Source organism: Asaia sp. Ae19-3 (assembly GCF_059801175.1).
Genome location: NZ_JBCHWF010000001.1, coordinates 1953530 through 2068872 on the forward strand (window position 1 = coordinate 1953530; position 115343 = coordinate 2068872).

Consider the following 115343-nt stretch of genomic DNA (forward strand, 5'->3'; position numbering starts at 1 on the left):
GTTTCATGGTGAGACGGAGCTTGCCATGACTTGGCGCAGCCATCGTCTGGCGCTGGAGATCGAACATCCGCTCGAGATTGAAGTAAAGCATCGCGTCGCTGCCTCGATCGACCCTGATACCGGGGTGAGAAGCGAGCATCTGACCGTACTGCATCTCGCAGCCGATCGCAGCGTGTTTGTCACGCATCGGGCCTTCGGGCCCGAGCATGGCCACCGGCACAAACACCGGGAGGCCTAGTGGCCTGCCCACCCTGAGCGGGTGGGCAGAAACCAGCTCAGCGCGTACCGAGCTTGAAGATGGTCGTATAGTCGAACTTCTGACCCGGACGCAGTTCCGTCGTCGGGAAGGACGGATGGTTCGGGCTGTCAGGATAGTGCTCGGCCTCGATGGCCAGCGCATCCGTCTGACGGTAGGTACGATGCGAGATGCCCGCATATTTTCCCGTCAGGGAGTTCGAGGTGTAAACCTGAACACCGGGCTGGTTTGTCGAAACCTCTAGCGTGCGGCCTGAGGCAGGGTCGTAGACCGTCACAGCCGAACGCGCGGCCTTGCCATAGGAGCCATCGACGACCCAGTTATGGTCGTAACCACGCGCATAGACCATCTGGGCGAAATCGCTGCGCAGACGGTCACCAATACGCGTCGGCTTGCGGAAATCGAGCGGCGTGCCTTCGACAAGAGCCAGCTCACCCGTCGGGATCGAGGTCGGATCTGTCGGCGTGTAACGCTCGGCGTTCACCTGCAGGATCTCGTTCTCGATGGTGCCCGAACCCTCGCCATTGAGGTTCCAGTAGCTGTGATTGGTCAGGTTGAGCACAGTCGGCGCATCTGTCGTCGCCTGATAATGCAGGCTCAGCGCGTTGTTCTCGTCAAGCGTATAGGTGATATCGGTCGTCAGCTTGCCCGGGAACCCCTGATCGCCATTCGGGCTGACCAGACGCAGTGTGACCGAAACCCCTTTTTCCGTCTTCCTGGTTCCAACCAGCGTCCAGACATGCTTGTCAAAGCCGATCTTGCCGCCATGCAGGGCATTCGGCGGATCGGTCAGATCGGTATGGTAGCTCTTGCCATCAATGGTGAAGGTGCCATGGGCGAGACGATTGGCATAACGGCCGATCATGGCGCCGAAAAACAGCCCGCCTTCAGCCGAGTCCTTTGTGTAGCCATCAAGCGTACCAAAGCCCAGAACCAGATCCTGAACATGACCGGCACGATCGGGTGCCTCGACGGACTGGATGATGCCGCCATAGGTGATGACCCGCACGGTCATGGCATGGTCATTGGTCAGGGTGACGATTTTCACGTCCTGCCCGGCAGGGGTCTTGCCCCAGGGCTGGACCGTTACAGCGGGCGCTGCCTGCGCCGCACCATCAGCCATACCGGCAAGCGCCGCCAGACAAACGGCGCTCTTAACAATTGCTCTCATGGACAAGGTGCTTCCATCTGTTGATTTGACGCCACACTGGTCAGGGAAATGATCTGTGTCAAACTACATAAAATCCATCTTCCCCAACCCTGGCCCCGCTCAAACGCTATGCTGGCAGCGTGAGTTTTTATCTACAGTCTGGCGTCTGGCGGACATCATGTTAGAAAACGACAATGCTGCGTCTCCCGGGAGACAGCGTCGGCCACTCCCCCAGCGAGGGGGAAGACGTCACGCTGCGTCTCTGGTTACGCTTTTGAGTGAGTGAGACCGGGGCTGTTCTGCAGCCTGCAACAAAACGATCGTGGGCTTGTGCGCGACTTCTGGCGCCGCCAGGCGCGCTGACACGACTTGGGGACTGCGATGACCGCACCGCTAGGTGATTCCGATAACCGGCCTGAAACCGGATCTGCCGTCGAGAGCCGGACGCAACGGCGTGGACAGCGCAAGGGCGGCCGTCTTCTTGTCGGTCTGACCGCTCTGCTTTCCCTGAGCGCCTGTGCAAGCTGGCGCAACCCGCCGCCGAAGGACCCCGAGGCGCTCGCGGACTACAAGGAAGCCAACGATCCGTACGAACCGGTCAATCGCAAGATGTATAATGTCCAGATGTGGGCCTATCATCATGCGCTGCGTCCGGTCGGCAAGGCCTGGGCCTGGGCCATTCCCAAGCCGATCCGCAACTCGATCGATAACCTGAACCAGACCTGGTACATGCCTACGGTCTTCTTCAGCGATGTCGGCGCAGGCAAGCCCCGCCGCGCCGGTGACGATTTCATGCGCTACATCATCAACATGACCCTTGGCGCTGCCGGGTTCATCGATGTGGCAACGTCACTCGGCTATCCGCATCATGACAGCGACCCAGGCCTGACGCTGGCCACCTGGGGCGTGCCGAGCGGGCCTTACATGTTCCTGCCCGGCCTTGGTCCGAACACCCTGCGCGATGCAGGCGGTTATGCGATTGCACAGGGGCTTTCCCCCATCAACTATGTGCCGCGCGGCTATGGCCTGCTGACCTTCAACTGGGCCTATAATATCGCGGGCGTTCTGGGCGGCTTCTCCTCTCATATTGACGAGATCGACCAGGTCGAGCAGGATTCGCTCGATCCCTACGCGTTCATCCGAAGCGCCTGGCAGCAGAACCGTCAAAGCCAGGTTGACGCCATACGTAATGACCACCGGGCGACCGTGCCGGACTGGTACAATTAAGGACCTCCCGACATGCTCAAAACCTGCCTTTCCTTTTCCCGCCGTACAGCCCTTGGGCTGATGACCACAGCTCTTGTCTCCGTTGCTGCGCTGAGCACAGCTGCTCATGCTGAAGATGCCCAGGGCTTTGTCACTGCTTTCGGTGGCAAGCTGGTTGGCATCATCAACAGCGACAAATCCCTCAGCGAAAAGCGTCAGGAAGTGCTGCCGCTGCTTCAGGACAATGTCGACATCGCCACGATCGGCAAATTCTGCCTTGGTCGCTACTGGCGTTCGGCAACGCCTGAGCAGCAGGCTGAATATCTGAAGCTGTTCCATCAGGTTCTGGTCAATGCGGTGACCGACAAGATTGGCGACTACAAGGGCGTCAGCTTTCGCGTGACCGGCGCCACCAACACGCCCAATGGCGAGCTTGTCAGCGCACAGATCATGCGCCCCGGCCAGCCCACGGCGGATATGGGTCTTCTGATCGCCAAGGACGGCGGGATGAAGATTGTCGACATGATTGGTGAAGGCACAAGCCTACGTCTGACCCAGCGTCAGGATTACAGCTCCTACCTTGCCCGCAATGGCGGCAATGTCGCGACACTCATCAGCGCGCTGGAGCGTCAGCTCTCGCATCGTCACTGACGACACATCCTTTTTCGTCGGGAGTTGTGACGCTCCCGACGAAAAGACCTGCTTAATGAAAATAGCCGTCCTTGCGGACATACACGGCAATCTCACGGCACTTGATGCCGTCCTGGCAGATTGCGCCCGGCACGGCGTCGACCAGCTGGTCATTCTGGGCGATCATTTCTCCGGTCCGCTTCTGCCCTTCGAAACAGCCGAAAGGCTGATCTCCCTCGCCCCGACTGCCATTGCCGGCAATCACGAGCGGCAGCTTCTCTCGCAATCATTTCATGAGATGGGGGAGTCCGACCGCTTTACCTGTCGGGCCCTCGCCCCTCATCATTTCGACTGGATGACAAGGCTCCCGGCAACGCTTCGGCTGGAGAACGATATCCTTCTCGTTCATGGCCCCCCCACCAGCGACACCGCCTATTTCCTTGAAACTGTCTCGGCTGAAGGCCTGCGTCCCGCCACGCAGGCAGAAATCGTTACCCGCGCCGAGGGCACGGACGCCCGCCTCATCCTGTGCGGTCATACCCATATCCAGCGCACGGTGGCATTCGGAGGAGGGAGACTGGCACTCAATCCCGGCAGCGTTGGCCTACCTGCCTATGAGGATAACGAACCATTCCCTCATCAGATCAGTAATGCCTCTCCGCATGCACGTTACGCGCGGCTCAACGGCGTAGATGGCAGCTGGGCTGCCAGCTTCCATACAGTCGCCTATGACTGGGAGCAGGCAGCTCAGATTGCAGAAAGAAATGGCCGGTCAGACTGGGCCAGGGCACTGCGTACGGGGCGCCTCTAGGACGGGGCGACGCGCCTGTCCTGCGTGATTTCATAGACAAGCATCAGATAGCCGTCGCGCTCGAAGCTCTCGACATGATGCATACCGATACTGCCCAGAACGATACGAGAGGGCATGTTGTCCTCACGGGTCACCCCCACCACGCGCTCGATTCCGGCATCGAGTGCAAAGCGCAGTGCGGCTCCAGCCGCCTCACGGGCAATACCGCGCCCTGCAGCCTCGGGCACGAGCGCGAAGCGCAGACCGAGTCCGCGACCATCGGGGCGCTCATGGAGCCCCGTGATCCCAACAAAGCGGTCATTTTCACGAATAGTAAAAATACCTATCCCCCGCTTTGCCCAGAAAGCGAGGTCATCGGCCATTTCATCCTCGACCTGCTGAAGGGAGCGCACCCCGCCCAGCATACGGCCGAAAGAGGCGCCATTGGTCTTGAGGCGGATCATGTCCTGCATGTCGCGCCAGTTGACCGGCTGCAGGACGAGACGCTGGGTGCGGATCTGACGACCAAGCGTCACGACCCGGCTCCAGACATGACATCAGGAGAAGAGATGTCAGAGAAACGCCACTCCGACATCCTCATCCCTTAGCGTGCGATGGGGCGGTACTTGATGCGGCTCGGCTCGGTCGAATCCGGGCCAAGGCGGCGACGCTTGTCTTCTTCATAATCCTGGAAGTTACCCTCGAACCACTCGACATGGCTATCGCCTTCAAAGGCGAGGATATGCGTGGCCAGACGATCGAGGAACCAGCGATCATGCGAGATGACCACAGCGCAGCCTGCGAATTCAGCCAGAGCGTCTTCGAGCGCACGCAGCGTGTCGACATCAAGATCGTTTGTCGGTTCGTCGAGCAGAATGACATTGCTGTCCTTCTTGAGCATCTTGGCAAGATGCACACGGTTACGCTCACCACCCGAGAGCACACCCACGCGCTTCTGCTGATCAGAGCCCTTGAAGTTGAAGGCACCGACATAGGCGCGCGACGGCACCGTGCGCTTGCCCAGCTGGATGACATCCGTGCCGCCCGAGATCTCTTCCCAGACCGTCTTGCTGTCATCGAGCGAGTCGCGTGACTGGTCGACATAGCCCAGCTTGACCGTGTCACCGATCTTGAGGGAGCCGCCATCGGGAGCGTCCTGACCGGTGATCATCTTGAACAGCGTGGACTTACCCGCACCGTTCGGCCCGATCACACCCACGATGCCACCCGGCGGCAGCTTGAAGTTTAGGCCGTCGATGAGCAGACGATCGCCAAAACCCTTGGAGAGGTTTTCGGCCTCGATCACCGTGCCGCCCAGACGGGGGCCAGGGGTGATGACGATATCAGCCGTGCCACCGGCACGCTCCTGACTGGCGGCCAGCATTTCCTCGTATTTGGTGATACGGGCCTTGCTCTTGGCCTGACGGGCCTTGGGTGAGGCGCTGATCCATTCCTGCTCGGCGGCAAGAGCGCGCTGGCGCGAGCTTTCTTCCTTCTCTTCCTGGGCGAGGCGCTTGCGCTTCTGGGTCAGCCAGGAGGAGTAATTGCCTTCGAACGGATAGCCGCGGCCACGCTCGATTTCGAGGATCCAGTTCGTGACGTTGTCGAGGAAGTAGCGGTCATGGGTGATGACCATGACGGTGCCCTGATAATCGCGCAGGGTCTTTTCGAGCCAGGCCACACTCTCGGCATCGAGATGGTTGGTCGGTTCGTCAAGCAGCAGCAGGTCGGGCTTTTCGAGCAGCAGGCGGCATAGCGCCACGCGACGACGCTCACCACCGGAAAGCATGGTGACAGGGCTGTCGGCAGACGGGCAACGCAGGGCTTCAAGAGCGATCTCGAGCTTGCGATCCAGCTCCCAGCCATCGCCGGCGTCGATCTTTTCCTGCAATTCGGCCTGTTCGGCCAGAAGAGCGGTCATCTCGTCATCGGTCATCGGCTCGGCGAAAGCCATCGAGATCTCGTTGAAACGATCGACAGCGTGCTTCAGATCGCCAAAGCCGAGCGCCACGTTCTCACCGACGGTCAGGGACTCGTCGAGCTTGGGCTCCTGCTCCAGATAGCCGATGCGCGCGCCTTCTGCGCCCCAGGCCTCACCACCGTATTCCTTCTCGATGCCGGCCATGATCTTGAGCAGGGTCGACTTACCGGCGCCGTTGACGCCGAGCACACCGATCTTGACGCCGGGGAGGAAGGACAGGGTGATGCCCTTGAAGACTTCACGCCCCCCGGGATAGGCCTTCGTCAGGTCCTTCATGACATAGACATACTGATAGGCGGCCATGACGGATCTCCTGATGAAATGGTCGGTCGGAAAAGACGAGAACGCGGCTCGAATGCGCTCCATGATGGAGCGAGACCCCTGCGCCCGGCAGGACTCGAACCCGCAACCAAGCCGTTATGAGCGGCCTGCTCTAACCAATTGAGCTACAGGCGCATAGGATAGGCTGGAAATCGCGCAATTCGGGGCTTTTTGCAAGATGACGGGGCAAAGAAATCCGTGTTCGCCCCAATTTAGCAGTGACAGGACGTCTTCGTGCTGACATGGCTGCCCCCCGGCAGGTGCCGCTACGGCTGTCAGCCCGCCTGCCATGGCTGAAGGAGCAAAATGGATGACCACCGAAACTCCCCGCCCCGTTCCGACGGAAACCCTCAGACCGCGCGTTGCCATACGCTATTGCACGCAATGCAACTGGATGCTGCGCTCTGCCTGGATCGCGCAGGAACTCCTGTCCAGCTTTGGCACCGATCTTGGCGAGGTGGCGCTTGTGCCAGATACCGGGGGGCATTTCAGCATTTCGGTCGGTGATGTCCTGATCTGGGAGCGCAAGCGCGATGGCGGCTTTCCGGGGCCGAAGGATATCAAGCAGCGCCTGCGTGATGTCATCGCCCCGGAACGCGATCTGGGTCATGTCGATCGCTAGAATAGCATCACGGAAGTAATATGCGAACGGCGCACCGTGACAATTATCACAACATGACCGGTACATAACGTTACGGCATCTGGGCAGGACAGAAATGAACGGCTAAGATCGCGCCATAATTTCAACCCCACCAGGAAATGAAGTGATGGACGTCACCAAGATCTCCCCCGGCAAGTCTGTTCCCGATGACATCAATGTCGTGATCGAAATTCCGCAGGGCTCTTCTGTCAAATACGAAGTCGACAAGGAAAGCGGCGCGGTATTTGTGGATCGTTTTCTGTTCACACCGATGAATTACCCGGCAGCTTACGGGTTCATCCCCAATACACTGGCTGCTGATGGTGATCCGGCCGATGCCCTCGTTCTGGCCCCTGGCCCGATCGTTCCGGGTGCTGTCATCCGTGCGCGCCCGATCGGCATGCTGAAGATGGAAGATGAGAGCGGACAGGATGAGAAGATCATCTGTGTGCCTCACGACAAGATCCACACGCAGTACACCGACGTGAAGACGATCAACGATCTGCCCGAAATCACGCTGAAGGCAATCGGCCATTTCTTTGAACGTTACAAGGATCTCGAGCCGAACAAGTGGGTGAAAGTCTCTGGCTGGGAAGGTCCTGAAGAGGCAAAGAAGGCTATCATCGCTGCTCTTGAAGCCGCCAAGTAAAGCCGACACGCTGTAATAAACAGTGACCGGAAAGACACAGTGTCTTTCCGGTTTTTCTATTCACAGGGCTGTGAGTGGAAAACAGGGCCTCGGCCCGTTGCCAATTCTAAATCATATGTAATAAAAAGGTCATGTTGGGATCAGGAATAACCCCCTCCTCCCATCCTGTAACGGAACTTTGCGTTTTCCATCCGACTGGCGGATTGCCCTCATGTCTCTTCCCCGTATCTCCATCAAGGCGCTGGGTGTAGTCACCACAGCTCTTGCCACGTTCTCTGCCATCCCCGCAGCCCAGGCACAGTCGCCTCTGGCTGGTGGCGCCCCGAACGGTACGGGCCTTGCTCCCGCCGTGCGCGTTTCGAGCCCGATCGGCACATATAACCTGCAGAACTCGTCAGTTCCTCCGCTGCCGCACCCCGAAGCGATCTTCGATGATCCATGGGGCTGGAACACCTGGCTGCGTGAGCATGGCGTGGCGATCCTGCTGGATACGACCAATGAATTTGCGGGCGCAATCACGAGCCCGACCAAGGGTCTGGGCCTGCGTCAGGGCAGCAGCAATGCAGGTCAGTACGGCTTTGAAAACGATATTGACTGGGAAAAGCTCGCTGGCATTCGCGGCTTTTCGACCCACGCCGTGTTCGTCGGCCGTTACGGCATTCCTGCCAGCCGCATGTTTGGTGACAACCTGAACCCCAGCCAGGAAATCTATGGCGGCGGCGGTAACGTGGTTGTCCACCTTGTCTATATCTATGGTGAAGAAACCCTGTTCAACGGTCATCTCGACATCGCAGCCGGTCGTATTCCGCTGCTGACGGATTTCTCGTCGAACCCGCTCTACTGCAACTTCATGAACAATGCTTTCTGCGGCAACCCGAAAGCATCGTCCGATAATACCAGCCATTCATCCTATCCGGATTCGAACTGGGCTGCCCGTGTACGTGTGCGTCCGTCGCAATACACCTATATTCAGGCAGGCGTGTATTTCAACACCATGGGTATCTACGGCGTCAAACAGATGCGCACCGGCTTCAAGTGGAACGGCGCGGATATCAATGGTGAAGCAGCACCGGTCGAGGCCGGATGGGAACCCATCTTTGGCAAGGACAAGCTGCCCGGTCACTACAAGATCGGTGGCATTGTCGATACGGCGCCCCATCCTGACGTGCTGTACGATATCAACGACAATTACTGGGCTGTGACCGGTCAGGCCCGCAAGGTGCATAACAACTCGTGGTCTGCCTACGCCCTGGCCGACCAGATGATCATGCGCCACAAGGGCAATGGCCCTGACGCCGGTATCACCCTGCTTGGTGTGTTCTACAACAACTCACCCGTCACCCAGACGCGTGAACGTCAGTACTCGATCGGTGTGCTGGATCGCGGTTTCTGGAAATCCCGCCCACTGGACGCCTGGGGTGTGAACTTCAGCTACATCCAGGTTTCGAAGAAGGTGAAGACCGCGCAGGAAATCCAGCAGAGCCTGGGCTATCAGACCCTGCTCAACGGCTCTTTCTTCCCGCAGACCAACGGTATGGTGATCGAAGCGATGTATCAGATCCGCGTCTGGCGCGGCATCACCTTCGCTCCTGACTTCCAGTACTTCATCCGCCCGGGTGCCCAGCAGGGTCTGAAGGATGCAGCGACGCTTGGCTTCAAGTCGCACATCGAAATCTTCTGATCCATCCCCCCTGCCCCGGCCTGCCGGGGCAGCAACACAGGTTTTACCTGCACGCCCTGAAGGCTTCCGTCAGTTGACGATGGAACCTATCAGGGCGTCGTAGTTTGCGAGATAGCCATCAAGCGACAATTCAGCCTCGGCAAAATGCCGCGCGCCCTGCCTGAGTGTGGCGGCGAGATTGCGGTCTTCGAGAATCTCTAGAATGGAATCAGCAATACGATCCGGCTCCAGGAACGGCGCCAGAAGCCCGTTGCGCCTGTCGATAACAAATTCCTCAACCGAGGCCGTCTGGCTGCCTACAATCGCACAGCCTGTGGCCATGGCTTCTCGCAGGGACCAGGAGGCAACAAACGGGTATGTAAGATAGACATGCGCATCGGACCGTTTGAGCGCGGTGCGGAAAATGTCGTAATCGACCTTGCCCATGAAATGCACCCGATCGAGATCGAGCCGTGAGGCCACTTCATTTAGGAACACGTTGCGCCAACTACCCGCTTCGACCGGCGGCGGGGCGCCATAGCTCGTGCCATCTCCACCAATCAGCACGACCCGGGCATCGGGACGCTCAGCAAGAATACGCGGCAGGGCGCGCATGAAGCTGTGAAAGCCACGATAAGGTTCTAGATTGCGCGCCACGAAGGTGATCAGCTTGTCCTGCGGACGAATGACATGCGGACCAATCGCGACATCACGCTCGAAAATCGCCGGCTCAGGCGCACAGAGATCCAGATTTACTCCCTCGCGCAGAAGACTGATGCGGTTTTGCGCCCAGTCCGGATAGGTGCTTTTCTGGAAAAGGGTCGGGGTCTGGCCATACTGATTGAGGTTCAGCGCCAGAAGATTGATGGCGTTCTTGACACGCACATTCGGAAAGAGGTCTGGCCGGGGTGGGAATTCCGGGTCGAAATCGACGTCATTCCGGTCCGTGTGGTAGAAGAACTCGAAATAACCGAGAATGGGCGTTGCCGGAAAAACATCGACAATATTCAGCAATTCGCCCCAGCCATGATGGCCGATGATGATATCGGGTGTGTAGCCAAGCCCCTTGAGCGTCTGGGCAGCACGCGCCACCGCTTCGGCCCGGATCAGTCCCATTTCCAGTTCGCGCAAGGAGGGATGGGTATGTTGTAAAACGGCCCGGTCCTGCCGATACAACACACGCCTCACACCGGGAAGCGCTCCCTCATTGGCCTCGGAAATAAAGACGATCTCGTGCTCGCCCTGCGCATGCAGATGCCGGACCAGATGGAGAAACTGGCCGGGGAAATTCTGATGCACGAACAGGAAACGCACGACCGACAGACTTTCAATTGCTCGACATGAAAGAGCGGTCCTCTTCCTGCCGTAATTCTGGCAGCAGGTTCAAGCCCTCTGCCAGACACGCCCATGACCAGGCAGATAAGGGCTCTCATGCCATCGCTGACTGGCAGAGAGCCTCTTGATATCAGGCTTACGAAGCCTTGCGACGAGGCGAGGCCTTCTTGGCGCCCTTGCCCGAGGCAGCGGCGTTCGCGCCAGCGTCACGAGGAAGGATTTCCAGATGGAAAGCCTCAAGCGGTGCCAGTGACTCAGCTTCCAGAGTTTCTCCGCCGGACACAGGGCCAAGCCGCGTGCCATCAGTGAAGGTCGCGCTCAGAACGATGTCGAACTTGTCTTCAGCGCCATTCTTCAGGCGAACACACAAACCGAGGATCGGCAGCGCCATGCCGCGCGAGCCGCAATACTGACCCGCTTCAGCCCAGGGAGACAACCAGCCTTTGCCAAGCACTGCCTGGTATTCGATATCTTCCGGCGCGATCTGGCTCTGCGGTGCAATGCCAAAACCCTCGATCCAGTTCTGACTGCCAGGCTCACCCATCCATTCGCCAATCGAGGCAAGAACATCGCCGCGACGCTGAACATGGGCTGCGACTTCAGGCTTGAAGTCAGGATGAGGGGCCTGCGCCACGGCACCGGGCTGAGCCGCAACAGCCGCTTGCGATGCGGAAGCTGCACCCGGTGTTGCGACCGGCTCACCCGAAAGACGGGCAACCTGAATGCCCGGCGCAGGCATTGTGCTGTCGGGCGCCTGATAGGTTGTAACAAGAATCTGCGCCGGACCACGTGACACGCGCACCAGAGCGGCACCCGCTCCTGCACCATGGCTTGCGCTGATCACCCCGTCATCGTCGATCGTGGTGATGGACACGACACCTGCCGGCATGTTGGGCGCCTGGGTGACCGTAACCGCCGGATAGCCATTGACACAGTGCGCGGCACTTTCAGGCGGCAGGAAAACACAATACAGCCCCGCATCGAATGTCATCAGAGATCCATGGACCTTGAGCTGAACTACCTGATCCTGCCCCGGAGAATTCGTCGAGTTAGACATCTATACTTACTCACCACTTATTTGAGCTTGGACAAAAGATACAGGCACACCGAACCTGACCACATTTCGTTAAGAAATCTCACGAGCTATATCAGCTAATATGCAATTATTAAAGTCGCATCCTTTAATGTGATAAGTGTAGCAAGAAATTACTCAATAATGGCACAGGCATTCCGAGTGGCACCACCGCCCCCCTGCCCGACTTCTGAATACGCTCCGATTGCGCCCCCAGATCGAAACTTACGGCCCTCAATCCGGCATTCCACAAATTGGAAAGAGCAAAGCACCAGGTCTCCGGCCAGACTGACGGAATAAGACCAAGGTCGCATTCAAAAGATTCGATCAGACGCGTCGCCTCGTCTTCACGATACTCGCCCGTAATCATCACATGGCCTGTCGCCATCAGGCGGTCGTCGTCGATTGTATAACCGGCCACGACATAATCCAGCGGCAGATTGCGATTCGCCGCGTCCTGGGCCAGCTGCAACACGATCTCGAAGCCTTTCTCCCGCCCTATGGCCCCAGGCACACAGATGCGACGGCGATGGCCGTCACGGGGCCGTGCAGGCTTGAGCGGGGGGTAATGTCCTGTTTCGAGCGGTTCGAGCGTGACATCCAGCCCGGGGAAATGACGCCGCATACGTCTTTGCAAATCATGCGAACTGGCAAAGACCGCACGTGCAGCGCGCAGCATGTCATTGGAGCGCCCGACAAGCTCCGACACAGACAGATCGGAGTCAATCAGTGTGCCCTGCTGAGCCACGCAGCTCTCGCATCCGGCGAGAGAGGGCTCTCCGCAATAATGATGGTTCGGGCCGACGAGGCAGATTCGCGGACAGAACCAGACATAATCGTGCAGCACGATGTCCCATTGCAGATCGAGCGCCGACGCCAGCGTCTTCATGCCGGGAGCATGACCAAGAAGATGATGCCACTCGATACGGCCAATCTGCATGCGACGAAGGACCGTCACGAGATCGGACCATTCATAGGGAAGGCTGAAAACGAGATTGGTGACATCGCCACCGCAATCCTCGATCCGGCATCCTTTCAGATGCGGTCGCAGGATCAGCACTTGCGTGCCCTCTTTCTCTGCTTCGTCGCGCCGCTGCTGCACCACACGCTCAACCCCGCCACCGGAATCATGTGAGACCATCATGAGGCACTGCTTCATGGACCGGCGTCGGGCAAGCATACGTACCAGCCCGACATTACGCCTGACCGGCGCCAGAGGGTCGGCATCGACGAACTGCCTGACGAGCCCGTCATACCCGGGATGCAGCTTGTTGAGCATACGCAGATTGCGGTCGAGCAGCAGGGTGCGCGTCCGCCCGAACGACACCGAACCGACATGACGCACAAAGAGGTCTGTCGCCGCGATGTTACGCCAGCCGAGTTCGGCCGCACGGCAGCAGAAATCATTCTCCTCCCCATAGCCCTGTGCGAAAATCTCGACGTTCAGAAGACCGGTCTGGGCCAGACAATCCCCCCTGATCGCCATGCAGAAACCATGACCAGTCGGCAGATCGATCAATCCAGTCTGCGGCAGCGAGGCAAAAATCTGGTCAAAGCCCTGCCCGGTTTTCGGATCTGGTGTTGGGTTGGCTTTCGTCACCGACGGATAGGAGAGAATGGTCGCGTCATTGGAAAAAGGGGTGACTGTGCCTATTGCCGCGTCGCGATCAAGCCAGGCACGCAATCGGCTGATTCCGCCAACGGGCAAAAGCGCGTCGCTATTCAGCAGGATCACGTCACGCCCCGCCGCATGGGCAAGACCGGCATTGGCGCTTACCGTGAACCCGCGATTCTGTCCATGACGGATCAGCGTGATTGCGCCGCGTGCGGCAAACTCATCGAGGCAGAGCGAGAGTTCGGGCTCGGGAGACGCATCATCCACGACCAGACACTCGATATCGTCACCCTGCTGCGCCAGCACCGCGTCAATGCAGGCGCGTGTCAGAACCACATCGCGATAAGCTGGAATGATGACGAGACAGCCCGTGGGACGCGCCGCAACACGGGGCTTCTTTCGTTGGGTGTTTCGAACAGGACGTGTGGTCGGCTCCTCCTTCCTGTCCAGCAGCGATATGACCGCAGGCCCAATCGGACTGCCGGTCAGAGGCTGACCGTAGCGATCGAGGATACGGATCTCGCGTAAAGGAAGACTCGCCAAGGGAATGTCGAAATGACGCGGTCTGGCGAGCGGCTTCTCCAGCTTGGCCCCCTGCTCAAGCTCAGACGCCGTCAGATCGATACGCTCTGTGCCGGTATCAATCACGACTTGAGGCGTGAAATCAGGATCGGCAGGATACCAGATCCAGCCTTCCAAACGATGGTGAGCAACGGTTGCAAAACCCTGCAACGTACGGATTGCACCCAGCGCGATCGGAGCACCGTAGAGAACTTGCCCTTGCGACGACACGGTTAATTGGCTGGCATGCATCCAGCTTTCGGGCAGGGTAAACGGCAGGGCCACATCCTGCGCGACGCATTCCCCATCAAGCCATATCATTACCGGATTGGGGCACTGGCCCATGACGATGCCGTCATTGCTGGTCGCACACCACCCCGGACGACCCGAATAGGGCAGGAAACGCTGGACCCATGGGAAGGCTTCGGGCGCAGGCGCGTAATTCGAGAGCATTCTCTCAAAGACTGAAACCGCTTCCGCCATCCGGCCAAGATGGGACAGGGCAATGGCCTGCCCAACCAGCGCCTTGCGCATAATAAAGCGTTCGGTGATCCAAAGCATCGCGTCATGGGCGGCCGCCCAGCGACCGGCCGACAGCAAGGCCATGCCGAAAGCGAAAATGACGTTAGGATCGTGACGGGCCATGCGAGCCGCACGGCCCAGCCAATAGAGCCCTGTGTTCTGGTCGCCTGCCTGAGCGGCATCGGTCCCGCGACGATAGGCTTCCTGCGCACGCGCATCATGCCAGCGCTGCCAGTCTGCCCGGTCCTTGTCCGTTATGACATGACCGAAACCCGATCGAACAGGAGGGGGCCGCCTAGTGGGCAGGTGCCTGCCCTCCCGGGCGTGTGCCCAACCGTCGTTCAAGCTTTGCCAGCTCGGGCGAGGCTTCATTCACGCCCTGGGCCTGCGCGCGCTCAAGCCAGATACGGGCTTCGACCGGATTGACCTCGCCTGCCAGACCTCTCTTGAGATACCGCCCCAGCATGAGCTGCCCCAGAGCATGACCCCGCTCTGCCGCGAGACGGAAGAAACGTTGTGCCTCACGCCGATCAACTGGCACGTCATGTCCTCCTCCAAGCATCGCACCGGCCGAGAACATGGCCTCGACACTTCCAAGCTGGGCCGCGTCGACATAAAGGGCAAGTGCTCGCGCATGATCCCTACCTTTTGTAACGCGCCCCGAGACAAGAAGCTGCGCAAGCAGGATCATCGCCTCGGTCATTCGGGCCTGTGCCGCTTTTTCAAGCCATTGCACGGCAGCCCCGGAATCCTCTCGCACGCCACGGCCCTCGAGATACATACGGCCCAGCCAGTACTGGGCATTGACGACGCCATCTGCCGCGCGCTGCATCCAGTAGGCGGCCTGCGCATCGTCGCGCTCTGTACCGACACCTTCGGCATAGCAGACGCCAACATTGAAGGCGCCGACCAGATCGCCGTTTTCTGCGGCCTGCAGGAAGCGCTTCTGCATGGCGACCCGGCCTTCTTCCGACCCGATGCCCGTCAGGGCCAGATTGCCAAGATCGGCGTCAGCCACACGATCGCCGCACTCTGCTGAAACACGGAACCATCTGGCGGCCTCGTCCGGGTCGCGATGCACCCCGGTGCCGGTCAGATAGAGCAGCCCCAGACCTCGCGCCGCAGCGCCGTGCCCCAGCTCGGCAGCGACCTGATACCAGGTGGCTGCCTCAAGATAATTCGGGGCCATTTCTTCGCCCCGGATATGCAGATCGCCGAGCAGGGCCGCCGCCTCTGCATCGCCCCCCAAAGCAGCGCGACGCAGCCAGGTTTCGGCGCGATCCGGCCGACGGGACAGCCCCTTTCCCTGCAGCAGATAAAGCGCAAAACGTGTCTGCGCCTGAACGATGCCGCGCTCGGCAGCTTTCTCGAAATAGCGGGCTGCCGCAGCGAGATCCTGCGCCTGACCGATACCCTGTTCGTTGATCCAGGCCAGAAAATAGAACGCTGTCGCCAGACCAGCGTCAGACGCCAGCAGCAGTTCGGCCGTGCCACGCGCGAGATCTTCAGGTGATTTCGGGTCAGAATGCAGGGCCATGCCGAGGCCGAGATGCCCCTGGGCCGACCCGGCAGACGCGGATTTCTCATACCATTCCCGCGCCTCAACGAGATCGCGCGATGATTCAGGGCCATTCGTCAGCACATAACCGAGAAGGGCCTGTGCGTCTGGCTGCCCCTCATTGGCGGCGAGACGGCTCCAATGGGCAGCCTGCTCCAAATCGGGAACGCGCTTGCGCTCCTTTCCATCACGCATGATGGTGGCGCGGTTTTCATCGAAGCCTTCAGGAAAGCCTACGAGATAAAGCGTGGCAAGCGTCAGGCGCGCCTGGACATGCCCGGCCTCCGCCGCCTTGCGCACCCATCTCGTGCCATCTTCGAGACTCGGTGGCGTACCCCAGCCTTCGAGATAGGCCTTCCCGGTTCGGTACTGCGCTTCGACATTGCCCTGCTGGGCAAGCTGGCCGAGGGCCTTGAAGCCCTTGACCGCATCATCTCCGGACTCGAGCTGCGCGATTGCCTGCCTGAGACGAGCATCACGCGATATAACCGAGGCCAGCTTTTCCTTCAGAGCCAAACCACTCTCCTTCTCGCGGATATGCCGCCCTTGCCTAGCTGGGTTCGCGCATCCCGTTGGTAGCGGCGGGGATCACCTTGCTGAAGAGATACTGGAGCACGGTGCGCTTGCCGACCTGAATATCTGCCGTAACCGGCATGCCCGGCGTAGGATGGAAGAAGGTCGGCACACCATGCAGTGTATAGCGATCGATGCGCAGCCTGACGCGATAAAAGCCGCTCTGGGACGGATCGTCATCCCCCATAGGCACTTCACCCGACGCCGCGCTTTTCATGTCTGCCGGACTGAAACTATCGGCGCTGATAAGGCGGACAGTGCCTTCGGCACCGCCATACTGGGTGTAGGGGAAGGTTGAGAATTTCAGCAGCGCATGATCACCAAGCTTGACGAAGCCTGCGTCATTGCCCCGCAACACTGACTCCATCTCGAGTGCTGCGCCGGTCGGCACGATCGACATCAACATCTGGGCAGGCGAGATAATCGAACCAACCGACAGCTTGGCAATATTGAGAATGACACCGTCATCAGGCGCCGTAAGCACGACCAGCTTGTTGCGCAGAGCCGCCTTCTCATATTCCCCAACCGATTCATCGAGGTGATGCTGCACTTCGGTCAATTGCGTGTAAACCTGCCCCTTCCAGTTCTGGACATACGCATCGCGTTCCGCCTGAGTCGCAGCGAGTTTGGCTTTGGTCGACGACGCCGTCTGTTGTGCCTCAATCTGGGCCCGTTCGGCATCCATCAATTCGCTTTGCGCAGCAAGCGTCGAGAGTTTGCTGCCAACCTGATCCGCCTGCAGGCGACGACGCATCTGAAGCACTTCATTCGCTACGCGACCACGACTCTGATGCATCGCAGCACTGGCCAACGCGCCCGTCATCTGACTTTGAAGAGCTGCCACTTCCTGATCGAACTGATCGATCTTGGCCGTGTACTCTGCATGTCGCCGCTCATATGACGCTGCTTCACGAACCGAGTAGCTGTCGTTCAGATCCGGCGTATAGGGCTTGCCATCTGCTTCGGCACGAAGACGTGCCAACGTTGCCTGATAGGAATCGCGCTGCGCCTTCAGATTGACGATATCGGCCTTGGAAAGGGTCGGATCGAGATGGGCCAGAACCTGCCCCTTCTTCACATACTGACCAAGCTCAACGTCGATAGAGCGGATGATCGACATCTCAAGCGGCTGAATAACCAGATCGCGGTCCACCGCGACCAGTCTGCCCGGCGTGCTGACAACCTTGTTCAGCGGGAACACCGCCGCCGCAACAAGCCCGGACATGAACAAAGCGCCGACAATCCAGATGATATAGCGTGCCGTCGCCGTTGGCGGCATGTTGACCATCGCCGCACTGGGAGAATGGAATTCAAGCAACGCAAGCGGCATGCCCTGCTGGGCAAACGGATCATCGGCCTGACGTGGCACATGAGCCTGCACCTCACGGCTTTCATCCTTCCCGTTTTCGGGAACAATATCCTTGTTGCTCACGGCTTATTCCTCATCCATCAGCATGGGATCGTCATTCTGGTCGTTCCGGTTGGACTTGCCGCCGTGATTGCTATGTTCATGGCGGTTCTGCTGTATCCAGAGCATGCGATAGATCTCACAGCGCTCGAGCAGCACCTCATGAGGGGCCACATCGACAACCTTGCCCTTGTCCATGACGCAGATCTGATGGCAATCAACCAGCGATGACAGGCGGTGAGAGACGATCACCATCGTGCGGCCCTTGCCGATACGCTGCAGATTGGCGTTGACCAGCGCTTCACTTTCCGGATCGAGGGCGGACGTCGCCTCGTCGAGAATCATGAGCTTCGGATCGCTGATCACAGCACGCGCAATGGCAAGACGCTGCCTCTGGCCACCGGAAATATTGGTCGAACCCTCTTCAATCGGCGTGTCGTAACCCGCAGGCATGCGATCAATGAATTCTTCCGCACCAGCAAGACGGGCAGCCCGAATGACATCATCCATTGTATAGCCGGGGCGCCCGGCAGTGATGTTGTCACGCACCGAGCCACGGAACAGGAAGTTGTCCTGAAGCACGACGCCGAACGAACGACGCAAATGGCTCAGATTGATTTCACGCAACTCGACACCGTCAAGACGCAGATAGCCAGTGTAGTTACGACTGACGCCCTGCAGCAGACGCGTGACGGTCGACTTGCCCGACCCTGAGCGCCCGACCAGCCCCAGCATCGTGCCTGCAGGAATTTCGAAATTAACGTCGTTGAGCGCCTTGATGGTCGATCCCGGATAGCTGAAATCGACCTGCGAGAAAGAAAGCGCCCCCTTGACAGGAGGGCGCAGACCCGAGGTGAGGGCCTTGGTTTCGGTCGGCTGGTTCAGCACAAGTCCGGCTTCGCCAAGCGACGTCAGGACCTCGTTGACATCTTCAAGGATCTTGGCGAGGCCGACGAGGGGCTGCGCCACACGACCGCCCAGCATCATGAACGCCATTAGTGCACCCGGCTGGATCGTGCTCGATCCAGAGAGAATGAGATAGGCGCCGACGAGAATGATACCGCGATTGATGAACAGATCGAGTGGCATCACCAATGTGCTGGGCCAGTTCTGCATACGCCCTGCTGCCAGCTTCCATCGAATGACGTCAGCCGTTGTCTCGTCCCATTTTTCACGACGCGTAGGCTCAAGAGCCATCGTCTTGACGGTACGAATACCTGCGACCGTTTCGTAAAGAATGGAACTGCGTTCCATCTCTGCAAAGACGAGCTTGTTGTAGACCCGCGTCATGGGCGGAAGAAAGATCACGATGATCAGGCCGATAAGACCGGCGCAGGCAACGGTCATCCAGGCCAGCGTGGCGCTCATGAAGAAGAGCAGCGGCAGAATGACCACGAGCGTGAACATGTCGAGAAATGTCGACATCAGCTTGCCGGTCAGGAAGTCACGAACCTTGTAGATGGCCATGTAGCGACCAAGAATACGCCCCGTCTGCTCGCGCTCATAGAATTCGAGCGGCAGCGCAAGAAGTCGATTGAAGGCGTGCAGCGAAATGCGTGTATCGACACGTGTGGTCATGACCAGCGTGAGTTCACGTCGCCCATAATTCAGAAGTGTTTCATAGAAACTCAGGACCACGACGATGGCCGTAATGGAGACGAGCGTCGACATCGAGTGGTAATTCACCACGCGGTCGATCACCTGCATCACGATCAGGGCCGGAAAGATCTGGAGAATCGACAGCACCATCGACGCGAACAGAATATCGCGCAGCGACTGCTTTTCGCGCATCACGACCTTGACGAACCACATCATGTCGAACGGCGCATCGGCCTCTGAAAGATCGCGACGACGCTTCACCAGAAGGATATCGCCTGTCCAGACCTGTGACAGACGCAGTTCGTCGACAGCTACCGGGATGCTTCCCTCATCGCCGAGCGGATCGCGCAGCCACACGATGTTTTTCTCGGGATCAGCGCGCACCATCAGAGCGGCGGAACCATCGCGGAACATAAGAACAATCGGCGGCGTATTCTGCATACGCACGAGGAAGCGCCATTTGATGCGCATTCCCTTGGCAACGGCACCGTTATCATTCAGCCATCGCGCCAGAGCAGCCGGCGAAGGCGAATCTTCACCAGGCTCGGCTGCAAAATCCCGGATATCGAGATCCAGCCCGTGAAACTTTGCAGCCGCCATCGCGGCCCGCAGGCGGATATAAACGGGGTTCTGGGTTTCGCTGTTCGCAGCGAGGCCATCACGATGCTTCACGAAGCTTCCTCTTGTGTTCCACTTAGCCGCTCAGACTTCAGGCCGCCCGAATAGCGCGAAAACCCCTCCCCCTGTCGAGCAGGAATCTCCGTTTCTCATCTCAAGTCATCGAAATTGCCGAACTTCGCAACAAATCTCTTCATATTCCTTAACTGATATTGTGTAAATTCCTGACGAGGCTCGCTAAAAATACGTAATATCTAAAATATGTAACGTGCCTTGGCCAAAACATCACTTTCAAGCATTTGTCTGATCTGCCCCTGAAGGTTATCCGCACATAAAATCACGACGAACGAGAATAACGGGCACTTCCCCCGCACACGATCAAGAAACAACTGGTTCAGCGCCGACAGAACCGGGTTCTGCCCGGCACAGCAGGCGCAGGAGGGCGTATGCCCCATCCAGGAAGCCCGTGCTGGCGCGACATCACGACTGACAAGCCACTCTCCAGCGAAGCCACCGACAGGCACAAGGCGCAAAAGGGCGCCACGCCTTGGATCCTGAGACGAGGTCGCGCTGACCGCCTCTCCGGCTTCCTGAATCAACAGGGGTATACGCCCCGTTCCCGACATGGCTTTTCCTTCCTGACGCAGCGCAATGCAGAGTATAGCAATCGACTGCTACTCTGGACATAATCGGACGCCTCTGAAAAAAGCAGGCTGCTGTGGCTTTTCCTGCCCCAGAACCCCGATCGTGCCTGATCCTGACGACGAGACCAATAGCCATCATGACACGCCCCCATCTGCTCGATGCCCTGCGCGACCATGTCCTGCTTTGTGACGGGGGCATGGGCTCGCGCATCCAGATGCTCGATCTGGAAGTGGAGCGCGATTACTGGGGGCAGGAGAACTGCACCGAGATTCTCACCCTGTCACGCCCGGAACTGATCCGCGAAATCCATCGCGGATATTTCGAAGTCGGCGCCGACATGGTCGAGACGAACACCTTTGGTGGCTCGATCGTGACCCTTGCCGAATTCGGTCTGCAGGACAGGGCGCGCGAGATCAACCGGCGTTCGGCAGAGCTGGCACGCGAAGCCGCCGAGACCTTCTGCGACGGGCGCCAGCGCTATGTGGTGGGCTCCATCGGGCCAGGCACCAAGCTGCCCAGCCTTGCCAATATCGACTATGACACGCTCGAAGCGGGCATCATCGAACAATGCCGCGGGCTGATCGATGGTGGGGTCGATGCCTTCCTGATCGAGACCTGTCAGGACACGTTGCAGATCAAGGCTGCCGTCAATGCGGCCAAGGCTGCACGCCGCGAACTCGGCTCGGATGCGCCGATCTTTGTTCAGGTAACGGTCGAGACGACCGGTACATTGCTGGTCGGCCCGGATATCGCCGCAGCCGCTACCACCATTCATGCCCTCGACGTCCCCCTGATCGGCATGAACTGCGCCACCGGCCCGCAGGAAATGGCGGAGCATGTCAAATGGCTGTCGGAAAACTGGCCGGGCCTGATTTCGATCCAGCCCAATGCAGGCCTTCCCGAACTGGTCAATGGCACCACGCATTACCCGCTTTCGCCAGGTGAGATGGCAAGCTGGGTTGATCGCTTCATTACGGAAGACGGGCTGAACCTCGTTGGCGGCTGCTGTGGCACCTCGACCCCTCATATCCAGGCTCTGGATGATATGCTGCGCCGTCGGGGCGGCAGCACCAGCCATCGCCCTGCCCCGGTCAAACGTCTGCACCACTGGGTGCCGTCCGTGGCGAGCCTCTACTGCCAGACGCCGCTGCGTCAGGAAAACTCCTATTTCTCGATTGGTGAGCGTTGCAACGCCAATGGTTCGAAGAAATGGCGTGAATTGCAGGAAGCGGGTGACTGGGATGGCTGCGTGGCTGTAGGCCGCGAGCAGGCTGCTGAAGGGTCGAACGCGCTCGATCTCTGCACCGCCTTTGTCGGTCGCAACGAAATCGCCGAGATGAACGAGGTCGTCACGCGCTTCACCTCATCCGTAAATGCGCCGCTGGTGATCGATTCAACCGAAACGCCGGTCATCGAGGCAGCTCTCAAGCTGCATGGCGGCAAACCCATCATCAACTCGATCAATTTCGAAGATGGCGAGGGACATGCAGAAGACCGCATGATCCTGGCGCGCAAATTCGGCGCTGCCGTCATTGCGCTCACGATCGATGAAGTCGGCATGGCCAAGACGCCGGAAGACAAGCTGCGCATTGCCGAGCGCCTGGTCGATTTCGCCTGCACAAAGCACGGTCTGCCACAATCCGATCTGATGATTGATCCGCTGACCTTTACCATCGCCACGGGTGTGGAAGACGATCGCAAGCTGGGTGTGTGGACGCTGGAAGGCATCCGGATGATCCGCGGGCGCTTCCCCGATATCCAGATCATTCTCGGCCTGTCGAATATCTCCTTCGGCCTCAATCCGGCTGCGCGTGCCGTGCTGAACTCGGTTTTCCTGGATCACGCCGTGAAAGCGGGCATGACGGGCGCCATCGTGCATGTCAGCAAGATCCGCCCGCTGCACCTGATCGCCGCCGAGGAAGTAAAGGTCGCGGAAGATCTGATCTTTGATCGCCGCACCGAGAATTACGATCCGCTGCAGAAGCTGCTTGAGCTTTTTGCCGGTCGCAAGGCAGCCGATGCCGTGCAGAAGCGTCGTGCCGAGACCCCGGCTGAACGTTTGAAAGACCGCATTGTCGATGGTGACCGAAAAGGCATCGAAGACGATCTGGCAGCCGCAATGGAAGAAATGCCACCGCTCGACATCATCAATACCGTGCTGCTGGATGGCATGAAGGTGGTTGGCGAATTGTTTGGCGCCGGCAAGATGCAGCTTCCCTTCGTTCTGCAATCAGCTGAGACCATGAAGACCGCCGTAGCCTGGCTCGAACCCTATATGGAGCGCGTCGAAGGTCAGGCGCGTGGCACCATGGTGCTCGCCACGGTCAAGGGCGACGTGCATGATATCGGCAAGAACCTTGTCGATATCATCCTGACCAATAACGGCTATCGCGTCATCAATCTGGGTATCAAGGTGCCTCTGGCTGACATGATTGCAGCCACGAAAGAACATAACGCCCATGCCATCGGCATGTCGGGACTGCTGGTCAAATCGACCGTGATCATGCGCGAGAACCTCGAGGAAATGGCCCGTCAGGGCATCGATGTTCCCGTGTTTCTCGGTGGCGCCGCCCTGACACGTAACTATGTCGAAGAGGAATGCGCCCGCTCTTATGGCAGCGACGCCCCCGGTCGTGTGGCCTATGCCCGCGATGCCTTCGACGGTCTCTCTCTGATGGACAAGGTCGTGAACAACCAGTTCGACGACTATCTGACCGCCATCCAGACAAGGCGCGCAGGCAAGAGCCAGAGAAAGACCGAACGCGCCCCTGAAATTGCGGAGACACGCGGCTTTACCCCCATCGACCCGGAGCAGGCCCGCGCCCGTCGCGCCCGTGTTGCAGGATCGGTCCCCGTATCGACCCCGCCTTTCTGGGGCGCTCGCGTCGTGGAATCAGCCCCGGCTGCGGTTCTGCCCTTTCTGAATGAACGCTCGCTCTACCAGTTCCAGTGGGGCTTCAGAAAACAGGGCCGCTCGCTCGACAAGTTCATGACCTATGCCAAGCAGGAGCTGCGCCCGGTTCTGAAGCGGATGCTCGCTTTGTGTGCCGACGAGCAGATCCTCAAGCCTCAGGCCATTTACGGCTACTGGAAAGCCGCAGGTGATGGCAATGATCTCGTCCTGTTTGAAGAGGATGGCGCGACCGAAGCCGCACGCTTCACCCTGCCGCGCCAGCCTCGCGAGGATGGCGAGTGCATCGCCGATTTCGTGCGTGATATCGGCGAGCAGGAGCGCGACGTGATCGGGTTGCAGGTCGTCACAGTAGGGCAGAAGGCCTCAGACCTCGCCCGTGACTGGTTTGAGGCCAATCGCTATCAGGATTACCTCTATCTGCACGGTCTCTCGGTCGAGATGGCCGAAGCCATGGCGGAATATACGCATAAGCGCATTCGCGCCGAGCTTGGCTTTGCTGCCGAAGACGACCGCGACATGGAAAAGATGCTCGCACAATCCTATCGAGGCTCGCGCTACTCCTTCGGCTATCCGGCCTGCCCGCGTCTGGAAGACCAGGAACCGATCCTGAAGCTGCTGGGGGCCGAGCGTATCGGCGTCTCCCTCTCGGACGGCTATCAGCTGCACCCGGAGCAATCGACATCCGCGCTCGTCATCCTCAACCCGAGGGCAAAATATTTCACGGTCTGACCGGATGGTGATGCCGGGTTCATCCCCGTCATCGGCAATACTGTTCCCAGACTGAATACCGGGCGCAATCAGACACATCACTGCCCTGAGTGCGCCGCCCCTCGCGAGGGGAAAGAGCCAAAATAAAGGGATCGCGATGTCGGAGAGGTTTGCAGAACTCTATACCCCTGAAGTCAGGGCGCGTGCCGATCGCATCGCTGAGTTTCTGGCCCTGACCAGTGTGGATGACGCTCCAAACAGGATCGACCTCATCTGCCTTGCCGGTAATGGCGTTCTCGCCTGTGTCGATCATGCTGCCAGCCTTGCCCGCCATCATGGCTGCCTTCTGCTGATAACAGGAGGCGTCGGACATTCGACCCCGCCTCTGATGGCCGCTCTCGCTGCGAGGCTGGACTGCGCACCATCCGCCCTTGCGGGACTTTCAGAAGCCGAGCTGGTCTCGCGTCTCATCACGGCCGACGCCCTCGTCCCACGCGATCAGATCATTCTGGAAACCCGTTCGACCAATACGGGCGAAAATGCTGCTTTCACGCGCGACACGCTGGAGGAGCTCGGTCTTGCGCCCCACCATATCGAGTTGATCCAGGATCCGCTGCTTCAGCGACGTACCGAAGCGACGTTTCGCCATGTCTGGCAGGACAAGCAGACACGCTTCTTTTCCTCTCCCCCCTTTGTGCCACGGCTCGGAGAGGCACTGACAACAACATCATGGACGGAAGAGCGCTATCTGTCCCTGTTGCTTGGCGAGATTCCCCGCCTGCATGATACGCCCGAGGGCTATGGTCCGAACGGCAAAGGCTTTATCGGCCATGTCGAGGTACCACAGGATATTCTGGTGCAGCATCAAGCTTTGGCGGAAATTTTCAGCGGCCAGTCTGGCCGCTGATCCGGATGGGGGGCACGCGATCAGGCGTCCCCCAAGCGGTTTTCAGTAGGCGTAAGCCAGACCTGCACGCAGGGTCAGGCCATTCTGTATGCCGCTGGATGTAGCGTTCTCAGTAACAAGACCATCAACGACATTCCGATAGCTATAGCGATCTGAGTCATGACCGTAAGAGGTATAGGCGTAGTCCCCTCCAGCGGTCAGATGCCAATGGCGGGTCATACGGTAATCCACACCCAGACCACCTTCCCAACGCGGGCGAGTAGCTGATCTGCTCACACGGTAAGTCGTGGTATTGAGAATCTCGGCCCAACCGAAACGACCACGAAGAACAAGTCGATCGGTCAGGGCATAATCGGCATTCAGGCCAAGGCCCACGAAAAACGCGTTTTGCCCCCCAAAAGACGAGTAGCCGTAACTGTCATAACCTCCCTGCACGAAAGGCGTGACAAGCGCCTTGTCATTCAGGAACAGAAACCCTTTGCCGATCTCGCCACGTGTATAGGTCGAACGCGCATCATCTCCGCCGCCCACTCGCCAGGAATCCTGACCGTAGGAGGAGGTGTAGCTATGGGCGTATTTATCGTTGCGCGTTCCCGATCCAAGACGAAAAAGTGCTGAGGCATACACATTTTTGACGCGTCTCAGATCGATCATGCCCGAGGCATCGAGCTGAAAGCCGGGAACCCAGCCGATACGCCGCAAGCGGGACTGCGAGCTGGAGTTGTATGGGCGATACCACTGGCTGCCAGTCGTTTGAGACTGTGAACCATAGCCGCCAACGAGATTGTCGAAAATGCCTGCCATCGAGAGACCAACCTCGCGATTGACCGCAACAACCGGAAGCGGATCAGCAAGCGCTGTCGAGACAGTCAGACAGGACGCAAGAGAGACTGCGAAGCCAAAGAGTTTACGCATGGACGTTCCAGAGAGAAACAAAATGTATCTCCCTGAAACTCAATGGCTGCGCCTCGTCAATGTCCTGCAGGCAGGATCAGGCGAGAGTCATCATTCGTTATAAAAAGAATAATCTGTATATCCTTCTTCACCCCTGCTGTACCAGGTCTTGATATTATCCTGCTCGATAGGAAGATTTTCCTCTAGTCGACGAGGAAGATCAGGGTTTGCAATGAATTTACGACCAAAGGCGATAGCGTCTGCCGTACCATTTGCTACGGTTTCAATCGCCTCTTCTCTGGTATAGTCCTGATTCAGGACCAGAGGGTTCCTGAATACCTTTCGGATCGCCCCATGCAGTTTTGGCTGATCTGTCTTGCCGAAAGTCCCATTCGGGCCGGGTTCGCGCAGTTCGAGGAAGCCGATTCCCAAATCATTAAGCGTCTTTGCCGCCGGGACAAAAACGGACTCAGGGGCGCTGTCGATGCATCCCTGCGTATCGCCGTTGGGTGAAAGGCGCACCGAAGTCCGGTCTGCTCCGATCGTCGCAATAACGCGCTCGGTGACTTCACGCAGGAAGCGAATGCGATTTTCGGGTGAACCACCATACTCATCGTCACGATGATTGGTGCCGTCACGCAGGAATTCGTCGATCAGATAGCCGTTGGCGGCGTGAATCTGCACGCCATCGAACCCGGCCTCAATCGCATTGCGCGAAGCGACTTCGTATTCGCCCAGAATACGCGTGATATCATCCTTCGTCAGCGCTCGCGCCTGCTCGGGATCCTGCTTGCCGTCATAGGTATGAAGCGGGGCTGGCGCGGAAGTGGGCGAACTCGAGACAGGCTGCTGACCGGTCACGCTGGAATGCACCATACGCCCCATATGCCAGAGCTGAACGACAATTTTGCCGCCCTTGTCGTGCACCGCCTTGGTGACCGGCTTCCATGCCTCTACCTGCTCGGCGGACCAGATGCCTGGGGCGTAAGGCCAGCCAAGCCCCTCTCGGCTGATACCCGTCGCCTCGGAGATGATAAGTCCTGCTGTGGCACGCTGCGCATAATACTCGGCCATGATCGGCGTCGGCACGTGCTCGCGTGTACCGCGGCCGCGCGTCAGCGGCGACATGAGTATGCGGTTCTTCGCGTCGATAGCGCCAAGCTGGATCGGATCGAACAGAGTTGTCATAATGCTGTGTCCTCATGAACCCGTGGGGGGTTTAATTCGACTTTGATCGAACAATATCAGGAATGGGGATGCGTCTGTCTCAAGACAACCCCTCCCCCGCTTTTTTTGGAACCGGACGACGCCGATGGCTGACTATGACCACCCCGCTTCGGAAAGCCTGACCCTGCTGGGAGTCCTGCGCGGTCTGGCCGACCCGATCCGTCTTGAAATCGTTCAGCACCTCGGTTCGGTTCCCGAAGCCAGTTGCGCTGCACTGCTTGGTGATCGCCCCCGATCGAGCATGTCGCATCATTTTCAGGTACTCAGGGAGAGCGGCCTGCTGCATACGCGCATCCAGGGCGTGCAGCATTTCAACTCGCTGCGTAAAGCAGATCTCGATCTGCGCTTTCCTGGCCTCATGGAGGCCATTCTGGCGGGATAAGCGCCTGCCAGCCCCATAATAAGAACAACAGGCGCCCAGGCGCGAAAGGCCCGAGTGAATGCCCCGTTTCCTGCTTTCCTGGCACGGCACGATCCTCTGTCACGAGGAGGCCCGTCTTTTCTGTGCCCCTCTGCCAGATGTCGCGAGCGGGCGCGCACGCCCCGTCCTTGCCAGCCAGTGCAACGAGATGGTCGAAGGGCCCTGTTCACTTACGGTCGATACCGATGTCGTGTCCGATCCTGCAGGCGTCGTCGCGCTTCGCGCGGGGCAGACCTATCTGACTGCCAACCCTGATAACAACATGCGCCTGAGCGATGCCTGCGACGACTGGGAGCATTATCTGCCTGTGCCTCTCGAGACGCTCGAGACGCTCGATGCCCTTACCTCCCGGCGCTGGCTGGACGATCAGACGCGCATCATCCGACCCCGCCTCGACTCTTTCAAAATATCAATCGGCGATGTGCCTTGTGACCCGCGCGGCTTCACCATGGAGCTCGATGGGGCAATACATCACCCGTCAATACCACACCCTCTGCGCCCCTGGCCGAATGCCATGGTCGGTCGAGCCCTCTCTGCCGTCCTCTCGGCTCTGGCAAAAGGAGACACAGGGCGAAAGGGAATCTGGGCGCAATGGCCAGAACTGGCACGACAGGTTACACTGACGCTCGCTGAGCCCGATCATCCAGCCCATCTCTATTATCTTGCCCGCCTCTGTACGTTGCTGGGCCTTCTCGATGAAGCCGATCTCTGCCTTCAGGCCCTGTCTGGTGCCATGAATGAGGCGGATCGCCTCTGGGCAAGCTCGATCGTGGCGGCAGCCGCAGACGACGATGAGAAAGCAGCTCAGCTTCTGGGTGAAGCCTTCACAAGGGCGGCCGGGACACGTCACGACACGGCTGCCATCGCCGATCATACCGCTCGAATCCTTGCAGGCAGCCTCACTCATCGGTCGTTACTGCACGGATCAGGAACGCTGTTTCAGGCAAGGTTCGACGGGGCTTTCGATCTGGCCCTCATGCCCGGCAAGCTCCCCCCCGATGCCGATTATCACCTTCGTGCGGATTATTATCATGCACTGGAAGAGGCCTGGTCCGCCTGCCCGCAAGCCGGGCGTGAGGGCTTTCTTGCCCAGGAAGCGCGCCTGAATGGTGTCTCACACGCGCTGCTGGTCATTCAGGGGCACAATCACTGGCTCAAAGGCGCGTGGGAAGCAGCAGATGCCTGCTACGATCAGGCCCGACTGCGTGCCATCGAAGACGGTTTCAGCTTCATCCACTTCAACTGCGGTGCCTATTCATGGCTGACCGATACAGAACGTCCCCCCGAGCCCGAGCCCCTCAGCGTCGATAACTGGCAGTGGCATCATGCCGCCAATTCGGCTGAGCCGCAGCTTTGCCTCGTCGCAGGATGCGACGCCGCGTATTTTCGCTTCGTGCCCAAGCTTCTGGCATCCCTGATCAATGCGCTGGAGAAGGCACCTACCCCTCCCCGCATTCATCTCGTGCTCGGCCTCTCAAGCCCTACCGGTAAACAACTGGATTTCCTGACCCAGTGCAGCACCTCGCTGGCGGCGTCGGGCAGTTCTCTGGCGCTGAGTTTTGCCCATGGGCGGCTGACCCATCCTGACGGTGCCAGTTACGCCAGCCTGCGTTATCTGCTCATGCCGGAGATTGTGAAGCGTCAATCATGCCCCGTTCTGACGCTCGACATAGACGCGATGATCCCGTCAGATTTTCCGGATCTCATTGCGACGCTGCAGTCGGATTTCGATTATGGCTTTCGTCTCTATGCTTTCGACAGGGCCGGCCAGCAGTATTTTGGCGAACCATGGGGCTTTGGTGCCGGCGTTTCCTATTTCGGCGAGACGGATCATCTGCCGGTGATTGCACAGGCGCTACACGACTACCTCGTGAAGGCCTATCGCTCGGCAAATCCCACCAACTGGTGCGTCGATCAATGCGCCCTGTCAGCGGTTTATCATCGCCACATCGCCCCGCGATGGAACAGCCTGCGCATTCGTTTCATGGATGACGATCCGGCCATCGTGATTATGCCGCATCATGTCGGCATGGACAAAAGAAGCTTTGGCGCCTGGGAAGGCATTGTCGACATGGACCCCGTTTTCACCAGGCTGGACATTAACCCGGACCATGCCCGCCTGCTGGGGCGCCCCGCCTGAGCATGCGAATGCCCGCCCTGAAAGCGATCAGGGGGTTAGGGTGAACTGTGCCGTGACCTGGTTGCTTTCCGGGTTCCAGATCACGATCCGGTCGCCCTGAGGCCCGTTTATCTGTACTGCAACAGACCCGTCCGGCCTGACGGCTTCAGCAACAATCCGGCCACCCCCGCCATAGATGAAGCGGGGGGCTTCTCCCGGGGCATGAGCGGCGGCCATAACCGAAGCAGAACCTTGTGCAGCCATCACCGGCTGGTGGTGCCCCGGTGCCATGGCGCGATGTACGATCACCCCGATCAGGCCTGCCGTACCCAAAACGATCAGCACGCCCATGATAATGACAGCCGCCATGAGTGTGCGAGAAACCTTGGGCGAAGGCGTATCCATGGCGACAGACGATCCTGTTTGCTAAAGGGGCGCATGACCGATGCCAGCGCCAACATGCCCACCCGATTCGATTTCATCGTGACGCCTGAACAGGCGGGGCAGCGCCTCGACCGTTTTCTGGCCGATGGCATCGGTTCCCTCTCCCGCTCGCGCGTCAAATCCCTGATCGAAGCCGGGCAGGTTTTCTGCGATGGGGCCATCATACGCGAGCCTTCGGAAACCACCAGAGCAGGGCGGCAATTCACCCTTATCGTGCCACCGGCTGCCCCTGCCCGCCCCCAGGCCGAAGACCACGCCCTGCCCATCATTTTTGAAGATCGCGATCTGATCGTACTCGACAAGCCGGCAGGGCTGGTCGTGCATCCGGCGCCCGGCAACGAGACCGGCACGCTGGTCAATGCGCTGCTCGGCCATTGCGGCGATGATCTTGAAGGTATCGGCGGCGAAAAGCGCCCGGGAATCGTGCATCGCCTCGACAAGGATACCTCAGGGCTGATGGTCGTCGCCAAGACGCCGATGGCCCATAACGCACTGTCGGAAGCCTTCGCCGCGCGCGATATCGACCGCTCCTATCTTGCCCTCGCCTGGGGGCTTCTGCCGTCGGAAATCAGCTATGATGGCGCCATCGGACGTGACAAGCGTGATCGCAAACGCATGACCGTAGTGACCCAGGGCGGCAAACATGCCCTGACGCATGTGCGCTGCCTTGAGGCCCTCGACGCGGCTGTTAGCCTGGTGAGCTGCAAGCTTGCGACCGGGCGAACGCATCAGATCAGGGTTCATCTTTCCCAGGCCGGCCATCCGCTTCTGGGCGATCCGGTCTATCTGCGACGCATTCCCGCAGCCTCGCGGGGGCTGGGTGAAACCGCACGCCGCGCAGCGCTCGATTTTCCCCGTCAGGCGCTCCACGCGGCACGGCTTGGCTTTACCCATCCACGCACGAAGGAAACGCTGCTTTTTACCTCCGAACCCCCTGAGGATTTTCAGGGTCTGCTGCGAACCCTGCGTGGGGGTTAATTAGGAGTAATGTGGTACGTTTTCTTGACAGCAAAAACGGGGTATGATCTGCTCATAGTCAATCCGACGAAGTGACGCGCCGCCGGAATGGACGTACCGCCTGGCATCGCTCATGCTGAGGGTGCTGCGCGGGGACGAAAATCCTTCCCTAACCAAGCGTCACCCGGTGACGGGAACTCTGACGGGCACGCCCCGTAGATAGTGTTCCACTTTGCACCGGGCGAAAGGAGTTGCAGCCCAATGGCCTCTTCCGCCGTTTTGTCCCTTGGTCCTGAGAGCAATCTGACACGCTATCTTCAGGAAATCCGTAAATTCCCTATCCTGACCCAGCAGGAAGAGGGCGAACTCGCCCGTCGCTGGCGCGACCATGAGGAAGATGCCGCAGCCCACAAGCTCGTCACTTCTCATCTTCGTCTCGTCGCCAAGATCGCCATGGGCTATCGTGGCTATGGCCTGCCGCTGAACGAACTGATCAGTGAAGGCAATATCGGCATGATGCAGGCAGTCAAACGCTTCGATCCTGACCGTGGCTTCCGTCTCGCTACTTATGCGATGTGGTGGATCCGCGCGGCGATGCAAGAGTATATCCTGCATAGCTGGTCGCTTGTGAAAATGGGCACCACAGCATCCCAGAAGAAACTGTTCTTCAATCTGCGTCGCCTCAAGGGGCAGATGCAGGCCATTGATGACGGTGACCTCAAGCCGGAACAGGTCGACAAGATCGCCACGACGCTTGGTGTACCCGAGCAGGATGTGGTGTCGATGAACCAGCGTCTCTCTGCGCCCGATCACAGCCTGAACGCCCCTCTTCGCAGCGATAGCGAGGGTGAGTGGCAGGACTGGCTGGTCGATGATCAGGAGAGCCAGGAAACCACTCTGGGTGAAGCCGAGGAAATGAGCGGCCGTCAGGCGCTCCTGACCGAAGCCATGAAATCCCTTAACGAGCGTGAGCGTCATATCCTGACCGAGCGCCGTCTGAAGGATGACCCTTCAACGCTCGAAGAGCTCTCCCACGAATATGGCGTCTCGCGTGAGCGTATCCGCCAGATCGAGGCACGCGCCTTCGAGAAACTGCAAAAGGCCATGGCAGCTGAAGTCGAGCTGCGTCGCCGTCAGGACGAAGGCATTTCGCTTCGCGATCCTGTGACCAATTGAGATGAGGGCGGGGCATCACCGACAAAGCTGGTGGCCCGCCTCTCGCCTTGAGCTGAGTTACCTTGGCCGAGATCCGGCCGCGTGACTTGGAGGGCTCTGCTCTGGGCTGAAATGCTGGCCCTTTTTGCTGGCGGTCCCCTCGTCGTTCTGGCTCTCAGACGACCGGGCATTCTGTTCGCAGCCCTGTGGCTTGGCGCCCTTCTGGCCTTGTTCGTAACGCGCCATCAATTGCCTCACCCTCACCAGCCAGGGCGGGAAGTAAAGGCGATCCTTCTGCGCTTTGGCCTGCTTGGGTCAGTCCTGACATTCTGTGCGTGGTGGTTCTGGCCGACCCATTTTCTCGACCTACCGCGCCACAGACCCGGATTCTGGCTGCTGATCCTGCTGCTCTACCCGTTGCTCTCGGTCTGGCCACAAGAGATGCTATATCGCGCCTTTCTGTTTACCCGTTACGCCCCCGTGCTGCGCACGGCCCCGGCGCGCATTGCCGCCAGCGCCGCCGCTTTCGGCTTTGCCCATGTCATTTTTCTGAACTGGATTGCCATCGTCCTGACGGTGGCTGGCGGGGCGCTTTTCGCGATGGACTACGAGCGCCATCGCTCCCTGCGCCTCTCCTGTCTTGAGCATAGTCTTTATGGATGCCTGATCTTCACCATCGGCATGGGGCGGTTTTTCTATACCGGCGCTGCCTGGCACCATGGCTGATGGCGTTCACCCCGGCTTAAGCCCTGCCTCCTGACGCACACGTTCCTGCAGCACCACGAAATCGCGCTCTGCATCCCCCGCACTGATGGCCCCGATCAGACGGTCACGCATGATCGAAGCGATAGGCAGCGGGACGCCCTGCTCGCCCCCGGCTTCGAGGAACATTTTCACATCCTTGAGGCCCAGCGTGACAGGAGCACCCGGATGATCGTAGCTTCGATCAATCATCAGCCTGCCGTAGTTCCGGTGCACCGGGGCTGTGTAGAAGCTGTTGGTCATGATCTCGAACACCAGACCAGGGTCGGTGCCCAGCTTCTCGTTGACTGTGAACACCTCAGCCATCTGCTCGATCGTGGAATAGATCATGAAATTCAGCGATAACTTGACCAGATTGGCCTGGACCGGATCGGAACCTGCATTGAATGTTCTTTGCCCAAGGCAGGCAAAGAGCGTGCTGGCCCTTTCGATCTGATCGGTAGCGCCAGAAGCAATGATGAAAAGAGAGCCGTCTGCGGCCGCTGGTGGCCGACCGAGAACATTTGCGCTGATATAGGCCTGCCCGCGCTCTAATTGGCCGTCACGCAGGCGCCTTGCCTGCGCCAGGGAAAGCGTGCTGCAGCAGATATGCAGACCGTTTTCGCGCAGGCCCTCGGCAATGCCCTGATCGCCGAATGTCGCGCTCTCTGTCGTGGCATCGTCAAACAGCATGGAGAAAACGATCTCCGAGCGGCGCGCCACTTCGGCAGGATTCTCTGCCCGAAAGGCTCCTTTGGCAACGAGCGCATCTGCCTTGCTGGATGTCCGATTCCAGACGCTCAGACTATGCCCCTCGTTCAGAAGGCGGGTGGCCATGGCCTGACCCATGGCGCCCAATCCGATAAACCCGATTTCCATGGCGTGTCTCCTTGCTGCGCCGACGCTTCAGATGCGTAAGATCATGCGCCAAGGAAGGTTTTATCGGATTGCGCTCTGGCATTCTTGCGCCTCTGCGCCATAGATCGACTCATGTGCGCCAATCTCTTCATCACCCCACCTGACGCGGCTCGCGACGATTCCAGGTTCTGGCTGCATGGTGGCAGCCTCACGCAGGACACGCGGCGGATCGCACCACGCCATCACCATGCGCGCGGGCAGATTCTGGGCCTTGCAAGCGGCGTGATGGTGTTTCGGACAAACCGAGCCTGCTGGTCGGTCGGCCCGGGGCAGGTGCTATGGCTGCCTCCGGATCTGCCTCATGAAGCCCGCTCACATGGCGCGATGGCCGGATGGACGCTCTATCTCCATCCCTGCCGCTGCACCAACCTGCCCGACACGCCTTTTCTTGCCGAAGGCACGCCTCTTCTCAATGCCCAGGCAGAGCGCCTTGCGCAGACCACTCAAGAGGGAACGACCAGCCTCGTCACAACACGTCTGGCCGAGAGCTTCTGGGATGAGTGGATCGCCCTGCCTCGACGCCTTTCCGGGTTGCCGATCCCCTCTGACCCACGACTGCGACGTGTGACCGACCATCTGGAAATGGCACCCGGCGACAGACGCTCCCAATCCGAATGGGCGGCGCTTGCCGGCATGTCGCTGCGCTCTTTCGTCCGGCATTTCAGAGCGGATACCGGGGCTGGCTTTGCCGTCTGGCTGCAGAAAAGACGCATGATCGACGCCCAGCAGAGACTGGCGCGTGGCGAGCGCGTGACCGATGTGGCGCTTGCAGTCGGGTATGAAAGCATCGGTGCCTTTTCGGCCAGCTTCAGACGCAGCACCGGCTGCCGACCCAGCCGGTTTGCGGTAGCGCAGGCTGTTCCCCCTGACGACAAGCGAACATCCGGGTGAGGCCATGCCGCGACGCCCCGCCTGTCGCGGCATGATCCAGTCAGGTAGCCCCAGCCAAACCATCCACCGCCATGGCGCTCTTCAGAAGAGCGCAACAGCGTTCCATTGAAAAGATTTCCCTATCACACAAATCAGAACGATCTGTTTTGCTTTAATAAAGCGCCATGACAGGGTGACCTTGCTCTCACTGAGATCAAGATTTTTCGGAGACAGGTTCATGGCAAGAATAGACTCATCCATTCGTCCCTTTTCAACCGACGCCTATTGCCGCGGTAATTTCCTGACCGTTTCAGATCAGGACCTCAAAGGAAAATGGTCCGTTGTTTTCTTCTACCCGGCTGATTTTACCTTCGTCTGCCCGACGGAACTTGAAGATCTGGCTGACAACTACGCCGAACTCCAGAAGCTGGGAGTGGAAATCTATTCGGTATCGACCGACAAGCATTTCACTCACAAGGCATGGCACGACACTTCGCCAGCCATCGGCAAGATCGACTATGTCATGCTCGCCGACCCGACAGGCACCATTGCGCGCAATTTCGACGTAATGATCGAAGAGGCTGGCGTTGCAGACCGGGCAAGCTTCCTGATCAACCCCGAGGGGCGCATCCAGTATATCGAGATCACCTCGGGCGGGGTGGGACGCAGCGCGACCGCACTGCTCGACAAGATCCGGGCCGCACAATATGTCGCCGCCCATCCTGGCGAAGTCTGCCCGGCGAAGTGGAAAGAAGGCGATCAGTCACTGGCGCCCTCGCTCGATCTCATCGGCAAGATCTGATCCGCTTTTACGACACCACGCCCTCTTTCACTTTCCGGCGCCACAGAGATTGCGGCGCGGCGTGCCTCGCGCACGCCCCGCAATCCGGGGCTTCACCCGTCGCCTCTTTTCAGGACAGAATTCCATGCTCGACACGACGATCAAGGACCAGCTGCGCAGCTATCTGACCAATCTGCGCCACGATATCACGCTTGAAGCCTCGCTCGATGACAGCGCCAAGTCACAGGAAATGCACGCGCTCGTCGAGGATATCGCAGCCCTTTCCGACCGCATCACCGTCAGGCTGGTTCCGGATGCACCGCGCGCACCCGCTTTTCGCATCCGTCGGACAGACGGCGAAGAGGCGGTAAGTTTCGCGGCTATTCCGATGGGCCATGAATTCACGTCACTCGTTCTCGCCCTGCTGCAGATCGGTGGCCATCCGCCAAAGATCGAGGCGGAAACAGCCGATCAGATCCGCAGCCTGAAAGGCCCGCTGCGCTTTGAGACGTACATGTCGCTGTCGTGCCAGAACTGCCCGGATGTCGTGCAGGCACTCAACGCCATGGCCGCGCTCAACCCGGCTATCGACCATACGGCGATTGACGGCGCGCTGTTCCAGAAGGAAGTCACCGAGCGCAATATCATGACCGTGCCGCAGATCTATCTGAATGGCGAGCCTTTTGCTTCTGGTCGTATGGATGTCGAGGCCATCATCTCGAAGCTCGACACAGGCTCGGCCTCGCGTAAGGCCGAACAGCTCTCAGAGAAAGCGCCTTTCGAGGTGCTGATCGTGGGCGCCGGTCCGGCCGGTGCAGCGGCGGCTGTCTATGATGCCCGCAAAGGTATCCGCACAGGCATCGTCGGTGAGCGCTTCGGCGGTCAGGTGCTAGATACAATGGCCATCGAGAACTACATCTCGGTGCCGGAAACCGAAGGGCCGAAGCTGGCTGCGGCACTGGAAAAACATGTGCGCAGCTATGAGGTGGACATCACGACGGGCCAGCGCGCCTCAGCCCTCATTCCTGCGGCTGAGCCGGGCGGCCTGCATGAAATCCGGTTCGAAAGCGGGGCCGTGATGCGCAGCCGCTCGATCATTCTGGCACCGGGTGCTCGCTGGCGCGCCATGAACGTGCCGGGTGAAGAAGCGTATCGCAACAAGGGGGTCGCCTATTGCCCGCATTGTGACGGCCCGCTTTTCAAGGGCAAGCGTGTGGCCGTGATCGGTGGTGGCAATAGTGGCGTCGAAGCGGCGATCGACCTTGCCGGCCTGGCCTCGGAAGTGACGCTGCTCGAATTTGCCGATGTGCTGCGTGCCGACTCAGTGCTGCAGGACAAGCTGTTCAGCCTGCCCAATGTCCGCGTCATCATGAATGCCCAGACCACCGAGGTCGAAGGCGATGGCACGCGCGTCACAGCTTTGGCCTATCGTGACCGCCCCACGGGCACGCCGCACAAGATCGCGCTGGAAGGGATTTTCGTCCAGATCGGTCTGGTGCCGAACACCGAATGGCTGCAGGACAGCGTGGTGCTGAGCGATCGCGGCGAGATCGTTGTCGATACGCATAACGCCACCTCCGTTCCCGGCATTTTTGCCGCCGGAGATGCCACGACGACGCCGTTCAAGCAGATCATCGTCGCCACTGGCGAAGGGGCAAAAGCCGGCCTGTCAGCCTTTGACTATCTGATCCGACTGCCTTCGGCAGCACCAATCGCCGCTGCCGCGGAATAGACATAAAAAAAGCGGGCCTTTCGGCCCGCTTTTTTCGTCTCAATCCTCGAAAGGATCGCGCATCAGAATAGTGTCGTCGCGCTCGGGGCTGGTCGAGAGCAGCGTGACCGGCGCCTCGATCAGTTCCTCGATACGGCGAATATATTTGATCGCAGCAGCAGGCAGATCGGCCCAGCTACGCGCACCGAAAGTCGTTTCCTGCCAGCCGGGCATGGATTCGAAAACCGGCTTCAGACGGGCCTGGGCAGCGGGGCTGGAAGGGAAGGACGTGATCGTCTGGCCGTCGAGTTCATAACCGACACAGATCTTCACTTCCTCGAACCCGTCGAGCACATCGAGCTTGGTCAGCGCGATGCCGTTCACACCACCCACACGGGCAGCGCGACGAACGAGCACGGCATCAAACCAGCCGCAGCGACGCGGACGGCCCGTTACGGTACCGAATTCACGCCCGCGTTCGCCCAGCTTCTGGCCGACATCGTCGAAAAGCTCGGAGGGGAACGGTCCCTCACCCACGCGGGTCGTATAGGCCTTGGCAATACCCAGAACGAAACCAACCGTTCCCGGACCGACGCCGCTGCCACTGGCCGCAACGGCGGCAACGGTGTTCGAACTGGTCACAAAGGGATAGGTGCCATGATCGACATCGAGCATGACGGCCTGCGCGCCCTCGAACAGGATGCGACGGCCAGCACGACGCGCCTCATCCAGCCGCTCCCATACCGAGCAGGCGAAAGGCAGCACACGCGGCGCAAGCTTTGCCAAATGATCGAGAATTTCCTGCTTGGTGAAGGTCGCAGCACCCAGACCCGCGAGAAGCGTGTTGTGATGCAGAAGCAGTTCATCGAGCTTCCAGTCGAGCGTTTCAGGCTCGGCCAGATCGCACAGCCGGATGGCACGACGGGCTACCTTGTCCTCATAGGCCGGGCCGATGCCACGGCCGGTCGTGCCGATCTTTCGATCGCCACGCGCAGCCTCGCGGGCGCGATCTGTCGCAACATGCAGCGGCAGGATGAGCGGCACGTTATCGGCCACCCAGAGCGTTTCGGGATTCACGACGAGCCCCTGGGCCGACACGCGGTCGATTTCGGACAGCAGCGCTTCGGGATCGACCACCACGCCATTGCCGATGACGCCGGTCTTGCCGCGTACGAGGCCGGAAGGCAGCAGGGAGAGCTTGTAGACCTGATCGCCCACCACGAGTGTATGACCGGCGTTGTGACCGCCCTGGAAGCGGACGACGATATCCGCACGGCTGGCCAGCCAGTCCACGATCTTTCCCTTGCCTTCGTCACCCCACTGGGTGCCGATGACGGTGACGTTGGACATGCTCTTATCCCTTTACAGCGTGATGAGTTCGTCAGCGACGAAAATGAAAGTGCAATTGAGGCGACGGGCCTCGGCAGGCAGATCATCGACGGTGTCGAGACCGGCTACCGTGGCATAGCCCTCTGCGCGCAGGCGGGCCGCGCCAGCTGAGTCCTGCATTTCAGCGGCCACATAGACGCGCGGACGCAGAACGATCGGCCGGGCGGCACGAAGCAGGATTTCAGGACGGAAGGTGAGACCGCAAGCCGGTTCCTCACCCTGTGCCTGATACCGTCCGCCACGCCCCAGTTCTTCACGCTGGCTTCTGGCGAAAACGGTCATGCAGATACCGGTGTGATACTGCCAGCCGCGAAATTCGGCAGGATCGACCGTCAGACGCAGTTGCGGCGCACGCAGATGCAGGGCGCGCACAACGGCGACCAGCCGATCGGCGTGCAGCCTGATTTCAGGAGGCAGATCGATCGTCTCGAGAATGGCCAGTGCCGCATCCGAAGGACCACATGCCTCGACAAGGGCGGTCAGCACCGAAGCCACCGGCCCGCCAAGCTCGGCAACAGCAGCAATGTCCTTGCGATCAAGCGCATGCACCAGCGCAGCCCGACGGGCCCCTGTATATCCCGACAGGCCGACCAGTGCCTGAACCAGCGCCGGGCAGGAGAGATCGAAGGAGTATTCCTCGACACCCAGCTTCTCGAGCGCCTCTGCGGCAATCAGCACAACTTCGCAATCGGCTTCGACGGAATCGGCACCGATCAGCTCGATCCCGGCCTGACTGATCTGGCGCTGGCCTTCACGGCCTGGCGTACCGACCAGAATGCATGACCCGGCATAGGAGAGGCGCAGCGGGCGTGCCGTTGCCGCCAGACGCGTTGCGGCAATGCGCGCAATCTGTGTGGTCATGTCCGGGCGCAGCGCCATCATACGACGCGATTCCGGATCCATCAGGCGAAAAGTCTGTTCTTCGAGCGCCTGACCGGCACCATGCAGCAGCGATGTCTCGAATTCGAGCAAGGGCGGGCGTACGCGCTCATAGCCATGAGCGGCGAACACTTCCATCACGGATTCGATCCCCTGCGCCTCGGCCTCAGCTTCGTGCTGCAGCAGGTCGATAAACCCCGAGGGGAGAAGGGCTGTATCGGGCTCGTCGGTCAGTTTCATACGCTGTATTCCATCCTGACGCTTTCATAGGCCCAGTCGAGCCACGGGAGAAGCGCCTCGATATCGTCAGTTTCGACCGTGGCTCCACCCCAGATCCGCAGGCCCGGCGGCGCGTCGCGATATGAGGCGAGATCGAAACCCGCCCCTTCATCCGCAATCAGACCAGTCAGAGTCTTCACGATCGTCTGCTGGTTTTCGATATTCTGTTCGGCAAACCAGGGGGCGACGATACGCAGACAGATCGACGTGGTCGAACGCTGGCTGGGCTCGGCGGCAAGGAATTCCACCCAGTCGGTCTGCGCGACCCAGCGCGCAACGGCCTCGAAATTGGCCCGGGAGCGAATCTTGAGCGCTTTGAGACCGCCAATGGCATCGGCCCATCTCAGCCCGTCCAGCGCATCTTCGACACACAGCATCGAGGGCGTATTGATCGTGTCGCCCGAGAAGATCGCGTCGATCAGCCCCTTCTTGTTGGTGAGGCGAAAGATCTTGGGAAGCGGGCGTGGCGAGGCCTGTTCGAGCCGGGCAACAGCACGGGGGCTGAGCGCGATCATGCCATGAGCAGCCTCTCCGCCCAGCGCCTTCTGCCACGACCAGGTCACGACATCGAGACGATCCCATGGCAGGTCCATGGCAAACGCTGCCGAGGTCGCATCGCAGATCACCAGTCCGTCGTGCTGCGCCGGAATGGCATCTGCCCCCGGCACACAGACGCCAGAAGTGGTGCCATTCCAGGTCAGGACCACGTCATGCGACCAGTCGACCGCCGATAGATCAGGCAGCGCCCCATAAGGCGCTTCATGCACCGTTAAGGCGTCGAGCTTGAGCACGTCGCGCAGATCCTGCGCCCAGAGCCCGGAGAAACTCTCGAATGACAGCACATCGACGGGGCGTTCGCCCGCCAGGGCCCAGAGGATCATTTCGACGGCACCGGTATCCGATGCAGGCACGATCCCGATCTTCCAGTCGCCCGGGGCCTCAAGCAGGCTATGCGAGCGGTCGATGACTTCCTTGAGCCGCGCCCTGCCCTCAGGCGCGCGATGCGACCGCCCGAGCAGCGCGCCATCGAGCGCGTTCAGCGTCCAGCCCGGGCGCTTTGCGCAAGGGCCTGACGAAAAGAACGGTCGGGCGGGTTTTCTGACAGGGCGTTGGGGCATGATGAGTCCGGCAAACTGAAAGAAAGTTCGCGAGATATGCCGGAGGCAGGCCCAAAGGCGCAAGTCATGGCCCGGTCAATAGCATGTTTTCGATGAAAAATATGGTACGAGAGGGGGGATTCGAACCCCCATGCCTTGCGGCGGTCGATTTTGAGCCGACTACGTCTACCGTTCCGTCACTCTCGCATGATGGGCGAATTGTTAGCGAGGTTCAGGAAAAAAGGCAACGGATACCCGGCAGGATCACAAATCGAAACGCCTCGACCCGGCCAGCAGGCGCGCAAACCCTGTTGAAGCGACCGGAGATGAAAACAGAAAGCCCTGACCTGTAGGGCAACCGATGCGGCGCAACAGGGCAAGCTGGGCCTCGGTCTCGATCCCCTCGGCCACCACATCGACCGATACCGCCTCACCAAAACGAATGATCGCCTCGACAATCACCTCCATGGATGATTCCGAGCAGATCTTGCGAATGAAGCTGCGATCGATCTTGATGGACGAGACGGGAAAATCTCTCAGGAAGCCGAGAGACGAATAGCCCGTACCAAAATCATCGAGCGTGATCCGCACGCCTGCCCGGCGCAACAGCGCCAGAGCACGATGAATATAATGCTCGCTGTTCTGGTAGAGAACATGCTCGGTCAGTTCGAGCTCGATCAGTCTGGCAGACAGTCCGTGACTATCGAGCCGCGCCAGTAGCTTTTCGGCGTAATCGTCCTGCATGAATTCGACCGGCGCGACATTGATCGAAATCGGCGGCGGCATGAGCCCCGCGCTGCGCCACAGGGCGATATCCTCGAAAACACATTCCTGCACACGCGCCGAAACACGGCTCGCCAGATCATAATTGCGGAAAATCTCTGGAAAGGCGTCAGGACCGCTGGGGAGATCGCTGCGTCCATGCCAGCGCATCAGGGCCTCGGCCCCCGTGATGTGACCGTCGGACAATCTGACTTTTGCCTGATAGGCGGGGTAAATCTGGTCCTGATCCAGCATCTGTCGCACAGAATTGGTCTGGGCAGTCACGCCATTGCCGCGCTGCGCCATGCCTGCATGGTAGAGGCGAAAACCGCCCCTTCCATGCGCCTTGACATCGTTGAGCGCGAGCAGGGCTGCCTGCCTCAGTTGCGAGACCCCCTCGCCGTCCTGGGGATAAAGCGCCGCACCGATGCTGAGGCCGAACCTTACCTGCCTGTTGCCAAGCCTGAGTGGCAGATCGATGAAACTGAGCAGGGCCTGGGCATGACCGGCCAAGGTCGATGCGGAGACCTCGCCTGTCAGAAGCGCTGAAAACTCGTCATCACCCGTACGCGCTGCATCGCCTTCATGCGCAGTTACGAGGCTGAGCCGGTCAGCAACGAGCTTGAGCACCTGATCACCAACATCGCGCCCGTAGAGATCGTTCAGATCGCCCAGATAATCGATATCGACGATCAGAAACCCGAGAGCCCGCCCCTCTGTCACAGCCAGAGCCATCGACTGCTCGAGGCGAGTGTCGAAAGCCTGGCGGTCCAAAAGCCCGGTCAGACCGTCCTTTCCCTCTCGCGCATCGACCCGGGCCGCCATCTCCCGGCTAAGCGTACGAAAAGCCCTGCGCGCCGTATAAGAGGCGGATTGAGCCGCAAGAACAGATGACACGTTCTTTTTCCTGCGGACGGAATGCTTCGCGTTGACCGGTTCGGAACCAAGGCTACTGCTCACCCGAGGCTGAAACAGCTCAGGGCGCGTGGGAAGCGTGTCCAGCCCAGTATCGATCTGGACGCCAGATATCGCCTTGGCCGAAGGAGCTTCTGGCGTTTCACCCTGGGGAAGGCTTGGAAGAAGAAGAGGAAAGTCGGTTTCCGGGTGACAAAACAAAATCCAGCCTCCCCCCTCCGTGCCACCCATTTTCTGCCAGTGCAGATCCGTCCTGACCGGCGCCCCGCCTGGATGCCTGAGCGCCACGCTGCTGTGAACAGAGCAGCTTGTTGGGGCCTGGCAATGTTCGGGCAGACACGAAACTTGTCCCGGATTTTCAAGCAGATCTGTCCAGACAACGGCGCCGCATTTTGGATCGATTCCGGAAAACCGCTCCCAGCTGCGATTGAGATAGGAGATTCTCCCATCGGCCTCGACGTGGCAGACGAGCAGAGGGAGCCAGTCGAGCACATGCCCGGCGCGATCCGGTCTTGTCTGCCCAGTCACTCCTCTCATATGCGCCATGCCCTTTCGACCCATTCGAACCGGACCCGTCGCCCGAGAGAAAGCCTTTAGGGACTATAGGTCTGGATTGATGACCAGAACGTAACTTCCGAAGCGCCACCACGTGGCGATTAACGCCTTGTTTTCACTGCGCTACCCGCGACATACCGTAAAAAAAACACCAACGCACCCACTCTTTGGGAAATATCTCCCGCATCAGGCAACATATTGATATCGCGGGAGTTCTCTTCCGGTTGCCTCAACCGATCAGTCTTTGATGCCCCCCATAAGGCGGATGTTCTGCAAAGCGGCACCAGCAGCGCCCTTGCCCAGGTTATCGAGGCTGGCCGTCAGCAGCACATGCCGCCATTTCTCGTTGCCATGCACACGCAGCGCCATCTCGTCGCGATCGGCCAGAGCTGCGGCGTCGAGACGGGTTAGATCGGCCGAAGCCAGAGAGACGTAGTCCGATCCTTTGTAATAGGCGCGCAGGCAAGCCTCAATGTCGGAGACGCGCACATAGCCCGGCAAATCGGCCAGCTGCAGCGGAATCGAGACGATCATCCCCTGCGCAAAATGACCGATCGAGGGCACGAAAAGCGGACGGCGTTTCAGGCCCGCATACGCCATGATCTCGGGCACATGCTTGTGCTCGAGCCCGAGCCCGTACAATTCGAAAGCGGGGCCACCATGCGCTTCATGGGCCTCGATCTCGCTGCGACCGCCACCGCTATAGCCGCTGACGGCATTGATGGTGATCGGGTGATCGGCAGGCACCAGTCCGGCATCGACCAAAGGACGCAGCAACCCGATCACACCGGTCGGGTAGCATCCGGGATTGGCAACATGACGGGCCGAAGCGATACGGTCGGATTGAGTCGAGTCGAGTTCGGGAAAGCCATATTCCCAGTCTGCCGCCACACGATGAGCGGTGCTGGCATCAAGGATTTTCACATTATCGAGACCGGCAGCCAGTGCCACTGCCTCGCGCGCTGCATCATCGGGAAGGCACAGCACAACGATATCGGCTGCCTGCATCATCTCGAGGCGTGCCTGCGGGTCTTTGCGCTTTGCAGGATCGATGGAGAGAACCTCGACTGGCAGGGCGCGCAGGCGGTCCCTAATGCCCAGCCCGGTCGTTCCTGCCTCACCGTCGATGAAGACCCGTGTCATCAATTCATTCCCTCACTAAAATATTCCATCTGGACGAAGTAAGCATTTACATGGCTTTGTCCAATGCATGATGGATAAAGATAAACTTTCACCCCAAGGTTTTTCTCAAGTAGGTGAGCCACCGCTCCTGCATGGTGGCAAGCTCAAGGACCGCCATATTGCCATGATTGCCCTCGGCGGTGTCATCGGCGCGGGTCTTTTCATAGGCAGTTCTGCCGCTATCGCTGCTGCCGGGCCTGCCATCCTGCTCACCTATATGGGCACCGGCCTTCTGGTTGTCATCGTGATTCGCATGCTGGGCGAGATGCTGCTGGCGCGTCCCGGTATCGGCACGTTCATCGATTGCATTCGCACGGCTCATGGCAACTGGGCAGGGTTCCTGTCCGGCTGGCTGTACTGGCTGTTCTGGGTAGTCACGATCGGCGCCGAAGCCATTGGCGGAGCCATCGCCATGCAGGACTGGGTCAATCTGCCCGTCTGGGTTCTGGCGCCTTTTCTCATCATCGCCGTCAACCTGATCAATCTCGTTTCGGTGCGCGTATTCGGCGAATGCGAATTCTGGCTTTCTCTCATCAAGGTGGCCACCATTATTGCCTTCTGCGCGCTCGGCCTGCTCAGCCTAAGCCATTTCGTCGGGCCGCATCCGAAGATTATTCATAATGTCTTCAACCACGATGGGCTCTTTCCGCATGGCTGGGGAGCCATTCTCGCAACGGTCCCGACCGTGCTGTTCTCGATGATCGGCTCTGAATCCGCGACGGTTGCTGCTGCGGAATCAGAGAATGCGGAAGAAAACCTTGCCCGCGTGACCCGCACCATCGGCGTGCGTGTCACGCTTTTCTATCTACTCTCTGTCGTGCTCATCCTGACGCTCGTGCCATGGACCTCGATCGAACCCGGCTATTCGCCCTTCGTGACCGTCATGCGTCATATCGGCGTACCCGGCGCGGCAACCCTGATGCAGATCGTGGTTTTTACAGCCATTCTCTCCTGTCTGAATTCGAGCATCTACATCACGTCGCGCACCCTTCTGGGCCTCGCGGAACTGCACGACGCCCCCAAATGGTTCGCAACCCTGTCGCGCAGCCATGTGCCTCAGCGCGCCGTCACTTTCTCGAGCCTTATCGGGCTTGTGGTCGCCTTCTGCTCGATCCTTTCTCCCAAGCTGATCTTCGCCTTTCTGCTTGGCGCAACCGGCGCGGTCATGCTGCTGATCTACGGGCTGATCGTGTCGTCCCATCGCGTCTTCCGTCTGGCCGACCCGCAGAACCGCGTCTTCACCCTGCCCTTCGGCACAGTGCTCAATCTTGGCACGCTTGCAGCCATCGGTCTGGTGGTCATTGCCATGCTGGTACAGGCGGACGGACGTCAGACCATCATCGCCAGCCTCGTCAGCGTTGCGGCCATCCTTGGGCTGTATGCCTTGTGCCGCAAAGGCAGATAAGCCAGAGTTCCGTTTCCCCTTTCTCAGGATGACCGGTATGATACCTCGTTCCACCCTCGCCCTCATCCTGACAGGGCTGGCCCTGACGCCAGTCGCCGCAGTGCATGCGCAAAGTGCGTCTGACGCGGCGACGGCACTGCCATCGGCTGCAATTCTGGCCTCGCCTGCCCGCCCCGATGCCGATCGCGCCAAGGATGCCCAGCGCAAGCCTTTCGATCTGCTCGCCCTCACGCCGCTGCCCAAGGGCGCGGCAGTTGCCGATCTGATGCCCGGTAGCGGTTACTTCACCCGGCTGCTCAGTCTTGAACTCGGCGCGTCAGGCCATGTCTATGCGGTCATTCCCGCCGAGATGGTGGCGCGCCATCCGCAGATACCGCAAATGGCACAGGCCATTGCCGCCAATCCTGCTTTTGGAAATGTCTCGGTGGTTGTCACACCGATCGTCGATTTCAAGGTGGCCCAGCCCCTCGACCTCGTCTGGACCTCGCAGAACTACCATGACGTCTATGGCGGGATGGGGCCTGCAACAGCACTGCATATGGATCAGGCGATCTATCAGGCTCTCAAGCCGGGGGGGATTTTTATGGTGATCGACCATGTTGCCCTGGCTGGCACAGGCACTACCGCCCCCACAACACTGCATCGCATCGACCCTGATCTCATCGTCAAGCAGGTTGAGTCGGCCGGTTTCCGTCTCGTTACCAGCAGCCCTGCGCTGCGCAACCCTGACGATACCCACACCCTGCCGGTCTTCGACAAGTCGATCCGCGGGCGTACCGATCAGGTTGTGCTGAAATTCCAGAAGCCTCTGAAGCAGGATCACGATAACTGAGCCGAAACCCTTCCAGGGCAGGTGGCCTGCGGAACGGGCGCGGCCTATAATCTGCGTCGTCCATTCCGAGACCGGAGCCTGTCTTGAACGCTGCAGAAGAACTCGACCGCCTTCTCTCCATCATGATCCGTTTGCGTGACCCGCAGACAGGTTGCGCATGGGACAGGGTCCAGACCCACGAAACCATTGCCCCCTTCGCCATAGAAGAAGCCTATGAGGTCATGGATGCGATCGCCCGGGAAGACTGGCAGGCGCTTCCTGACGAACTCGGCGATCTGCTGCTTCAGGTCGTCTATCAGGCGCGAATTGCCGAAGAGGCGGGACGGTTCGATTTTGCAGAAGTGGCGCGTCAGATCAGCGACAAGATGGTGCGTCGTCATCCTCATGTCTTTGCCGAAGCCGAACTCGATGCCGATCTGTGGGAGCGTAACAAGCAGGCCGAGCGCGCAGCAAAGGCGGAATATGGGCTTCTTGCCGGTATCGCGCCTGCCCTGCCCGCCCTGATCAGGGCCGAGAAACTGGGCAAACGCGCCGCACGCGTCGGGTTTGACTGGGATACGCCCGAGCAGGTTCTCGAAAAGATCAACGAAGAGCTTGAAGAAGTACGCGCCGAACTCCCCCTTGGCGACAAGACCCGTCTCGAAGATGAGATCGGCGACGTGCTCTTTACGGTCGCCAGCCTGGCCCGCAAGCTCGGTCTCGACCCGGAAGCCTGCCTCAGGCAGGGCAATGCCAAGTTTACCCGGCGTATCGAGACCATGGAATCCGTTCTGGCCGAAACCGGCAGCACTCTTGCCGATCTTGACCTTACCGCGCAGGAAGCGCTCTGGCGCGAGGTCAAGATCAGGCTTGCCCAGGCAAAAGCCAGCTGAAGACCGATCTCAACGGGGGGCATCGGCACCGCAGAAAAAAGCAGGATCGGGCACGCAGCGCGCGGCAGAACCTGCTCAAAAGAGGCGTCCCTTTCGCAGGATGGCCCCATGACCGATGCCGATGACAAAGCCCGCTCTCATTACCTCGCCCGTATGCGTCGGGCGCGTGACCATATCGACAGCCATCTCGACGAAGCGCTCGATCTCGACACAATCAGCGCCGTGGCGTCATTTTCACCCGCCCATTTCCATCGACAGTTCAGGGCGCTTTTTGGCCTCACTCTGCATCGCTATATCCAGCTCGCACGCTTCAAACGCGCTGCCACCCGGCTTGCCTATGGCAGTGAAAGCATCACGCGGATTGCGCTTGAGGCCGGATATGAAACACCGCAGGCTTTCTCCCGCGCCTTTCGCCTTCGTGCGGGACAGATCCCCTCTTCCTTCCGCAAGACCCCCGACTGGGCCGCGTGGGAGACGAGTTGCACGGCACTTGATGTCGCAAGAAGCACCCTGATGACTCAGCATTATACGCTCGATGCCGTCACCATCCGGGAGGTCGCTGCAACACGCATTGCGGTCATGACCCATCAGGGGGCGCCAGAGGGGCTCGGGCAGACCATACAGCGCTTTATCGCCTGGCGCCGTGCCAATGGCCTGACCCCGCGTAACAGTGCCACCTATACGCTGTTCCCTGACGACCCGGAAACGACACCGCCAGATCATTATCGTGTCGGGCTTTGCGTCGGCACAGACAAAGCGATTTCTGCTTTTGATGAGGCAATTGAGATCAGCAGCCTGCCCGCGGGGCGCTGCGCGGTGTTGCGTGTCACCGGCATAATTGACCATCTGGAAGAGGCCGCCTCAGAACTCTATCGGCAGTGGCTGCCGGAAAGCGGGGAAGAGACGCGCAGTTTTCCGCTCTATTGCCAGCGTATCGCGTTCTTCCCGGAAGTGCCTGAGCACAAGTCAGTTGCCGAACTGTATTTGCCGCTCAAATGACAGGCGCCCCGAGAGGCGCCCGTTTCCGCGGCAATATCAGGCCTCCAGGGCCAGAGCGATGTTCTTGGTGACCACGTCTGTCGAGATCAGTTTGGAGCATTCGAACTGACGGTCGGTATTAGCGTGACGGGGGCACCACAGAAAATTATTGTGATCGAACATGTAGCGCGGATCGTTCCAGCATGAATTGCAGGCATGCCATGAGATGACACGCCATGGCGTGTGGAACTCGTTATTCGGGTGGGTGAAGCCCGAGATCATAATGCTTTTCGTTCCAGTCGCCCAGGCGAGCCAGGTAAGACCGGAGCTCAGCCCGATAAACAGATCGGCATGCTTGAGCCAGCGCGCGCGTTCGCTCAAAGGACGATTGCCCGTCTCATCTTCAGCACCGTGGGGGATCTGGTTCCAGACAATACCCGCGCCGCTATATGGTTTTTGATCGATACAGATCACGCGATAGCCGCGCTTCTTCAGATAGGCGATCACGCCAAGCCAGCCGCCCGGGTTGTTCCAGTATTTGCACTGCGCCGAAGCCTGGGTCGCGATGCAGACATAGGGCTCTTCGATCGGCCGCGTGTCATCCTCGATCACGATTTTCGGCGGCTCTTCTGTCGGATCAACGCCCAGAATATAGCCCGCCGTGCGATGCAGCCCGACATAACGGAAATCGCAGGGCTGATGGATGTTATCGGTGTCGTCGAAAAACAGACCGATATTATAGGTGGCGTAAATCTGCGAACGCAGCGGGCTTTTTTCCAGCTCTTCTCGCGTCGTAAGCTCGATCTCAGGATAGGCCTTCGCGAAAAGCGGAATGAAGACGCCTGCTAGGGAACAGATTACACGTGCCCCGCTCTTGGCAGCAAAGCGCGCCACATAGGGAAACCAGCCAAGCGTATCGCCAAGCGTACCGACCGGAAGCTGCACCAGCACAATCTTGCCACGCGCATCAAACTCATGGTGCAGGACGACAGTTTCCGTGCCGTCATCGGCAATGCGCTGTACATCGACCGCAAACCGAATGAAGAATTTTTTCGTCGAGGAGAGATGCCCCTCTTCGAGTTCGCCCTGAAAGATGATCGTCGAATTATCGAGATCGGTCAGAGTGGCGCGCCAGCGGCCGCCGGGTTTTTTCGGCAGAAGGACACGCGCGCCCCAGTTGAAATCGAAATGAATACCCTGCCCCGCGTCATTTGTGGGCAGGTCGGGCGGCAGAACATAGGGATTCGGCATCGGGGGGCCCGCAGGAGCCGTCTGAGTCTCTGAGGTCGGGGCGTTGGCAGAGCTATCTGTGGACATGGGCCGCGTTTACGCCTTCTTAGCTGTTTCCATGAGATGAACGCAGACGGATACATCCCGGGTCGATTTTTTCCCCGTGATCCGAATAACCAACCCGTGTTCCGAACGGGCAGAAAGGGGTGGCTCTATCTAAAACCCCGTTTGCCATTCTACAACGTAAGAATCTTTTTACACTCTTTCAAATCATATCGTTCAGGCTCATTCCTCCGCGCTTATTGTTACTGTTGCACGACGTTTTTGTTTTGTGTCACTGCTTGAAAACAGACAGGGCCATATGGCCAATTTCGATCAGCTTTTCACGACTGGCCCCATCACGTGCCTGAATGCCGAGCCCCTGCATCACCGTGCTGAAATACCCGGCCAGAGCATCGAGATCGGTGGTGGGCGCCAGATCACCAGCCTTGACGCCAAGGGCGAGGCGCTGCTTCATGGCGTCTTCCGCAAGGCGTCGCTGATCGATCATCAATTCCTTCAAGCGACTTTGAGCAGGCGAGCACTGGGTCGCAGCACTCGCGATCATACATCCTGAAGGGCTGTCACAACGCGTGAAGGCACAGGCCGCCGCTTCGAAAAGGGCGCGAAAGGCATCCGCCGTGGTCTGTCCCGTCTCGAGCGCCGCGACAAACCAGGCACTTGCCTGTCTGGCATAGGCGTCGATCGCCTCATGATAGAGCGCCTCCTTGCTGCCGAAACTGTTGTAGAAACTGGAGGCGCTGATACCCATGACAGCGGTCAAATCGTCAAAGCTCGTGCCTTCATAGCCACGATCCCAGAACAGACGCATGGCCGCCATGAGCGCAGTCTCACGATCGAAGGAAGACGGGCGCCCACGCGCCTTGCGCTGTGTCTGGATATTTTTTGTAACCATCGCTCCACAAATCCTTGAAACCGCCCGAACGCTTCTCATATGCATGATGTTGGAGCGATCACTCCACAAATAAAGTTGTTCTTTCTCTCTCTTTTCTCACCCTTGCGCGTTCCCTGCTCAGGCAGTTGAGACGGACCCGCCACAAGACAGGTATCAGGATCATGAGCAAGCTTTCAGGAAAAGTCGCTGTCGTTACCGGTGCCTCCAAGGGGATCGGCACCGAAATTGCGAGAGCCTTGGCCGAGGCAGGCGCCTCTGTTGTCGTCAACTACGCGTCGAGCCGCGAAGGCGCCGACCAGATCGTCGCAGCCATCGGTGCTGCGGGCGGAAAGGCCGTGGCGGTCCAGGGGGATGTTTCCAAAAAGGCAGGGGCTGCGGCCATTATTGACAAGGCCATCAGCACATTCGGACGGCTGGACATCGTGGTCAACAACTCAGGCGTCTATGAATTTGCCGGGATAGAAGACATCACCGAAGAGCATTTTCATCGCCTGTTCGACATCAACGTGCTGGGCACGCTGCTTGTGACGCAGGCCGCAAGCCCGCATCTCCAGGCAGGCAGCAGCATCATCAATATCAGCTCCGTTGTCTCGCGCATCACCCCGCCGAACAGCGCCGTCTATACAGGGACCAAGGGCGCCGTCGATGCCATTACCGGCTCTCTGGCAAAGGAGCTTGGTCCCCGCCAGATCAGGGTGAATGCCATCAATCCGGGTCTGATCAAGACCGAGGGCACGCAGACCGCCAGCGTGATCGGCTCGGAAATGGAGCAGGCTATCATCGCCCAGACACCGTTGGGCCGCACGGGAGAGGTGAAGGATATCGGTCCTCTTGCCGTGTTCCTCGCCTCGGAAGACTCACGCTGGCTGACAGGTGAGACGCTCATCGCGTCGGGTGGCCTGCGCTAAACCATTCAGGGCCGGTCACGGATGCCTTGTTCCGTGACCGGCCTGCCGGCCTCAACCGGCGCGCTTACTTTCGGTTTCGATCCAGTTTTTCACGCGCTCACGCAGCAGGGCCAGAGGCATTGCCCCCTCGTCCAGAACCAGATCGTGAAAACGTCTCTCGTCGAATTTCGCCCCGAGGGCTTTCTCCGCCTGATGACGCAGATCGAGAATGGTCAGCTCACCGATCTTGTATCCCAGTGCTTGACCCGGCCATGAAATATAGCGGTTGGTCTCGTTCTGGATGTTCTTCTCGGCCAGCGCGGTATTGTCACGCAGGCAGGAGAGCGCCTGGTCACGCGACCAGTTCTTCCAGTGAATACCGACATCCATGACCAGTCGGCAGGCACGCCACATTTCCATCGAGAGCTGGCCGAAACGATCGTACGGCGTCGGATAGAGTCCGATTTCGCTCACAAACTGCTCGGCGTAGAGCGCCCAGCCCTCGACAAAAGCCGTCGTGGCATAGTCGCGGCGAAAACCGGGCAGATCGGTCATCTCCTGCGCCAGGGCAATCTGAATATGATGGCCCGGCACCCCCTCATGAGCGACCAGGGACGGCAATTCGTAAAGCGGACGCTGGTCGAGATGCGAGGTGTTGATCATCAGCCCGCCGGAAATACCCAGAGCCGGGCTGCCCGGATCATAGCGACCCGTCGTGTATCCTTCTTCGATCGCACGCGGCACTTCGCGTACGCCATAGGTAAGGCGCGGCAGTTTGCCGATGAGCCGTGGCAATTCACCGTCGATCTTTTTGGCCAGAAAACTCGCCTTTTCCATCAGGGCCTGACGGCTCGTGACGTAAAAGCGGGGATCCGCCTTGATGGTGGCGACGAAAGCCTTGAAATCACCGTGGAAACCAACAGCGTCCATCTGGCTCTGCATTTCCTTGTGGATACGCGCGATTTCCGACTGGCCCAACGCGAAGATCTGATCGGGGGTGAGCGTCGTGGTCGTCTCGCTTTTGACGAGATACGCATAATAGGCGCGCCCGTCAGGCAGGGAAGAGGCGCCGAGGCTTGTGCGACTGGCGGGCAGATACTCTGTTTCGAAAAACCGGGCCAGGGCCTGTTCGGCAGGCTTGATCTTCTCATGCACGATGCGCGCGCCCTCTGCCCGCAGCGACTGGCGCAGTGCTGCGGGCATGGCGGCAGGCAGCGTGTCAAAAGGACGCAGAGCCGGATTTTCATTTTCCGGCAGTGCCGCCTGCGCCCTGACGGCACGCAGCGCAATCTCGGCGATGAGACGCGGCTGAACGAAATGCGTGGCGATGCCGCGACGCATGTTTTCTGTCTGCTGTAAATCATAAGCGGGAATACGGCTCATGCGCACCAGCCAATGCCGGGCATCGGCCTCGCTGCGCAGAGGCGTGTTATCGGCTGCATAACCGATTTCCTGATAGAAACCCTCATCGCTCGTGAAGGGTATGCGCGACGGATCGAATTTCTGACCTTCAATTGCCAGATCATTTTCCCACATCATCAGACGCGCATTGAGCAGAGCCTCACCTTTGAGTGTGGCAAGGTCGAGATGTGCCAGACGGTCCCTGAAGGCCAGTCTCTGCTTCAGGCGCGCAGCTTCTGCGGCGGGGCTGTCGTCAGGCCAGCGTTCCGCCGCATCCTGATCTCCACGCGACGCTGCCGAAACCGGATCGAGCGTCGCCGTAAAGCGATCATAGTCGCTGACGAGTGAGCCGACATCATCGGCATGCGCCTAAAGCGGCGCCAGAACCAGACCAACCCCCATGAGCAGGGCACCCCTGCGACCGGATAAGGATTTCTTCCTGAACAATGCGCGCATCCTGCCTCCTGACAAAACAATTCGCAGGCATAACGACCTGTCAGGCGCAGGGCGTCAACGGGTGACGTCGCATCATTGAACCTGCAATAACGCACTTAACAAGGAAATCGCCCAACCTCTCTGCGCCTGGACACAGACAGCGTTGTTTCATGATCACCAGATCAGTGTATCATGAAGAAGAGGTCAGTCATATAGGGCGTGCATGACGATGGCACTTTACCTCCCCTCAACAAAGCATCTAGCCATAAGAATACATCGCGCGGCACTTCGTTTTCTATCCTAAGATAAAACTCAGACGAGAACTCATTTTTACATTTCACAAGCTCCCGACCAATTTTCTCATAGTATTTCTCCACTTCTTTTCTCCACTCAGGAGACGCTCCCCTATAATATTCTTCTATTTCATATTTTGACATTTTGGAGGCACCTTTGTATTTTTATATTTATTCGCGAGGGAATGATAACAGACAACCGCCAGGATTCATATCAGCCAGCTTGACAAAACCCAGTCACGGACTCCAGTTTCGCACATACACCTCAAACATGTGGGGAACATCTCACCAACTAACTTTTGGAAAACACTCAGATACCCAGAAAACTCAAAAGCCGGTTTCCTCAAAATCAGACTTCGATCAGGCGCATAAATAAGAAAGCACTAAAGTAAGAGAGTATAAATATTTAGACAACAGCACTTAAAAATATTTAAAACTACTCGATAAATAAAAATACTCCCTCTCATTATTGTAAGTAATATTTAATAATTTATCTAGATCATGCATTAATTATACCACAAGGCACTTGAAAAATGTGGATACCATCTAAACAGACCAGAAGGCATGTCGAGCAGTTTCTTGATCTTCCCGCCACGGGTCGGGAGCAAGATTGGGAGATAGAATTATCCGACCATCGTCGTATTGGCGATTTCCTGGAAAAATACACTGAAGAATTTCTTGATGAAGAAACAAAAATTGCCATATGCGCGATACTAATTGCGTCATTTAATGACTCTTTGGTCAATCGATGCTTTTCTAAAAACGACTGGCTATTTTTCGTAGAACTTACAATCGATAAGTTATCTGTCATTGAAGAATCCGGCCTGCTGGATATCTGGAATTGCAGAAACACTGAGGACAATTATGAAATATGCAAATACTTGAATATATACTTACCAATTTAAGCATAAAACCAATCGGCAAAAAATATTATTCGCTAAATTCAAGTGAAAATAATTAAATTATTATTTGTAATATTATTTCCGTAAACTGATCGCACATGGATGCGTTGCTGTATTTCTATCCCCTCCTGCGCCATTGAACGAAAGAAATTACAGATGCGTGCTCAGGCCCACAGGGCTCTCAACCTCTCTTGTGCCTGGTCGCCATCCTTATCTTCCGACTGTGACGCCCTAGATTTTGTGGACAAAGGGTATCCGCTGGAGTGTCGACACGAGACTGACAAAGCCAAGATATGATCCCTTGGTTTTGTCATATCGGGTGGCGATGCGTCGCCAGTTCTTGAGTTTATTGAACAGGCGCTCGACGAGATTGCGCCAGCAGTATTTGGTTCTATCGTGAGGGATAGGAGTGCGGCGGTTGCTTTTGGCCAAGATGCCGGCCTCGATTTCGGCCTTGGCAAGCTCCTCACGCATGACGTCGGCATCGTAACCCTTGTCTGCCAGTAACGCCTCGATCTTGTTAGCGATCATGCAGAATAGCGGGCCGAAGCCTTGGATATCGTGGGTCTGTCCCGGCGTCAGGACAAAACCAAGCGGCCATCCTCTGGCGTCTCATCGGGCGTGGATTTTGCTCGTAAAGCCGCCGCGTAACTGACCAGAAGCTTCCGCATGAGCCCCCTTTTTACGGCTGTGGCTCGCGAATGGGCACGAACCACGGTGCTGTCGAGCATATGCTGCCAGTTATCGGTCAGCCCCGGACTGGATCTGCCAGCGTTTGCAGCAGGGCATCCCAGATACCCTGTGCAGCCCAACTCCGAAACCGGACACAAACGGAGCTCCACCTACCGTAGCATTCATGCATGTCCCGCAGGGACAGCCTGTGTGCAGAACATGCAGCACACCATTGAGAAACCGGCAGTTATCGCCAGCTGGACGGGCCCAACGTCCACGCTCAGGCGGCAGAAGCGGGCCAATCATCGCTCATTCATGATCCGTCAAATCGCCTCGTGCCATACCCGTTCTCCCTGCTCCTTATCCCACAGGCAGCAAGTGACTCAGATCTCAGACAGATCGTATAGATCTTTTGTCAATATGACCTGATAGGCAAAATTAGCGGAATATAATTTTACTCATAAAGTAAAATATATTTATAACAAATTGATTATATACATAAATAATTTATTTGACAATACTATATATGCATTAATATCTTCGTAAAATATTTTCAATATAATTGCACCGTGAGGTCTTCGTCATCAAACGCTCCGCGAACCCTCCACACTTTCAAGCCTCGCGATAAAAGCATTTCCATAGTGTCTTCAGAATCAATATTTAGCCATGTTTCCAAAGAGTCTTCACATATTTTGTCTATTGCATAAATCCAATTATCGCAATCATTACTGTCGAATATGATTAGACTCCTTTGATCTCTACAAATATCGATAGCTGCCCCTAGCAGATCGTCTGATGTAGAAATCACGGCCCAATAATATAATTTTCCTTCCTTAGAAAATATCTTTCTATGTAGGGTTACACACCCCTCCCTTAATTCGGGTGGCAAAAATCTTTTCTGCTTCTCTATGAAAAATCTATTTAATTTTGTATCTTTAACTCCACAAATATGCGGAATAAATAGTTTTATATTAGATATATCTAAATAATTCTTATCATAAAATTCCCTGATCCAATCGGCAGCTTGATCTGATACCTCTTTCCAGCGGTCCTTACGGATAAAGGATATTTCATTGGTTGCCTTAGACGAGTCAACGTATCTAATTCTCGTAGTCATAGTGATCCTTATTAGGCGTATCAAAGTGCCCACCTCGCTTTTGAGACGGATTGTCTATGACGTGCTCCCTTCTTGTAGCCCCTCAAAAGGACAGTTCTGTATTCATATGATGTGTTCCAGATGGGATGACAACGGTTTGTCCAGACGTCCTGCCTCCCAGCTGTGAGTATGGGCGAACGGTGTTGTAATCCGCTTCCCAGGCAGTGAAGATCTCTCTGGTCTGCGCCAGGAAGCTGAAAAGGGTCTCGTTGAGGCATTCATCGCGCAATCGCCTAAAGTGAACTCCGTTCCGTCGTCGCTGACGATCATGAAGGGCTTGCCGTGCTTCCTGACCAGCGCGGTCAATTCCCGCACGACCCGTCCACCGGACAAGGACGTATCGGCCACCAGACAGAGGCATTCCCGACTGAAATCGTCAATGACAGCCAGGATGCGGAACCGACGATCGCAGAGGAGCGCGTCAATGATCTCGGCTCTGAGCACTTGCTTGTACGCAAGCTCTCTTCAGGTGACAGATCCCGTCAAGTCAGCGCCTCGCAGATTACTTCCAAACCAGCGTGCCATGGCGTCATCCAGCCCAGACACGTCGTTCCCCTCTCCTGCCCAGGCAATGCAGCCATCGGGGCGGATCAGACAGGATATTTTGCCTTCGCTTTCGCCCTGCACGATGGAGGAGGGAAAGCGGTTTTTTCTGCCAGAAGCGACGCCCCGCGCCTGCAGGAATACGCCCCGTCCGGTCACCATCAGATCGTAGAGTTGTCGCCCGTCACAAAGTGGCTGATCGGCCACAAGCCGCCCGACAGCATCGTGACTGCCTCCCAGAGAATAGCGCAGCGTAAACCCCTTTATTCTACTGCTGAGCGTAGCACTTTCTCCTTCGTCAGAGAGACGCTGGGCCATGAGCGCACGCAGCGCCCGGGATTGCGGGTCGGGGCGCATGAGAGCGGTCTGGGCCAGCGTGTTGTCGAGAACCTCGCGCGCCACAGGGCGTCGTTCGGCTTCGTAGCTGTCGAGCTGGGTCTCGGGCATTCTGCCATGGACTACCGCCGCAAGCTTCCAGCCCAGATTGGCCGCATCAACGAGGCCCAGTCCGAGACCCTGCCCCCCGAAAGGGGGATGAATATGGGCAGCATCCCCCGCCAGAATGAGCCGTCCCTTTCGATAGGTATCAACGAGGCGCGTGTGATCCGTCCAGCAGCGCCCACCACGAAACGCCTTGAGCGGAACAGGGTACCCACAGACGCGGGCAAGCGCCTCCTCCACCTGGCTTTGTGCAGGCTCGCGCAACTCCTTGGGCGGAGGTCCTGAGAAATCGACCATGAACAACCTGCCCGGCACCGGGCCATAGACCAGCACGCCTCCGGGCTGCATCAGCCACCCCGGAGGTGGCGTCTGATCCGGGTCGGCAAACTCGGCAAAGACCTGATAGAAGGCCAGGCTGGGCGCCGTACCGGGAAAGGCAAATTGCCCATGGCGGCGCATAAAGCTGCGCCCTCCGTCGCATCCAATGGCATAGTGACAGGCAAGAGCCTCTTTGCGACCATGAGCGTCCTGGAGGCTGAGTGTCACGCTCTCCTCATTCGACTGTACGTCCGTCACGGTGCAGGGGCGCCTGAGTGGAATGCCACGCTCCTTCACTTCGCTGAGCAGAAACTCCTGCAAAAAGCGCTGGTCGATCAGCCTGGTCGGGCGGGAGCGATCAATAGGTTGGGTCAGAAGCGGAATACCGCCAAAATGCCCGGAGAAACGCGGCTTGCTTTCCTCATTGGCGCCCCAGCCGCCACGCTGCATGAACGGCGCCATGACGGCCCGTGTGCGCGCCTCCAGCGCGTCGAGTTGACTGGAAAACCCGCGACGCATCAGAACCTCGGCGCCTAGCGGCCCAAGAGACAATGCCTTTTGCACCGTGTCAGGCTCGGCCAGCGTTTCGAGCACCACACAGTCAACACCCGCGATCGCCATTTCGATTGCCAGAAGCAGCCCCACAGGCCCTGCCCCGATAATGGCGACATCAACATGCTTCATAGACCGAATCCATATTTGTACTGAGTATATTTTTCTGATAGGGTCAGTTCATGTCAATTGGAAAAGACCGCCACAGCCGCCGACGCATGGCGACACGTCAGAAAATCTCGGACATCGCCACAGCACTTTTTGCCGAGCACGGCTTCGACAGGGTCACGATCGACACCATCGCCGAGGCTGCCGATGTCGGGCGCATGACCGTCTTCAACCATTTTGCCCGCAAGGAAGACCTGTTTTTCGATCGCGAGCCGGAGATACGCGCGCTTCTGCGCGAGACGCTCGCCCAATCGGCCCCTAAGCATCCGTTCGAGGCATTGAGGCTATGCGCGCATCGTCTCATTGCCGAGGACGCGCCGTTTCTGCGCTTTACACCCCAAAGTCAGAGTTTCATCGTCACATTGAGCCAGAGCGAGACGCTCAAATCGCGGGCACGCGCCCTGCGCGATGAAATCACGTCCGACGTGGGGCAGGGCACAGCCTCCGCCCTCGGCCTTCATTCGGGAACGCCACGCCTTCGCCTCGCAGCCACGCTGCTCGTTGCCGGATGGAGCCGCGCCTATAGCGAAGCCCAGAGCTGTTTTGCTGCAGAAGGCACAAGCGACAAGGCACAGAACCTGTTTCTGGATCTGATCGACATCACCACAAAAGCTGCCTTCATGGTTCTGGAAGCAGACTGAAGCAGCGACAGCACAAACCTCTGCATATCGTTTGTTGATGTCACTGAAGCTTCACCCAATTCGTTCAGGGACGCGTCTATTGCGAGGGGTCACACAACCTCTTCAGCAGACCAGGTGTCATCATGCTTCTCCCACGGCGCCGTTTTATTCGTTCAGCCGCGCTTGCCGGCCTCGCAACTGGCACGCTCGGCTTCAACAAAAGCGCCCTGGCTCTGGTGCCCCAGCGCCCCGCCCTGCTGCCTCATGACGACTTCACCTTCCTGTTTCTGACCGACACCCACATCCAGCCGGAACTCAACGCGTCAAAAGGCTGCCTCGACTGCTTCAACCAGGCGCGCACCCATAAGGCAGATTTTACCCTGCAGGGTGGCGATCATGTTTTCGATGCGCTCGGCGTGCCGAAATCACGCGCGATGAGCCTGATGGATCTGTACAAGCAGACAGCCGATACGCTGGGTCATCAGGTCTATAACACCATGGGCAATCATGATTGCCTTGGCATCTATACGAAGAGCGGTATCGAGCCCTCAGATCCGCTTTATGGCAAGAAATACTATATCGATAATTTCGGCTCGCCCTATTATTCCTTCGACCATAAAGGCGTGCATTTCATCGTGCTCGACTCAATCGGCATCACGCCCGATCGCGCCTATGAGGGCTATATCGACCCGACCCAGCTTGCCTGGCTGAGCCATGATCTGGCGTCCATACCTGTGGGCACGCCGGTCATCGTCTCGACCCATATTCCGCTCGTCACCGCAGTCGAGGAATACGCACCCCCGCCGAACAAGCCACCCGCTCATCTCGGTACACGCATAAAGAACGCCTATCAGGTGCTGGATCTTTTCGACCATTACAATGTGATCGGTGTCTTCCAGGGTCATACCCATGTGTACGAGACCGTCACTTGGCATGGTGTGCCCTATATCACTGGCGGCGCCGTATCGGGCAACTGGTGGCACGGCACGCGGCTTGGCACGCCAGAGGGCTATCTGAGCGTACGTGTCGAAAAAGGCCGCGTCCTGCCTGAATATATCCCCTATGGCTTCAGGACGATCGACCCGAAAAACACCTGATCCGGGGAGCAGGCGCGCCGGATCTCTGGACGACAGGGTAGCTGCGCGTTAAGGCCGATCCATGCGGCTTTTGCTCTCCCCCTCCCCGGTGACCATCGCAGCGCCACGCGCGTATTTCCATCATGACGGGCGCATCCGCTGATGCGCATCGAGGAATTGCCCTGGCGCTCGCCCGATGCCTTTATCGCGCATTATGGCGACGAGCCCTGGTCGGTGCTGCTCGATAGTGGCGGCCCGATCAATGAGCGCGCGAGATGGACGTTTTTCTGCTCTCGCCCCTCGGCAACCCTGACCGGTGATACGGTCAGCGACTGGGCGCGCCTGCCTGAGCTTCTGCCCCCGAAAAGCGCCGAGCATACGCTGCCATTCAGCGGAGGCCTGATCGGTCTGGCCAGCTATGAAGCCGGTCTTGCGTTCGAGGGGATTGCCTCGCGCCATGCACCGTTTATCCCCGGTCTGAGCGTGGCCCGCTATGATGGCGCCTATGTCTTCGACCGGCAGGAGAAGCGGCTTTTCTGGAGCAGCTATTGCGACGCCCCTCAGCCGCTTGCCTTGCCGCAATGCTCTGCCCCTTCTGCCATACTCCCCACTCTGGATTTCATTCCCGATTTCGACCGCCGGGATTTCTGCGCAGCTTTGCGCGCCATCGTCTCGCGTATCAATAACGGTGAGCTGTTTCAGGCCAATCTGACGACGCAGTTTCGTGCCAGCATCGCACCGGCTCTCGCAGCCAGTGCTGTCTATCGCCGTATGCGCCACGCCTCACCTTCTCCCTTTGGGGCCTTTTTCAATACGCCGGCTTTCGCCCTGCTCAGCGCCTCGGTCGAGCGATTTATCAGCATGGATGCTCAGGGGCGTATCGAGACGCGCCCGATCAAGGGCACAGCCCCCCTCGGCGCCACGCCTGCCGAAAATGCGCTGATCGCCAAAGCTCTGCGAGCGGATGAAAAGGAATATGCCGAAAACCTGATGATCACCGATCTCATGCGCAACGATATCGGTCGCGTCGCGCAGCTCGGATCGGTGAACGTACCGGCGCTTTGCACAGTCGAGCGCTTCACCCATGTGCATCATCTTGTCTCTGCCGTAACCGGATTGCTCGAAAACGGGCTCACAGCGCTCGATCTGCTGCGCGCCACTCTGCCGCCCGGCTCGGTGACCGGGGCGCCCAAACATCAGGCATTGAAAGTGATCGATGCGACCGAGCGAAGCGCCCGTGGCGCCTATTGCGGATCGCTGTTTCGCATTGGCGCCGATGGCGCCCTCGATAGCAGCGTGATCATCCGCAGCCTCGTGCTCAAACCCGGCAGCCTGACATTGGGGGCCGGGTGCGGCATCACTACGCTTTCGGACCCTGAGCGCGAATATGACGAGCTGTGCCTCAAGGCCGCTCCCCTGCTGGGCCTCTTTAAGCCATGAGATCTGTGTGGCTCGATGACCGATTGGCCCCATCGAAAAATGCCCCTCTCGATTATACCGATCGAGGATTTCTGCTGGGCGATGGCGTATTCGAAACCATGCGGCTGCATGACGGCGTTCTTGTCCGGCTGGACGCGCATCTCAGACGCCTGGCCGAGGGCGCCGCGCTGCTTCAGATCCCGCTCCCGGAGGGAGACCGGCTGCATCATGCGCTTAAGAGCCTTATCAAGGCCAACGGACATGCGTCCGGCTCGCTGAGGCTGACACTTACCCGCGGCGTGGGGCCGCGCGGCCTTCTGCCGCCACCCTCACCTCATCCGACTGTGCTCATCACCCAGGCCCTGCCCATGGCGGCCCCTGGCCCCTGCCGCCTGCATGTCAGCCGCTACCGGCGCGATGGCGCGTCGCCCCTGAGCCGGATAAAACATCTGAATTATCTGCCGCAAATCCTGTCGCGTCTCGAAGCCGACCAGGCAGGCTTTGACGATGCCCTGCTTCTCTCCGCTGACGGCGTGCATATTGCAGAGGCCAGCGCCTCTACCCTGATCGTGCTGAGTGGCGGAAACCTGCAGACGCCGCGGCTGGAAGATGGCGCTCTGGCTGGCACGGCGCGTGCGACACTTATCGCGGCAGGGATTTGCTCAGAGGCGCGCCTCAATCTGGATACATTGCGCCAGGCAGACGCCGCCTGGCTGATCAACAGCCTTTCCCTGAGAGAGGTTAGCGCCATCGGAGCAGATCAACTCAGGCAGGAGGCACGCTGGACAGCGCGTCTGAGAGACGCCCTGTTTCCCCGGACAACCGACAAAGCCCCCAACGGAATGTCATCTTGAAACACGTCTCGCCTGCCCGACGACGCACGAAGAGAACCGCGCTGGTCGGCTGAAGAAGCGTATGGATTTTATCAGAGCCCCGACGGGACTGCCTCGCGCAACAACCGCACCGGCTTTTGGCCTCTACCGAGGACAGTCCATCGCAAGCCTTACGTGGCGTCAGGGGAATCCGAAGCGCTCATAAGTGACTCCCCCCGTGAGACAGCTTGCGTGCCCCCCCCTTGACCAGACTGAACCACGCTATCCTTTGACTGTCAGGACAGGCTTCATCTCGGCCACACCTGACGCCATCCCGGAATTCTGCACAGTGTGAAAAGCTGGCAAAACGGGTTTGTAGGAAGCAGGAGCCTCCTCCATGAGATCCTTCTCCAGTTCACGCCTGATATCCTCCCGCAATCCCACCGGATTGACCCTTGAGACCACTCTCAGACGGTTTGCTGGATCGGCGCCTCTCATCCTGCCCCGGGACAAGAGCCGCCCGGCGCCATGGGGTGCGGAATTCAGGGCCTGTGCGAGACTGCCCCCTTTCATGATGAACGAACTGGTGCCCATGCTTCCTGGCACAATCACCGGATGACCTCCCCAGAAGCTGTTGGTTTCTCCTGCAGGCGAGGCCCCTTTTCTATGCAGATAGTCACCTGCGTTCTCAAAAAGCATATTATGGGAGAGATCATAGACCAGATGGCTTTCGAATTCCCGGCCCATCACCTCCCTGACTGCCTTCAAGGCCATGTGCTGCATGCACAGGCGGTTGATGACACCGAAATTGCTCGCGAGACCCAGAGCATTGAGATAGGCGCGGGAGTGTTCGGCATGCCTGCCCCGAAGCGGAAGTGGGTAGAAATCATGAATGGGCCTTGCCAGACTGGATGGATAGATCCGGCGCGCAAGATCCATGTAGTGATCTCCGACCATCCCACCCGCAAAAAGCGATCCTGAATGGATCATGATGCCGATCGTTCCGGGCTTTATGCCCCATTGATAAGCGGTTCGCGCATCCATAATCGTCGAAACCTCCTGAAATTCGACGAAATGATTTCCACCACCGATAGAGCCCAGCGCACTGTCTCTCGTCTCGCCTCCGGCACCCCGGATGAAATCGTCAAACATCCAAGTGTCATACGTGTCCCAGGAACCCCCATTATGAGTCCGCTCGACTTCCTGCTCGAGGATATCGGGAGTGAGCCCTGCCAGCAGGCCTTTGAGCGGGCGCTTCGTATCAAGACCCAGAAGGCCATGACGCATGACGGCCTCTCGCTGATGCTCGTCAAAGACGATATCTCTGCCACCTTCGAAAAAGACATGCCGCAGCGTGTCGTCAAGTTCCCGGCCAAGTGCCCGGAAGCTTTCGGCAGGGATATCGGTCGCCACAAAACGCATTGCGCAATTGATGTCGCGACCAATGGCTTTGGGGATGATAAAGCCGCGCGCATCAATTACCGTTCCGACGGGTATGCCTGAGCCCTTATGGAAGTCTGGCGTCAGCACGACACGCTCTACCGAGCTCTCATGCTGAAGGAAACCGTCCTGCTTCAGAAGCTCGACAGTGTCATGAATGAGGCTGATACCAGCCGTTTCGCGCAGAGATGCCCTGTCTACAGGGACATCCCGATTGGCGAACAGGGTAATATCGAGACCGTTAGTGGTGGATACACGTATCCTGTTCTCATCGAGACGATGAGTTTCAACGTATTTGTTCATTTTTATCTCTTCACAAAACCGGGTAGCAGCCGCGGTAATGCGAGATAAGTGGCGCCGCTTTAGGACCTCGTCCGGATACTGTCAACGCCCGGCTGTACGTGCGACGCTCTAGAAAACCGTTGAGACGCCAGGACAGCGGCGCTTGTTTGACGGGGCAACTGTCAGGCAGGAACCCCAGTCAGAGCACGGGTCCAATCATCGCCAGGGTGTTGTGCCAGAGGCGACGAGACCACGGCCAGGCGCGAACCGCCTCGAGCGTGATTTCGTCGGAGACATCAGTGTAACTATGCTGCCGCGCCCGGATTTCGGCAGTGAAATCGCGGTCGCTGAACAGGATATTGTTTTCGAAGTTGAGGTCGAAGCTGCGCCGGTCGAGATTGGCAGAGCCGATCATGCCCATGCGCCCATCGAGCGTAAGTGCTTTCGTGTGAAGGAGGCCAAGCGGGTATTCGAAGATACGCACGCCAGCTTCCAGCAATTCCTCATAATAGCTGCGGCTCGCGCCCGCTACGATCCATGAATCATTGCGCGTGGGTACGGTCATCGTCACACGCACGCCGCGTCGGGCTGCCGCACAAAGCGCTGCCTGAATAGGCTCATCCGGCACATAATAGGGCGTGGTGATTGTCAGCTCTTCTGCCGAGGCATTCATGAGCGAAGTAAATACCTCAGGCATCGCAGCATAACGCAAGGCCGCGCTGGTCCCGATGACCTGCGCCACGAAGCCCTCGCGATCTTCAATGACCGGAGCGGATGCGAGAAGCGCACCGAGATCCTCATCGGTGTGTGCCATCCAGTCAGTCGCGAAAAGATGCTGGTTCTGCAGCACCACAGGCCCTTCGAAACGCGTCATGAGATCAACCCAGGGCGCAAAGCGCGCCTTGACGCGAAATTCCGGGTCGGCGCAGTTCTGACTGCCGCAATAGGTCAGGCGATTATCGATCACCACGATCTTGCGGTGATTACGCATATCCATGCGCCCATGAAGAGGCCAGGTGAGAATATTGCCCATAGGCATGGCCCGTACCAGATGGGCACCCGCCTCCTGCATTTTCTTCCATGACGGGTGAGCGATCAGGCGGCGCGAGCCAAGATCGTCAGCCATTACGCGGCAGGTCACGCCACGCGAGGCTGCCCGGCAGATGGCATCGATTATTTTTGTGCCGTTATGATCCGTCAGCCAGATGTAGAAGCAGATATGCACATGGTCCTGCGCCGCATCGATATCGCGCACCATGGAATCGATGGCTGTATTGGAATCGGGCAGAAGACGCGCCCGGTTGCCTGCCTCAGGCGGATAGCCGCTGGCAGACTGGCCGACACGAAACAAGGGCGCCAGACGCGGCGGCAGATGGTATTTACCCTCGGCATCAATCAGGTCTTCGCTGCTCTTGCCCGGCACATGCAGGGTTTTACGGGCTTCCGTGATGCGCGACACAAGGCGACGGCCCATATTGGTCTCGCCCAGCATGAGGTAGGCGAGCGTTCCCAGCACAGGCAAGGCTGCGATGATGGCCACCCAGGCCACACGGGAAGCCGGTTGCCGATGGGGGCGCAACAAAGCGCGCCCGATGAACACCACCTGAACGGCGAAGCTCAGCAAGGCGCCAGTCAGACGCCAGCCGGTCATTTCCATGAAAGCAGACCCTTATCCCAGCGTCTTGCGTCGCAGGACGGTTTATTGCGCTACGAGCTTTTCGGTTTTTTCGGGCAGAAGCCTGAAGCGCAGGCGCATTACCGAGGCCCCTACATGGGCACCGGAGATGTTCATCTTGAGATCAAGCTTCACGCCATACTGGTTTTCAAGCACAGCTGCACCGACACCCGAGCCGATGGCGGCATCTGCCTTGACGGTCCAGTAGGTGCCATCGAACTGATCGAGACGTGCCAGATCCTTGACGGTGCCCGTGCCCTTGACCGTGATGTAGCCAAGAGAAGCGATACCGCCCCCACCGATCTCGAAGGGAATATCCCTGCCGTTATGATGCAGGACGCCCTTGCCCCATTCATACCCCAGCCCGCCACCGACTTCCTTAAGCGTGAAGCTGATCGTCGATTGCGTGGCAGGTGTCGCCGCAGGAGCAGCAGAAGACGCTGACGTGCCCGGTACAGGCGGCTTGGCGGCCATGCCAGAGGCCGGGTTTGTCGCAGCCGAAGCCGTCAGGGGGACGAGGCAAAGGGACAGGGACGCGGCAAAAGCCGCAAAAGAACGTGGGAACATGACCTTCGCCTCCTTCTTGTTCGATCAGGCTTGCTGTTCAGACGTCACAGCGCTGCATGAGTTGCCTGTGCCTCACCTTACGCCTGAAACAGCCCCCTGCAAATCGGCCACTTCATCGCATCTCGCTGATCACACGGGCATGCTGCGGGCAAATGAAAAGACATTTTATGAAACAGAAGGGGAAACGCTGATCACGGTTTCGAGTTGTTAAACCCGACCCTTGCTCATGGAACAGACCGAACGTGACGAGAACCCGACCGATCGCTTCGGCCCTGCGCCATGGCCGATTTACGCTGCTTCTTCCTGCCTTGCTTCTTGGCGGGTGTCAGGCAGACCACATCTCCTTTCTCGATCCGGCCGGGCCGGTCGCGGCACTTCAGAAACACTGGTTCCTTCTGCTGTCAGGCGGGTTGCTTCTGGTGATCCTGCCCGTGCTGATCGGTGTTCCGCTTTGCCTCTGGCATTACCGCGCCTCCAATCGCAGGGCACGGTTTCTGCCGGACTGGGATTTCGCCCTGCCGCTCGAATTTCTGGTCTGGGGCTTTCCGGCAGTCGTCGTCATTGCCTTCTCGCTCCTGGTCTGGGGGCCCGAGCGACGCTTCAGCCCCGAGCGCGCCATTGGTGATGCTCCGCCGCTACAAGTCGAGGTTGTGGCCCTGAACTGGAAATGGCTTTTCATCTACCCCGAAGCGCATGTGGCAAGCCTCGATCACCTCGTGCTGCCGCAAGGGCGGGAGGTCGAATTCCATCTAACCTCGGACGGCACGATGCAGTCCTTCCTGATCCCCTCACTCGGCAGCCAGATCTACGCCATGGCGGGCATGGTGACGCATCTCCATCTTCAGGCGGACCGGACAGGTCGCCTGCTCGGCGAGAACACGCAGTTCAACGGCATGGGATTTCAGGATCAGAAATTCCCCGTCGATATCGTTTCGCCCGATCAGTTTGCGCAGTGGCTGGCAAAGGCCGGCTCGAGCCCCCTGCAGCTCGACACACAAAGCTATGACATCCTGCGAAGACAGGAAACCGGTCGCAAATCGGCTCAGACGCTTCTGCACGACGCCAAGGCCTCGGATGCGATTTTCTCTTCGGTTCCAGAGCGTTTCTTCCAGGGCATCGTGATGCATTACGACGCCTCGATGCTCCCTCATTCCGGCTGATCGAGCCTAACCCTGCTGTCGCCATTGCGACACCCAAAAGACCGGAGATCAGCCTTTGCGTCACTTCCTGCTCGGCTCGCTTGGCTATGATGCCCTGCCCTTCTACAGCCTCATCGCCACCTTTGCTGCCTCGATCGTGGTTCTGGGCGCCTTGGCCGTGCTGGTATTCGTCACCTGGCTGAAAGGATGGCGCGCGCTCTGGTCGGACTGGCTGACAAGCGTGGACCACAAGAAAATCGGCATCATGTATGTTGTGGTGTCTTTCGTGATGCTGGCCCGCGCTGTGGTCGAGGCGGTTGTCATGCGGTCGCAGCAGGCCGTGGCGTATCAGAACCCCGGCTTCATTCCGCCCGAACATTTTGCCCAGCTCTTCACGACCCACGGCACGATCATGATTTTCTTCATGGCCATGCCGTTCCTGATCGGCATCTATAATTTCGTTCTGCCGCTCCAGATTGGTGCCCGTGACGTCTCCTTTCCGGTCATGAACTCGATCAGCCTCGGTCTGACCAGCGCGGGTGCCGTGCTGCTGATGATCTCGCTTTGCATCGGCAAGTTCTCGACAGGGGGCTGGACCGGATATCCGCCCTATACGGAGTTGTCATTCAGCCCCGGCGTGGGGGTGGATTACTGGATATGGGCGCTGACATTGAGCTCGGTCGGCAACACCATGACCGGCATCAATTTTGCCGTGACAATCTACAAGAAGCGCGCGCCGGGCATGACGCTCTTCCGTATGCCCCTTTTCGCCTGGACCGCCCTGTGCATCTCGATCCTGATGATTTTTGCCATGCCGCCTCTGACCGTGGCGACGCTGATGCTGGCCATGGATCGCTATCTGGATATGCATTTCTTCACCAACGAACTTGGTGGGAACATGATGAATTACATCAACATGTTCTGGCTCTTCGGACATCCTGAAGTCTACATCCTTATATTGCCTGCTTTTGGCGTCTATTCAGAAACCATCGCCACTTTTTCGAATAAACGACTTTATGGCTACACCTCGCTCGTCTGGGCGACTGTTTCGATCGCAGTCCTGTCCTTTACGGTCTGGCTGCACCATTTCTTCACCATGGGGCAGGACGGCAATGTGAATGCCGTCTTCGGCATTGCCACCATGCTGATTGCCATCCCTACCGGCGTGAAAGTCTATGACTGGCTGCTGACCATGGCGCGCGGGCGTATCAGGGTCAGCGTGCCCATGCTCTATGCCTGCGCGTTCATGATGCTGTTTGTCGTGGGGGGGGCCACCGGGGTCATGCTGGCCAATCCCGGCTTCGATTATCAGGTGCATAATACGCTTTTCCTGGTTGCGCATTTTCACAACATGCTCATCCCCGGCCTGCTTTTCGGCATGCTCAGCGCCTATCACTACTGGTTTCCCAAGGCTTTCGGGTTTCGCCTGCATGAAGGCTGGGGGCGTATCGTTTTCGGTTGCTGGGTGGGCGGCTTCATTCTGGCTTTCATGCCGCTCTATATCGTTGGCGCGCTGGGCATGCCGCGACGCAGCCAGGAGTTTTTCGAAGCCGTTTATCGCCCCTATCTCTGGGTCGCCCTCTGCGGCGCGTTTCTGGTGCTCGGCGCTCTGGTCAGCATGGTCATTCAGCTCTGGACCAGCATCAAAAACCGCAAGGCCCTTGCCGTGCCCGTGGGCGACCCCTGGAACGGACGCACTCTGGAGTGGTCGATTGCAGCCCCGCCGCCAGAGTATAATTTTGCCCTGATCCCAAAAATCGACTGTGTCGATGCTTTTCATGAAGCGAAAAAACATCGCGATGCCTGGCGGGCTCCGGAACATTATTTCGATATCGAGCTGCCCTCGAACACACCGGTTGGCTTTGTCTGCTGCGTGGCAGGTGGTGTGTTCGGCTTTGCCCTGACCTGGCATATCTGGTGGGCGGTCATTCTGGGTGCCGCCGTGTTTTTCGGCGCGATCATCCTGCGCAGCTTCAATCGCAATACGACCTATATCGTCCCGGCCTCCGAGATCAGGGAGAATGAAGAGCGCTGGCTGCTCACGCTGCGCGAGACCGCTTTCATCGACAACGATGCCATGTTCACGACCGCCAATAACGGCCTGGTCAAGGAGCCGATCTGATGGCGCAAACCGTACAGGGCAAGGGGCCAAGTCATATCGGCATCCGTCTGAGCAATGCCGCTCCCGCCTCGCATCAGGAGGAAGCCCGCTCACAGGCCGAAGAGGCACTGTTCGGCTTCTGGGTCTTCCTGATGAGCGATCTCATCATTTTCTCAATGCTGTTCGTCACCTATGCGACGATGGGCCACTCCCTCGCGGGTGGTCCCGGCCCTCATGAACTATTCGATCTTTCTTCCGCCGCATGGGAGACGGTTGCCCTGCTCGCGAGCAGCTTCACCTGCGGGCTGGCTACTCTGGCGATGCGCTATGATCGCTCGGTCAAAAAGACGCTTTTCTGGTTTGCCATTACTTTGCTGCTTGGCCTCGCCTTCCTGTCGCTGGAGCTGCATGATTTCATGACCATGGCGGCGAAAGGGGGTGGTCCCTCCCGATCGGGCTGGCTTTCTGCCAGCTGGGCCCTGATCGGTACGCATGGGCTGCATGTCACGAGCGGCTGTCTCTGGATGCTCATCATGTTTGCGCAGACAGCCCGGTTCGGTCTCGACCCGCTGGTGCAGACACGCTTCATGCGCCTCGCCCTGTTCTGGCATTTTCTCGATATCGTCTGGATTGGGATCTTCTCGATTGTCTATCTGCTTGGAGTGCTGTCATGAGCGATCACCATGAAGCGGAGCGCCGACAGGAACTGCATGGCTACGTGATTGGCCTCATTCTGGCCGTCGTGCTTTCGGCCCTCCCTTTCGGAGGGGTCATGCTCGGGCTGTTGCCGAAGACGTCACTCCTCTGGCTGATCGCCATAGCCGCGTTATGTCAGGTCATCGTTCATTTCCGGTTTTTCCTGCATATCGATCTGTCACGCTCGCATCGCGACGATCTGCAGCTGATCCTGTTTTCGCTCCTGATCGTGGCCCTCATGGTGGGAGGAACGCTCTGGGTGCTGAGTAATCAGAGGCACATGATGGGGTAATGTTCCGGCCTCATTCTGCAGCCCTTTACAGGCAATCGCCGGAAGTACTGCCGTGATGGTTATCGTAGCGACAATGACCGTGGTCTACCGCTTGCCGTCATGGGGTTGAAAACGAGGCGAGATGCACAAGCCGCTCGAGGCCGCTGTACGGACCGCCTCTGTGCCGAGACCGGAAATTCGTCTGATTGTTCAGAGCTGAGCGATCTCCCACGCAGAAAATTGCCGCAATTCTGAACAAAAACGCATCGCCCTAGAATTTGAAACGCTGACCTTCCTTGCCTGTGTCAGGCAGATAAGGGCCGCCAGCGCGTATTGTGACGCTAAGTACGGCAGGCTCCTCATCCTTGCGGTCGCCAAGCGATATTGCGGCCTCACCTGTCGTCCAACGATGTTCCGACGTCTCCAGAGGCGCCCAGCCCTCGATATCGAGGGCGCGGAGATGATCTTCAAGGCGTCTGGTTTCTGTCGCGGAATATGGCGTGACATCCCCGACAAGAACCCCAAGCTTACGCCGATCGTCACGGCAGGGCCCCTCAATATCAACGGGTCTGGCCACACGGGACGCAATGCGTACCTCACGCACGTCGGGCGGGATCAGGAACATGGCATTTTTCCCCTGTTTCCGCGCACAGGGAATACGCAGCCCCCCCTCTGTCACAAGATGAAGGCCCGGATCATGCTCCAGCACCATATCGCGACGGATGATCGCTCCATCGCCAATTCTCGCAGCGATCGCCTCGTAGATCGGCGCGACGAACTCCCGATCCGTGCGCAAGGGAGCGGCGGCATCCTGCGCCCAGGCACGATAATAGACCTTGATATCGGCAAGTCCTGAAAGAGCCGGATTTTCACCATCAAGCAGCGTTTCAGACAACACGCCATTGGCACGGATGATCCCATGCTCTGCCGTGCCGATATGATAATACTCGTAAGAGTCGAAGCTGCGATCATAGGCAATGCTCACTCCGTTGACGAGCATGCGTATCGGTACAAAGGCTTCCTCGAAGAAGAAGCAATGCTCGGCAGTTACCAGCAGATCCTGATAGGGCTGCCCCGGTCCGAACGCGCCAGCGGCGATACGCACCGGATAGCCTGCCTCATCATCGGGCAGATGGCGGCGAACCGTAACCCGGTCTCTGACCAAGTGAATGACCGGCTCAGATCCGGGCATTCCGTGACGATAGACAGTCATCAGATCGCCTTTGATGAAATCCTCAATTGCCTTCTCGCCAGCCTCGGTCTCAATCAGTGAACCGGCGAGGAAACACGTGATAACCGTCCCGCCCGCTATTGTGAGACTGCCTCCGGATACAACCACCGGATCCTTAAGCGTCGAGCCGCTCGAGGCGTAAATCAGGACGCCACTGGCAACTTCGGCACCATACATTGTCGCCCCACTGGCAACGTAGATCGTATCGTTTGTGAAGCCAGAATTGTAATAGATGTCGTTGATTGACGTCGCCCCGGCGCTGATCGTCGCAACGAGCGAATTATAGGAATTTCCAACGCTCGCTCCGCCCGAAGACATATAGAGATACCCGTTGGTGATGACCGAACTCAGCAAGGTACCGCCAGACATGACAGAAACGACCGGATATCCTCCCTGGTTGGATCCGCTGCCCCCTGAGGCGGTTGCGCCGCTCATCACGATCAGGGTTCCCCCGCTCATACGTACCGGGCCCTGGCTGACAACATTACCGCTTACATAAACGGTCACCCCTCCGGAATTAATCGCTGACCAAGTGCCTCTGAGAACAGAGACATTACTCGTAGGTGTCGTCGTCAACGGTCTGGGCGTACCGTAATCAGCGAGGATAGTAGCAGAGCCACCTGCCGTAATAGACAAGCTGCTCAGCACGGCATCGGAGCTGACAAGCACAGATGCGCCCGATGTTACTTCGAGACCATTAACGGTCGCTCCCGAACTCACATACACATTCACGCCATTGGAGATATGCGCGTTACTCGCCACCGAGCCTGAAGAAAATCTGACCGGGCTGTGATCATAAGGCGTCACCCAGGAATAGGTCTCATCGAGGGAGGTAGAACCCGAATAGTAATTTGTCTCGGTCGATATCCCGCTGACATTACTCGTGACACCACCATTTGACACACGCAGGTAGCCGTTATCGACGGTTGAATCGATCAATGAGCCGCCAGACACGACGACGGTTGGGTAACCACCCGACGCTACGGCTGAAAGGCCTGATACCGTCGCACCGCTCGCGACCGTAAGCGTCCATCCCCCGGTGAACAAGACAGCGCCGCTGATAGTGACGCCGTTGCTGACATAAACGGTTTGACCACTGACGTTACTGGCCATCCAGTTACCGCTAATCTGCGTCGCCATTGCCCGTCTCTCCGTTATTTTGCCCTCTGTGCGTCCGCCTTCGCCGTACTCTTTGACAAAATCGGAGCCCCCCATAACGGGCTACCCGGGTCAGATTATCTGTTATTAGCGTTTCAATGGCACATTATGTGGGCAAATTGGAAAGGCGTTGTTAGTAGCCGCAAATATAAATAACGTTTGACGAAGAAATTTTTATCTATTGACGGTTAATAACTATTTCTTTTGCCAGACTACGCACCAGAGCCTGGCATCCCCGTTGGATGAAACATCTCATGCCTCGATAAAGGCGCCACTGGCGCCCGGCCCATTCTGCTGGCCTGACGGCAGGATGGACAATCGGACACGCCTGCCGCATGGTGCGCTTGCTGGAGAGCGGCAGACATCCTGTCAATCAACGCATGAATTGAACCCGGCAGAATGCGGTCGCTCTCAGGCAGGACTGCCCGTGACAGCATGGATGACCCATTCCGCTGCGCGAATACCGTCTATCCCTGCCGAAAGAATGCCCCCGGCATAGCCTGCGCCCTCACCCGCCGGGAACAGTCCTGCAATGCCCGGGCTTTGACCATCTGCGCCACGCGGCATTCTGATCGGTGATGATGTACGGGTCTCGACGCCAGTCAGCACGGCATCCCCCATCGAGAACCCCTTGAGCTTGCGTTCGAAAGCCGGAAGCGCTTCCCGGATCGCCTCAACGGCGAAATCCGGCAGACAAAGGGACAGATCGGTCGGGGTCACGCCCGGCTTGTATGAGGGCACGACATCGCCAAGGGTGGTTGAAGGACGCCCGGCAAGGAAGTCTTCCACCCGCTGGGCTGGTGCCTTGTAGTCCCCGCCACCCGCAACGAAAGCCGCGCGCTCCCAGTGACGCTGGAAAGCGACACCTCCCAGCACATCGTCGGGATAATCGCGCTCTGGTGAAACATCGACCACGATACCGGCATTCGCATTGCGCTCGGCACGGGAATACTGGCTCATGCCGTTGGTCACGACCTGATTGGGCTCCGAGGTGGCCGCAACGACCGTGCCTCCGGGACACATGCAGAAGGAATAGACGGCCCGGCCATTCTTCGCGTGATGCACCAGCTTGTAATCGGCCGCCCCCAGAAGCCGGTGGCCACCCTGATCGCCAAAACGGGCGCAATCGATCAGGGATTGCGGATGCTCGATCCGCACCCCGATCGAGAAGGGTTTGGCCACCATCGGCACCTGAGCCTCTCGCAGCATTTCGAACGTATCGCGTGCGCTGTGCCCGACCGCAAGAATGGCGTGATCCGTCTCAAGCGTTGTGCCATCAGAGAGGCGCAGCCCCTTCAACCGACGGGGCGAACCCTCGGTGATCAGCCCGTCAACGCGCACCCCGAAGCGATAGCTGCCCCCCAGACGCTCGATTTCCCCACGGATATGCTCGACCATGGAAACGAGCCGGAACGTGCCGATATGGGGCTTTGAAACGTAGAGAATTTCCTCCGGTGCGCCTGCCTTGACGAACTCCTCCATGACCTTACGGCCCAGGTGGCGCGGGTCACTGACGCCGCTATAGAGCTTGCCGTCGGAAAACGTCCCGGCACCACCCTCGCCAAACTGCACATTGCTCTCAGGCGTCAATTCCGACCGGCGCCACAAGGCGAAGGTATCGACCGTACGCTCACGTACGATCTTGCCACGCTCGATCACGATCGGACGCAGTCCCGCCTGGGCCAGAATGAGTGCCGCCATTACACCGCAAGGGCCTGCACCGATCACGACGGGGCGAGGCCCGCCCGCCCCTTCCGGCGTGACGGTCGGGAGAACGTAAGACGTATCCGGGGTTGGCATGACCGACGGTGTGTTTTCATGAGCGGCAAGAACCGCCGCTTCATCGTCGATCGAGCAATCAACGCTATAGACAAGCACGATGCGCCCGCGCTTGCGCGCATCATAGCCGCGACGCGCGACCGTAAAGTCTCGCAGCGCTGCGCTATCGATGTTCAGCCGGGCGAGAATCGCCTCGCGCAACGCATCGGTCGAGTGGTCGAGGGGAAGCCTGAGTTCGGTAAGCCGGATCATGACGGCTGGAAGTCATGGAGAGAGGGGCTTTGTCAAGAAAAGAATAGGCCGCCTTAGCCAGCGACCAAAGCCCCTGCTGCCTCTCCCACCTGTCGGAAGAGGCAATCTCTCTCCTGTTTCTCAGAGTGCCGGGCGTTGTGCCTCTGTGCGGTCACGAATAGCCTTGAACTCCGACCCCTGCTTCCAGCTCGGCCACATACGCGAGAAGGCGAGGCTACGACCGACTTCATACAGGGCGGCCGCATCTTCTGCCGCACCGCTGAGATCCCAGCTCGCATTCCAGGCATCACAGGGCTGGTGATAGCAGGCCATGTAGCCCTCGAGCCATTTGCGCCCGGCAGGCACACCGCCTTTGAGCAGGTCGGGGTAACCCGCCAGATCCATGATCGGCAGAACCGGCACACCAGCCCGGGCGAAAGGGAGATGATCGGCGCGATAGAAAGCGCCGCGCTCAGGCAGAACCTCGTTCTGGGTCACGCGCCCCTGAGACGATGCAATGGTCGAAAAATCGTCCTGCAGGCTATTCTGTCCGGCGCCGACGATGAAGGCGTTGTGAGACAGCCCCCCCATCTGCAAGACGTCGATGGTGAAATTGGCCACCGTCTTTTCGAGGGAGACGAGGGGATGTTCGACATAATAAGTCGAGCCCAGAAGGCCACGCTCTTCCGCCGTCCAGGCCGCGAATACGATTGTTCTTTCAGGTGCCGGCCCTTCCTTGAAGGCGCGGGCAATTTCGAACACCGCAGCCACACCCGAGGCGTCATCGATCGCCCCACGGCGGATCATAGCCTCTCCATGAGGCCCCTTGCCCTTGCCAAACGCATCCCAATGGGCGCCATACATGATCGTCTCATCAGGATGAGTTGTGCCCGGCAATTTGGCGAGGACATTGCGACTCTGAAGGTGGGTGGTCGCCACATCAAAGCTCGTGGTCAGACTGGCAGAAGGAAGGATGACAGGGCGGAAATCGGGGCGACGTGCCGCTTCGCTCAACGCATCCAGGTCCAGCCCGGCCCGCGCAAACAGCTCATGAGCGGCCTTGCCCTCGATCCAGCCCTGCAACAGCAGCGAGTCTGGCGCACCCTGCTTCTCGAGCGCAAAATTTTCTCCTCCAGGCGCAGTGACCGTGCTCCAGGGATAGCTGGCCGCTTCGGTATCATGAACAACCAGCGCACCGATCGCCCCCCGCCGGGCTGCCTCCTCGAATTTGTATGTCCATCGCCCGTAATACGTCATGGTCCGACCGCCGAAACGATCGAAAACGGCCTCGTCCGGCTTGGCGCGGAAATCGGGATCGTTGATCAGGATGACCGCAATCTTGCCCTTGAGATCGACACCCTTGAAATCATCCCAGTCACGCGCAGGCGCGTCCACGCCGTAACCGACGAAAACAAGAGGGGCATCGGTGATCTTGATCTGCGACGAGGGCATATTCGTCGTCAGGTAGATTTCCTGCAACTGCCTGTATATTACGGGTTCTGATTGCCCCACCCGGAACTGGACCACGCTCTCAGGCGCAATCTTCGTGTGAACCATCGGGACTTCCTGGGTCCAGCCGCCGTTCTCACCGGCGGGCTGCAGCCCGATCGCCTGAAACTGCGCCACCAGATAATTCACCGTCTTGATGGCTCCGATCGTTCCGGGAGCACGCCCCTCGAACGGATCAGACGCCAGGGTCTTGATCACCTCCGACATGCGGACAGGGTCCATCGGGGCATAGACAAGGGGATCAGCCGCCAGGGCAGAAGATCCGAGCAACCCGAGCATCGACAGGATGGCCGTGGCTGAGATACGGGCTGATCGCATTGTTATTTCCTTGTCTTTATTGTCGTGGCGACGAAGACGCCGTTTCTTTGTGTTGCTTTGCGCGCGGCCGAGAAATGCCACCAATCGAGCGCCTCACCCGTGCGGCACTGATGAATGGCGGCAGAAAAGATATCATGAACACAGGGATCGTGATGCTGGCCTGTCTGAACACACAGGCGCTGATAGAGAATATCGGGGTCACAGGATGCGAGTTGCTCGCGTGTCGTAATGCCGAGCAATGCGAGATCCTCGAGCGCCGCCGGACCGATATTGCGCAAACCGACAAGGGTCACAGCGGCGCACCGATATCGGGGCGAAGCGGCATCGCAAAAGCGGTAAGGCAAGGTTTCATGGTCGGTCCTTTCAAAAGGCGAACCCTGGAACACGCATACGGAACAGACTGAGAGATCAAACCGAAACCACCGATACGAGGCGAGTCACCGAAGCCTCTGAAATCGTTATAAAATAGTTAACATGCAACCCATTGCGCACGGACATCGCATACCACCTCACAAGAGACGATAATTCAACGACGAAATTGACGTTTTTGATTACAAACCCTTTCTATCGCCCTTATTTGCCCGATTGAAACAAAACTCACGACGACGTTGAAAGAATAAATCGAAAATAATCCAGTCGATTCACCAATATTTGGCAGCAACGTTGTAACAGGACAATTAACCCCAATGCTGCCACGTTATTTCCCGCCGATGGCACGCATACGATAATTCACGTGCTCAGCCACAACCCTGCATGGTTCATGTTGGCTTGAGCCATGCTGATGCCGTATAGGAGCGGTTTCGCGAGATTTACGGAAAGTGCCCCATGGCCGAAACGCCCTGCGACCATGCCCATCATGCGGGTCATGATCCTCACGCGCCCCATCAGGGCTGTTCTCATGATCACGACCACGCTCATGACCATGACGATCATGCCGGGCATCATCATGGCCATCACCACGGGCATGGGCACGGGCATGTTCACGAGCCTGCCAGCTATGGCGTGGCCTTTCTGATCGGCGTCACGCTGAACGTCGCCTATATCGTTGCCGAAACGGTCTGGGGGCTCCTGGCCCATTCGCTCTCGCTTCTTTCCGATGCCGGGCATAACCTGTCCGATGTGCTGGGGCTGGGCGCGGCATGGCTTGCCCACAGCCTCGCAAAGCGGGCGCCCACCGCGCGTTTCACCTACGGTCTCAAGCGTTCGACCATACTTTCTGCCCTGAGCAATGCCGTGCTTCTGCTGCTGGTGACGGGCGGTATCGTCTGGGAGGCCATCACCCGGCTCATCCATCCCGGTGAGGTCGCGGGCCGCGTCGTCATGCTGGTGGCCCTTGGTGGCATCGTGGTGAACGGTGCAACGGCGTTGCTCTTCATGAAGGGTGGCAAGGACGATCTCAATCTGCGCGGCGCCTTTCTGCATATGGCGGCAGATGCCGTCATGTCGCTTGCAGTCGTGATTACCGGTCTGATCATCATGCTGACGGGGTGGACGATCCTCGATCCCATCGTGAGCCTGATTGTCTGTATATCGATCATCTTCGGCACCTGGTCGCTGCTGCGTGCCTCACTCGACATGGCACTGGACGGCGTGCCGGAGCGTATCGATCTCGAGCAGGTCGCCACGAGCCTGCGCGCCCTGCCGGGTGTTGAAGACCTGCATCATCTTCATGTCTGGTCGCTCAGCACGACCGATACGGCCCTGACTGTCCATCTGGTCAGTGCCGCGCCTGCCGGTGGCCAAGATGCGCTCCTGCGCGAGGCATCGACCATGCTCTCCAAGCGTTTCCGTATTGGCCACGCCACATTCCAGATCGAGGCCCCCGGCAGTGCCTATCCATGCGGCACGGCGCCTTGCGGCACTTCTCCCGGCGGCAGCGGCATCTCATGCTGAAGCAACCCGAAAAGATCGTTTTCGGCTGGGTCTCGCTCTTCGTCAGCCTGATCGCGCTCGGGCTGAAATACATTGCCTGGCGTGTGAGCGGCAGCGCGGCTTTGCTGTCGGATGCGCTCGAGACCATCATCAACGTCGCCGCTGCCATCGGCGCGCTCTGGGCGCTCAGCGTTGCCCAGCGACCGGCCGATGACAATCACACCTACGGGCACGACAAGGCCGAATATCTTTCCGCCGTGACCGAGGCTGTCCTTGTGGTGCTGACCGCAATCGGCATCGCCTGGGTTGCATGGAAGAGCTGGCTTCTTCCCAATACCGACATCGCCCCCTGGCGTGGCATCGTGTTCAATGCGCTGGGCGGGGTGGTCAATCTCGTCTGGGGGCTCGTTCTCGTGCGTCAGGGGCGCCTCAAACGCTCGCCAGCCCTTACCGCCAATGGCCGCCACGTCATTTCCGATGTCTGGACCACTGTCGTGCTGGTGGTCGGTATCGCGCTCATTCCGCTCACCGGTTATGCCCGTCTCGACGCCCTGCTTTCCGGCCTCGTTGCGCTCAATGTCCTGCGCGTGGGCTTTGACATGATGAAGCACTCCATCGCCGGATTGATGGATGAAGCCCCCGATTCGGACACATTGCAGATGATCCGCGTCGTGATTTCGGAACACGCCACCGGCGCGATAGAAGCGCATGATATCCGTGTGCGTACGGCGGGCAGTGTCAGCTTCATCGAATTTCACCTCGTCGTACCCGGCGCCATGAGCGTGTCCGATGCCCATGACATCTGCGATCGGGTTGAACACGCGCTCAGACGCCATCTGGGGCGGGCCCTGATCCATATTCATGTCGAACCCGAGGAAAAGGCGAAGCAGACAGGCATCCCGGTGCTGGCATAAGATCGTTTTAGGACCGAACCGGACGCTCGCAGCGTCGTTAGGTTTTTGAGACGAGAGTTTCTTGACCTGTCGCCCGCGGTGCTGGCAGGAGCGTTCCACACCGGTCGGTGCCTCCCGATCTCCAGACAGGCGAGCATTCATGCGCCCAAGCACCGCTCTGCGGCAAAAGAACCGCATCCAGCATCTCCGCCGTTCCGCGCGTAGAACGACGTCGCAATGGCGTCGTACCCTCACCTACTGGCTTGGTGCCGTTCTGGTGGGCGTGGTGGCTGTCGGCTTTGCCGGCACGGCAGACTGGGCAGCGCGCGCACGCGGGCGCCTGCTGCACTGGGACCCTTACGTGATGCTGGTTGTCGTTCCCGCCGGGCTCGCCTTTTCGACCTGGGTGACACGACGCTTCTTTTCGGGCGCACAGGGAAGCGGCATTCCGCAAACCATCGCAACCTTGCACATCGAGAATTTCTCGATCGTCAATCGTGTGCTCTCGCTCAGAATCGCCTTCGCCAAGATCGTTCTGACCTGTTTTGGTCTCATGGTCGGCGCCTCGATCGGCCGTGAAGGCCCGACCGTACAGGTCGGTGCGGCCATCATGCATGGCTTCTCGCGCCTGCTGGGCACGGCGAGCGTTTCAGCCCGACGCGGGGCCATTCTGGCGGGTGGTGCGGCAGGCGTCTCGGCTGCCTTCAATACCCCGCTGGCCGGAATCGTCTTCGCCATCGAGGAACTCTCGCATTCCTTCGAACAGAAAACTTCCGGCACGATGCTGACAGGCGTCGTGCTTTCAGGTGTGACGGCCATCGCGCTGGTCGGCAACTACTCCTATTTCGGTCACACCGATGTCGACGTCCCGCTGGGTACAGCCTGGATTGCGGTACTGACCTGCGGCATCGTCGGTGGCATTGCAGGCGGCAGTTTCTCTGCGCTTCTTATCCGCTTCTCGAAGGGAATACCGGGGCGTATCGGGGCGCTCATCAAGGCGCGCCCCGTGGCCTTTGCCGCCCTTTGCGGTTTTGTTCTGGCGCTGCTGGGCCTTGTCTCGCATGGCGCGACCTATGGCACAGGCTATATGCAGGCACGTGCCATCATTGACGGATCGGAGCATTATCCTGCCTCGTTCTTCGTGCTGAAATTCATTGCCACTGTCGTGTCCTATTGCTCGGGAATTCCAGGGGGCCTGTTCGCCCCGTCGCTCTCGGTCGGCGCGGGTATCGGCGGCTGGATCGAGCAATATCTGCCCCATACGACACCGGGCGCCGTCGTTCTGCTTGGCACGGTGGCCTATTTTTCGGCCGTGGTGCAGGCGCCGCTGACCGCGACCGTCATCGTCATGGAAATGTGCGACAACCAGCAGGTAACCCTGGCGCTGATGGCGACCTCCTTCCTGGCTTTCGGTGTGTCGCGCATGATCTGCAAACACGCGCTTTACGGCGCTCTTGCCGACCGTTTCATGGAAGCCGCCCATAGCGCGGCCCCTGCCCCCATCTATACGCGCGGTTCGGCGGCTCCTGCGGTCGAGACCCTTGCAGAGCAGGTCGAGAAGAAGGACTGATCTTTCAAGCGGCGAAACCCCTCCCCATATCGGGAGAATGACACCGCTTTCCATTCTCGATCTGTCCCTCATCCGTGAAACCGGCAGTGCTGCCGATGCCCTCTCGGATTCACGCCTGCTGGCGCAGAAGGCCGAAACGCTAGGCTTTCAACGCTACTGGGTGGCAGAACATCATGGCATGCCCGGCATCGCTTCGGCGGCAACCAGCGTGGTAATCGGAGCCCTTGCCGCAGCGACATCCCGTATTCGTGTGGGTGCTGGCGGCATCATGCTGCCGAACCATGCGCCTCTGGTCATCGCCGAACAATTCGGCACTTTGGATGCGCTCTATCCGGGTCGCATCGATCTCGGGCTGGGCCGCGCCCCGGGGTCTGATCAGAGAACCCTGCGCGCGCTACGACGCAACCGCGAGGGGGCAGAACGCTTCCCGCAGGAAGTGCTTGAACTCATGGCCTATTTCGCCGGGGATGACAGCCAGACCGGCATTCTGGCGACACCGGGCGCAGGCGCCGATATTCCCATCTGGCTACTGGGCTCCTCGCTTTTCTCGGCCGAACTCGCCGCAGCCCTTGGCCTTCCCTTTGCCTTTGCGTCGCATTTTGCCCCACAGATGATGGAAGAGGCCATCGCGCTCTATCGGGAGCGATTCCGCCCCTCGTCGCGTCTTGCAGCGCCTCACGTCATGCTAGCGATGAATATCGTTGCGGCCGATACCCATGAAGAAGCCGATTATCTGGCGACGTCGCGGCGCCTCTACATGGCAGCACTGCGTCAGGGAACGCCGGGGCGCTTTCCTCATCCGGTCCCGGTTCAGGACCTGCCCTGGGGACCGGAGATCAGCCGTCAGTTCGACGAAGTCCTGTCGACAAGCTTCGTTGGCACGGTCGATGACGTTGCGGCGGGGCTGAGCCACTATGTGGAGCGCCACCGACCCGACGAAATCATGATGGCCCTGCCGATCTACGATCTCGTCCCTCGCCTTCACGCCCTTGATCTGGCGCGGGAAGCAGCCAGGCGTGCCGGTCTGGGCTGACCCTTCCTACCCGAGGCGTTCCTTCAGAACGTCGATGGGCAATGTCACGTTAAGTGCTGCATGGTAAATGCTGATGATGAGAGCGTCATCAGTGAGCTACAAGCGGCACCGATTTCCTCGTGAGCTGATCGCTCATACGGTATGGCTGTATTTCCGCTTCCCTTTAAGCTTTCGTCTTGTGGAAGAGCTGCTTCTCGAGCGGGGCGTTGTCGTCTCGTAAGGGACGATCCGTCGATGGAGCCTGAAGTTCGGCACAGCATACGCACGCGCCCTGCATCGCAAGACAGCAAGACCGAATGATATCTGGCACCTGGATGAGGTGCGGGTCGTGATCCGTGTCAAGCTTCACTGGTTGTGGCGCGCAGTCGATCAGGACGGGTATATTCTCGACGAAATCCTCCAGACGCGACGCAATACCGAAGCAGCCAGACGTTTGCTGACACGACTTTTGAAGCGGCAGGGGGTGCGCCCTGCTCGCATGATCACCGACAAGCTGAAATTCTACAGGGCTGCCAGACGCCAAATGTGTCTCTCAATACGGCATCTCTCGCATAAGGGTCTGAACAACCGGGCGGAGAACAGCCATCTCCCTCTACGAAAACGCGAGCATATTATGCAAAAATTCCGCTCACCGGGTGGGTGTCAGCGCTTCGTGTCCGTCTTCTCAGCCATCCGAAATCTCTCCGGCACATCCGCCTCTATCACCACCGCCTTTTCCCGGCACATCCATCGTATCAGGGCCTTCGCTCAATGGAGCAGCGCGACCGCCCTCAGCGTCTGAATGTCCCCTTCGCGGGCTTCAACTAACTCACTTCAGTTAACGTGACATCACTACGCGACCTAATGCACTATGAGAGTGCCACACCTCCACTGTACATCTAAATTTTCGATAAGTGGCCATACATCTGATAAAATTTGAGTTTCAATCAGAGATATTGCTTCAACGTCCCCGTCTGAGGGTTTTACATGAAAAATACACTCTACCCGGAAATTGTTTGAACTGTTTTCAAATACTACAACACCAGCTATGTTAGACACACCTTCCATTCTCAAAGCTTTTTCCACATAAAATGAAACTTTTTTTATATCCATCTTCGATTTAGCTCCCTCATGGCATAGACGGAACATTCTGAGCCCCTGTATTGCTATCTCGAATTATTCGATTACTTTTTTCTACACAACTTTTCCACCATATATAACAATTTTCCCAAAATAGACCCAATATTTAGATCTGAGATTACGGATTATCTTATATTTTCCAATCAACACGCCATAAAGCAATTAATTCGGACCCTCTTCAAGTATACTTCTACCCTTTTCGGGGTCATAATTTTTATGGCCGATTTGATTTTTACCCTACTTTCCTTCATGAATTGAATTCGAAGGCTTATCATTCCCTTCTGGATCTTCGTCATTAGGCGGCAGTAAATCTGCTCCGACGGTCTCAGCTGACGTGGGTCGCTTGCTCGGCTGGGCCTGAGTTTCGTTTTTACCGGTATGATCGGCAGCTTGCGGCTCACCTGTCGTCGCGTCTGCATTCTGGTATGCCTGATAGGCTTTCAGAGCGTTATTGAATACATTTCTTGCCTCTTCCTGGGTGAGTGGCGATTTCAGCGCTTTTGCGATATCGCCGACGGTAACCGTCATCCCCCTGACAGTCGTGATTTTCCTGATCGGCGCCAGTGGCGGGCTTTCCACGGTCGTGCAGTCGCGCCTGCTGAGTGTCGCAACCGGATCTGAAGGCCTGGCTGCCGCGCTCAATCAAAGCGCCTTCAACACAGCCAATGCTATCGGGCCGTGGCTCGGAGGACTCGCCGTCGCCCATGATCTGGGCTGGACCTCTGTCGGCTGGGTCGGACTGGCCCTGTCGCTCAGTGGCTTCATAATTTTTCTGCTGAGTCTCGCCGAGGAGGCCTGGTCAAAACAGGCGCGCTCGCGAGGAGCCTGACCAGTCATGCGTTCTGGCCCCTTGGGGCGCCGCATGAGCTGCCTGCTTCTTGCGTCAGGCTTGGCTCGACACCGGTTATGCCGCATCTCGATCCTGTGGTTTTTGATCGAGATCAAGCATTAACAACTGATAATAAAGCTCACGCCATCGCGTCGCCCCTCAGGACAGATCGAAGGCTTTCATCCTGTTCCCTGCCAGGGCGCAGGCCGCATGCACGACTCCGAGATGGCTCAGCCCTTGAGGTGTGTTGCCCAGATACATGCCGGTCTGCGGGTCGATCATCTCGGCAATGACCCCGGTATTGCGTGGCAGCCGCGCCAAAAACTCTGCAAACAGCGCATCAGCTTCTTCTTTTTCACCTAGCAGGGCCAGAGCCTCGACCATCCAGCAGGAGCAGGCGAGAAACGCCCCCTCTTCAGACTGCATACCGCTGTAGCGATACAGAAATGGCCCGCTTCCCAGCTCCGCGCGGATTGCGTGCAGCGTCGCGCGCATGCGCTTGTCACGGTCAAAGCCGAACGGCACAGCCAGGGCGATGGACGCATCCAGCGCATCAGAGCCGGGATAGAACAGATAGGCCTGACGTTTTTCCGACCAGCATTCGCTGTCTATCCACGCCATGATCCGCTCTTTTTCACGCGCCCAGCGTGGGGCGCGATCTTTTGCCAGATGGCCACGTGCCGCCATCTGGCAGGCACGATCAAGCGCCTGCCAGCAGCTGATCTTCGACATGGTGTAATGCTGGTCTTCGGTCAGTTCCCAGATACCGGCATCTTTCTGTCGCCAGTGATCAGCACAGCGATCCGCAAGATCGGCCAGAAGCTGGGCCGTCTTCTGGTCGAGCAGATTGCCGCGTGAGACGAACAAGGCTGCGGTCTCGAAAATATCACCATAGATCCCATGCTGATGCTGACCCGACGCCCTATTGCCGCTGACGACCGGCTTGACCCCACGATAGCCCTCGACCTCGTCATAACGCGTTTCGTCCTCGACGCGCTGGCCAGAAAGGCCATACATGACGAGAGGCCCCTCTTCGCCCAGATGATGCACCAGCCAGGCCAGCGCCGCCTTGACCTCTGCCACAGCTCCCAGACGCAGAAAGGCATTCGCGACATAGGCAGCGTCGCGTATCCACGCGAAGCGATAATCCCAGTTCTTGCCATCGCGCAGACGCTCGGGCAGCGATGTGGTGGCTGCCGCCGCAATAGCGCCGCTCGATGAATAGAGCAGCAGCTTCAGGGCGAGCGCACTGCGACGCACCTGCTCGCGATAGGGGCCGTCATAATGCAGGTCATTGGCCCAGTTGCGCCACGCGGAATCGCTCGTCTCGATGCGGGCATCGATCTCTTCCACCGATGGCACGGCAAGAGGCTCGTTTTCTGTGGCGACCAGGGCAATGAGCGCGCGGGTCTTTTCCCCCACCACGATCTCGGCCTCTATGGCGTCATCTTCCTCGCGGGTCAGGCGCATGTTCTCTGTATGCACCAGATGCGCCAGAACCGAACCGACATGGAAGATCGACCCGTTTTCGGTCTCCTGTATCCAGGGCGCTACGGTGCCGCAGCGTGTCCCAAGGCGAAAACGCACGATGAAGGTCATGCGACCCGAAACGCCTTCGATCCGTCGGGCGAATTCCGTCCAGGGCAGGCGCCCGGCAAGGGTGCTGTTCAGAGAATCCGTCAGCCGCGCCGTGCCGTGTTCCGTCTCGATCAGGGTCTCGAGAACATTGCTGTCCTCGCGATAGCGGCGTGTTGCGGTATAGGCCCCGACAGGGCGTATCTGGAAAAAACCACCCGGGCGATGCAGCAGGCGGTCGAACATGGGCGGAGAATCGATATTAGGCACGCAAAGCCAGTCGACACTGCCATCGGGCGCCAGCAGAGCCACGCATCGGCCATCGCCGAGAGCCGCATAATCCTCAATGGGCCAGAACCCGTCGAGCGGCCCTTCAGGCGAGAGCGCCCGGGCAAGGGCGGGTATCGTATGCGTCATGGGCGCCTCTCTCGATCTGTCGGCTCGGCTTGTCGCCGGGGCAGATGCAACAATCGAGAGAGGGGACGGGTTTCTCCCGCCAGTTTTTCAGAAGATTTCTATATGGCTCTTGAAGCCGAGAAGTGCCTGATTGTTAAGCTGTTTCTGACCACCGGGGTTGAAATAATACTGGAAGTCAGGCGCGAAGGTGACCCCGCGCAGCACATGAATCTGATAGGTGGCTTCCACCACATAGGCGCTGGTCTGAGGAAAGAGCGACCCGTTCGGGATCGGCAGGCCCTGCATGGCGTAGAGGCGCTGCGAACGCGTCAGGTCGTCAGACACATGAGTCCATGAGAAATTGACGCCAACGCCATCGAGCGGGCGCGACTTCCAGAACCCGCGATCGAGCACACCGATCGAGAGCTGGTCTGCGCGCGTCGCAGTCTGTGCCTTGTTGAAATAGGCCGCACCGATCAGGGTGACGCCGGCATCGGGGGCCTGACCGGGGTGGTGATAGACCATCTGATCCACCAGCCCCCAGGCTGCCCAGGCGCCATGCACGTTGCGCGGCTTGAGGCCGCTCAGCGCAAAGGCGTCGCCATTGCCGTCATAGTAGTTGTCCTTGTGGTCTGCCGTATCATACGCAAAACCTGCCTTGTAATGGCCGGGCAGCGAGTGATCGTGACCAAAGCGCGGCTCCCAGATGAATTCGACCGGCATGGCCTCGCCATCGATCGTCGCGCCGTTGAACTTGAAGCCCGTACGCATCTGGGCATTGCCGTAGATGGCCTGGGTCTGGGTGAAATAGACACCGAATTGCAGAATGGTGTTCTCGCTCGGCCTGATCCGGAACCGCGCTGCCCAGTTGGCATCGGGGTAGGAGGCGTGAGCCGTATTGTCACTCGAGGCCTTCGGGTTACCGCAGAAGGCATTGTTCATGAAGTTACAGTAGAGCGGATTGGCCGAGAAATCGGACAGGAAGGACATGCGCCCCGCCGCCACATTGAAACGGTCATTGAACAGCGTTTCCTCGCCATAGGCATAGACAAGATGGACGACCACGTTGCCGCCACTGCCATAAATTTCCTGGCTGGGGTTGAGGTTGTCGCCAAACATGCGGCTCACGGGAATGCCGTAACGGCCAACCATCACATCATGGGTCGAAAACCCGGTCCAGCCCGCCAGACGCTCCCAGTCAATGTCGTTTTCCATCGAATACTGACCGGTATTGCTCGCCCCCTGGCGCAGACCGAGCCCCTTGGTCGGGGCCGTGATCATGCCTGACATCTCGTTGGTGTTATCGAGCAATATGGCAATGCCATGCTCACGCAGCCAGGCATTCACCCCGAACGGATTGACGAACAAGGCCTCCGGCTTCGGCAGCGGGGCAACGGACGTATCCTTCTGCACCTCCGACAGAGAGGCTTGGGTCAGGGCCGAGGGCTGCTGGCCGGCATTGACGGCGCCATAGGTGGCATTGGCGACCACGGGGGACGGAGACCCCTGCGCATAGGCAGTGGCGGCCATGAACGGCATGGCAAGACAGGCGGAAAAGAGGCGCAAGACGGAAGGGGTCAATGTCTGGCTCAAGCTCCCTGTGAGTGGATGACCGTCTTTTAAGAAAACCGACAGGTTTTTTGGACCCTGCCGGTCGTGTTTTTATGCCGTATCCGTGATCAGCTACCCATGGAAGCGGAAAAAACACCGTTAAATCTGACGTCAAGCGATCATGACAAATCATTGCTGGATCGGCAGAACCGATCACAGCCTGGAAGGAGCCTCGTTAATTTTCCGCTTAGAGATCGTAGTTCACGCGGAAATAGTAGTAGCCACCGTTAATGCCGAGCTGCGAGGTGCTCATGTAATATTGCGGCGCGCCGAGATAGCGGTTTCCATCAGGCACGCGGCTGGGATAGGCCGAGAAGATGTTGTTGCCGCCGATCGTGGCTGTCCAGCGGGGGGTGATCCGGTAGCTCACGTCCAGATTGGTCGTCCATTTCGGCTTGTTCTGGTATTCCAGAAAATGCGTCGTGCTGAACTGGTAGGGGCCGGGTGCATAGTAGGTGAGCTGGTTGGTCGTCTGGCCCCAGCGGATCTCATGCAGGCCGATGATCCACTTCGCATGGGTCCAGTTGCCACCGAAGATGATCTTGCTGCGCGGATAGGCCGTGGTCAGATAGGCAATCGAGGCCGCATTGAGCAGTGGCCCGCCGGTAAGCGGGTTGGTGGCCTGATGCGACAGGCGGGTACGGTTGAGGTTGATCGCTGCATCCCAGTCGATACGCCCGAAAGCGCCGAGCTTGGTCAGATAGGTGACAGTGATATCAAGTCCCTGCGTACGGGTGCTGGCCACATTGCCGAACCAGTTGGCGGTGATAGCGCTCTGATTCCATGTGCCGATATCGGATGGCAGCGCAAAACCATTGAGCTGCATGGCCTTGATTGCCGTCGCACCCGAGATATTGCCGCCCGGCATGATCCGGTCACGCATGTTGATCTGATAGATATCGGTCGTGACATGCAGGTTGCGGATCGGCTCGACAATGAACCCGCCTTCCGCATTGGTCGAGCGCTCGGGCTTGAGGCCAGACGACCCGTTGGCAAGTGCACCGGGCGAGCCTGCGCCGATCAACCCACGGGCTGCAGTCGGCGAGATATTGAGTGCCGAGTAGTATTTCTGGGCAAGCGTCGGTGCATGAAACCCGTTGCTGATCGTTCCACGCAGCGCGATGCGACGCGTAATGTCATAGCGCAACGAGACCTTGCCGTTCTGGGTGTTGCCTACATCGGTGTAATGCTCGTAGCGACCTGCCAGATCCAGCTGCAGCCCCTTGGCCAGATAGGTCGAGATATCAAGATAGCCTGCCGCCACGTCACGGCTGTAATTCCCTGCATTGCCGGGGTTCGTGCCCGCAAGCGCGTCCGATCCGTTGCCATAGAGTGAATCCGGCGAGCCCGTGCCGACCGAATAGCCCTCATACCGATAGGACGCGCCACCGGCGAAATTCACGCTGTGCGGCCAGCCACTGAACTCGAATTTGCGGCTGAAATCGAAATCATTCGTCCATTGCTGGTTATTGAAGCCCTGCACGTCAAACGAGGTGGGTGTGCGGCCCGTCGCCTTGTTGATCGAGAGGTTCACCGAGTTGATCAGACCGATATCGTCGTAATCGCGGCCATAGACGCTCGAAACGTCCCAGTGCCAGCCCTGGAAATCGCCCTTCACACCGGCCTTGAGCTCGAAATCATTCTCGTTCAGCGTCTCGACCGGCGAATACCCCCAAGGGTAGATCGCCTGATAACCGGGATAGGCGTTCAGCGACGAGGCCAGACGATAGTTCTGATAGGATTCGGCATGGCGATGGGCATAGGTGCCCAGAGCATAAAGCTGGATGTTGTCTGTCAGATCATATCCGGCATTGACCGCAACACTCTCGCGCGTCTGCTCGGGCTGGCTCAGGATGTTGTTCTGATAGGTACCCGTGCGGTTGTCGGCGGCGCTGCGATAGGTGTGATCCTGATGCACGAAATCGCCGCTGACATGCACAAAGCCCCGCGACCCAAGGCTTGCCCCGCCATCAAGATAGACACCCTGCTGAAAGCCATCGCCTTCGGAAGTGATGCCGGTGATGTTCTGGGCGTGAAAGCCGCGCGCCTGTTTCTTGAGAATAATATTGACCACACCGGCCACGGCGTCCGAGCCGTACTGGGCCGATGCGCCGTCGCGCAGCACCTCGACATGATCAATGGCCGACATCGGAATCATGTCGATATCGGATGCCGTCGACCCCTGCTGCGGGCCGGGGTTGGAATAGATATTGGCCGTGTTGTGGCGGCGCTTGCCATCGACCAGAACGAGCGTCTCGTTCGGGTTGAGGCCACGAAGGCTGATCGTGTCCGTCATCGCACCGGCATCGAAACCGGCTGTCGGTGTGGTGAGCGAGGGCAGCAGCAGCGCAAGCGCATCGCGCAGCGTGCCCTGACCTGTTGCCGCAATCTGCTTGTGCGAAATGATATCGAGCGGCGCGATCGCATCGCGCGCCTTCTTGCCAATCTCACGTGTACCGGTCACGACGATGGCTTCACTGCCACCATCGGCGTCGCCCGCCGTAACCGGCGCAGACTGGCGCGTGCGCAGCGCCTTGCTCTTGGCAGCAGGCTTTGCCGACCTGGCAGGCTGGGTCTTGTTTGCGGCGGGATGACTGACGCTGTCAGTCGCGGTTCCTGCTGTTGTCTGCGCCAATGCCTCGGCCCCGCAGGACATCAGGCACGTCGTGGCAATAAGGGACAGGATCCCCTTGCGTGCAACTGATGGCAGGAGAGACCGGGAGCGTACCAACATGATAAACCTTACCAATGATTCAGGATTAGCCTACTCCTCATTGGTCTGTTGCATATTGTCAACGGAGTGGGGGGTTTTGCGCAACAAATGCGCCGTTCTTGTTGAAAAAATGCAACAGAATTGTTTCGCCCTGCGGGGGCGCCGGGTCTCCCATCTGAAACGCCCGGTTTTCTGCAAGTGCCTTCATGATGCGCAACGGCCCGCCATGGGTCACCACGCGGCAGTTCTCCGCCCTGGACAGGAGATCGCGCCAGAAAGCCGTGACACGCGCGATGAGCGCCTCGACATTTTCTCCTCCGCCCGGTTGGTAACCGAACGGATCAGCGGCCCAGTCATCGAGCGCTTCTCGCGGGATGGCAGACCAGTTCTGACCCTCCCATGCGCCAAAATCCATTTCGAGCAACCGCGCATCGGTCTGAACAGGTGCCCCACCCGCCAGAAAGACGGCGGCGCGCTGACAGCGCTGCGCGGGTGAGGCATAAACCGCCCCCTGCCCGCCCCATCTTGTGACAAAGCGCTCCCAGCCTGGTGCGAGCGGCACGTCCCGCCTCCCGTAGCACTGCCCTTCAGTCCCCAGAACGGGCGGATGACGCGCCAGCAGAACTGAAAAAGATGCCTCTAGTCCCATCGAGACAGCACATGAAAAAACGTGCCTGACACCTGACCGCGCTGCGCGCCCGCCACGCCGAGATCGTTGCCTTCGCCATCCTGTAACCGGGCAAAAGCGGCATCGCTGCCGGGATCGGTCACTCGGGCATAATGAAACTCATGCCCGCGCAGCCTCGTCCCTTCCGGCCCCAGAACAGAAGACTGCAAAAGCTGCGCCTGACGATAACCGAGCGCCATCTTGCGCCTGGAGAAGGATGTCTCGTGAGACAGAAGCCCGAGCATGGCATGAGTCGTGCCTTCACTGTCTTCCAGCCCGGCCCCCAGCACCATGAACCCACCGCACTCTCCATGGATGGGTCGCGTCAGCGCGAAGCGGCGCATGCTCTCATGAAATGAAGTGGCCGCGGCCAGGGCTGCGGCATGCAGTTCGGGATAGCCTCCCGGCAGCCAGCAGCAATCGGCGCTTTCATCCGGCCCCTCATTACGCAGCGGCGAGAACGGGAGGATCTCGGCCCCTGCTTCACGCCATTCTTCCGCCAGATGCGCATAGAGAAAGGAGAAGGCGGCGTCGTCAGCCAGCGCTATGCGCTGCCCCGGCGGATTCACGAGTGAGGCCCCTTTGACGCCGGTTGCAGCGATCGGACGCGACAGGGCGAAAATGGCATCCAGATCGAGTTCAGCTTCCGCCTTGCTGGCAAGGGAGTCGAAAAACCCCGCCAGATCGCCCCGTTCACGGGCCTGAACCAGACCCAGATGGCGCTCTGGCAGCACGATTGATCGATCACGCCTGAACACGCCGCATAAAGGCTCTTTCAGCGCGGCGCGACAGAGTTTTTCGTGACGGTCAGAGGCGATGTTGTTCAGAATGACGCCCGCGACAGTAACTGTCTCGTCCCATTGCGACAGCCCCTGCGCGACGGCCCCCACGCTCTGCCCCTGCCCGCTCGTATCCAGCACGAGCAGAACCGGCATGGCAAAATGCGCGGCAATATCGGAGGCTGCACCGCGCTGCCCATCCGGCAACGCAAGCCCGTCGAACAGCCCCATCGAGGATTCCACGATCACCAGATCGACACCCTCCCCGGCACGGGCAAGACGGGATTCCAGCGCCGGCCCTGACATGGCCCAGCTATCGAGATTGGCGCAGGGCACGCCGGAAGCCTCCTGATGAAAGGCTGGGTCGATATAGTCCGGCCCTGTCTTCAACGCCCGCACCGACAGACCGCGACGCCGGAAGGCGCTCAGAAGCGCCAGCGTCACGCTTGTCTTGCCTGAACCCGAGCGGGGCGCTGCCACCATCAACACACGGCTCATGACGTGTCTCTCCTCTTGCGGGGCCTCATGACTCCAGTACCTGCGCAACGATATTGCGGCGCGACTGCCAGAGGCCGCGATCACGCAACGAGGCGAAACGCCTTTTCATATCCGACAGTGCTTGCGGGTTATGCGCCTCGAAGAATGCCAGCAGATCGTCATTTTCAAGCAGGGCGGCAAAAGCCAGATCGATCTGTCGGTCAAAGCGCGTGGGCAGGGTAGAAGCATAGCCCTCAAGCGCCATAACGCCACGGGCCATTTCTGCCGCGCCGCGATAACCATGGCGCATCATGCCCGCAATCCAGCGCTGGTTAGCGAGCCTGCCTCGGGTGATGCGGGCTACTTCCTGCGACACGTCGCGCAGTTTCGGCGTTTCCGGCTGGCTGGTGTCGCCATGGAGCAGCTTTGGCGTGTTGCCCAGCATCGCGGCGGCGGCAGCAAGGCCTCCCTCATGCGCGGCAGTATCGACACCATCGAGCAGATCGGTTTCTGCATGGTCCTGGATATGCAGCACCATCTCGGCGCGCCCCAGACGCGCGCGCAACCCCTCGGCATCAACCACTGCCTCGCGGTCGCCGCCATAACTCCATTGCGACCCGTCGAGATAAAGCTGACCAAGTTCATCGCGGGTCTGCCAGTTGCCCTCGGCCAGCGCGGCCTCGACCCCGGTACCATAAGCGCCGGGCGCCGCACCAAAAATGCGAGAAGCATCGGGATCACGTGTGAGCGGGTTCCATGCCTCGTCTTCCGCACGGGCCGCAACGGCGCGGGCGGCCTGATCGAAAAGCGCGATCAATCCCGGAAAGGCATCGCGAAACAGGCCTGAAATACGCAGGGTCACATCCACGCGGGGGCGGTCAAGTGTCGTGAGCGGCACGATCTCGAAGCCGGAAATCCGCCCGCTCGTCGCATCCCAGAGCGGCTGCACGCCCATAAGCAGAAAGGCGAGCGCCATATCCTCGCCCCCTGTGCGCAATGTGGCGCTGCCCCAGAGATCGAGCACGAGATGACGCAGATTCTCGCCTTCTTCCTGAAGATGGCGCGTCAGCAGCAGATCGGCGGTCTTGTGCGCCAGAATCAGCGCAGCGCGGCTTGGCAGCAGGCGCGGGTCGATGGTGGTGAGATTACGCCCTGTCGGCAGCACATCCAGACGCCCGCGTGTGGGGGCACCCGCAGGACCGGGCGGCACGAAACGCCCGTCCAGTGCGGCAAGCAGCGCCTGTCGCTCGGCCTGAGGGCAGGCATTGAGGCGGGAGGTGACGATATCAGAGGCTACTTGAGCGGATTCTGCCAGCATCTCGACCAGCGCGCCGTGACGGGGCGGCTGACAGCCGAACACGTGCAACCCGTCACGTATCTGGAGATCCTTCACATCGCAGAGATAGGCGTCGAGACGGGCCAGAGCTTCGGCCTCATCCGTCTCGCCGCCTGCCACGCCGCTTTCTGCCAGTACGCCGAGATCTGCGGCCCGATCGAGGATCTGGCGCCGCAGCAATGCCCCGCGCCGACGATCCAGCCCGTCGGCTTCGGCATATTCGTCGATCAGCCTTTCGAGATCGACCATGGCGCTATCGAGCCCGGCGCGCTGAACGGGTGGCGTCATATGGCCGATCATGACCGCGCCAAGACGTCTTTTGGCCGCAGAAGCCTCGCCTGGATTATTAACGATGAACGGATAGATGACAGGCACATCCCCAAGCAGCACAGGGGGCGCGCAGCTTTCGGACAACGCGACAGATTTGCCCGGCAGCCATTCCAGCGTGCCATGCGTGCCAAGATGGATCATGGCCGAAATTGCGCGTGTTGCGCGCAGCCAGAGATAGAAACCGATATAGGCATGGCAGGGGGGCACATCAGGATCGTGATACTGCGCCTTGCGCTCGCTTGCCCTGCCCCGCCCCGGTTGCAGCGCCACCACCATAGTGCCCAGTTCGACGAACCGGGCCTCGATGGGCTGAACCGGCGCGCCCCAGGCCGCGATGACCTTCTCACGAAACCCCTCGGGCAGAGCCTCGAATAAAAGGCGGTACGCTCCTGCTTCGAGAATACGCTGCATCGGCGCCTGACACAGCGCCTCGGGCAGGGCGGACGCCTCGACAGAGGTAATGGCATAACCAGCGTCCCGCAGCAGTGTCGTGATAGCCTCGACACTTGCAAACCCGTCGAGACCGACCGCATGGGCCGCCTGGCCTTCTGCACCGGGATAATCGGACAGAACGAGCGCGAGACGCCTTTCCGCCGGGCTTTGACGCGCCAGACGAAGCCAGCCCTGCACCTGCTGCACCATGAGCGCAATGCCCGGTGCATGGGCAACGCGTCTTGCAGGCAGGCCGGGCGCTGCCTCGTCGCGAAACGAAATCGGAGTGCCGGTCAGTCGGCCATCGAGTTCAGGCAACACACATTGCATCGCCAGATCCGATTGCGACAGGCCACGACCCGATTTCTGCCAGGCGACCAGGGTCGTGCTCGGCTGCAGGATCTGCACCACCGGCACCTGCGCCGCCTCAAGCACGGATGGGGTGCCGTCATCGCCACGCGCAGCGAAAAAGGTCGCATTGAGAATGATCTCCGGCGGCTCTTCCATCATCCAGCGATCAACAAAAGGCAGGACGCTCGGCGCACGGAGCGAGGCCACATAGATCAGGTCAACGCCAAGACCGGATTCATATAGCGCCTCGGCAAGGGCATCGACCCCGTCGAGATCGGCCGCGAGCAGGTGAGCGCGATAGAATACCAGCAGAACTCGGCTTGTCCGCTCTGTGCCAAGCCGACGATAGACACCGGCGGGCGGCAGGGCCTCGGCAATAGCGCCATCATCCGGCGCCAGCCCGGCAAGGCTGGCCATAAGGGTCAGGGCGCATCGCAGATTGCGGGCGCCCCCCTCACGAAACAGTCCGTCGAGACGCTCCCATTGCGCAATATCGACGTTCGACAGGGCTTTCAGCGCGGGGTTGGGCGTGGCCTCTCCCGTTATGAATGCCAGAGGAATGGACCGTGCACGACAAAGGGCGCGCAGTTCATCCACACCATAGCGCCAGTATTCGGTGCCCCCCAGAAGACGCACCACCACGCAACGCGCCCGGGCAATGGTCTGCTCGAGATAGAGATCGACCGACATCGGGTGGCGCAGGCGAGACAATGTGGCCACGCGCAGGCTGGGGTCCTGCGTGCCATGCACGGCACTCAGCCCGAGCAGATCGCTTTCGGAAAAAGACAGCAGAACGAGATCGGCGGGCTCATGACCGAGATCCTCGGCCATGGCCTGCCCGTCCAGATCATGCGTTTCCCGAAAGAGAAGATGCATGGCTCAGCCAGCGTCGAAGCTGTTTTGCACGGCAATTGGATCGAGCCCATGCAACCCGATCACGACCAGCCTGCCCTCGCCCTGCGCGGCATTGCCCCATGGTTCGAAGGCATGGCGGATGCGACTACCGACTGCCTGCACACCCAGCCGCAGCGATTTCCCGGCGATGGGCGCATAGCCCTTCATCCGCAGCACATCATGCGTCAGCGCCACATGCTCGAGGCGGGCGATGAAACGCTCCACAGTTTCCTGCTCCCTGATGGGCAGAACAAAGCTCGTGAAATCGTCATGCTCGTGTTCGTCAGCGCCATCATGATGGGACGGGCGAGCAGCCAGATCATCTTCGGCAGCAGCAGAAAGGCCGAGCAGCACGGCGGGATCAACCTGACCTTCACGGGCGCGGATAACGCGCACGCGGCGCTTGCGACCAGCGAGAGCCGCCTCCACGCTGGCAAGCGCCGCCTCATCGAGAAGATCGGTCTTGTTCAGCACGACCAGATCGGCGGAATCGAGCTGATCCTCATAGACCTCCTCAAGCGGATTGTCGTGATCGAGTGACTCGTCTTCTTCACGCTGCTTCGCTACGGCCTCAGGGTCATCGGCAAAACGTCCTGCGGCCACCGCCGGACCATCGACAACGGTAATCACACCATCAACCGTCATGCGCGTGCGCACGCTCGGCCAGCCGAACGCCTTGAGCAAAGGCTTGGGCAAGGCAAGGCCCGATGTCTCGATCACGATATGCTCTGGCGGCTGCGGCCGATCGAGCAGCGCCTCCATGGTCGGGATGAAATCATCCGCCACGGTACAGCAAAGGCAGCCATTGGTGAGTTCGACGATATCTTCTTCCGGGCAGTTCGGAATGCTGCATCCACGCAGCGTCTCGCCATCAATGCCCAGCGAGCCGAATTCGTTGACGACGATGGCGATGCGACGACCATTGGACTGCGCGATCAGATGGCGCAGCAGCGTGGTCTTTCCGGCGCCAAGAAAGCCGGTGATGATGGTGACAGGAATCTTGCTCATGAGACGCTTTCCGGAACGGCATGTTGTGGGGCAGGAGCAGCAGGATTCTGGGCAGGAAAACGCCCCAGAATGATATCGCGCAGCGAGTCAGGCCGTCTGGATGGCATGACCGTGCCTGATGCCGAGCGACCATAGGCCTGCGCATAGACAAGCAGGTCTGGCGCCAGTTCAGGACTCAGCTGACCAAGCAGCCATGACCATTTTCCCGGCATGGAGAGAGTCGCGGTGCAGCCCTGCCGGCAGGCAGCGAGACAGCGCACGCTCTCGACTGCGACCAGATCAGGATCTGCCAGTTCGATCAGGGCATCATGCAGGGCCTGCCCGCCTGAGGCGCAGGTCTGGCAGACATGAAAAACGGGTTTGGGCTGCGCGTTCATGACAATCCGGGCTTTTTGCTCATCCCCGCAACAGGGGCCGAAAACAAGGCGCAGTGATGATTGCCGGCGCATGCACCGACCTGTCGCATTCGACAAAATGCAATCCGTCACGATCCGGGCACCCCGCCGGTCCATGAAATCAGCGAACTGACGGCAGGTCTCCTGGCTTGTGATGCCGGTCTCCCGAAATTCCTGCCCCCTTCCCGGAAGAGTTCCAGTGGGATCGTGGCAGGGGTTTGACATCACCTACAGTTGCGGGGGCAGCGCGGGACTGGGGCATCTCTGCCCGGACCCGCTTCCCTTTTCACCCCTTGCGAGGCACCGTCACGCCTGTCCTAGCAGGTTTCGAACACGCCATGCAAAGCGCGAGGCCCTGCCGGTCGATGCATTATTTCCATCTTGAAACATCATGTCTGCCCCCGACATCATGGCGGTCTGGCTCCATGATACGAACGAGGGATGACCCCCATGCCGCATCTTCTCGTTGTCGATGACGATCAGGATATCCTGACGCTGTTGACCAGCTTTCTGCGTAAGCACCAGTACCGCGTCTCGACGGCGGAAGATGGTGAGGCCATGTTCGCCCTGCTTGAGGCCCAGCCGGTCGATCTCGTGATTCTCGATATCATGCTGCGCAATGAAGACGGGTTCAGCCTCTGCCAGCGCCTGCGAACAACATCGCGCCTGCCGGTCATCATGCTTTCGGCAATGGCTGACCATACCGATCGCGTGGTGGGGCTCGAAATCGGCGCTGATGACTATCTGACCAAGCCTTTCGACCAGCGCGAGCTGCTGGCCCGCGTCAAGGCCGTGCTGCGGCGCACCGTCGACCCGGTTGCTCCCAGTTCGCCATCGACGCGACCGGTCCTGTGCTTCGGGGGCTGGCAGCTTGACGTGGCCCGCCGTGAGTTGCGGTCGAGTGAAAACGCACTCGTCATGCTGTCAGGCGGCGAGTTCGACCTGTTGCTTTCCTTTGCCGAGCATCCCCAGCGTGTGCTGACACGCGACCAGTTGATGGACATGGCACGCGGCCCCGATCATGCCGCCTTTGACCGCAGTATCGATGTTCAGGTCAGCCGGTTGCGCCACAAGCTCGAGACCGATCCGAAAAATCCCAGCCTCATTCGCACCGTGCGCAATGGCGGCTACATGTTTGCCACGACGGTCAGACGCGCATGAGCCGAAACCTGTTTCTGGACGACACGATCACGCGTCGTCTGATCGTGACCGTGGCGCTAGCTGCCGGGGTCACCCTGCTGTTGCTTGAACTCTTCTTCCTGTTTGGCGGCCGCTGGACCAAACCGGATATTCAGGAGACCGGACTCCCCGCCCAGGTAGCCACCGTCATCCGCATGACCCAGGCTGCCCCTGCCGCGTCACGACAGGCCCTGACACAAGCTGCGGCGACCGACCAGCTTCGTTTTGGCTGGTATCCCTCCGGCTCGGCCATTGCCACGGCTTTGCTGCATGGACAGTACCGCCCCGCCGAGATCGAACAGGGCTGGGAGTTCCTCAAACCCTATCTGGCGCATCGGCCCGAGAGGCTTGCCGTCTTTCAGGTAGACAATCCGGTCTCGCAACTGCCCGGCCTGCCTTATGACCCCTCGGTTTTTCACGATTCCTATTTTGCGGCGCTGCAATGCGACGACGGAAGCTGGATCCTATGTGTCGCGCTGCAGCGTTTCTGGGGTCTCTATGCCTTTGAACGTCTCTGTCTCGAAGCCGTGCTGCTGTCGCTGTGGATCATCGCTGTTTCCGCCATCGCCTCGCGCCAACTCTCACGCCCGATCGAACATCTGGCCTATGGCGTGCGTAATCTGGGTGCACAGCCCCGCCTGATGCCGCTCAGTGAAGAAGGCCCACGTGAGATCCGGCTGGTGGTGGAAACGATCAACGCAATGCAGGCGCAGATACGCAAATTCGTTACCGACCGCACCACCATGCTCGCAGCCATTTCCCATGATCTGCGAACCCCGCTCACCCGTATCCGGCTGCGCGGTGAATTCATCGACGATACGGACCAGCAGAAGCTGCTGTTTCGCGATGTCGATGAAATGCAGGCCATGATCGACGGCGCGTTGTCCTTCTTTCGTGACGATGCTTCACGCGAGGAAAACACGATGTTCGATCTGTCGAACCTGCTTCAGACAATCGCCTATGACTATACCGATCAGGGTCATGACGTGCGCTTCGTCGGACCAGACAGAACGGGATATAACGGGCCTCCTTATGCGCTGCGTCGTGTGTTTTCCAATCTTGTCGAAAATGCCATCAAATATGCCACCGCGCCGCAGATCGTGCTTTCACCGGCGCCGGATGGCAGCGCGACCATCATCGTGAGGGATAATGGGCCGGGCTTGCCGGAAGCGGCTCTGCAGACTGTCTTCGAACCCTATTTCCGCCTCGATAAATCGCGCAATCGCCAGACGGGGGGCGTTGGGCTCGGTCTAACCTCTGCCCGCACGATCATACGCGCGCTGGGGGGCGATATTGCCATGAATAATCGGGAGCAAGGCGGGCTCGATGTCTGCGTTTCCCTGCCGGGGCCCCGTTAATTCGCCCTTTGTTTCAGCTTTCATATAGTCGGGACATCACCCTGAAAAATCACGCGGGCATCAGAGACTGATCAGACGCAGCCTTCATGCGGGGCTTCGTTTTCCCTCTCACAGGTAAAGCCCGCCATGCCCCCTCAGCTTTCTTGCCGCCTTCCGGCGCAACGCCTTGTGTCCCTGCTCTTCTCCTGCACCGGCGTCCTGCTTCTGGCGGGCTGTGCCGGGCAGAAAACAACCCGGACCGGTTTTATCGCACCGGAAACCTACGGGCAGATGACTCACCCCAAGGGCCATACGGACGATCTTGTCTATATTGCGCCCGGCCTGCATCCGGGGGGCTATCGTTATGCGGTGATTGATCCGGTTCTGTGGCACCCCGTGCGCAATGCTCCGGTGCTCAAGCCCGACATACAGGCTCGTATGACCGGAGCCTTCGAAGCCGAACTACGCAAGACTTTGGGCGAAGATTTCCAGATCCTGCCTGCAGGTCCAGTGGCCATGATGCCCCATGGCACTCTGAGGATCAGCGCGGCCATCACCAATCTGCGCCGCAGCAAATGGTACTATAATGCCCTGCCGATCGTGGCCGGATTTGCTGCCGGTGCAGCGGGTGGCGGCCTGCCACCCATTCCACCGCCAGCCCCCGGCGGAGCAAGCGAGGAACTGATCGCCACCGATGCCGCAACCGGTGCGCCGGTTCTGGCCATCGCGACCTATAATAACGGGATGCCGTGGAACATGGTCGGCCAGTGGCTGCCCTATGCCCATGCACGACGCGCTTTTCATCTGGCGGCCTTGCTGATGAAAGAAGAGGTGCTCAAGACGGGTCTGGCCTCTGCCTCTCCTGCCTATGTCGGAGGAAAAAGCCCCTCATGAGCCCTTTTCGCCTCACTTTGCGCCGCCACTGGCCCCTGCTCGGCCTGTTTGTCGATCGCCATGCGCTGATGGCCATCGAAACCTGCCTTGCGCTGGTTTTCACCCCTCGCCCGCCTGAGGGCGGTGAATGAATGCATAATAATCCGGGGTCTCTCTTCGCAAGGAAAGAGACCCCGTTTCCCGATCAGGCGCTCAGGCTCATTTCCTGATCCCGGGCATCTGCGTCGACCAGATAGGGGCCGCCCTCCACAATCTGGATCGCGAGCATGGAGACCGTGTCTCTTGCCCCAAGATCGAGCTCGAGCAAGGCATTGCCGTTGGTCCAGCGGCAGGGGCAGGCGTCGCTTCCGAGCCAGCCATCCAGCGCCTCGCCGGAGAGATGTCGAGTCAGTTCCACCGTCTCCGTGGCATCGAACAGCGTGATGCTGCCGACCAGAACGCCCAGCAGACGACGATCATCCACATAGGGACCAATCGCGTCACAGGGGCGGCTTGCCCGCGAGCACAGCCGCACGCTTTGCGTACCGGGCGGGATCATGAACGTCACTTGGTCCTTGTTCTCGCGCAGCTTGCGGATGATCTTGCCTTTCTCGGTCATGAGATGGAGATCGGCATCCATCGTCATTTCCGGTGTGGTCAGGCGGCTTTCCGTCCCGAGATGGATGGCACGTGCAAGCAGGTCGTTGAACAGGGGCTCAACCGCATCACGCGCAACAAGCAGCGGAGCGGCGGCGTCCTGCTCCCATGTCTTTGCCTGGCCCGGGAGACGTTTGACAGCACCCGGCTGGGCGAAGGTCCGGGCATTGCCGGTATCGAGATAGCTCTCCGTCAGGGCACCGTCGGCCCAGATGACAGCATGATGCTCGGTTTCGATATGATAGTAATGATAGGTCGTGATGCTGGTATCGCTGAAGATGGTGCGCCCATTGACCAGCATACGCACCGGCACAAAACCGCCACCGAGATACAGGCAATGCTCTGCCGTCACGAGAAGGTCCTTGTGCGGCATGTTTTCAGCCAGAGCATTCCTAAGAATGCGGACAGGATAATCGGCAAGATTGGCTGACAGGCTGTGGCCGACCGTCTTCTCCTTTTCACCCACCCAGGTAACGCGGCGCAGAACAGCCTCCTGTGTCTGCGGATCGAAAGTCGGGATCTCATCACCGATCCTGATATCCTCAACTGCCGTTTCACCCTCTGCCGTACGGATCATCGTGCCAGCAAGGAAGCAGACATCTGCCGCGCCGTAGATCGTAACCGTTGCACCGCTGCCCAGATTGAGGGGCGGCACCAGGGTCGCACCGCTGGAAACGGTGAGGGTCGTGTTCGAGAGATTGACCCCCGAGATCGATCCCCCGCCCAGAACTGTAACGGAGTCATTGCCGTTATAGGTCGTATAGAACGTGTCATTGACGGATTTGCCGCCCGAAGAAATAGTCGTTGCTTCGGAGTTGCCATAATTATTGGACGTGACCCCCCCGGACGCCACGTTCAGATAGCCGTTGTTCAGGGTGGAGTTCTGGAGCACGCCTCCGGCCATGACGTTGACCACAGGCCAGCCACTACGCCCGGCCAAAAGACCATCGACCACAGCCCCCGACATGACATTGAGCGTAGCATTTTCGAGATAGACCGGCCCTGAGATCGAGACACTGCCGCTCTGGTAATAGGTAACGCCACCACTATTGACTGCAGACCATACGCCCCCAGTCAGATAGGCCCCCGTCGCCAGTGAATGCGATGTCACAACGCCTGAGTCGATCGTCACATTACTGGTGGTGAAATTGACCTGCTTGTTGCCTGAGATCACCACACCCATCTGATCGGCCTTGATGCTGGTGAGCAGCGACCCCGTAAGGGCACTCAAGGTCATGCCTGACGTGACCATACTGCCTGTCAGACTTGCACCGGCAGCAGCAGAAATAACCGCGGTGTGGCCATTGGTCGCATAGAAATCGTCATCGATAGACTGGGCGCCCGAGGCATAGGTCGCCTTATCGGCATTGAACGCATTGCCGGAAGTATATCCCCCCGCAGCAACCGTCAGATTCCCCCAATTTACCGTCGAATTGATCAGCTTGCCGCCATTCATGACGGTGATGGTCGGGGTACCGCCGGCAGCACCAGCAAGCAGACCCGAAACTGTTGCCCCTGAGGTGATGACGAGGGTGGATGTCTCACCCATGACGATGGGGCCGCTGACCGTGACCGTACCGCTTTGATAGACTGTCTGGCCGCCGACATTGACGGCGCTCCAGACTTCTCCGCCGAGCGTTACCTGCTTGTAGCGCTGATCGGCTGTGGCCGGATTGGAGGTGATGGTCGTTGCAGAACCGACATTGGCCCCGGGCTGTATCTGGATCGTGCCACCTGAAAGGTTGTGGAATGACCCCAATGTCGCACCGCTCGATACCGTCAGGGTCGTGTTGGAGACATTTACCCCTGTAATACTGCCACCGCTCAGAACCGTTACCGAGTCATTTCCACCATAGTTGGTATAGAAATTATCGTTTACGGAGCTGCCGCCCGCCGAAATCGTTGTCTGTTCCGAGTTGCCGTTATTGCCGGAGGTATAACCACCGGACTGAACGATGAGATAACCATTGTTCAGCGTGGAGTTGATCAGCTTTCCACCGGCCAGCACATTGACCGTCGGAATGCCATTCTGGCCCTGAAGAAGTCCGTCAACGACCGCGCCGGACGTGATATTCAACGTTCCATTATCAAAGAAGACCGGACCGGAAATCGATACGCTGCCGCTCTGATAATACGTAACACCGCGACTATTGACGGCATTCCAGACACCGCCTGTGATCAGTGCACCTGTCGCCACACCATGGCTGGTCACCACCGTGTCACTGATGGTGATGTTGCTGGTCGTGAAATTGACCGCCTTGCCACCCGAATACACGGCAGCAGACGCATCAGCCTTGATGTCTGACAAGCTCGCACCGGAAATCGCGCTCAGCGTCATGCCCGAAGTGAACGTGACGTTGGCCATCTGCGCGCCGGCAAGGGCGGAAACCACGCCGGTCGATCCCCCTGTGGCGTAATAATCATCAGCGACCGAACTACCACCGGCAGCAAGCGTCACACTATCGCCGCTGAATGCATTGCCGCTGGTCACGCCTCCACTACTTACGGTGACACTGCCTTTGTTAATGGTTGAGTGTGCGAGCGTCCCACCACTCATCACAACCACATTGGGGCTTCCTCCCGTGCCTGCGCCGAGAATACCGGAGGCTGTCGCACCAGCTGTAACGATAAGCGTCGTCGCGCCACCCAGAACAATCGGCCCATCAACGACAATGGCCCCGCTCTGGTAGCGCGTGACCCCACTGACATTGACGGCGCTCCATACCTCGCCGTTGAGAGCCACCTGAGTGTAGCGCTGTGCCGCTGTATGAGGATCTGCAGCCATTTCTCGATATCCGCTCCAAAGGACATTGCACCCCCGGAATACAGATCGATCTGATCAAGTATACAACGAGAGTTTGCAAAAGGAAAAATTCGTTAGAACAACACCTTGCTGACACCATTCGTTAACTATTTCAAGAGATATCCATTCCGTTAAAATTTCCCCAAAATACGTCCCATAAATTTAATGGCCATCAAATTTTGTTAATAAATAATAAAAACTATATTTCCGCATTAGATAATTCATATTGTGGGTTTTGCGATATGTTCCTAGAAACAGAAATCACGACAAGGTGTTTGCCAAATACAAGCTGAGAAGGGTTGTTTTTCGTGGAAACACGATTCTCGTGATTCGCGAGCAGGAATTTCCCCGATGAGAAGCATTCGGGTCTGCCCCATTTTTACCAGATGGCGCTCAGCGCTTCATCCACGCCAGTTTTCCCCTCCTGCGACGCTCGACGAGCCTCCCGCTGCAAGCAAGCGGCTCAATTTCAGCCATACGAAACGTTAATCACGTTTCCGACAACGTTTCATTTCGTTATTTATCACACAACAATGAGATGATTATATCATGATGTGTGACGATTCGGGCGAAGCCCTTGCGCCCCTGCGTGACGAGACGTTCTGGAGGAACATTCGACGCCTATCTGCCGATGATGGCTGTCATCCGGCTGTTCTCCCCCGCCGAAGTGTCTGCACAAACCGACACTCGCGGCACAAACCCTCAATCGGCTCCTGCGGCGTCATGACCACGCGGCAGACCGTTACCTGGACATTTCGCGCCATGACCAAAATCCGTACTGGCCTTGTCTGCTTATCTCTGGCCACGACCTGTCTTTTCGGTATCGTAACATCTGCTACGGTATCGGCTGAAGAGAAGCCGGTTGTCGGCATTGCCATGCCCACCAAATCTTCCGCCCGCTGGATTGCCGATGGCAACAACATCGTGAAAACCCTGCAATCGCGCGGCTATCGTACCGATCTGCAATATGCTGATGACGATATTCCCAATCAGGTCTCCCAGGTCGAGAACATGGTCGCCAAAGGCGACAAGGTGCTCGTGATTGCCGCCATCGATGGCACGACCCTCTCAGACACATTGCACAAGGCAGCGCAGCGCGGCGTCAGGGTAGTGGCCTATGACCGTCTCATCCGTAATTCACCCGATGTAAGCAATTACGCCACATTCGATAATTTTCAGGTCGGCGTGCTGCAGGCCAGCTCACTCACCAAGGCTCTTGGCCTGCCAGAGGCGAAGGGGCCATTCAATATCGAGCTTTTTGGCGGATCACCCGATGATAACAACGCCTATTTCTTCTTCAACGGCGCAATGTCGGTGCTCAAACCCTATCTGGACAGCGGTAAGCTCGTCATTCCCTCCGGTCAGAAAACCATGGAGAAAGTCTCTACCCTGCGCTGGGATGGCTCAACTGCTCAGGCGCGTATGGATAATCTGCTGAGCGCCTATTACACCGACCGTCATCTTGACGCCGTTCTGTCGCCTTATGATGGCATTTCAATCGGCATCATCTCGTCGCTCAAAGGGGTAGGCTATGGCAGCGGCGACACGAAGATGGCCTATGTCAGCGGCCAGGACTGCGAAATTCCGTCAGTCAAATCGATCATGGCAGGCGACCAGTATTCCTCGATATTCAAGGATACGCGCAAACTCGCTGCCGTAACCGCTGACATGGTCGATGCCATGCTTGCAGGCAAGACCGTGCCGGTGAACGATACGAAATCCTATAATAACGGCGTCAAGATCGTACCAGCCTATCTGCTCACCCCGGTTGTGGTGACCAAGACCAATATCCGCCCCACCCTGATCGATAGCGGTTACTATACCGCCAGCCAGATCGAGTAGCGCCATGAACCCGATCCTTGAAATGCAGGCCATCGCGAAACGGTTCGGCCCCGTTACAGCTTTGAGTGATGTCAGCTTTTCCGTCGAACCGGGCGAAATTCATGCGCTATGCGGTGAAAACGGCGCCGGCAAATCGACACTCATGAAAATCCTGAGCGGGGTCTACCCCGCCGGGAGTTATGACGGCCAAATTGTCTTTGACGGCGAAGCACGCCGCTTTGCCGATATCAACAGTTCCGAAGCACTCGGCATCATCATCATCCATCAGGAACTGGCGCTGATCCCGCTTCTTTCGGTGCAGGAAAACATTTTCATCACCCATCCGCCGGGCCGTTACGGCGTAATTGATCGCGATACAGCAAGAACCCGTGCCCGGGATCTGATGCGTCAGGTCGGCCTTACCGAAGCCCCCGAAACCCTTGTCACCCATCTCGGGGTAGCCAAACAGCAGCTTGTCGAAATCGCCAAGGCGCTCTCGAAAAAGGTGCGCTTGCTTATCCTCGACGAGCCGACCGCCAGCCTCAATGAACGCGACAGTGCGGCTCTGCTCGACCTGCTTCTGGCCTTCAAGGCAGAAGGGCTCTCCTCCATCCTGATCTCGCACAAGCTCAACGAGATTTCCCGCGTTGCAGACCGCATCACGGTGCTGCGCGACGGACGCAGTGTGGGGACGATCGACTGCCGCAATGGCCCTGCCGATGAGGATCAGATCATCCGGCTGATGGTCAATCGCGATCTAGAGCATCGCTATCCTGCCCATATACCGCAGATCGGTGAGAAGCTGATGACGGTTGAAGACTGGTCGGTATGGCACCCGCTCCATCCTGACAGGCAGGTCATTCGCCATGTCGATTTCCATGTCAGCGCCGGAGAAATCGTCGGCATTGCGGGGCTGATGGGCGCGGGGCGTACGGAATTCGCCATGAGTCTGTTCGGCCGATCATACGGCACCCGCATCAGCGGCAGGGTGACGATGCACGACAAGCCTGTCGATGTTTCGACAGTCAGCCGGGCCATCAGGGCGGGTCTCGCTTACGTCACCGAAGATCGCAAGGAGCTGGGTCTGCATCTGAACAATGAGATCCGCCACAACATCTCGCTTGCCGAATTGCGTGGTATCGCAAAAAACGGGGTGATCGACGAAATTGCCGAACTGCGCATCGCCCAGGATTATCGCGACAGGATGCGTATCCGTTCGCCCGACGTGCAGCAGGCGGCTGGCAGACTTTCGGGCGGCAATCAGCAGAAAGTCGTCCTCTCGAAATGGCTCTTTACCAATCCTGATGTGCTTATTCTCGACGAGCCAACACGCGGGATCGACGTCGGGGCCAAATACGAAATCTATGCCCTGATCCAGCAGATGGCCGATAGCGGTCGTGGCTGCGTGGTGATCTCTTCGGAAATGCCTGAACTGCTCGGTATCTGCGACCGTATCTGCGTCATGAATGAAGGGCGCTTTGTCGGTGAATTCACCCGTGAAGACGCCACACAGGAAAAGATCATGCGCGCCATTATCCGCAGCACCAGCGCGCCCCTCCCCATTTCCTCCATACCCAGCGAGGCGACCAACCTCGCCTTGGGAGTGTGACCCAGATGAGCGAACACGTTCTGACTCCGGGCGGGTATACCGCCCCCGGTAAAGACAAACCCTCCGGCAATGCACCCAGCGGCCAGACACCGGGCAGCAGCCATGGCGCCATGAGGCGATTCATACGCAATAATCTGCGCGATTATGGCATGTTCATCTCGCTGGTCGCGATCGGCCTGTTTTTCGAGATCATGACCAACGGGACGTTGCTGCGCCCGCTCAACCTCACCAATCTGGTGCTTCAGAACAGCTATATTGTGGTCATGGCGCTCGGCATGTTGCTGGTGATCGTGGCAGGCCATATCGATCTGTCTGTCGGCTCCGTGGCCGGATTTACCGGCGCGGTCGCCGCAGTGCTGATGGTGCAACTGCACTGCAATTTTTTGGTGACCACCCTGACCTGCCTTGCGACAGGTGCGCTGATCGGCGCAGCGCAGGGCTACTGGATTGCCTATTTCAAGATCCCTTCCTTCATCGTTACCCTGGCGGGCATGCTCGTCTTCAAGGGGCTGGCTCTGGCGCTGCTGGGCGGTCAGTCTCTTGGCCCCTTCTCGACAGTCTTCCAGAAGCTCTCATCGGGCTTCATTCCCGAATTCCTGCCAAAACTGGGTCATTACAACCTGACCTCCCTCCTTCTCGGCATCGCTGTAGGAGGCGCGATGGTCATGGCATCGCTGCGCAGCCGCACGCGCTATCAGCGCAATGACATCGAAGTCGAGCCAATGCCCCTTTTCATCGGCAAGAATATCGCCGTCTTCGGTATCATCGTTTATCTTGCGACACTCATCGCCAGCTATCGCGGCCTGCCGAATGTGCTGATCATCATGGCGCTCTTGATTGGCATCTACAGCTTCGTGACCAGCAGAACGACGATCGGGCGGCAGATCTACGCTGTGGGTGGCAATGTGCGCGCAGCCAAACTCTCAGGAATTCGTACCGAACGCCTCACCTTCCTGACCTTCGTCAATATGGGTGTGCTGGCGGCTCTGGGTGGCCTGATTTTTGCGGCCCGTCTGAACACCGCCACCCCCAAGGCAGGGCTCGGCTTCGAACTTGATGTCATTGCGGCCTGCTTCATCGGTGGCGCGTCAGCCTATGGCGGCGTCGGACGCGTGGGCGGTGCCGTGATCGGTGCCCTGATCATGGGGCTCATGAATAACGGCATGTCCATTCTGGGCATTGGCATCGATTATCAGCAGGTTCTGAAAGGGCTCGTTCTGCTCGGTGCCGTCTGTGTGGATGTCTATAACCAGCGCAGGGCGTAAGGCAGCGGATCAACCCAGCAGGGTCCGCCCCGGAGCGGATCCTGCGACCCGATTTTTCCATATTTCATATAAATGACCCATTCCTGTTACATAAATGAGACCGAATTGGTCTTTTTTAACAATCACAAGTCTGTGATCTCATACCCGTTTGAGGCAGTCTGGGGCTCTTCGCAAAATCATCGTTCCGAACCCCATGACGCAATCGATCGCTTCAGACACGACCCCACCCCCCTGCCGCGCGGCAGATATCCGTTCTATCAAGACATTCCAGTCGCCTGATCACAGGATCAGCGCTTTTCAATCCGTATCGACGATCGGTGGGTTGATCGCGTGCTATGCGGCTTTGTATCTCGGCGTGGCGCATGGCTTCTATCTGGTATTGCTGCTTTTGCCTCTGGCGAGTGGGCTTGCGATACGCAGCTTTGCCCTGCAGCATTATTGTGGACACGGCTCCCTGTTTAGATCCGGCCGGGCCAATCGGGCCGTAGGGAGATTATGCTCCCTTCTGACCTTTACCCCATTCGATCACTGGCGCCGCCACCATGCCGCCCATCACGGCGACTGGAACAATATCGAAAGCCGTGGGCGCCTTTCCGACATCTATTCGGACTGCACGACCGTGCGGGAATATTACGCGATGTCAGCCGGTAAGCGGCTCGCCTATCGCCTGTCAAAACACCCGGTTTTCACGCTTCTCGTCATGCCGCCTGTCATTTTCTTTCTTGTCTATCGCATTCCGTTCGACACGCCTCGATCATGGCGGATCGAACGATTGGGGGTGCATACAACCAATCTCTGTATTCTCTTTCTCTACGGTGGGCTGGCCTGGCATTTCGGTGTCACCCTGACAGCCCTCCTGACGCTTGGTGTCATTTATCCGGCAGCAATCATCGGCGTCGCGCTTTTTCTGGTCCAACATAAATTCGAAGGGGTTCACTGGGAGCGGGATGAACAGTGGAGTGCATTCGAAGCCGCGCTGACGGGATGCTCTTTCCTTCGGCTGCCGGGCTGGCTGAACTGGTTTTCCGGCAATATCGGGCTGCACCACATCCATCACGCTGCCCCCGGCATTCCCAATTATCGTCTTGCCGCATGCCATGACGCCCATGGAGTCTTTCACGACGTCAAGATTCTGGGTCTGCGCGAAGCCTTCAGAGAGCTGTTTCGCCATACATTATGGGATGAGACCGCATGCCGCATGATACCGTTCTCGGCAGCCCACCGCGCGCGTCCTTCCGTTCCGGTTTTCAGCGGAGACTGACGTAAAGGCGACAACTGCTCCGACCATTGCGTAATTGGCTTACCACTTTGATCGGTGCCTGGATCATCGACAAAGATTTCGGAGGGTTGACCAGGCGTGAGAGCACGGACTGCGCCATTCGGCGCAGTTCACCCGTCGTCCCGTATATCGTTCTCCAGCAAGGAAGAGTAGAGTTTGCGGCCACGCAATAATCGGGTATTGCATGGGATTTCTTCTTCACAGGAGATATCTGTATTGACATTCCCGCTCGACAATACCTTCAAAGATTCCGAAATCAAAAAGGATACGGCAAATATCACTCATTCTGTACCTATTACAGGCACAGACATGTCGCTTGTCCACGAAATATGGCTCGAACCTGATGAGAATGGACAGATGCTTCCAGGCCTCTGTCTTTGTGGCCCCATGGGCGATGCTTTCAGAGCCCTTCTTGATGAAAGCGCTGTAAAGATTTCCGAGATAAAAGGCCGCAGTCATTTTGAAGCCATGGTGAGATACCACGAATTCCTGGGCCGTGAAGCCTATACCTCTCATCACCCCGAGGATTTTGAACCCTACCCTGAAGAGTGGCTTCATATCCAGTATAACTTCTTGCGTGAATCACGTGCTGCGAGGCCAGCTTGCAAAGTTCTGCCCCCAAAAGGAAAAACTGACCCAGATTTTTCGAAGTATTTGGAAAAAGGGGCCATGTTTTACATGCCGGGCCAATAATGCCTCACAACAAGCCTGAGCTGTGACAAGCACTGAGACAGGAGACGGCACCGTGTCGCGACACGCCAGGCTCGAAGCCCACCCGTGTTTTTCTCGGCTATCAGTTTGGCCACAGCCATCATGTTCTGCCCACGAGACCTCACGCTGATGCTTTAAACCTTCGTAAAATGTGGCCCTCTCATTACTCTCGCTTTTCTCTGCCGCTTCCAGAGGCTGAGGGCTTTGGTCAGACGGCACAAGGCAAGCACTTTGCCCTCATCATGTCAGCGAGAAGCATCTCATCCCATACGACCCGTTTTTGCGTGACATCCTCTGTCGAAGCGATTCTGCAGGAGCAAGGCCTATTTTCTCTCCCGTGCCGGAACAGGCACATTGCAGAGCGCCACGCCTTTTGCCGGACGGACAAAAAAAGGATCATGCCGTGCGGCGCGTGCCGCCAGATAATCATGAAAAGACGGGCTGTCCGTGCGCATGACCTGCATGACAGGTCGGAGAGATGCCGGGAGGTCGGCCGCAAGTGTCACGCTCTCGATCATAACGTTCTGGCGCGGATCAGCATAAAATCCGAGCGGCCCTGTCCCGCGAGGCAGCGCGCCCAGATGCTCCATACCCTCAAGCACGCGTCCGACAACGGCCAGATTGCGGTCCAGCTGGCGGGGTGCTTCGCCATTGACCACGTAGAGTTCACGCCCGTCTCCGGTGTCAGGGGGCATCTCCCGACCGACACCGACCACGCCATAGCAATGGGCTGGCCAGATTTCCTCACCCTCGCGCCCGACAAGCCAGCCGGAAGCAATGCCAGATTGTGCGGCATAGGGATCAGGGTAAGGCAGAGCCATGTAGTCGAGCCCGGCCAGAGGGCGCTCATATTCTGCTGCCGGCTGCGTAACAAACCCCTTGGGTAAAGGAGCAGCCTCATCGTGCACACGCCATTGCACCACATAATTATCCTGCACACGAATAATGGCGCCCCGGTCCCACTGATGCGACCGGGCAAGACGTACGACATTGGCGACATGCACAGGAGCGAATTCAGGTGCAAGCTCGATCACGACCCGGCCGCCATCGCCCATTTTCATGACTAAGAGACGCTCTGGCGACACATCATGCCAGGCAGAGACATGTGCCTGGGCGACGATTTCAACAGGGCTCGGCACCGCAGCGGCAACTGCCAGACCAGGAAAAAGAAGTGTCAGGGAAGGCAGGAAAAAACGCATGGCATGACAGTGCCTGCACAGGGTGCTCTTGCGCAAGGCCTTGCAAAAACAGGTTGTATTGAACGTTAGCGGCCTCCCCTTCACCACTTCCCTCGTGACTGACAAGCCAGCACCTTCTCCCTTGCACCGCGCCTGCTTCTACTCGCCAGAACCTTCATCAGTTCATTAGCGTCAGCGAGTATGTGCAGCATATTGCAACCGGAACTCAGGGCGCTCTGACGCGACTATCCTGAGCCATTTCGAGATAGTCATTGATGATCGTCACGATTGCCCTGTTCTTCTGAGCCAGCGGGTTCGAAGCTGGTCAGGTCATTACCCCTCCTGCCGCCATCTCAATGAAAATCACGCGCTTTCAGTCTGGGGGCCACTGCACCCACTTCATTTTCTGACGCGGCAATATCACGCATCAAAGGGGTCAGATCTTCCAGACGCTGCATCACGACATGAATGACCTCTCCTTCACGCTGCAGGAGCCCATGGCAGGCCACGGCATTGACGCCAATCACGATGCGACGCTGGGCTTCGGCGCGGTCTTTCCAGATGATGATATTGGCTGTGCCGGTCTCATCCTCCAGCGTCATGAACATCACACCATGGGCCGTGCCCGGGCGCTGTCGCATGAGCACCAGACCCGGCACCACCACGCGGCTGCCATCGCGCAGAACGCGCAGATCAGCGCAGGTGACCATGCCACGCGCCGCCAGTTGCGCGCGCAGAAACGCCATCGGGTGCTGGCGTAGGGTCAGGCCCAGAATATTATAGTCTTCGACAACCTCACGGCCCTCACTCATGGGGCGAGGCGTATAATCGGGCTCGACCACCTCCGGTCCCGGGCGGTTCAGCTTGCGATCTGCTGCGGCAAAAAGCGGCAATACCGTATCGGCCAATCCTTTTATGGCCCAGAAAGCAGCCCGCCGGTCGAGGCCAAGCGCACGAAAAACATCGGCCGCTGCCAAAGCCTCAAGGGCGGAAACCGGAATATCGGCACGGCGATAGACATCATCGAGTGAATCATAAGCCGGAAAGCGATTGGCAATCAGTCTCGCCGCATGCTCGTTCGAAAGGCCCTTCACAAAGCGAAACCCCAGACGCACGGCAAGCGTCGACTTGCCCCGGTCAGGTTCGAGACAACAGTCCCAGCGCGAGGCATTGATGTCGATGGCATGGACGGTCACACCATGCTCGCGCGCATCACGCACCACCTGGGCAGGCGCATAAAATCCCATGGGCTGCGAATTGAGCAATGCTGCACAGAACACATCGGGATGGTGGCATTTCAGATAATTCGAGACATAGGCAATCAGCGCAAAACTCGCCGCGTGGCTTTCCGGAAAACCATAGGAGCCGAAGCCTTCAAGCTGACGGAACGTCCGTTCGGCAAAATCGCGATCATAGTGATTGGCAACCATACCTTCGATCAGCTTGGTCCTGAAATGCGAAACGCCACCCGTGAATTTAAATGTCGCCATGGAACGTCTCAGCTGGTCGGCCTCACCGGGCGTGAAGCCCGCGCATTTGATGGCTACCTGCATGGCCTGTTCCTGAAACAGCGGCACGCCAAGCGTCTTGCCCAGAATTTCCTCCAACGCCGGTTGCGGATAATCCACCGTCTCGATCCCCTCGCGGCGGCGAAGATAGGGATGCACCATGTCCCCCTGAATGGGGCCGGGACGAACGATGGCGACCTGCACCACCAGATCATAGAATGTCCTGGGTTTGAGGCGTGGCAGCATGGACATCTGGGCACGGCTCTCGATCTGGAACGTGCCGAGCGTGTCGGCACGCCGGATCATGGCATAGGTTGCGGGGTCTTCAGGCGGGACGGAACTCATGTCCAGATGCCGAATGCGATAATCCTTCAGCATGTCGAAGCCACGACGCAGGCAGCCAAGCATGCCCAGCCCCAGCACATCCACCTTCATGAAACGCAGGATATCGATATCGTCCTTGTCCCAGACGATAATCTGACGATCCTCCTTGGCGGCTGGCTGAATGGGCACAAGTTCGTCAAGGCGATCACGTGTCAGCACGAAACCACCCGGATGGGTTCCGAGCTGTCTGGGAATGCCCACCAATTCGCCTGCCAGACGCAAGGTAAGCGCCAACGCCCTGTCTGAAAGGGAGAGATTCAGCTCGGCAGCCCGCGCCTTGAGCAAGACGGGGTCACCCAGAGACGAGGCCAGATATTTCGAAACAAGCCCCAGCACATCGTCGGAGAGACCAAGCACCTTGCCGACTTCACGCAGCGCGCCTTTGGGGCGATAGCGCATCAGCGTGGCACAAAGGGCGGAATAGCCACGCCCATAGCGACGATAGATCCACTGGATGATCTCTTCGCGCCGGTCGCTTTCAAAATCGACGTCAATATCGGGGGGCTCACGCCGTTCAGCCGAGATAAAGCGCTCGAACAGCAAGCCTGACCGAAGCGGATCGATGGCTGTAATGCCCAGCACATAACAGATGGCTGAATTGGCTGCCGATCCTCGCCCCTGGCAGACAATACCCAACTCGCGCGCATGCTGCACGATGCTGTGCACGGTCAGGAAGTAAGGCGCATAATCCAGAGAGGCGATGAGATCGAGTTCATGGGCAATCTGCTTTTGCACCGCTTCCTTGACTCCGGCTGGATAGCGGCGTGGCAGAGCCGTGCGTACCAGTCGGGTCAGGGTCTGTTGCGGGGTTTCGTCTGGCCTGTCGGTTTCACGGGGGTATTGATAACACAGATCATCCATCGAGAAGCGGCATTGCGCCTCGATCTCGGCAATGCGGGCCAGCGCATCGGGAAAGGCCTCGTATGACGCTGCGATCTGCGCGGGAGAACACAGCATACGGCTTTCATGTTTCTCGCGTCGGGCACCCAGAGCTTCAAGCGTGCAGTTTTCACGGATTGCCGTCACGACATCCTGCAACACATGACAACGCGCCTCGTGATACAGCACATCTCCCGTCACGACCGTGGCGATCCCTGCCTCGGCTGCCAGATCCTGCAAGGCGCCCAGACGCTGCCAGTCTGCGGCCTGACTGCGGCGTGACAGGCCACAATAGACATGCCTGCCAGGCAGACGGCCCAGACGGCGCAGGGCTGACCGGACCTTTGCATCGGGCAGATCCGGCAGCAGGATAAAGACAAGCCGGTCGCTTGCCTCCTCGATATCCTGCCAGGTGAGAGAAAAGACCTCGCGCTGCCCGCGCCTGTGACCAAGGGTCAGCAAACGGCAAAGCTGCCCCCAGCCAATGCGGTCCATGGGGTAGGCCAACAGAATGGTACCATCCGTCAGATCCAGACGGCAGCCGGGAATCAGTCTGACGCCGCTTTGTCTGGCGGCATCATGCGCACGCACCATTCCGGCTA

87 protein-coding genes, 2 tRNA genes, 4 pseudogenes and 1 riboswitch (2 of these 94 running past the window's edge) are annotated in these 115343 nt (G+C 58.7%); of the genes and pseudogenes, 46 read left to right on the plus strand and 47 right to left on the minus strand.

Going from position 1 to position 115343, the window contains the following annotated elements; all coding sequences use genetic code 11:
- Positions 1-238: the 3' portion of a sulfite exporter TauE/SafE family protein gene (locus AAID99_RS08515; RefSeq protein ID WP_188426141.1), read on the plus strand. It extends 770 nt beyond the left edge of the window; only the last 238 of its 1008 coding nucleotides appear in the window; its start codon lies off the left edge, out of view; it ends in the stop codon at positions 236-238.
- Positions 239-275: 37 nt separating this feature from the next.
- On the opposite strand, the gene AAID99_RS08520 is transcribed toward AAID99_RS08515, so the two are convergent.
- Entirely contained in the window at positions 276-1427 is a 1152-nt protein-coding gene (locus tag AAID99_RS08520; protein WP_498493645.1) for an aldose epimerase family protein, read from the minus strand.
- A 360-nt stretch (positions 1428-1787) separates the two neighbouring features.
- On the opposite strand from AAID99_RS08520, the gene AAID99_RS08525 reads away from it, so the two are divergent.
- The 3 genes from AAID99_RS08525 to AAID99_RS08535 are packed head-to-tail and all read left to right on the plus strand — an operon-like array spanning position 1788 to position 4053.
- Positions 1788-2633, plus strand: a complete 846-nt coding sequence (locus tag AAID99_RS08525; RefSeq protein ID WP_188426143.1) for an MlaA family lipoprotein — start codon at positions 1788-1790, stop codon at positions 2631-2633.
- 12 nt (positions 2634-2645) lie between these two features.
- A complete protein-coding gene (locus AAID99_RS08530) occupies positions 2646-3263 on the plus strand; it encodes an MlaC/ttg2D family ABC transporter substrate-binding protein (RefSeq protein WP_188426144.1) in 618 nt (205 codons plus the stop codon).
- A 55-nt stretch (positions 3264-3318) separates the two neighbouring features.
- The gene (locus AAID99_RS08535) at positions 3319-4053 is read left to right on the plus strand and encodes a metallophosphoesterase family protein (protein ID WP_188426145.1); all 735 of its coding nucleotides are present in this window, start codon (positions 3319-3321) and stop codon (positions 4051-4053) included.
- Here the strand turns inward: AAID99_RS08535 and AAID99_RS08540 are convergent.
- The 3 genes from AAID99_RS08540 to AAID99_RS08550 form a co-directional block, all read right to left on the minus strand.
- Positions 4050-4568 (minus strand): GNAT family N-acetyltransferase, encoded by a 519-nt coding sequence (locus AAID99_RS08540; RefSeq protein ID WP_188426146.1) that lies wholly within the window; start codon positions 4566-4568, stop codon positions 4050-4052. The two genes, AAID99_RS08535 and AAID99_RS08540, sit on opposite strands and share 4 nt — an antisense overlap.
- Positions 4569-4636: 68 nt before the next feature.
- On the minus strand, positions 4637-6316 hold the full coding sequence (ettA, locus tag AAID99_RS08545) for an energy-dependent translational throttle protein EttA (protein WP_188426147.1): 1680 nt from the start codon (positions 6314-6316) through the stop codon (positions 4637-4639).
- A 79-nt stretch (positions 6317-6395) separates the two neighbouring features.
- Positions 6396-6469, minus strand: a tRNA-Ile gene (locus AAID99_RS08550).
- 175 nt (positions 6470-6644) lie between these two features.
- On the opposite strand from AAID99_RS08550, the gene AAID99_RS08555 reads away from it, so the two are divergent.
- The 3 genes from AAID99_RS08555 to AAID99_RS08565 all read left to right on the plus strand — a co-directional run bounded on the left by AAID99_RS08555 (position 6645) and on the right by AAID99_RS08565 (position 9304).
- Positions 6645-6956: an Rdx family protein gene (locus AAID99_RS08555; RefSeq protein WP_188426148.1), complete on the plus strand. Its 312-nt coding sequence runs from the start codon at positions 6645-6647 to the stop codon at positions 6954-6956.
- 145 nt (positions 6957-7101) lie between these two features.
- Positions 7102-7623 (plus strand): inorganic diphosphatase, encoded by a 522-nt coding sequence (gene ppa / locus AAID99_RS08560; RefSeq protein ID WP_127100618.1) that lies wholly within the window; start codon positions 7102-7104, stop codon positions 7621-7623.
- Between the two features lie 211 nt (positions 7624-7834).
- On the plus strand, positions 7835-9304 hold the full coding sequence (locus AAID99_RS08565; RefSeq protein WP_188426149.1) for a carbohydrate porin: 1470 nt from the start codon (positions 7835-7837) through the stop codon (positions 9302-9304).
- 69 nt (positions 9305-9373) lie between these two features.
- Here AAID99_RS08565 and AAID99_RS08570 read toward each other — a convergent pair whose 3' ends face one another.
- The 7 genes from AAID99_RS08570 to AAID99_RS08600 form a co-directional block, all read right to left on the minus strand.
- Positions 9374-10597: a glycosyltransferase gene (locus AAID99_RS08570; RefSeq protein WP_498493646.1), complete on the minus strand. Its 1224-nt coding sequence runs from the start codon at positions 10595-10597 to the stop codon at positions 9374-9376.
- 157 nt (positions 10598-10754) lie between these two features.
- The gene (locus AAID99_RS08575) at positions 10755-11609 is read right to left on the minus strand and encodes a hypothetical protein (RefSeq protein WP_229719748.1); all 855 of its coding nucleotides are present in this window, start codon (positions 11607-11609) and stop codon (positions 10755-10757) included.
- 190 nt (positions 11610-11799) lie between these two features.
- Entirely contained in the window at positions 11800-14733 is a 2934-nt protein-coding gene (locus tag AAID99_RS08580) for a glycosyltransferase (protein ID WP_498493647.1), read from the minus strand.
- Positions 14684-16462: a tetratricopeptide repeat protein gene (locus AAID99_RS08585; RefSeq protein WP_498493648.1), complete on the minus strand. Its 1779-nt coding sequence runs from the start codon at positions 16460-16462 to the stop codon at positions 14684-14686. Before AAID99_RS08585 ends, AAID99_RS08580 begins: the two co-directional genes overlap by 50 nt.
- Positions 16463-16496: 34 nt before the next feature.
- Entirely contained in the window at positions 16497-17951 is a 1455-nt protein-coding gene (locus AAID99_RS08590) for an HlyD family type I secretion periplasmic adaptor subunit (RefSeq protein WP_498493649.1), read from the minus strand.
- Between the two features lie 3 nt (positions 17952-17954).
- A complete protein-coding gene (locus AAID99_RS08595) occupies positions 17955-20126 on the minus strand; it encodes a peptidase domain-containing ABC transporter (RefSeq protein WP_498494289.1) in 2172 nt (723 codons plus the stop codon).
- 272 nt (positions 20127-20398) lie between these two features.
- Positions 20399-20770 carry a hypothetical protein gene (locus AAID99_RS08600; protein ID WP_498493650.1) on the minus strand — a complete coding sequence of 124 codons (372 nt, stop codon included), beginning with the start codon at positions 20768-20770 and terminating at the stop codon, positions 20399-20401.
- Between the two features lie 152 nt (positions 20771-20922).
- Between AAID99_RS08600 and metH the strand changes: the two genes are divergently transcribed.
- Positions 20923-24432, plus strand: coding sequence for a methionine synthase (gene metH / locus AAID99_RS08605; RefSeq protein WP_498494290.1), 3510 nt, complete (start codon positions 20923-20925; stop codon positions 24430-24432).
- Positions 24433-24568: 136 nt separating this feature from the next.
- A complete protein-coding gene (locus AAID99_RS08610; RefSeq protein WP_498493651.1) occupies positions 24569-25318 on the plus strand; it encodes a YdcF family protein in 750 nt (249 codons plus the stop codon).
- A 42-nt stretch (positions 25319-25360) separates the two neighbouring features.
- Here AAID99_RS08610 and AAID99_RS08615 read toward each other — a convergent pair whose 3' ends face one another.
- Both AAID99_RS08615 and AAID99_RS08620 read right to left on the minus strand, forming a co-directional pair.
- The gene (locus AAID99_RS08615; RefSeq protein ID WP_498493652.1) at positions 25361-26233 is read right to left on the minus strand and encodes a hypothetical protein; all 873 of its coding nucleotides are present in this window, start codon (positions 26231-26233) and stop codon (positions 25361-25363) included.
- A gap of 90 nt (positions 26234-26323) precedes the next feature.
- Complete coding sequence (locus AAID99_RS08620; protein WP_498493653.1) at positions 26324-27400, minus strand: alkene reductase; 1077 nt, start codon at positions 27398-27400, stop codon at positions 26324-26326.
- Between the two features lie 124 nt (positions 27401-27524).
- Here AAID99_RS08620 and AAID99_RS08625 point away from each other — a divergent pair, with 124 nt between their 5' ends.
- Positions 27525-27821 carry an ArsR/SmtB family transcription factor gene (locus AAID99_RS08625; RefSeq protein WP_188426159.1) on the plus strand — a complete coding sequence of 99 codons (297 nt, stop codon included), beginning with the start codon at positions 27525-27527 and terminating at the stop codon, positions 27819-27821.
- Positions 27822-27879: 58 nt separating this feature from the next.
- Positions 27880-30000: a hypothetical protein gene (locus tag AAID99_RS08630; protein ID WP_498493654.1), complete on the plus strand. Its 2121-nt coding sequence runs from the start codon at positions 27880-27882 to the stop codon at positions 29998-30000.
- A gap of 27 nt (positions 30001-30027) precedes the next feature.
- On the opposite strand, the gene AAID99_RS08635 is transcribed toward AAID99_RS08630, so the two are convergent.
- The gene (locus tag AAID99_RS08635) at positions 30028-30384 is read right to left on the minus strand and encodes a hypothetical protein (protein ID WP_188426161.1); all 357 of its coding nucleotides are present in this window, start codon (positions 30382-30384) and stop codon (positions 30028-30030) included.
- Between the two features lie 33 nt (positions 30385-30417).
- Between AAID99_RS08635 and AAID99_RS08640 the strand changes: the two genes are divergently transcribed.
- The 3 genes from AAID99_RS08640 (at position 30418) to AAID99_RS08650 (ending at position 33261) form a co-directional block, all read left to right on the plus strand.
- The gene (locus AAID99_RS08640; protein WP_188426162.1) at positions 30418-31401 is read left to right on the plus strand and encodes an RluA family pseudouridine synthase; all 984 of its coding nucleotides are present in this window, start codon (positions 30418-30420) and stop codon (positions 31399-31401) included.
- Positions 31402-31641: 240 nt separating this feature from the next.
- Positions 31642-32556, plus strand: coding sequence for an RNA polymerase sigma factor RpoH (gene rpoH, locus AAID99_RS08645; protein WP_188426163.1), 915 nt, complete (start codon positions 31642-31644; stop codon positions 32554-32556).
- Positions 32557-32637: 81 nt separating this feature from the next.
- Positions 32638-33261: a CPBP family glutamic-type intramembrane protease gene (locus AAID99_RS08650; RefSeq protein ID WP_498493655.1), complete on the plus strand. Its 624-nt coding sequence runs from the start codon at positions 32638-32640 to the stop codon at positions 33259-33261.
- Between the two features lie 6 nt (positions 33262-33267).
- Here AAID99_RS08650 and AAID99_RS08655 read toward each other — a convergent pair whose 3' ends face one another.
- On the minus strand, positions 33268-34155 hold the full coding sequence (locus AAID99_RS08655; RefSeq protein ID WP_498493656.1) for an NAD(P)-dependent oxidoreductase: 888 nt from the start codon (positions 34153-34155) through the stop codon (positions 33268-33270).
- A 111-nt stretch (positions 34156-34266) separates the two neighbouring features.
- Here AAID99_RS08655 and AAID99_RS08660 point away from each other — a divergent pair, with 111 nt between their 5' ends.
- The 3 genes from AAID99_RS08660 to ahpF all read left to right on the plus strand — a co-directional run bounded on the left by AAID99_RS08660 (position 34267) and on the right by ahpF (position 37577).
- Positions 34267-35085: an AraC family transcriptional regulator gene (locus tag AAID99_RS08660; RefSeq protein ID WP_188426165.1), complete on the plus strand. Its 819-nt coding sequence runs from the start codon at positions 34267-34269 to the stop codon at positions 35083-35085.
- A gap of 217 nt (positions 35086-35302) precedes the next feature.
- Positions 35303-35866, plus strand: a complete 564-nt coding sequence (ahpC, locus tag AAID99_RS08665) for an alkyl hydroperoxide reductase subunit C (RefSeq protein ID WP_498493658.1) — start codon at positions 35303-35305, stop codon at positions 35864-35866.
- Positions 35867-35990: 124 nt separating this feature from the next.
- Positions 35991-37577, plus strand: a complete 1587-nt coding sequence (gene ahpF, locus AAID99_RS08670) for an alkyl hydroperoxide reductase subunit F (protein WP_188426167.1) — start codon at positions 35991-35993, stop codon at positions 37575-37577.
- A 39-nt stretch (positions 37578-37616) separates the two neighbouring features.
- Here ahpF and AAID99_RS08675 read toward each other — a convergent pair whose 3' ends face one another.
- The 6 genes from AAID99_RS08675 to argC form a co-directional block, all read right to left on the minus strand.
- Positions 37617-38906, minus strand: coding sequence for an adenylosuccinate synthase (locus tag AAID99_RS08675; RefSeq protein WP_188426168.1), 1290 nt, complete (start codon positions 38904-38906; stop codon positions 37617-37619).
- Between the two features lie 12 nt (positions 38907-38918).
- Positions 38919-40064, minus strand: coding sequence for an ATP phosphoribosyltransferase regulatory subunit (locus tag AAID99_RS08680; RefSeq protein WP_188426169.1), 1146 nt, complete (start codon positions 40062-40064; stop codon positions 38919-38921).
- On the minus strand, positions 40061-41221 hold the full coding sequence (locus AAID99_RS08685; RefSeq protein WP_188426170.1) for a phosphoserine transaminase: 1161 nt from the start codon (positions 41219-41221) through the stop codon (positions 40061-40063). The genes AAID99_RS08680 and AAID99_RS08685 overlap by 4 nt, the downstream gene beginning before the upstream one ends.
- A 102-nt stretch (positions 41222-41323) precedes the next feature.
- Positions 41324-41407, minus strand: a tRNA-Leu gene (locus AAID99_RS08690).
- 57 nt (positions 41408-41464) lie between these two features.
- Complete coding sequence (locus AAID99_RS08695; RefSeq protein ID WP_188426171.1) at positions 41465-43423, minus strand: sensor domain-containing protein; 1959 nt, start codon at positions 43421-43423, stop codon at positions 41465-41467.
- A 246-nt stretch (positions 43424-43669) separates the two neighbouring features.
- A complete protein-coding gene (gene argC / locus AAID99_RS08700; RefSeq protein WP_188426172.1) occupies positions 43670-44575 on the minus strand; it encodes an N-acetyl-gamma-glutamyl-phosphate reductase in 906 nt (301 codons plus the stop codon).
- Between the two features lie 67 nt (positions 44576-44642).
- On the opposite strand from argC, the gene AAID99_RS08705 reads away from it, so the two are divergent.
- The 4 genes from AAID99_RS08705 (at position 44643) to AAID99_RS08720 (ending at position 48722) form a co-directional block, all read left to right on the plus strand.
- Entirely contained in the window at positions 44643-46019 is a 1377-nt protein-coding gene (locus tag AAID99_RS08705) for an amino acid permease (RefSeq protein ID WP_229719751.1), read from the plus strand.
- A 37-nt stretch (positions 46020-46056) separates the two neighbouring features.
- On the plus strand, positions 46057-46851 hold the full coding sequence (locus AAID99_RS08710; RefSeq protein WP_188426173.1) for a class I SAM-dependent methyltransferase: 795 nt from the start codon (positions 46057-46059) through the stop codon (positions 46849-46851).
- 83 nt (positions 46852-46934) lie between these two features.
- Positions 46935-47723: a nucleoside triphosphate pyrophosphohydrolase gene (mazG, locus tag AAID99_RS08715; RefSeq protein WP_264784126.1), complete on the plus strand. Its 789-nt coding sequence runs from the start codon at positions 46935-46937 to the stop codon at positions 47721-47723.
- A 108-nt stretch (positions 47724-47831) separates the two neighbouring features.
- Positions 47832-48722, plus strand: coding sequence for an AraC family transcriptional regulator (locus tag AAID99_RS08720; protein WP_498493659.1), 891 nt, complete (start codon positions 47832-47834; stop codon positions 48720-48722).
- A 36-nt stretch (positions 48723-48758) separates the two neighbouring features.
- Here the strand turns inward: AAID99_RS08720 and AAID99_RS08725 are convergent, their stop codons facing one another.
- Both AAID99_RS08725 and AAID99_RS08730 read right to left on the minus strand, forming a co-directional pair.
- A complete protein-coding gene (locus AAID99_RS08725) occupies positions 48759-50018 on the minus strand; it encodes an autotransporter strand-loop-strand O-heptosyltransferase (RefSeq protein WP_498493661.1) in 1260 nt (419 codons plus the stop codon).
- A gap of 247 nt (positions 50019-50265) precedes the next feature.
- Positions 50266-50886, minus strand: a complete 621-nt coding sequence (locus tag AAID99_RS08730) for a TetR/AcrR family transcriptional regulator (protein ID WP_229719753.1) — start codon at positions 50884-50886, stop codon at positions 50266-50268.
- Between the two features lie 161 nt (positions 50887-51047).
- Between AAID99_RS08730 and AAID99_RS08735 the strand changes: the two genes are divergently transcribed.
- A complete protein-coding gene (locus AAID99_RS08735) occupies positions 51048-51794 on the plus strand; it encodes a glucose 1-dehydrogenase (protein ID WP_188426175.1) in 747 nt (248 codons plus the stop codon).
- A gap of 51 nt (positions 51795-51845) precedes the next feature.
- On the opposite strand, the pseudogene AAID99_RS08740 reads toward AAID99_RS08735, so the two are convergent.
- A pseudogene (locus AAID99_RS08740) lies at positions 51846-53468 on the minus strand (DUF885 domain-containing protein); the annotation flags it as partial.
- Between the two features lie 323 nt (positions 53469-53791).
- Positions 53792-54046, minus strand: coding sequence for a hypothetical protein (locus tag AAID99_RS08745; RefSeq protein WP_498493662.1), 255 nt, complete (start codon positions 54044-54046; stop codon positions 53792-53794).
- 389 nt (positions 54047-54435) lie between these two features.
- On the opposite strand from AAID99_RS08745, the gene AAID99_RS08750 reads away from it, so the two are divergent.
- A complete protein-coding gene (locus AAID99_RS08750; RefSeq protein ID WP_188426177.1) occupies positions 54436-54807 on the plus strand; it encodes a hypothetical protein in 372 nt (123 codons plus the stop codon).
- 228 nt (positions 54808-55035) lie between these two features.
- Here AAID99_RS08750 and AAID99_RS08755 read toward each other — a convergent pair.
- The 4 genes and pseudogenes from AAID99_RS08755 to AAID99_RS08770 all read right to left on the minus strand — a co-directional run.
- Positions 55036-55398 (minus strand): annotated as a pseudogene (locus tag AAID99_RS08755) (transposase); the annotation flags it as partial.
- A gap of 631 nt (positions 55399-56029) precedes the next feature.
- Positions 56030-56593: a hypothetical protein gene (locus AAID99_RS08760; protein ID WP_498493663.1), complete on the minus strand. Its 564-nt coding sequence runs from the start codon at positions 56591-56593 to the stop codon at positions 56030-56032.
- Positions 56594-56675: 82 nt separating this feature from the next.
- Positions 56676-57055: pseudogene (locus AAID99_RS08765) on the minus strand (integrase core domain-containing protein); the annotation flags it as partial.
- Between the two features lie 42 nt (positions 57056-57097).
- Positions 57098-58618, minus strand: a complete 1521-nt coding sequence (locus AAID99_RS08770) for an FAD-dependent monooxygenase (RefSeq protein ID WP_498493664.1) — start codon at positions 58616-58618, stop codon at positions 57098-57100.
- A gap of 50 nt (positions 58619-58668) precedes the next feature.
- Here AAID99_RS08770 and AAID99_RS08775 point away from each other — a divergent pair, with 50 nt between their 5' ends.
- The 4 genes from AAID99_RS08775 to AAID99_RS08790 all read left to right on the plus strand — a co-directional run bounded on the left by AAID99_RS08775 (position 58669) and on the right by AAID99_RS08790 (position 62623).
- Complete coding sequence (locus AAID99_RS08775; protein ID WP_188426181.1) at positions 58669-59295, plus strand: TetR/AcrR family transcriptional regulator; 627 nt, start codon at positions 58669-58671, stop codon at positions 59293-59295.
- Positions 59296-59417: 122 nt separating this feature from the next.
- Positions 59418-60371 carry a metallophosphoesterase family protein gene (locus AAID99_RS08780; RefSeq protein WP_188426182.1) on the plus strand — a complete coding sequence of 318 codons (954 nt, stop codon included), beginning with the start codon at positions 59418-59420 and terminating at the stop codon, positions 60369-60371.
- Between the two features lie 141 nt (positions 60372-60512).
- On the plus strand, positions 60513-61790 hold the full coding sequence (locus AAID99_RS08785) for an anthranilate synthase component I family protein (RefSeq protein WP_188426183.1): 1278 nt from the start codon (positions 60513-60515) through the stop codon (positions 61788-61790).
- Complete coding sequence (locus AAID99_RS08790) at positions 61787-62623, plus strand: aminotransferase class IV (RefSeq protein ID WP_498493666.1); 837 nt, start codon at positions 61787-61789, stop codon at positions 62621-62623. The genes AAID99_RS08785 and AAID99_RS08790 overlap by 4 nt, the downstream gene beginning before the upstream one ends.
- 240 nt (positions 62624-62863) lie before the next feature.
- Here AAID99_RS08790 and AAID99_RS08795 read toward each other — a convergent pair whose 3' ends face one another.
- The 3 genes from AAID99_RS08795 to AAID99_RS08805 form a co-directional block, all read right to left on the minus strand.
- Positions 62864-64324 (minus strand): RtcB family protein, encoded by a 1461-nt coding sequence (locus AAID99_RS08795; RefSeq protein ID WP_498493667.1) that lies wholly within the window; start codon positions 64322-64324, stop codon positions 62864-62866.
- Positions 64325-64502: 178 nt separating this feature from the next.
- Positions 64503-65960: a cardiolipin synthase gene (cls, locus tag AAID99_RS08800; RefSeq protein WP_229719755.1), complete on the minus strand. Its 1458-nt coding sequence runs from the start codon at positions 65958-65960 to the stop codon at positions 64503-64505.
- A gap of 42 nt (positions 65961-66002) precedes the next feature.
- Complete coding sequence (locus tag AAID99_RS08805) at positions 66003-66545, minus strand: hypothetical protein (protein ID WP_188426186.1); 543 nt, start codon at positions 66543-66545, stop codon at positions 66003-66005.
- Positions 66546-66787: 242 nt separating this feature from the next.
- On the opposite strand from AAID99_RS08805, the gene AAID99_RS08810 reads away from it, so the two are divergent.
- From AAID99_RS08810 to cyoD, 4 genes are all read left to right on the plus strand, one after another.
- The gene (locus tag AAID99_RS08810) at positions 66788-67705 is read left to right on the plus strand and encodes a ubiquinol oxidase subunit II (RefSeq protein WP_188426187.1); all 918 of its coding nucleotides are present in this window, start codon (positions 66788-66790) and stop codon (positions 67703-67705) included.
- A 67-nt stretch (positions 67706-67772) separates the two neighbouring features.
- A complete protein-coding gene (locus AAID99_RS08815) occupies positions 67773-69806 on the plus strand; it encodes a cbb3-type cytochrome c oxidase subunit I (protein ID WP_456304108.1) in 2034 nt (677 codons plus the stop codon).
- Positions 69806-70459: a cytochrome c oxidase subunit 3 gene (locus tag AAID99_RS08820; protein ID WP_188426189.1), complete on the plus strand. Its 654-nt coding sequence runs from the start codon at positions 69806-69808 to the stop codon at positions 70457-70459. The genes AAID99_RS08815 and AAID99_RS08820 overlap by 1 nt, the downstream gene beginning before the upstream one ends.
- Complete coding sequence (gene cyoD, locus AAID99_RS08825; RefSeq protein WP_188426190.1) at positions 70456-70773, plus strand: cytochrome o ubiquinol oxidase subunit IV; 318 nt, start codon at positions 70456-70458, stop codon at positions 70771-70773. Before AAID99_RS08820 ends, cyoD begins: the two co-directional genes overlap by 4 nt.
- A 250-nt stretch (positions 70774-71023) precedes the next feature.
- Here the strand turns inward: cyoD and AAID99_RS08830 are convergent, their stop codons facing one another.
- The 4 genes from AAID99_RS08830 to AAID99_RS08845 all read right to left on the minus strand — a co-directional run bounded on the left by AAID99_RS08830 (position 71024) and on the right by AAID99_RS08845 (position 77271).
- Positions 71024-73123 (minus strand): Hint domain-containing protein, encoded by a 2100-nt coding sequence (locus AAID99_RS08830; protein WP_188426191.1) that lies wholly within the window; start codon positions 73121-73123, stop codon positions 71024-71026.
- A gap of 429 nt (positions 73124-73552) precedes the next feature.
- Positions 73553-75172, minus strand: coding sequence for an NAD(P)/FAD-dependent oxidoreductase (locus AAID99_RS08835; protein ID WP_498493668.1), 1620 nt, complete (start codon positions 75170-75172; stop codon positions 73553-73555).
- Positions 75173-75292: 120 nt separating this feature from the next.
- Entirely contained in the window at positions 75293-76978 is a 1686-nt protein-coding gene (locus tag AAID99_RS08840) for a M28 family metallopeptidase (protein WP_306414285.1), read from the minus strand.
- A gap of 2 nt (positions 76979-76980) precedes the next feature.
- Complete coding sequence (locus AAID99_RS08845; RefSeq protein ID WP_188426193.1) at positions 76981-77271, minus strand: helix-hairpin-helix domain-containing protein; 291 nt, start codon at positions 77269-77271, stop codon at positions 76981-76983.
- Positions 77272-77803: 532 nt separating this feature from the next.
- Between AAID99_RS08845 and AAID99_RS08850 the strand changes: the two genes are divergently transcribed.
- The 6 genes and pseudogenes from AAID99_RS08850 to AAID99_RS08875 all read left to right on the plus strand — a co-directional run bounded on the left by AAID99_RS08850 (position 77804) and on the right by AAID99_RS08875 (position 84294).
- Complete coding sequence (locus AAID99_RS08850; RefSeq protein WP_498493669.1) at positions 77804-78871, plus strand: cation diffusion facilitator family transporter; 1068 nt, start codon at positions 77804-77806, stop codon at positions 78869-78871.
- Positions 78865-79764: a cation diffusion facilitator family transporter gene (locus tag AAID99_RS08855; protein ID WP_267312296.1), complete on the plus strand. Its 900-nt coding sequence runs from the start codon at positions 78865-78867 to the stop codon at positions 79762-79764. Before AAID99_RS08850 ends, AAID99_RS08855 begins: the two co-directional genes overlap by 7 nt.
- 139 nt (positions 79765-79903) lie before the next feature.
- A complete protein-coding gene (locus AAID99_RS08860; protein ID WP_188426196.1) occupies positions 79904-81313 on the plus strand; it encodes a chloride channel protein in 1410 nt (469 codons plus the stop codon).
- Positions 81314-81350: 37 nt separating this feature from the next.
- Positions 81351-82346 (plus strand): LLM class flavin-dependent oxidoreductase, encoded by a 996-nt coding sequence (locus AAID99_RS08865; protein ID WP_498493670.1) that lies wholly within the window; start codon positions 81351-81353, stop codon positions 82344-82346.
- A gap of 73 nt (positions 82347-82419) precedes the next feature.
- Positions 82420-83127: pseudogene (locus tag AAID99_RS08870) on the plus strand (IS6 family transposase).
- A 789-nt stretch (positions 83128-83916) separates the two neighbouring features.
- On the plus strand, positions 83917-84294 hold the full coding sequence (locus AAID99_RS08875) for an MFS transporter (RefSeq protein WP_188426198.1): 378 nt from the start codon (positions 83917-83919) through the stop codon (positions 84292-84294).
- Between the two features lie 159 nt (positions 84295-84453).
- Here the strand turns inward: AAID99_RS08875 and AAID99_RS08880 are convergent, their stop codons facing one another.
- The 8 genes from AAID99_RS08880 to AAID99_RS08915 all read right to left on the minus strand — a co-directional run bounded on the left by AAID99_RS08880 (position 84454) and on the right by AAID99_RS08915 (position 97240).
- Positions 84454-86286 carry a glycoside hydrolase family 15 protein gene (locus AAID99_RS08880; protein WP_188426199.1) on the minus strand — a complete coding sequence of 611 codons (1833 nt, stop codon included), beginning with the start codon at positions 86284-86286 and terminating at the stop codon, positions 84454-84456.
- A gap of 87 nt (positions 86287-86373) precedes the next feature.
- Positions 86374-87858 (minus strand): carbohydrate porin, encoded by a 1485-nt coding sequence (locus tag AAID99_RS08885; RefSeq protein ID WP_229719756.1) that lies wholly within the window; start codon positions 87856-87858, stop codon positions 86374-86376.
- A gap of 205 nt (positions 87859-88063) precedes the next feature.
- Complete coding sequence (locus tag AAID99_RS08890) at positions 88064-90610, minus strand: TonB-dependent receptor plug domain-containing protein (protein WP_498493671.1); 2547 nt, start codon at positions 90608-90610, stop codon at positions 88064-88066.
- Between the two features lie 58 nt (positions 90611-90668).
- Complete coding sequence (locus AAID99_RS08895; protein WP_498493672.1) at positions 90669-91238, minus strand: histidine phosphatase family protein; 570 nt, start codon at positions 91236-91238, stop codon at positions 90669-90671.
- Positions 91229-92533, minus strand: a complete 1305-nt coding sequence (locus tag AAID99_RS08900; protein ID WP_498493674.1) for a cobyrinic acid a,c-diamide synthase CobB — start codon at positions 92531-92533, stop codon at positions 91229-91231. The genes AAID99_RS08895 and AAID99_RS08900 overlap by 10 nt, the downstream gene beginning before the upstream one ends.
- A gap of 25 nt (positions 92534-92558) precedes the next feature.
- A complete protein-coding gene (gene cobN / locus AAID99_RS08905; RefSeq protein ID WP_498493675.1) occupies positions 92559-95837 on the minus strand; it encodes a cobaltochelatase subunit CobN in 3279 nt (1092 codons plus the stop codon).
- Between the two features lie 3 nt (positions 95838-95840).
- Positions 95841-96863, minus strand: coding sequence for a cobalamin biosynthesis protein CobW (gene cobW / locus AAID99_RS08910; RefSeq protein ID WP_498493676.1), 1023 nt, complete (start codon positions 96861-96863; stop codon positions 95841-95843).
- Complete coding sequence (locus AAID99_RS08915) at positions 96860-97240, minus strand: DUF1636 family protein (protein WP_188426204.1); 381 nt, start codon at positions 97238-97240, stop codon at positions 96860-96862. Before AAID99_RS08915 ends, cobW begins: the two co-directional genes overlap by 4 nt.
- Before the next feature lie 135 nt (positions 97241-97375).
- Positions 97376-97581, minus strand: a riboswitch (cobalamin riboswitch).
- Positions 97582-97699: 118 nt separating this feature from the next.
- On the opposite strand from AAID99_RS08915, the gene AAID99_RS08920 reads away from it, so the two are divergent.
- From AAID99_RS08920 to AAID99_RS08935, 4 genes are all read left to right on the plus strand, one after another.
- Complete coding sequence (locus tag AAID99_RS08920; RefSeq protein WP_267312284.1) at positions 97700-98419, plus strand: response regulator; 720 nt, start codon at positions 97700-97702, stop codon at positions 98417-98419.
- A complete protein-coding gene (locus AAID99_RS08925) occupies positions 98416-99795 on the plus strand; it encodes an ATP-binding protein (RefSeq protein ID WP_188426206.1) in 1380 nt (459 codons plus the stop codon). The genes AAID99_RS08920 and AAID99_RS08925 overlap by 4 nt, the downstream gene beginning before the upstream one ends.
- A 126-nt stretch (positions 99796-99921) precedes the next feature.
- Entirely contained in the window at positions 99922-100668 is a 747-nt protein-coding gene (locus tag AAID99_RS08930; RefSeq protein WP_188426207.1) for a DUF3313 family protein, read from the plus strand.
- Entirely contained in the window at positions 100665-100799 is a 135-nt protein-coding gene (locus AAID99_RS08935; protein ID WP_264784125.1) for a hypothetical protein, read from the plus strand. Before AAID99_RS08930 ends, AAID99_RS08935 begins: the two co-directional genes overlap by 4 nt.
- Positions 100800-100852: 53 nt before the next feature.
- Here the strand turns inward: AAID99_RS08935 and AAID99_RS08940 are convergent, their stop codons facing one another.
- Positions 100853-104089 (minus strand): Hint domain-containing protein, encoded by a 3237-nt coding sequence (locus tag AAID99_RS08940; RefSeq protein ID WP_498493677.1) that lies wholly within the window; start codon positions 104087-104089, stop codon positions 100853-100855.
- 780 nt (positions 104090-104869) lie between these two features.
- On the opposite strand from AAID99_RS08940, the gene chvE reads away from it, so the two are divergent.
- The 5 genes from chvE (at position 104870) to AAID99_RS08965 (ending at position 110774) form a co-directional block, all read left to right on the plus strand.
- Complete coding sequence (gene chvE, locus AAID99_RS08945; RefSeq protein ID WP_498493678.1) at positions 104870-105949, plus strand: multiple monosaccharide ABC transporter substrate-binding protein; 1080 nt, start codon at positions 104870-104872, stop codon at positions 105947-105949.
- A gap of 4 nt (positions 105950-105953) precedes the next feature.
- A complete protein-coding gene (gene mmsA / locus AAID99_RS08950; RefSeq protein ID WP_498493679.1) occupies positions 105954-107537 on the plus strand; it encodes a multiple monosaccharide ABC transporter ATP-binding protein in 1584 nt (527 codons plus the stop codon).
- Positions 107538-107542: 5 nt separating this feature from the next.
- Positions 107543-108802: a multiple monosaccharide ABC transporter permease gene (mmsB, locus tag AAID99_RS08955; protein ID WP_306414284.1), complete on the plus strand. Its 1260-nt coding sequence runs from the start codon at positions 107543-107545 to the stop codon at positions 108800-108802.
- Positions 108803-108995: 193 nt separating this feature from the next.
- Positions 108996-110063 (plus strand): fatty acid desaturase, encoded by a 1068-nt coding sequence (locus AAID99_RS08960; RefSeq protein ID WP_498493681.1) that lies wholly within the window; start codon positions 108996-108998, stop codon positions 110061-110063.
- A 234-nt stretch (positions 110064-110297) separates the two neighbouring features.
- A complete protein-coding gene (locus tag AAID99_RS08965) occupies positions 110298-110774 on the plus strand; it encodes a hypothetical protein (RefSeq protein ID WP_498493682.1) in 477 nt (158 codons plus the stop codon).
- Positions 110775-111115: 341 nt separating this feature from the next.
- On the opposite strand, the gene AAID99_RS08970 is transcribed toward AAID99_RS08965, so the two are convergent.
- Entirely contained in the window at positions 111116-111991 is an 876-nt protein-coding gene (locus tag AAID99_RS08970; RefSeq protein ID WP_498493683.1) for a peptidylprolyl isomerase, read from the minus strand.
- Between the two features lie 332 nt (positions 111992-112323).
- On the minus strand, positions 112324-115343 hold the 3' portion of the coding sequence (locus AAID99_RS08975; protein ID WP_498493684.1) for an error-prone DNA polymerase. Its footprint extends 127 nt past the window's final position; the window shows 3020 of its 3147 coding nt (coding positions 128-3147); its start codon lies beyond the right edge, outside the window; the stop codon is at positions 112324-112326.

What these genes read in the sequence shown, in the direction of transcription:
- AAID99_RS08720 (WP_498493659.1), top strand. Translation starts at nt 47,832, where the DNA reads ATGACCGATGCCGATGACAAAGCCCGCTCTCATTACCTCGCCCGTATG.
- AAID99_RS08795 (WP_498493667.1), bottom strand. Translation starts at nt 64,324, where the DNA reads ATGAACAAATACGTTGAAACTCATCGTCTCGATGAGAACAGGATACGT.
- AAID99_RS08855 (WP_267312296.1), top strand. Translation starts at nt 78,865, where the DNA reads ATGCTGAAGCAACCCGAAAAGATCGTTTTCGGCTGGGTCTCGCTCTTC.
- AAID99_RS08770 (WP_498493664.1), bottom strand. Translation starts at nt 58,618, where the DNA reads ATGAAGCATGTTGATGTCGCCATTATCGGGGCAGGGCCTGTGGGGCTG.
- chvE (WP_498493678.1), top strand. Translation starts at nt 104,870, where the DNA reads ATGACCAAAATCCGTACTGGCCTTGTCTGCTTATCTCTGGCCACGACC.
- AAID99_RS08760 (WP_498493663.1), bottom strand. Translation starts at nt 56,593, where the DNA reads ATGACTACGAGAATTAGATACGTTGACTCGTCTAAGGCAACCAATGAA.
- ahpC (WP_498493658.1), top strand. Translation starts at nt 35,303, where the DNA reads ATGGCAAGAATAGACTCATCCATTCGTCCCTTTTCAACCGACGCCTAT.
- AAID99_RS08735 (WP_188426175.1), top strand. Translation starts at nt 51,048, where the DNA reads ATGAGCAAGCTTTCAGGAAAAGTCGCTGTCGTTACCGGTGCCTCCAAG.
- AAID99_RS08785 (WP_188426183.1), top strand. Translation starts at nt 60,513, where the DNA reads ATGCGCATCGAGGAATTGCCCTGGCGCTCGCCCGATGCCTTTATCGCG.
- AAID99_RS08925 (WP_188426206.1), top strand. Translation starts at nt 98,416, where the DNA reads ATGAGCCGAAACCTGTTTCTGGACGACACGATCACGCGTCGTCTGATC.
- AAID99_RS08695 (WP_188426171.1), bottom strand. Translation starts at nt 43,423, where the DNA reads ATGGCGCATATGAGAGGAGTGACTGGGCAGACAAGACCGGATCGCGCC.
- AAID99_RS08705 (WP_229719751.1), top strand. Translation starts at nt 44,643, where the DNA reads ATGATGGATAAAGATAAACTTTCACCCCAAGGTTTTTCTCAAGTAGGT.
- AAID99_RS08835 (WP_498493668.1), bottom strand. Translation starts at nt 75,172, where the DNA reads ATGATCCGGCTTACCGAACTCAGGCTTCCCCTCGACCACTCGACCGAT.
- ettA (WP_188426147.1), bottom strand. Translation starts at nt 6,316, where the DNA reads ATGGCCGCCTATCAGTATGTCTATGTCATGAAGGACCTGACGAAGGCC.
- AAID99_RS08725 (WP_498493661.1), bottom strand. Translation starts at nt 50,018, where the DNA reads ATGTCCACAGATAGCTCTGCCAACGCCCCGACCTCAGAGACTCAGACG.
- AAID99_RS08600 (WP_498493650.1), bottom strand. Translation starts at nt 20,770, where the DNA reads ATGTCGGGAACGGGGCGTATACCCCTGTTGATTCAGGAAGCCGGAGAG.
- AAID99_RS08520 (WP_498493645.1), bottom strand. Translation starts at nt 1,427, where the DNA reads ATGAGAGCAATTGTTAAGAGCGCCGTTTGTCTGGCGGCGCTTGCCGGT.
- cyoD (WP_188426190.1), top strand. Translation starts at nt 70,456, where the DNA reads ATGAGCGATCACCATGAAGCGGAGCGCCGACAGGAACTGCATGGCTAC.
- AAID99_RS08525 (WP_188426143.1), top strand. Translation starts at nt 1,788, where the DNA reads ATGACCGCACCGCTAGGTGATTCCGATAACCGGCCTGAAACCGGATCT.
- AAID99_RS08615 (WP_498493652.1), bottom strand. Translation starts at nt 26,233, where the DNA reads ATGCGTAAACTCTTTGGCTTCGCAGTCTCTCTTGCGTCCTGTCTGACT.
- AAID99_RS08685 (WP_188426170.1), bottom strand. Translation starts at nt 41,221, where the DNA reads ATGCCCCAACGCCCTGTCAGAAAACCCGCCCGACCGTTCTTTTCGTCA.
- AAID99_RS08960 (WP_498493681.1), top strand. Translation starts at nt 108,996, where the DNA reads ATGACGCAATCGATCGCTTCAGACACGACCCCACCCCCCTGCCGCGCG.
- AAID99_RS08680 (WP_188426169.1), bottom strand. Translation starts at nt 40,064, where the DNA reads ATGAAACTGACCGACGAGCCCGATACAGCCCTTCTCCCCTCGGGGTTT.
- AAID99_RS08850 (WP_498493669.1), top strand. Translation starts at nt 77,804, where the DNA reads ATGGCCGAAACGCCCTGCGACCATGCCCATCATGCGGGTCATGATCCT.
- AAID99_RS08820 (WP_188426189.1), top strand. Translation starts at nt 69,806, where the DNA reads ATGGCGCAAACCGTACAGGGCAAGGGGCCAAGTCATATCGGCATCCGT.
- cobN (WP_498493675.1), bottom strand. Translation starts at nt 95,837, where the DNA reads ATGCATCTTCTCTTTCGGGAAACGCATGATCTGGACGGGCAGGCCATG.
- AAID99_RS08860 (WP_188426196.1), top strand. Translation starts at nt 79,904, where the DNA reads ATGCGCCCAAGCACCGCTCTGCGGCAAAAGAACCGCATCCAGCATCTC.
- AAID99_RS08935 (WP_264784125.1), top strand. Translation starts at nt 100,665, where the DNA reads ATGAGCCCTTTTCGCCTCACTTTGCGCCGCCACTGGCCCCTGCTCGGC.
- AAID99_RS08710 (WP_188426173.1), top strand. Translation starts at nt 46,057, where the DNA reads ATGATACCTCGTTCCACCCTCGCCCTCATCCTGACAGGGCTGGCCCTG.
- AAID99_RS08640 (WP_188426162.1), top strand. Translation starts at nt 30,418, where the DNA reads ATGACCGATGCCAGCGCCAACATGCCCACCCGATTCGATTTCATCGTG.
- AAID99_RS08595 (WP_498494289.1), bottom strand. Translation starts at nt 20,126, where the DNA reads ATGGCGGCTGCAAAGTTTCACGGGCTGGATCTCGATATCCGGGATTTT.
- ppa (WP_127100618.1), top strand. Translation starts at nt 7,102, where the DNA reads ATGGACGTCACCAAGATCTCCCCCGGCAAGTCTGTTCCCGATGACATC.
- argC (WP_188426172.1), bottom strand. Translation starts at nt 44,575, where the DNA reads ATGACACGGGTCTTCATCGACGGTGAGGCAGGAACGACCGGGCTGGGC.
- AAID99_RS08930 (WP_188426207.1), top strand. Translation starts at nt 99,922, where the DNA reads ATGCCCCCTCAGCTTTCTTGCCGCCTTCCGGCGCAACGCCTTGTGTCC.
- mmsA (WP_498493679.1), top strand. Translation starts at nt 105,954, where the DNA reads ATGAACCCGATCCTTGAAATGCAGGCCATCGCGAAACGGTTCGGCCCC.
- AAID99_RS08940 (WP_498493677.1), bottom strand. Translation starts at nt 104,089, where the DNA reads ATGGCTGCAGATCCTCATACAGCGGCACAGCGCTACACTCAGGTGGCT.
- AAID99_RS08790 (WP_498493666.1), top strand. Translation starts at nt 61,787, where the DNA reads ATGAGATCTGTGTGGCTCGATGACCGATTGGCCCCATCGAAAAATGCC.
- AAID99_RS08730 (WP_229719753.1), bottom strand. Translation starts at nt 50,886, where the DNA reads ATGGTTACAAAAAATATCCAGACACAGCGCAAGGCGCGTGGGCGCCCG.
- AAID99_RS08555 (WP_188426148.1), top strand. Translation starts at nt 6,645, where the DNA reads ATGACCACCGAAACTCCCCGCCCCGTTCCGACGGAAACCCTCAGACCG.
- AAID99_RS08610 (WP_498493651.1), top strand. Translation starts at nt 24,569, where the DNA reads ATGTCGGAGAGGTTTGCAGAACTCTATACCCCTGAAGTCAGGGCGCGT.
- cobW (WP_498493676.1), bottom strand. Translation starts at nt 96,863, where the DNA reads ATGAGCAAGATTCCTGTCACCATCATCACCGGCTTTCTTGGCGCCGGA.
- AAID99_RS08625 (WP_188426159.1), top strand. Translation starts at nt 27,525, where the DNA reads ATGGCTGACTATGACCACCCCGCTTCGGAAAGCCTGACCCTGCTGGGA.
- AAID99_RS08535 (WP_188426145.1), top strand. Translation starts at nt 3,319, where the DNA reads ATGAAAATAGCCGTCCTTGCGGACATACACGGCAATCTCACGGCACTT.
- AAID99_RS08890 (WP_498493671.1), bottom strand. Translation starts at nt 90,610, where the DNA reads ATGTTGGTACGCTCCCGGTCTCTCCTGCCATCAGTTGCACGCAAGGGG.
- AAID99_RS08630 (WP_498493654.1), top strand. Translation starts at nt 27,880, where the DNA reads ATGCCCCGTTTCCTGCTTTCCTGGCACGGCACGATCCTCTGTCACGAG.
- AAID99_RS08635 (WP_188426161.1), bottom strand. Translation starts at nt 30,384, where the DNA reads ATGGATACGCCTTCGCCCAAGGTTTCTCGCACACTCATGGCGGCTGTC.
- AAID99_RS08675 (WP_188426168.1), bottom strand. Translation starts at nt 38,906, where the DNA reads ATGTCCAACGTCACCGTCATCGGCACCCAGTGGGGTGACGAAGGCAAG.
- AAID99_RS08895 (WP_498493672.1), bottom strand. Translation starts at nt 91,238, where the DNA reads ATGGGACTAGAGGCATCTTTTTCAGTTCTGCTGGCGCGTCATCCGCCC.
- cls (WP_229719755.1), bottom strand. Translation starts at nt 65,960, where the DNA reads ATGGAAATGACCGGCTGGCGTCTGACTGGCGCCTTGCTGAGCTTCGCC.
- AAID99_RS08620 (WP_498493653.1), bottom strand. Translation starts at nt 27,400, where the DNA reads ATGACAACTCTGTTCGATCCGATCCAGCTTGGCGCTATCGACGCGAAG.
- AAID99_RS08530 (WP_188426144.1), top strand. Translation starts at nt 2,646, where the DNA reads ATGCTCAAAACCTGCCTTTCCTTTTCCCGCCGTACAGCCCTTGGGCTG.
- AAID99_RS08805 (WP_188426186.1), bottom strand. Translation starts at nt 66,545, where the DNA reads ATGTTCCCACGTTCTTTTGCGGCTTTTGCCGCGTCCCTGTCCCTTTGC.
- AAID99_RS08880 (WP_188426199.1), bottom strand. Translation starts at nt 86,286, where the DNA reads ATGACGCATACGATACCCGCCCTTGCCCGGGCGCTCTCGCCTGAAGGG.
- AAID99_RS08660 (WP_188426165.1), top strand. Translation starts at nt 34,267, where the DNA reads ATGTGCGCCAATCTCTTCATCACCCCACCTGACGCGGCTCGCGACGAT.
- AAID99_RS08655 (WP_498493656.1), bottom strand. Translation starts at nt 34,155, where the DNA reads ATGGAAATCGGGTTTATCGGATTGGGCGCCATGGGTCAGGCCATGGCC.
- ahpF (WP_188426167.1), top strand. Translation starts at nt 35,991, where the DNA reads ATGCTCGACACGACGATCAAGGACCAGCTGCGCAGCTATCTGACCAAT.
- AAID99_RS08565 (WP_188426149.1), top strand. Translation starts at nt 7,835, where the DNA reads ATGTCTCTTCCCCGTATCTCCATCAAGGCGCTGGGTGTAGTCACCACA.
- AAID99_RS08900 (WP_498493674.1), bottom strand. Translation starts at nt 92,533, where the DNA reads ATGAGCCGTGTGTTGATGGTGGCAGCGCCCCGCTCGGGTTCAGGCAAG.
- AAID99_RS08775 (WP_188426181.1), top strand. Translation starts at nt 58,669, where the DNA reads ATGTCAATTGGAAAAGACCGCCACAGCCGCCGACGCATGGCGACACGT.
- AAID99_RS08750 (WP_188426177.1), top strand. Translation starts at nt 54,436, where the DNA reads ATGTGGATACCATCTAAACAGACCAGAAGGCATGTCGAGCAGTTTCTT.
- AAID99_RS08915 (WP_188426204.1), bottom strand. Translation starts at nt 97,240, where the DNA reads ATGAACGCGCAGCCCAAACCCGTTTTTCATGTCTGCCAGACCTGCGCC.
- AAID99_RS08830 (WP_188426191.1), bottom strand. Translation starts at nt 73,123, where the DNA reads ATGGCGACGCAGATTAGCGGTAACTGGATGGCCAGTAACGTCAGTGGT.
- AAID99_RS08745 (WP_498493662.1), bottom strand. Translation starts at nt 54,046, where the DNA reads ATGTCAAAATATGAAATAGAAGAATATTATAGGGGAGCGTCTCCTGAG.
- AAID99_RS08840 (WP_306414285.1), bottom strand. Translation starts at nt 76,978, where the DNA reads ATGCGATCAGCCCGTATCTCAGCCACGGCCATCCTGTCGATGCTCGGG.
- mmsB (WP_306414284.1), top strand. Translation starts at nt 107,543, where the DNA reads ATGAGCGAACACGTTCTGACTCCGGGCGGGTATACCGCCCCCGGTAAA.
- AAID99_RS08920 (WP_267312284.1), top strand. Translation starts at nt 97,700, where the DNA reads ATGACCCCCATGCCGCATCTTCTCGTTGTCGATGACGATCAGGATATC.
- AAID99_RS08970 (WP_498493683.1), bottom strand. Translation starts at nt 111,991, where the DNA reads ATGCGTTTTTTCCTGCCTTCCCTGACACTTCTTTTTCCTGGTCTGGCA.
- AAID99_RS08780 (WP_188426182.1), top strand. Translation starts at nt 59,418, where the DNA reads ATGCTTCTCCCACGGCGCCGTTTTATTCGTTCAGCCGCGCTTGCCGGC.
- rpoH (WP_188426163.1), top strand. Translation starts at nt 31,642, where the DNA reads ATGGCCTCTTCCGCCGTTTTGTCCCTTGGTCCTGAGAGCAATCTGACA.
- AAID99_RS08575 (WP_229719748.1), bottom strand. Translation starts at nt 11,609, where the DNA reads ATGACATTCGATGCGGGGCTGTATTGTGTTTTCCTGCCGCCTGAAAGT.
- AAID99_RS08865 (WP_498493670.1), top strand. Translation starts at nt 81,351, where the DNA reads ATGACACCGCTTTCCATTCTCGATCTGTCCCTCATCCGTGAAACCGGC.